The 115,343-nt window shown below is 71.3% G+C and carries 90 protein-coding genes and 1 pseudogene (1 of these 91 running past the window's edge); 32 read left to right on the forward strand and 59 right to left on the reverse strand.

Going from position 1 to position 115,343, the window contains the following annotated elements:
- Nucleotides 1-33: 33 nt before the first annotated feature.
- From ACFRCG_RS07945 to ACFRCG_RS07960, 4 genes are all read right to left on the reverse strand, one after another.
- On the reverse strand, nucleotides 34-831 hold the full coding sequence (locus ACFRCG_RS07945) for a peptidase (RefSeq protein WP_380029927.1): 798 nt from the start codon (nucleotides 829-831) through the stop codon (nucleotides 34-36).
- Nucleotides 828-2,102: a VWA domain-containing protein gene (locus ACFRCG_RS07950; protein ID WP_379996898.1), complete on the reverse strand. Its 1,275-nt coding sequence runs from the start codon at nucleotides 2,100-2,102 to the stop codon at nucleotides 828-830. The genes ACFRCG_RS07945 and ACFRCG_RS07950 overlap by 4 nt, the downstream gene beginning before the upstream one ends.
- Before the next feature lie 67 nt (nucleotides 2,103-2,169).
- Entirely contained in the window at nucleotides 2,170-4,362 is a 2,193-nt protein-coding gene (locus ACFRCG_RS07955) for an ArnT family glycosyltransferase (RefSeq protein WP_380029928.1), read from the reverse strand.
- Nucleotides 4,359-5,666 carry a glycosyltransferase gene (locus tag ACFRCG_RS07960; protein WP_380029929.1) on the reverse strand — a complete coding sequence of 436 codons (1,308 nt, stop codon included), beginning with the start codon at nucleotides 5,664-5,666 and terminating at the stop codon, nucleotides 4,359-4,361. The genes ACFRCG_RS07955 and ACFRCG_RS07960 overlap by 4 nt, the downstream gene beginning before the upstream one ends.
- Nucleotides 5,667-5,881: 215 nt before the next feature.
- Between ACFRCG_RS07960 and ACFRCG_RS07965 the strand changes: the two genes are divergently transcribed.
- Nucleotides 5,882-6,778, forward strand: a complete 897-nt coding sequence (locus ACFRCG_RS07965; RefSeq protein ID WP_380029930.1) for an alpha/beta fold hydrolase — start codon at nucleotides 5,882-5,884, stop codon at nucleotides 6,776-6,778.
- Nucleotides 6,779-6,853: 75 nt separating this feature from the next.
- Here the strand turns inward: ACFRCG_RS07965 and ACFRCG_RS07970 are convergent, their stop codons facing one another.
- The 3 genes from ACFRCG_RS07970 to ACFRCG_RS07980 all read right to left on the reverse strand — a co-directional run bounded on the left by ACFRCG_RS07970 (nucleotide 6,854) and on the right by ACFRCG_RS07980 (nucleotide 9,759).
- Complete coding sequence (locus ACFRCG_RS07970; RefSeq protein WP_380029931.1) at nucleotides 6,854-8,275, reverse strand: selenium-binding protein SBP56-related protein; 1,422 nt, start codon at nucleotides 8,273-8,275, stop codon at nucleotides 6,854-6,856.
- A 63-nt stretch (nucleotides 8,276-8,338) separates the two neighbouring features.
- The gene (locus tag ACFRCG_RS07975) at nucleotides 8,339-8,848 is read right to left on the reverse strand and encodes a hypothetical protein (protein WP_380029932.1); all 510 of its coding nucleotides are present in this window, start codon (nucleotides 8,846-8,848) and stop codon (nucleotides 8,339-8,341) included.
- A gap of 119 nt (nucleotides 8,849-8,967) precedes the next feature.
- Nucleotides 8,968-9,759 carry a dioxygenase gene (locus ACFRCG_RS07980; protein ID WP_380029933.1) on the reverse strand — a complete coding sequence of 264 codons (792 nt, stop codon included), beginning with the start codon at nucleotides 9,757-9,759 and terminating at the stop codon, nucleotides 8,968-8,970.
- Between the two features lie 125 nt (nucleotides 9,760-9,884).
- Here ACFRCG_RS07980 and hrpA point away from each other — a divergent pair, with 125 nt between their 5' ends.
- A complete protein-coding gene (gene hrpA, locus ACFRCG_RS07985) occupies nucleotides 9,885-13,838 on the forward strand; it encodes an ATP-dependent RNA helicase HrpA (protein WP_380029934.1) in 3,954 nt (1,317 codons plus the stop codon).
- A gap of 74 nt (nucleotides 13,839-13,912) precedes the next feature.
- On the opposite strand, the gene ACFRCG_RS07990 is transcribed toward hrpA, so the two are convergent.
- The 5 genes from ACFRCG_RS07990 to ACFRCG_RS08010 form a co-directional block, all read right to left on the reverse strand.
- Nucleotides 13,913-14,203 (reverse strand): YiaA/YiaB family inner membrane protein, encoded by a 291-nt coding sequence (locus ACFRCG_RS07990; RefSeq protein ID WP_078974632.1) that lies wholly within the window; start codon nucleotides 14,201-14,203, stop codon nucleotides 13,913-13,915.
- A gap of 167 nt (nucleotides 14,204-14,370) precedes the next feature.
- Complete coding sequence (gene lon, locus ACFRCG_RS07995; RefSeq protein WP_380029935.1) at nucleotides 14,371-16,788, reverse strand: endopeptidase La; 2,418 nt, start codon at nucleotides 16,786-16,788, stop codon at nucleotides 14,371-14,373.
- Between the two features lie 179 nt (nucleotides 16,789-16,967).
- Nucleotides 16,968-17,288 carry a hypothetical protein gene (locus ACFRCG_RS08000; RefSeq protein WP_380029936.1) on the reverse strand — a complete coding sequence of 107 codons (321 nt, stop codon included), beginning with the start codon at nucleotides 17,286-17,288 and terminating at the stop codon, nucleotides 16,968-16,970.
- Between the two features lie 344 nt (nucleotides 17,289-17,632).
- Complete coding sequence (locus tag ACFRCG_RS08005) at nucleotides 17,633-18,241, reverse strand: dihydrofolate reductase family protein (protein WP_380029937.1); 609 nt, start codon at nucleotides 18,239-18,241, stop codon at nucleotides 17,633-17,635.
- Nucleotides 18,242-18,360: 119 nt separating this feature from the next.
- Nucleotides 18,361-18,714: a hypothetical protein gene (locus ACFRCG_RS08010; protein WP_380029938.1), complete on the reverse strand. Its 354-nt coding sequence runs from the start codon at nucleotides 18,712-18,714 to the stop codon at nucleotides 18,361-18,363.
- Between the two features lie 185 nt (nucleotides 18,715-18,899).
- On the opposite strand from ACFRCG_RS08010, the gene ACFRCG_RS08015 reads away from it, so the two are divergent.
- From ACFRCG_RS08015 to ACFRCG_RS08025, 3 genes are all read left to right on the forward strand, one after another.
- Nucleotides 18,900-20,129 (forward strand): MFS transporter, encoded by a 1,230-nt coding sequence (locus ACFRCG_RS08015; RefSeq protein WP_380029939.1) that lies wholly within the window; start codon nucleotides 18,900-18,902, stop codon nucleotides 20,127-20,129.
- Nucleotides 20,130-20,269: 140 nt separating this feature from the next.
- A complete protein-coding gene (locus ACFRCG_RS08020) occupies nucleotides 20,270-20,893 on the forward strand; it encodes an NADPH-dependent FMN reductase (protein ID WP_380029940.1) in 624 nt (207 codons plus the stop codon).
- A gap of 62 nt (nucleotides 20,894-20,955) precedes the next feature.
- The gene (locus tag ACFRCG_RS08025) at nucleotides 20,956-22,470 is read left to right on the forward strand and encodes a DHA2 family efflux MFS transporter permease subunit (protein ID WP_380029941.1); all 1,515 of its coding nucleotides are present in this window, start codon (nucleotides 20,956-20,958) and stop codon (nucleotides 22,468-22,470) included.
- 103 nt (nucleotides 22,471-22,573) lie between these two features.
- On the opposite strand, the gene ACFRCG_RS08030 is transcribed toward ACFRCG_RS08025, so the two are convergent.
- Entirely contained in the window at nucleotides 22,574-23,287 is a 714-nt protein-coding gene (locus ACFRCG_RS08030; RefSeq protein WP_380029942.1) for an HdeD family acid-resistance protein, read from the reverse strand.
- 139 nt (nucleotides 23,288-23,426) lie between these two features.
- Nucleotides 23,427-25,268 carry a class I adenylate-forming enzyme family protein gene (locus ACFRCG_RS08035; RefSeq protein WP_380029943.1) on the reverse strand — a complete coding sequence of 614 codons (1,842 nt, stop codon included), beginning with the start codon at nucleotides 25,266-25,268 and terminating at the stop codon, nucleotides 23,427-23,429.
- Between the two features lie 365 nt (nucleotides 25,269-25,633).
- Between ACFRCG_RS08035 and ACFRCG_RS08040 the strand changes: the two genes are divergently transcribed.
- Both ACFRCG_RS08040 and ACFRCG_RS08045 read left to right on the forward strand, forming a co-directional pair.
- Nucleotides 25,634-26,806, forward strand: coding sequence for an acyl-CoA dehydrogenase family protein (locus ACFRCG_RS08040; protein WP_380030093.1), 1,173 nt, complete (start codon nucleotides 25,634-25,636; stop codon nucleotides 26,804-26,806).
- The gene (locus ACFRCG_RS08045) at nucleotides 26,803-27,948 is read left to right on the forward strand and encodes an acyl-CoA dehydrogenase family protein (protein ID WP_380029944.1); all 1,146 of its coding nucleotides are present in this window, start codon (nucleotides 26,803-26,805) and stop codon (nucleotides 27,946-27,948) included. Before ACFRCG_RS08040 ends, ACFRCG_RS08045 begins: the two co-directional genes overlap by 4 nt.
- Before the next feature lie 75 nt (nucleotides 27,949-28,023).
- Here the strand turns inward: ACFRCG_RS08045 and ACFRCG_RS08050 are convergent, their stop codons facing one another.
- The 6 genes from ACFRCG_RS08050 to ACFRCG_RS08075 form a co-directional block, all read right to left on the reverse strand.
- On the reverse strand, nucleotides 28,024-28,170 hold the full coding sequence (locus ACFRCG_RS08050) for a hypothetical protein (RefSeq protein ID WP_380029946.1): 147 nt from the start codon (nucleotides 28,168-28,170) through the stop codon (nucleotides 28,024-28,026).
- A 107-nt stretch (nucleotides 28,171-28,277) separates the two neighbouring features.
- Entirely contained in the window at nucleotides 28,278-28,802 is a 525-nt protein-coding gene (locus ACFRCG_RS08055) for a hypothetical protein (RefSeq protein WP_380029947.1), read from the reverse strand.
- Between the two features lie 59 nt (nucleotides 28,803-28,861).
- Nucleotides 28,862-29,605: an ABC transporter ATP-binding protein gene (locus tag ACFRCG_RS08060; RefSeq protein ID WP_380029948.1), complete on the reverse strand. Its 744-nt coding sequence runs from the start codon at nucleotides 29,603-29,605 to the stop codon at nucleotides 28,862-28,864.
- On the reverse strand, nucleotides 29,602-30,363 hold the full coding sequence (locus ACFRCG_RS08065) for an ABC transporter ATP-binding protein (RefSeq protein ID WP_379996856.1): 762 nt from the start codon (nucleotides 30,361-30,363) through the stop codon (nucleotides 29,602-29,604). Before ACFRCG_RS08065 ends, ACFRCG_RS08060 begins: the two co-directional genes overlap by 4 nt.
- Nucleotides 30,353-32,581 (reverse strand): ABC transporter permease, encoded by a 2,229-nt coding sequence (locus ACFRCG_RS08070; protein WP_380029949.1) that lies wholly within the window; start codon nucleotides 32,579-32,581, stop codon nucleotides 30,353-30,355. The genes ACFRCG_RS08065 and ACFRCG_RS08070 overlap by 11 nt, the downstream gene beginning before the upstream one ends.
- Nucleotides 32,582-32,846: 265 nt before the next feature.
- On the reverse strand, nucleotides 32,847-34,421 hold the full coding sequence (locus ACFRCG_RS08075) for an ABC transporter substrate-binding protein (RefSeq protein WP_380029950.1): 1,575 nt from the start codon (nucleotides 34,419-34,421) through the stop codon (nucleotides 32,847-32,849).
- Between the two features lie 470 nt (nucleotides 34,422-34,891).
- On the opposite strand from ACFRCG_RS08075, the gene ACFRCG_RS08080 reads away from it, so the two are divergent.
- The 5 genes from ACFRCG_RS08080 (at nucleotide 34,892) to ACFRCG_RS08100 (ending at nucleotide 39,670) form a co-directional block, all read left to right on the forward strand.
- Nucleotides 34,892-35,572 (forward strand): spermidine synthase, encoded by a 681-nt coding sequence (locus tag ACFRCG_RS08080; RefSeq protein WP_380029951.1) that lies wholly within the window; start codon nucleotides 34,892-34,894, stop codon nucleotides 35,570-35,572.
- Between the two features lie 160 nt (nucleotides 35,573-35,732).
- Entirely contained in the window at nucleotides 35,733-36,218 is a 486-nt protein-coding gene (locus tag ACFRCG_RS08085; RefSeq protein WP_380029952.1) for a nuclear transport factor 2 family protein, read from the forward strand.
- Nucleotides 36,215-37,702 carry an MFS transporter gene (locus ACFRCG_RS08090; RefSeq protein WP_380029953.1) on the forward strand — a complete coding sequence of 496 codons (1,488 nt, stop codon included), beginning with the start codon at nucleotides 36,215-36,217 and terminating at the stop codon, nucleotides 37,700-37,702. Before ACFRCG_RS08085 ends, ACFRCG_RS08090 begins: the two co-directional genes overlap by 4 nt.
- Nucleotides 37,703-37,796: 94 nt before the next feature.
- On the forward strand, nucleotides 37,797-39,002 hold the full coding sequence (locus ACFRCG_RS08095) for a sensor histidine kinase (RefSeq protein ID WP_380029954.1): 1,206 nt from the start codon (nucleotides 37,797-37,799) through the stop codon (nucleotides 39,000-39,002).
- Nucleotides 38,999-39,670 (forward strand): response regulator, encoded by a 672-nt coding sequence (locus ACFRCG_RS08100; protein ID WP_380029955.1) that lies wholly within the window; start codon nucleotides 38,999-39,001, stop codon nucleotides 39,668-39,670. Before ACFRCG_RS08095 ends, ACFRCG_RS08100 begins: the two co-directional genes overlap by 4 nt.
- 2,107 nt (nucleotides 39,671-41,777) lie before the next feature.
- Here the strand turns inward: ACFRCG_RS08100 and ACFRCG_RS08105 are convergent.
- Nucleotides 41,778-42,539 carry a DUF4239 domain-containing protein gene (locus tag ACFRCG_RS08105; protein ID WP_380029956.1) on the reverse strand — a complete coding sequence of 254 codons (762 nt, stop codon included), beginning with the start codon at nucleotides 42,537-42,539 and terminating at the stop codon, nucleotides 41,778-41,780.
- Between the two features lie 148 nt (nucleotides 42,540-42,687).
- Between ACFRCG_RS08105 and ACFRCG_RS08110 the strand changes: the two genes are divergently transcribed.
- Nucleotides 42,688-43,206: a hypothetical protein gene (locus tag ACFRCG_RS08110; RefSeq protein WP_380029957.1), complete on the forward strand. Its 519-nt coding sequence runs from the start codon at nucleotides 42,688-42,690 to the stop codon at nucleotides 43,204-43,206.
- 282 nt (nucleotides 43,207-43,488) lie between these two features.
- Here ACFRCG_RS08110 and ACFRCG_RS08115 read toward each other — a convergent pair whose 3' ends face one another.
- Nucleotides 43,489-45,111, reverse strand: coding sequence for an amidohydrolase (locus ACFRCG_RS08115; RefSeq protein ID WP_380029958.1), 1,623 nt, complete (start codon nucleotides 45,109-45,111; stop codon nucleotides 43,489-43,491).
- 206 nt (nucleotides 45,112-45,317) lie between these two features.
- Here ACFRCG_RS08115 and ACFRCG_RS08120 point away from each other — a divergent pair, with 206 nt between their 5' ends.
- From ACFRCG_RS08120 to ACFRCG_RS08140, 5 genes are all read left to right on the forward strand, one after another.
- Nucleotides 45,318-46,289, forward strand: a complete 972-nt coding sequence (locus ACFRCG_RS08120; protein ID WP_380030095.1) for a FecCD family ABC transporter permease — start codon at nucleotides 45,318-45,320, stop codon at nucleotides 46,287-46,289.
- Nucleotides 46,286-47,404 carry a FecCD family ABC transporter permease gene (locus ACFRCG_RS08125; RefSeq protein ID WP_380029959.1) on the forward strand — a complete coding sequence of 373 codons (1,119 nt, stop codon included), beginning with the start codon at nucleotides 46,286-46,288 and terminating at the stop codon, nucleotides 47,402-47,404. The genes ACFRCG_RS08120 and ACFRCG_RS08125 overlap by 4 nt, the downstream gene beginning before the upstream one ends.
- Nucleotides 47,401-48,198, forward strand: a complete 798-nt coding sequence (locus tag ACFRCG_RS08130; RefSeq protein WP_380029960.1) for an ABC transporter ATP-binding protein — start codon at nucleotides 47,401-47,403, stop codon at nucleotides 48,196-48,198. Before ACFRCG_RS08125 ends, ACFRCG_RS08130 begins: the two co-directional genes overlap by 4 nt.
- A 77-nt stretch (nucleotides 48,199-48,275) precedes the next feature.
- Entirely contained in the window at nucleotides 48,276-49,232 is a 957-nt protein-coding gene (locus ACFRCG_RS08135; RefSeq protein WP_380029961.1) for an ABC transporter substrate-binding protein, read from the forward strand.
- A gap of 173 nt (nucleotides 49,233-49,405) precedes the next feature.
- Nucleotides 49,406-51,556, forward strand: a complete 2,151-nt coding sequence (locus ACFRCG_RS08140; protein ID WP_380029962.1) for an ATP-binding protein — start codon at nucleotides 49,406-49,408, stop codon at nucleotides 51,554-51,556.
- 9 nt (nucleotides 51,557-51,565) lie between these two features.
- Here ACFRCG_RS08140 and ACFRCG_RS08145 read toward each other — a convergent pair whose 3' ends face one another.
- Together ACFRCG_RS08145 and ACFRCG_RS08150 are read right to left on the reverse strand one after the other, a co-directional pair.
- The gene (locus ACFRCG_RS08145) at nucleotides 51,566-51,976 is read right to left on the reverse strand and encodes a hypothetical protein (protein ID WP_380029963.1); all 411 of its coding nucleotides are present in this window, start codon (nucleotides 51,974-51,976) and stop codon (nucleotides 51,566-51,568) included.
- Nucleotides 51,973-53,196: a hypothetical protein gene (locus tag ACFRCG_RS08150; protein ID WP_380029964.1), complete on the reverse strand. Its 1,224-nt coding sequence runs from the start codon at nucleotides 53,194-53,196 to the stop codon at nucleotides 51,973-51,975. The genes ACFRCG_RS08145 and ACFRCG_RS08150 overlap by 4 nt, the downstream gene beginning before the upstream one ends.
- Before the next feature lie 317 nt (nucleotides 53,197-53,513).
- Here ACFRCG_RS08150 and ACFRCG_RS08155 point away from each other — a divergent pair, with 317 nt between their 5' ends.
- Entirely contained in the window at nucleotides 53,514-56,702 is a 3,189-nt protein-coding gene (locus ACFRCG_RS08155) for a tetratricopeptide repeat protein (protein ID WP_380029965.1), read from the forward strand.
- A gap of 24 nt (nucleotides 56,703-56,726) precedes the next feature.
- Here ACFRCG_RS08155 and ACFRCG_RS08160 read toward each other — a convergent pair whose 3' ends face one another.
- From ACFRCG_RS08160 to ACFRCG_RS08170, 3 genes are all read right to left on the reverse strand, one after another.
- Nucleotides 56,727-56,885, reverse strand: a complete 159-nt coding sequence (locus ACFRCG_RS08160; RefSeq protein WP_380029966.1) for a hypothetical protein — start codon at nucleotides 56,883-56,885, stop codon at nucleotides 56,727-56,729.
- Nucleotides 56,886-56,956: 71 nt separating this feature from the next.
- Complete coding sequence (locus tag ACFRCG_RS08165; protein WP_380029967.1) at nucleotides 56,957-57,823, reverse strand: RimK family alpha-L-glutamate ligase; 867 nt, start codon at nucleotides 57,821-57,823, stop codon at nucleotides 56,957-56,959.
- Nucleotides 57,824-57,839: 16 nt separating this feature from the next.
- Nucleotides 57,840-58,793 (reverse strand): RimK family alpha-L-glutamate ligase, encoded by a 954-nt coding sequence (locus tag ACFRCG_RS08170; protein WP_380029968.1) that lies wholly within the window; start codon nucleotides 58,791-58,793, stop codon nucleotides 57,840-57,842.
- 1,099 nt (nucleotides 58,794-59,892) lie between these two features.
- Between ACFRCG_RS08170 and ACFRCG_RS08175 the strand changes: the two genes are divergently transcribed.
- Complete coding sequence (locus ACFRCG_RS08175; RefSeq protein ID WP_380029969.1) at nucleotides 59,893-60,744, forward strand: acyl-CoA thioesterase; 852 nt, start codon at nucleotides 59,893-59,895, stop codon at nucleotides 60,742-60,744.
- A 66-nt stretch (nucleotides 60,745-60,810) separates the two neighbouring features.
- On the opposite strand, the gene ACFRCG_RS08180 is transcribed toward ACFRCG_RS08175, so the two are convergent.
- Nucleotides 60,811-61,425, reverse strand: a complete 615-nt coding sequence (locus ACFRCG_RS08180; protein ID WP_380029970.1) for a zinc ribbon domain-containing protein — start codon at nucleotides 61,423-61,425, stop codon at nucleotides 60,811-60,813.
- A 338-nt stretch (nucleotides 61,426-61,763) separates the two neighbouring features.
- Here ACFRCG_RS08180 and ACFRCG_RS08185 point away from each other — a divergent pair, with 338 nt between their 5' ends.
- Nucleotides 61,764-63,188, forward strand: coding sequence for an aminopeptidase P family protein (locus ACFRCG_RS08185; RefSeq protein ID WP_380030096.1), 1,425 nt, complete (start codon nucleotides 61,764-61,766; stop codon nucleotides 63,186-63,188).
- Nucleotides 63,185-66,022 carry a LuxR C-terminal-related transcriptional regulator gene (locus tag ACFRCG_RS08190; RefSeq protein WP_380029971.1) on the forward strand — a complete coding sequence of 946 codons (2,838 nt, stop codon included), beginning with the start codon at nucleotides 63,185-63,187 and terminating at the stop codon, nucleotides 66,020-66,022. Before ACFRCG_RS08185 ends, ACFRCG_RS08190 begins: the two co-directional genes overlap by 4 nt.
- Here ACFRCG_RS08190 and ACFRCG_RS08195 read toward each other — a convergent pair.
- Genes ACFRCG_RS08195 through ACFRCG_RS08250 form a run of 12 tightly spaced genes read right to left on the reverse strand, consistent with a single transcriptional unit; the run spans nucleotide 66,012 to nucleotide 78,405 of the window.
- Nucleotides 66,012-67,265, reverse strand: coding sequence for a hypothetical protein (locus tag ACFRCG_RS08195; protein WP_380029972.1), 1,254 nt, complete (start codon nucleotides 67,263-67,265; stop codon nucleotides 66,012-66,014). The genes ACFRCG_RS08190 and ACFRCG_RS08195 overlap by 11 nt on opposite strands.
- The gene (locus tag ACFRCG_RS08200; protein ID WP_380029973.1) at nucleotides 67,252-68,766 is read right to left on the reverse strand and encodes an amidase; all 1,515 of its coding nucleotides are present in this window, start codon (nucleotides 68,764-68,766) and stop codon (nucleotides 67,252-67,254) included. The genes ACFRCG_RS08195 and ACFRCG_RS08200 overlap by 14 nt, the downstream gene beginning before the upstream one ends.
- Nucleotides 68,759-68,950 carry a hypothetical protein gene (locus ACFRCG_RS08205; RefSeq protein WP_380029974.1) on the reverse strand — a complete coding sequence of 64 codons (192 nt, stop codon included), beginning with the start codon at nucleotides 68,948-68,950 and terminating at the stop codon, nucleotides 68,759-68,761. The genes ACFRCG_RS08200 and ACFRCG_RS08205 overlap by 8 nt, the downstream gene beginning before the upstream one ends.
- Complete coding sequence (locus ACFRCG_RS08210) at nucleotides 68,947-70,422, reverse strand: aminopeptidase P family protein (protein ID WP_380029975.1); 1,476 nt, start codon at nucleotides 70,420-70,422, stop codon at nucleotides 68,947-68,949. The genes ACFRCG_RS08205 and ACFRCG_RS08210 overlap by 4 nt, the downstream gene beginning before the upstream one ends.
- A gap of 45 nt (nucleotides 70,423-70,467) precedes the next feature.
- Complete coding sequence (locus tag ACFRCG_RS08215) at nucleotides 70,468-71,355, reverse strand: ornithine cyclodeaminase family protein (protein WP_380029976.1); 888 nt, start codon at nucleotides 71,353-71,355, stop codon at nucleotides 70,468-70,470.
- Nucleotides 71,352-72,578 (reverse strand): aminotransferase class I/II-fold pyridoxal phosphate-dependent enzyme, encoded by a 1,227-nt coding sequence (locus ACFRCG_RS08220; RefSeq protein ID WP_380029977.1) that lies wholly within the window; start codon nucleotides 72,576-72,578, stop codon nucleotides 71,352-71,354. Before ACFRCG_RS08220 ends, ACFRCG_RS08215 begins: the two co-directional genes overlap by 4 nt.
- Complete coding sequence (locus tag ACFRCG_RS08225) at nucleotides 72,575-73,495, reverse strand: alpha/beta hydrolase (protein ID WP_380029978.1); 921 nt, start codon at nucleotides 73,493-73,495, stop codon at nucleotides 72,575-72,577. The genes ACFRCG_RS08220 and ACFRCG_RS08225 overlap by 4 nt, the downstream gene beginning before the upstream one ends.
- Nucleotides 73,492-74,394: a hypothetical protein gene (locus tag ACFRCG_RS08230; RefSeq protein WP_380029979.1), complete on the reverse strand. Its 903-nt coding sequence runs from the start codon at nucleotides 74,392-74,394 to the stop codon at nucleotides 73,492-73,494. Before ACFRCG_RS08230 ends, ACFRCG_RS08225 begins: the two co-directional genes overlap by 4 nt.
- Nucleotides 74,395-74,439: 45 nt before the next feature.
- A complete protein-coding gene (locus ACFRCG_RS08235) occupies nucleotides 74,440-75,288 on the reverse strand; it encodes an HpcH/HpaI aldolase/citrate lyase family protein (protein ID WP_380029980.1) in 849 nt (282 codons plus the stop codon).
- Complete coding sequence (locus tag ACFRCG_RS08240) at nucleotides 75,285-76,238, reverse strand: isopenicillin N synthase family dioxygenase (protein WP_380029981.1); 954 nt, start codon at nucleotides 76,236-76,238, stop codon at nucleotides 75,285-75,287. Before ACFRCG_RS08240 ends, ACFRCG_RS08235 begins: the two co-directional genes overlap by 4 nt.
- Nucleotides 76,235-76,738, reverse strand: a complete 504-nt coding sequence (locus ACFRCG_RS08245; protein WP_380029982.1) for a MaoC family dehydratase — start codon at nucleotides 76,736-76,738, stop codon at nucleotides 76,235-76,237. The genes ACFRCG_RS08240 and ACFRCG_RS08245 overlap by 4 nt, the downstream gene beginning before the upstream one ends.
- Nucleotides 76,735-78,405, reverse strand: coding sequence for a 2-isopropylmalate synthase (locus ACFRCG_RS08250; RefSeq protein WP_380029983.1), 1,671 nt, complete (start codon nucleotides 78,403-78,405; stop codon nucleotides 76,735-76,737). The genes ACFRCG_RS08245 and ACFRCG_RS08250 overlap by 4 nt, the downstream gene beginning before the upstream one ends.
- Nucleotides 78,406-78,730: 325 nt before the next feature.
- On the opposite strand from ACFRCG_RS08250, the gene ACFRCG_RS08255 reads away from it, so the two are divergent.
- On the forward strand, nucleotides 78,731-80,155 hold the full coding sequence (locus tag ACFRCG_RS08255) for an MFS transporter (RefSeq protein WP_380029984.1): 1,425 nt from the start codon (nucleotides 78,731-78,733) through the stop codon (nucleotides 80,153-80,155).
- A 67-nt stretch (nucleotides 80,156-80,222) separates the two neighbouring features.
- The gene (gene car, locus ACFRCG_RS08260) at nucleotides 80,223-83,762 is read left to right on the forward strand and encodes a carboxylic acid reductase (protein WP_380029985.1); all 3,540 of its coding nucleotides are present in this window, start codon (nucleotides 80,223-80,225) and stop codon (nucleotides 83,760-83,762) included.
- An 18-nt stretch (nucleotides 83,763-83,780) separates the two neighbouring features.
- On the opposite strand, the gene ACFRCG_RS08265 is transcribed toward car, so the two are convergent.
- From ACFRCG_RS08265 to ACFRCG_RS08305, 9 genes are all read right to left on the reverse strand, one after another.
- Nucleotides 83,781-84,761, reverse strand: a complete 981-nt coding sequence (locus tag ACFRCG_RS08265) for an NADPH:quinone reductase (protein ID WP_380029986.1) — start codon at nucleotides 84,759-84,761, stop codon at nucleotides 83,781-83,783.
- Between the two features lie 288 nt (nucleotides 84,762-85,049).
- Complete coding sequence (locus ACFRCG_RS08270) at nucleotides 85,050-86,270, reverse strand: IS701 family transposase (RefSeq protein WP_380029987.1); 1,221 nt, start codon at nucleotides 86,268-86,270, stop codon at nucleotides 85,050-85,052.
- An 875-nt stretch (nucleotides 86,271-87,145) separates the two neighbouring features.
- Nucleotides 87,146-88,531, reverse strand: a complete 1,386-nt coding sequence (locus ACFRCG_RS08275) for a lyase family protein (RefSeq protein WP_380029988.1) — start codon at nucleotides 88,529-88,531, stop codon at nucleotides 87,146-87,148.
- Complete coding sequence (locus ACFRCG_RS08280) at nucleotides 88,528-90,513, reverse strand: FAD/NAD(P)-binding protein (protein ID WP_380029989.1); 1,986 nt, start codon at nucleotides 90,511-90,513, stop codon at nucleotides 88,528-88,530. Before ACFRCG_RS08280 ends, ACFRCG_RS08275 begins: the two co-directional genes overlap by 4 nt.
- On the reverse strand, nucleotides 90,510-92,462 hold the full coding sequence (locus ACFRCG_RS08285) for an anthranilate synthase family protein (protein WP_380029990.1): 1,953 nt from the start codon (nucleotides 92,460-92,462) through the stop codon (nucleotides 90,510-90,512). Before ACFRCG_RS08285 ends, ACFRCG_RS08280 begins: the two co-directional genes overlap by 4 nt.
- Nucleotides 92,459-93,160: an isochorismatase family protein gene (locus ACFRCG_RS08290; protein WP_380029991.1), complete on the reverse strand. Its 702-nt coding sequence runs from the start codon at nucleotides 93,158-93,160 to the stop codon at nucleotides 92,459-92,461. Before ACFRCG_RS08290 ends, ACFRCG_RS08285 begins: the two co-directional genes overlap by 4 nt.
- Before the next feature lie 13 nt (nucleotides 93,161-93,173).
- Nucleotides 93,174-93,944 carry a 2,3-dihydro-2,3-dihydroxybenzoate dehydrogenase gene (locus ACFRCG_RS08295; protein WP_380029992.1) on the reverse strand — a complete coding sequence of 257 codons (771 nt, stop codon included), beginning with the start codon at nucleotides 93,942-93,944 and terminating at the stop codon, nucleotides 93,174-93,176.
- On the reverse strand, nucleotides 93,941-95,182 hold the full coding sequence (locus tag ACFRCG_RS08300; protein WP_380029993.1) for a 3-deoxy-7-phosphoheptulonate synthase: 1,242 nt from the start codon (nucleotides 95,180-95,182) through the stop codon (nucleotides 93,941-93,943). Before ACFRCG_RS08300 ends, ACFRCG_RS08295 begins: the two co-directional genes overlap by 4 nt.
- Before the next feature lie 399 nt (nucleotides 95,183-95,581).
- Complete coding sequence (locus tag ACFRCG_RS08305) at nucleotides 95,582-95,977, reverse strand: YybH family protein (protein ID WP_380029994.1); 396 nt, start codon at nucleotides 95,975-95,977, stop codon at nucleotides 95,582-95,584.
- A gap of 201 nt (nucleotides 95,978-96,178) precedes the next feature.
- On the opposite strand from ACFRCG_RS08305, the gene ACFRCG_RS08310 reads away from it, so the two are divergent.
- From ACFRCG_RS08310 to ACFRCG_RS08320, 3 genes are all read left to right on the forward strand, one after another.
- Nucleotides 96,179-96,847, forward strand: a complete 669-nt coding sequence (locus ACFRCG_RS08310; RefSeq protein ID WP_380029995.1) for a flavodoxin family protein — start codon at nucleotides 96,179-96,181, stop codon at nucleotides 96,845-96,847.
- Between the two features lie 60 nt (nucleotides 96,848-96,907).
- The gene (locus ACFRCG_RS08315) at nucleotides 96,908-97,705 is read left to right on the forward strand and encodes a VOC family protein (RefSeq protein WP_380029997.1); all 798 of its coding nucleotides are present in this window, start codon (nucleotides 96,908-96,910) and stop codon (nucleotides 97,703-97,705) included.
- Nucleotides 97,706-97,889: 184 nt separating this feature from the next.
- Nucleotides 97,890-98,249, forward strand: a complete 360-nt coding sequence (locus ACFRCG_RS08320) for a transposase (protein ID WP_380029998.1) — start codon at nucleotides 97,890-97,892, stop codon at nucleotides 98,247-98,249.
- 76 nt (nucleotides 98,250-98,325) lie between these two features.
- Here the strand turns inward: ACFRCG_RS08320 and ACFRCG_RS08325 are convergent, their stop codons facing one another.
- Together ACFRCG_RS08325 and ACFRCG_RS08330 are read right to left on the reverse strand one after the other, a co-directional pair.
- A complete protein-coding gene (locus tag ACFRCG_RS08325; protein ID WP_380029999.1) occupies nucleotides 98,326-99,126 on the reverse strand; it encodes an arylamine N-acetyltransferase in 801 nt (266 codons plus the stop codon).
- Nucleotides 99,123-100,139, reverse strand: a complete 1,017-nt coding sequence (locus tag ACFRCG_RS08330) for an amidohydrolase family protein (RefSeq protein WP_379996756.1) — start codon at nucleotides 100,137-100,139, stop codon at nucleotides 99,123-99,125. Before ACFRCG_RS08330 ends, ACFRCG_RS08325 begins: the two co-directional genes overlap by 4 nt.
- A gap of 265 nt (nucleotides 100,140-100,404) precedes the next feature.
- Between ACFRCG_RS08330 and ACFRCG_RS08335 the strand changes: the two genes are divergently transcribed.
- The 4 genes from ACFRCG_RS08335 to ACFRCG_RS08350 all read left to right on the forward strand — a co-directional run bounded on the left by ACFRCG_RS08335 (nucleotide 100,405) and on the right by ACFRCG_RS08350 (nucleotide 105,159).
- Nucleotides 100,405-101,427, forward strand: coding sequence for a 3-oxoacyl-ACP synthase III family protein (locus ACFRCG_RS08335; RefSeq protein WP_380030000.1), 1,023 nt, complete (start codon nucleotides 100,405-100,407; stop codon nucleotides 101,425-101,427).
- Nucleotides 101,428-101,504: 77 nt separating this feature from the next.
- Entirely contained in the window at nucleotides 101,505-102,044 is a 540-nt protein-coding gene (locus ACFRCG_RS08340) for an SRPBCC family protein (protein ID WP_380030002.1), read from the forward strand.
- Between the two features lie 53 nt (nucleotides 102,045-102,097).
- Nucleotides 102,098-103,684, forward strand: a complete 1,587-nt coding sequence (locus tag ACFRCG_RS08345) for a class I adenylate-forming enzyme family protein (RefSeq protein WP_380030003.1) — start codon at nucleotides 102,098-102,100, stop codon at nucleotides 103,682-103,684.
- Nucleotides 103,681-105,159 carry an FAD-dependent monooxygenase gene (locus tag ACFRCG_RS08350; protein ID WP_380030004.1) on the forward strand — a complete coding sequence of 493 codons (1,479 nt, stop codon included), beginning with the start codon at nucleotides 103,681-103,683 and terminating at the stop codon, nucleotides 105,157-105,159. The genes ACFRCG_RS08345 and ACFRCG_RS08350 overlap by 4 nt, the downstream gene beginning before the upstream one ends.
- 106 nt (nucleotides 105,160-105,265) lie before the next feature.
- On the opposite strand, the gene ACFRCG_RS08355 is transcribed toward ACFRCG_RS08350, so the two are convergent.
- From ACFRCG_RS08355 to ACFRCG_RS08385, 7 genes and pseudogenes are all read right to left on the reverse strand, one after another.
- Nucleotides 105,266-106,177: a hypothetical protein gene (locus ACFRCG_RS08355; RefSeq protein ID WP_380030101.1), complete on the reverse strand. Its 912-nt coding sequence runs from the start codon at nucleotides 106,175-106,177 to the stop codon at nucleotides 105,266-105,268.
- Between the two features lie 750 nt (nucleotides 106,178-106,927).
- A pseudogene (locus ACFRCG_RS08360) lies at nucleotides 106,928-107,347 on the reverse strand (transposase); the annotation flags it as partial.
- Nucleotides 107,348-107,374: 27 nt separating this feature from the next.
- Complete coding sequence (locus ACFRCG_RS08365; protein ID WP_380030005.1) at nucleotides 107,375-108,103, reverse strand: NAD(P)-dependent oxidoreductase; 729 nt, start codon at nucleotides 108,101-108,103, stop codon at nucleotides 107,375-107,377.
- Nucleotides 108,104-108,173: 70 nt separating this feature from the next.
- On the reverse strand, nucleotides 108,174-108,938 hold the full coding sequence (locus ACFRCG_RS08370) for a class I SAM-dependent methyltransferase (RefSeq protein WP_380030006.1): 765 nt from the start codon (nucleotides 108,936-108,938) through the stop codon (nucleotides 108,174-108,176).
- A gap of 91 nt (nucleotides 108,939-109,029) precedes the next feature.
- Complete coding sequence (locus tag ACFRCG_RS08375) at nucleotides 109,030-110,025, reverse strand: isopenicillin N synthase family dioxygenase (RefSeq protein WP_380030007.1); 996 nt, start codon at nucleotides 110,023-110,025, stop codon at nucleotides 109,030-109,032.
- 335 nt (nucleotides 110,026-110,360) lie between these two features.
- Nucleotides 110,361-111,368 carry an isopenicillin N synthase family dioxygenase gene (locus ACFRCG_RS08380; protein WP_380030008.1) on the reverse strand — a complete coding sequence of 336 codons (1,008 nt, stop codon included), beginning with the start codon at nucleotides 111,366-111,368 and terminating at the stop codon, nucleotides 110,361-110,363.
- A 39-nt stretch (nucleotides 111,369-111,407) separates the two neighbouring features.
- Nucleotides 111,408-112,907: an MFS transporter gene (locus ACFRCG_RS08385; protein WP_380030009.1), complete on the reverse strand. Its 1,500-nt coding sequence runs from the start codon at nucleotides 112,905-112,907 to the stop codon at nucleotides 111,408-111,410.
- A gap of 474 nt (nucleotides 112,908-113,381) precedes the next feature.
- Here ACFRCG_RS08385 and ACFRCG_RS08390 point away from each other — a divergent pair, with 474 nt between their 5' ends.
- Entirely contained in the window at nucleotides 113,382-114,110 is a 729-nt protein-coding gene (locus tag ACFRCG_RS08390) for a TetR/AcrR family transcriptional regulator (protein WP_126639629.1), read from the forward strand.
- Between the two features lie 209 nt (nucleotides 114,111-114,319).
- Here the strand turns inward: ACFRCG_RS08390 and drmB are convergent, their stop codons facing one another.
- On the reverse strand, nucleotides 114,320-115,343 hold the 3' portion of the coding sequence (gene drmB / locus ACFRCG_RS08395) for a DrmB family protein (protein WP_380030010.1). 821 nt of this gene lie beyond the right edge of the window; the window shows 1,024 of its 1,845 coding nt (coding positions 822-1,845); its start codon lies beyond the right edge, outside the window; its stop codon occupies nucleotides 114,320-114,322.

A 115,343-nucleotide genomic window follows, 5' to 3' on the forward strand; every position in this document is an offset into this window, starting at 1 on the left:
GGGGCGGTTCGCCACGCGGTAACACGGCCGGGATCAGCTGAACCAGTGCCGCTTCTTCCGGGTGAGCTGGTAGCCCAGGATCCCGAACACGACCGCGACGAACGTCGCCATCGCCGTCCAGAACCACCGCGCGTTCGGCCCGTCCATCCAGTCCCACTGGTACCAGTGGTCCTCTTCCTGGTCCCACGCGACCGACCGGGTGTCCGCGGTCTGCCCGCTCTTGAGCACCGCGCCGGCCTTGGTGATCGGCACCAGCGGATCGGCCAGCTTGCGGTCCGAGGTCGGCACCTGGTCGTCGCCGTCCTTGGTGTCCACCCGCACCGCCACCTTGACCGCGGCGCCCGCGTCCAGGTCGGGCACGTCCATCGCGGCGATCCGGACGAAGTACATCCCGGGCAGCGGGTCGGTCGACCACGGCTCGGCCCAGTCGCGCACCACCCTCGGCACGCACGTGAGCGCGAGCTTGGTGTCGGCCTTCTGCGCGGTGGCGACCTGCTTGCCCTCGACGCACGGCTGGCGCCGACGCAGGCCGTCGTATATCTCGATCCGGTAGGTCACCGGGCCGGAGCGGGCGTTGCCCGACGCCAGGTCGAGATCGACCTTGGCGTGGATCTCCTTGCCCGCCTTGGCCGGGAACTGCCAGTACAGGTACTCGCCCTCGGACGCCGACCAGCGCGCGTCCTCACCCAACTTGAGCGTGCCCGCGGCCAGGAACGTCGTCCCCGGCGGCACGTCCTGATCGGCCGCCGCCGCGCCCGCGAACAACGTCACCCCGACGAACGCCGCGGCGACCGCCGCGAGTGCCCGCCTCATCGTACGGATCGCCGTCATGACATCGCCTTCCCGAGAGCCTTGAACGCCCGGCGCAGCCAGCCCGCCAACAGGCCCGAGATCAGGCCGAATCCGGCGAGCACACCCAGGAACACCCAACCGCGGCCCAGACCGTGCACATTCGCCGCCTTGCTGTCGGTGGCCTTGACCAGGTCCACCGTCAACTCCAGCGGCAGACCGGGCTTGGTGGCCACGTTCGGCTGCGCGGCGAACGCGTTGGTGACGACCAGACAGACCGTCTTCGTCTTCGCGTGGTCCTTGTCCGTCTTGTACGGGTAGCGGAACCCGGCGGACTGCACGTCCGTACGGCCGTTGCCCGCACCGGCGTTGCCGACCAGCTCGCGGCCGTCCTCGCCGAACGCGGTGACCGTCACGTCGTAGTCGCGCGCCACCTTGCGGTCGGCGCCGACCGTCGCGGTGGTCCGCAACTCCTGGTTCGGCTTGACCGGGACCTTGTACCAGAGGTGTTGGCCGAACTCCTCGCGGTCGCTGTACACCCCGGGGCCGAGCAGCGGGGCGTCCTGGCAGCCGTTCGGGCTGCCCTTGACCGGAGCGGGCGTCTCGTCCACCTCGCGCACCGCGCGCTTGACGATCTGCTGGACCTTCTGCGACAGCTCGTCGGCGTTCAGCACCGAGGTGTACGTACCGCCGGTGGCCTCGGCGATGCAGGACAGCTGCCGGCGGGTGTTCTCGTCGGGCACCAGACCGAGGGTGTCCACCACGAGGTTGAGGCCGGAGGCGGCCAACTCGCGGGCCACGTCGCACGGGTCGGGCGGCGCGCAGGTCTCCTCGCCGTCGGTGATCAACACGATGCGCCGGGTACCGGTGCCGGTGCCCAGGTCCTTGGCGGCCTCGCGCAGCGACAGCGCGATCGGCGTCCAGCCGGTCGGCTGCAGCTTGGCGATCTCGTTCTTGATCACGACCTTGTTGGGTCTGCCGACGGGGGCCAACTGCTGGGTGTCGACACACCCCTTGGCCTTGTCGTTGCCCGGGTAGGTCGCACCCAGCACCCGGACGCCGAAGTCGGCCGGTTCCGGAACGCCGTCCACGACCTCGTTGAAGGCCTTCTTCGCCGCGTCGATGCGGGTCATCCCGCCGGCGTCGTTGGCCTTCATCGAGCCGCTCACGTCGAGGATCAACTCGACCTTCGGTGGCGGCGCGGTCGAATTCGTCTCGTCGGCCATCGCGGACGGCGCGGAACCGCCCACGACAGCCAAGGTCGTCAGCAGGCCGATCAACCCGGCCCCGACCTTTCGCATCTTGATCGTCACGGGGAGGGATCCTACGGATCATCCGGGCCCGCCGTTTGCCGCACGCGACAGGTCGATTGACAACCCGTCAGGCGGTTGGTGACGATTCGTCGGTAACATTCCTTTCCGGCGCGGTCAGGTCGTAGAGCGTGACGCCGTCGACGGTGGTCGCGGTGAACGTGCGCTCGACCCAGGTCGCGATCTCCTGCGCGGTGTTGCTGCCGCCCATGCCGCGCATCCCGCCGAGCCCACCGCCGATGAAGTAGTGGATCCGGCCGTTTCGCACCAGCTTGCGGAATTCGTCCAGGGTCGGCGACGGGTCACTGCCGTTGAAGCCGCCGATCGGCATCACCGGGTCGCCGGTGGCCAGTTGATAGCCGGAGGCGCTGTTCGAGCCGACGGAGGCGGCCACCCAGGTGTAGCGGCCGGCGTCCCGCTTCAGCGTCGCGACGACCTCCTTGCCCGGTGTGCTGCCGTTGAGCAGGCCGCCCATGCCGCCGCCGCCCGCGCCGCCGCCGGGTCGGCGTGCCGTGCCCCCGCCGTCCTGCGGGGTGGTGCCGTCGCCCGCGCCCGGGCGTTGCCCCCGGGTACGACCGGTGCCGTCCGGAGCACCGGGGAACACCTGCGCCCCGGCCCCGGGTTGCCCGCCGGGCACCCGACCACCCGGCACCTGCCCCGGCACCTGACCGGGCGGCACACCCGGAAAGCCCCGTGGCCCACCCAAGCCCCCAGGACCGTCCGGCCCACCCGGGAACCCCCGCCCGAAGCCCGCCCCCGCCGGACCCGCACTCGGGATCGACCCGCGCTGCGCGGTGGCCACGGTGGCCCAGGTATAGCCCGCCGGCCCGGCCAGCAACGCCAGCGTGGACACCCCGGCCGCCACCGGCGCAAGCCCTCGCAACGCGGTGAGCGCGACGGCGAACACACCCAGCGCGCCGACGACTCCGCCGATCAGCACGGTGTGCCGCAACCACGGATGCCAGTCCGGCGTACGGCCCAGCAGGTGGTACGACCACCACGCGCTCGCCCCCACGGTGAGCGCCGCGACCGCCGCCGCCCGCAACACCCGGCGCCGCTCCCACAACAGCGCCGCGCCCATCGCGACCAGCGCCGCGATCGCCGGTGCGAGGGCGATCGTGTAGTAGGCGTGGAAGATGCCCGCCATATAACTGAACGTCAGCCCGGTGCCCAGCAGCCACCCGCCCCACAACACGATCGCCGCCCGAGCGGGATCGGTGCGCGGTGCCCTGCGGGTCGACCACAGGCCCACCACCAGAAGAATCAGCGCGGCGGGCAACAACCACGAGATCTGGCCGCCCATTTCGGGGTTGAACATCCGGTCCCAGCCGGTGGCTCCCCAGCCACCGCCGCCCCGGGGCCCACCGCCGCCCACGCTGCCGGTCTCGTCGCCGTTGAGCCGACCGAGTCCGTTGTAGCCCAGCGTCAGTTCGAGGATCGAGTTGTGCTGCGAGCCGCCGATGTAGGGGCGCGAGGATTCCGGCCACAGTTCCACGATCACGATCCACCACCCACCCGCGACCAGCAACGCCAGCCCCGACCAGAGCAGTTGCCGCACCCGCCGCCAAAAGCCGACCGGCGCCGAGACCAGGTACACCGCCGCGAGCACCGGCACGACCAGGAACGCCTGAAGCATCTTGGCCAGGAACCCGACCCCCACACACGCCCCGGCCAGAACCAACCAGCGGGTGGCGCCGCTCTCCTGCGCCCGCAGCAGCGCGTACGCGGCGACGGTGAGCAGCAGCACAAGCAGCGCGTCCGGGTTGTTGAACCGGAACATCAACGCCGCGACCGGCGTGAGCGCCAGCACCGCCCCGCCCAACAGGCCCGCCCAGGCCGGGAAACGGCGCCGGATCGCCAGATACAGCACGCCGACCGTGGCCACGCCCTCCAGCGCCTGCGGAATCAGGATGCTCCACGCGTTGACCCCGAAGATCCGGGCGGACAGGCCCATCACCCACAACGCCGCCGGCGTCTTGTCGACGGTGATCGAGTTGCCCGCGTCGGAGGAGCCGAAGAAGAACGCCTTCCAGCTCTCCGTGCCCGCCTGAACGGCCGCCGCGTAGAACGAGTTGGCCCATCCGGAGGCGCCCAGACCCCAGATGTAGAGCACGCCGGTGCCGACGAGCAGCACGAGCAGCGCGGGGCGCACCCACGGCGCGTCCGCCTCGCGTCCGCGCACCAGTCGCACGTACCAGGGGCGATCGACCGTGCCCCCGACCCCGGGAGCGGGGATCGGCAGCGGAACCACCACGGCGGTCATGCGTCCTCCTCACGAGACGTGCTGTCGGCCGTGCTCGCCGACGTGATGGAAATCACCGAAGCGGTGGCCGCGTTCGGGCCTGTCGCGCCGGCTGCCGCCGCGTAGGCGGGTGCATCCGACACCGTCGCGCCCGGAGGGCGTCGAAAGACCCAGACCCGCAGCAGCAGAAAGCGCACGACGGTGGCGACCACGCCGGCGCCGACAAGCACGGCCACCTCGACCCTTCGGGACGGATCCGCGACGGCGGCGTGCAATCCGGCCAGGACAGCGCTGCTCAGGCCCAGGCCCACCACGAACGCCAGGCCGCCCTGGGCCTGATGGCGCCAGGCACCGGCGCGCCCGCGTACCCCGAACGTGAAGCGCCGATTCGCCGCGGTGTTGGCGATCGTGGTGACGGTCAGCGCGAGGGCGTTCGCGGCGAGCGCACCCAGGCCGTCCCGAAACAGGACGTACAGCAACAGATGGGCCAGCGTACTGAGTACGCCGATCGCCGCGAAGCGCGGGAGCTGGGCGCGCATCCCGGTCGGCAGCCGCGCCTCGCGCACCCGGGCCGGGACCGGGACCCGAAACGTGCCGGCCGCGATCCGCCGGGCGACGCGGGCCATGCCGCGCAGATCGTCGATCGCGGTGTGCAGCACGTCGACCCGGCTGTCCGGATCGTCGACCCAGTCCACCGGCACCTCGTGGATCCGCAGCCCGTTGCGCTCGGCCAGCAGCAGGAGTTCGGTGTCGAAGAACCACTCCTCGTCCTGCACGTGCGGCAGCAGCGCCTGGGCGACCACCGTGCGGGCGGCCTTGAAGCCGCACTGGGCGTCGGAGAAGCGCGCCGCGAACACCCCGCGCAGCAGCAGGTTGTACGACCGGGAAACCACCTCCCGGCGCGGCCCGCGCACCACGTCGGCCGAGCGGGCGAGGCGGGTGCCGATCGCCAGATCGCTGTGTCCGGTGACCAACGGCGCGACCAGCGGCAGGAACGCGTCCAGGTCGGTGGACAGATCGACGTCCATGTAGGCCACCACGTCGGCGTCGGACTCGGTCCAGACCTTGCGCAGCGCCCGGCCTCGCCCCTTGCGGTCCAGGTGGACCACGCGTACGTGCGGCAGTTCGCGCGCCAAGTCGCACGCCACCGCATGGGTGCGGTCGGTGCTGGCGTTGTCCGCGACGATGATCCGGAAGGCGTACGGGAATCCGCGCAGGAGGTAGGCGTGCAGGCGCCGGATGCTCGCGGTCAGCACGTGCGCCTCGTTGTACACGGGCACCACCACGTCCACGATCCGGGTGCGCGTGGGTGTCGTCAGGCTCATGGTCGGACGATGTCGGGGCGGCCTGGGAGCCGGATGAGGCGTTTCTTAAGGTGCGATGAGAAACGCGCGACGGCGAGCGCGTGGCGGGCCGGGCCCGGATGTGGCCGAGGGGGGACTGGCGCGGGACGGGCATGGGATGCGAATCTCGCGTACCGAGACGCCTATGCTGCCGATCGGAAGACCGGCACAGCGCGACACAGCGATCCGGAGGTCGGATGAACACCTCGGCGGGCAGATCAGTCGGCGCGGACTCCCCGCAACCGTTCGTGGAGGCGGCCGAGATCACGGCCGGCGGCTGGGTCTTCAACGCCCGCGTGGCCGGACCGGCGGCCGGCCGGCCGGTGTTGTTCCTGCACGGCTTCCCGCAGACCTCCGCCTCCTGGACGGCGCAACTCCTGGGCCTGGCCCGGGCCGGCCACCGGGCGATCGCCTTCGACCAGCGCGGCTACTCGCCCGGCGCCCGGCCGCCACAGGAATCGGCCTACGGGCGAGACGAGTTGGTCGGCGACGTGCTGGCCGTGCTGGACACCCTCGGCCTGGACCGGGTGGACCTGGTCGGGCACGACTGGGGCGGCGCGCTGGCCTGGCAGGTCGCGGGGCTGGCACCGGAGCGGTTGCACACGCTGACGGTGGTCTCCACGCCGCATCCGGTCGCGCTGGCCTCGGCGGTCCGGGACGAGGCGTCGGGCCAGTGGGAACAGTCCTCGTACATCCGGCTGTTCCGCACGCGCGGCGCGGCGGAGGAGAAGTTGCTCGCCGACGACGCGGCCTACCTGCGCGAGGTCTTCGCCTCGCTGCCCGGCGAGGTCGCCGAACGCTACCTCGCCGTACTGCGCGAACCGGGCGCGCTCACCGGCGCGTTGAACTGGTACCGGGCGATCGACCCGAAGGTCCTGCGCGACATCGGCGACATCGACATTCCGACCCTGTACGTCTGGAGCGACCGCGATCCGGCCTTCGGCCGCGCCGCCGCCGAGGCCACCGCCGACTCGGTCGTCGGCCCGTACCGCTTCGAGGTGCTCGCGGACGTGGACCACTGGGTCCCGGAGAACGGCGCGCAGGCCCTGACCGGGCTGCTCCTCGAGCACTTGGCGGCGTTCCCGGCGCGGTGAGGCGGCCGTGCGCGTTCCGGGGCAGGCGCCACGAACAGCGCCCGCCCACCCGCGCCGGGTGGGCGGGACGCGGGTTCAGGACCGGGGATCCGACGGGTGGCAGTAGGAATCGGACGAGGCGTCGCCGCCCTGGAGCCGGGTCTGGTGCACCCGCCGGCCGCGGAACTCCTCGCCGTGCGGGAAGAAGCGCTCGTCGAGCGACAGACCGCCGTGCGCGGTGTCGGCGTCGAGCTTGACCAGCCACGGCTCGACGCCGTCCGGGTAGAACTGGTCGTCCCACGAGCCGTACAGCGAGTTGGTCAGATAGACCCGCCGTCCGTCCCGGCTGATCTCGACCATCTGCGGCCCGCCGGTGAGCGGGACCTCGGGCGCCCGGGGGTGCGGCGCGCGGCCGGCGATGCCGCCGAGCCGGACGGACGCGGTGCGCCGGGGATGGAACGGGTCGGTGACGTCGTATTGGATCAACTCACCGGTCCCCCAGGCCGATATGTACAACCAGCGGTCGTCCACGGACAGGTTGATGTCGGTGATCAGCGGTGGCACGGCGCCGAACGGCCGAATCACCGGCGGGAGTCGGTCCGGCTCGGCGGCTTCGGCCGGGATCGTGATCACCTTCCGGACGGTGAACTCGTCGCCGTCCCGGTGCCACAACCACACCGACGCCGACAGATCCGTCACGTCCACCACGACACCGACGAATCCCCAGGTCGCCTGCGGGTCGTGGGCCGGCCGCAACTCCAGCACCATCTGGTGTTGATCGCCCAGGTCCAGCCGCTGAAGATGCCGCCCGGAGTCCAGTTCCCAAAAGTGCAACGCATGGCCGTAGCGCCGGCCGAGCAGCAGTTCGGCGTCGACACCGTTCTCGATCATCGAGGGGGTGCCCCACTCGCTGGTGATCGCGACGTTGTGGTTCAGGTGCCACCACACGTCGTACGCCAAGTGTTGCGGGCCGCGATCGCTCTCCCAGGCCCGCCGCACCTCGAACGTGTCGTGGTCGAGCAGGGCGACACCGCCGGGGCCGTCGGCTCCGCCCGCGCCGCCCAGGCAGGACAGGAAGACCCCGCCGGGACCACAATGCAGCGTATGCGGGCGCGAATAGCCCGCCCGCTCGGCGAGTTCCTTGGCCTCGATGGTCTTCAGCAGGGTCGGGCGGGTCGGATCGGGCCGGGTGTCGAACACGTGCAGGCGCGAGGACCGCAGCCCGGGCGCGAGCAGGTAGCGCCGTTCGGGATGCTCGTGGCAGGCGTGCGCGAGTGCGCTGGAGCAGGCGTTCCAGCCGAAGTGGTGCAGTTCGTCGCCTGTCCCGCTCACCTCGACCAGGCTCAACACCCGGCCATAGGACGGGGAATTCGGGTCGGTGTCGACGGTGAACAACGCGTCGGGGCGCTGTTCGGTGCGATCGAAGCCGACGATGTAGGCGAGTTTCTCCGGCGGTGCGGCGATCGCGTCCGCCGGTGTGCGGTAGAGAGTGGGGTCACCGTGCTCGGTCTCGGTCATGCCTCTCCTTCGTTCATACGTCGAAGATGGACACGCAATTCCTCGGCGGGGGCGGACTCTTTCTCACTCCTCCCACAGTCCCGCCACCGTCAGGCCCGGGTCGATGTCGGCGAGCGCGCTGGTCGGGTCGAGGGTGGGCAGCACGCGGTGCGTCGCGGCGGCGTGCGCGTAGACGAGCAGCAGGTCTTCGGCGGTCCAGCGGACCGAGGGCCAGACGGCGTCGCGGCCGGGGCACAACCGGGTCAGGCGGGTGTGGAACTCGTCGAGTTCGGCCGGGTTGGTGAAGCTTCGGGCGGCCTCGATCGCATCCCGGTCGGTGCGCAGGAGGGCGTGTGTGGGGACCACGGGGACGCGCATCACCGCGTCGGGATCGCCGTCCGACATGCCCATGCCGCGCGCGATGCGGTGCAGCGCCGAGGCCATCAACAGCGCGACCAGCAACCCGCTGTCCTCGCGCACTCCCCCGGAGGGGAAGAACCTCGCGTCCCAGAAGTGTTGTTCGGCGTTCAGGTGCTCGCGCACGAGCATGCAGCCCACGCCCACGCAGCTTTGCGGCAGGGTTCTGGCAGCCATGCCGCTACGGTACGGCTCCGGTGGCGCACCGTGGCGCGGTTTCGGTTATTTACGATAATGGCCTCTTTGTGACGACGGCACGCCGTACGACCATCACCCTCGGGCCGCTCCCGCCCGGCTCAGCCCAGCTGGATCGATCGTTTCGACAACCCGAACCAGAAACCGTCGATCACCTGGCGCAGCGTGTCCAGGTCCTCGTGCCCGGCGCCGAGCGAGACGAACAGCGGGGCCAGGTGCTCGGTGCGCGGGTGGGCCAGGCGCGCGGCCGGCGCCTTGTGCGCGAAGTCGAGCAGCGCGTCCAGGTCACCCGCGCGAAACGCCTCGTCACCCCAGTGGTCGAACTCGGCGGACCATCCGGGCACCGGCGCCTCGGCCCGGGGGTCCAGGCCGCGCAGGTTGTGCGTGAAGAAGCCGCTGCCGACGATCAGCACCCCCTCGTCGCGCAGCTCCGCGAGCCGGCGACCGACCCGGTACAGCTCCACGGGGTCGAGCGTGGGCAGTGACATCTGCAGGACGGGCACGTCGGCGTCGGGATACATCTCCACCAGCGGCACATAGGCGCCGTGGTCGAGGCCGCGCTCGGGCGCGTCCCGCACGTCCGGCCCGAGCAGCGCCCGCACCCGCGCCGCCAGCGCGGGTGCGCCGGGGGCCGGGTAGGCGACCCGGTAGTAGTGCTCGGGGAAGCCGCCGAAGTCGTACACGAGCGGGACGGTGCGCGTGGCGCCCAGCGCGATCGGGGCGTCCTCCCAGTGCGCGGACACCATCAGCACGGCCGTGGGCCGGGGCAGGTCGGCGGCCCACGCGGCCAGCTGGCCGGTCCACAACGCGTCGTCCGCGAGCGGCGGCGCCCCGTGACCGAGATAGACGACGGGCATGCGCGGCGCGGCGGGCCGCGACGAGGTGGTCTCCATACGATCAGGATACCAAGTAGTTCTATGTTCAACAATTGACCCGACAGAGGGAACGGCGCTCAAACGCCGTCGGGAGTAATCCACTGGCCGTCGCCCCCGGGGTGCCACTTATCCTTGACCCCGTAATGGGAACGCCAGTAGCCACATCTCAGCTCGCCGACCTCCAGGCGCGCCTGCCCCACCTGATGCTTCGGGATCAGGACCGTCTGCGCCGTCGCCTGGACCGGACCCGCAAGACTCGCAAGGGCCCGCAACGGGTCGCCGAGACCGAGAGCCTGATCGCCGCGTTCGACGCCGCCGAGACGCGGGTCGCGAACCGGCGTGCCGCCGTGCCCACGATCGGCTACCCCGAGGCGCTGCCGGTCAGCCGGAAGAAGGACGACATCCTCGCCGCGATCCGCGACCACCAGGTCGTGATCGTGGCGGGCGAGACCGGCTCGGGCAAGACCACCCAGATCCCGAAGATCTGTCTGGAGCTGGGCCGGGGCGTCCAGGGCCTGATCGGCCACACCCAGCCGCGCCGGATCGCCGCCCGCACCGTCGGCGACCGCATCGCCGAGGAGCTGGGCGGACAACTCGGCGACGTGGTCGGCTACAAGGTCCGCTTCAACGACCAGGCCGGCGACAACACCCTGGTCAAGCTGATGACCGACGGCATCCTGCTCGCCGAGGTGCAAAACGACCGGCTGCTGCGCCAATACGACACGCTGATCATCGACGAGGCGCACGAGCGCAGCCTCAACATCGACTTCCTGCTCGGCTACCTCAAACAGCTGCTGCCGCGCCGCCCCGACCTCAAGGTGATCATCACCTCGGCGACGATCGACCCCGAGCGCTTCTCGCAGCACTTCGACGACGCGCCGATCATCGAGGTCTCCGGCCGTACCTACCCGGTCGAGGTGCGCTATCGCCCGCTGGTCGCGGAGGTCGACGAGGACGAGGACGACGAGGAGGGCGGCGGCAGGCGCCGACCCGACGACCGTGACCAGGTCCAGGCGATCAGCGACGCGGTCGACGAGCTGCTCGGCGAGGCATCCGGCGACATCCTGATCTTCCTCAGCGGCGAGCGGGAGATCCGGGACACCGCCGAGGCGCTGAACAAGCGGCAGCTGCGCAACACCGAGGTGCTGCCCCTGTACGCCCGGCTGTCCGCGGCCGAGCAGCATCGGGTCTTCCAGCAGCACACCGGCCGGCGGATCGTGCTCGCGACCAACGTCGCGGAGACCTCGCTGACCGTGCCGGGCATCAAGTACGTGATCGACCCGGGCACCGCGCGCATCTCCCGCTACAGCCTGCGCACCAAGGTGCAGCGGTTGCCGATCGAGGCCGTCTCGCAGGCCTCGGCCAATCAGCGCAAGGGCCGCAGCGGGCGCACCTCCGACGGCATCTGCATCCGGCTGTACTCCGAGAAGGACTTCGAGTCGCGGCCCGAGTTCACCGATCCGGAGATCCTGCGCACCAACCTGGCCTCGGTCATCCTGCAGATGACCGCGCTCGGCCTGGGCGACATCGCCGCGTTCCCGTTCGTGGAGCCGCCGGATCGGCGCAACATCAAGGACGGCGTACAACTGCTCCAGGAGCTGGGCGCGCTCGACCCCGACGAGCCGGACGTGCGCAAGCGGCTGACCCCGATCGGGCGCAAGTTGTCCCAGCTGCCGGTGGACCCGCGCCTGGCCCGGATGATCCTGGAGGCGGACCGCATCGGCGTGGTCGGCGAGGTGCTGATCATCGCCTCCGCGCTGTCCATCCAGGACCCGCGCGAGCGGCCCACCGAACACCAGCAGCACGCCGACCAGTTGCACGCGCGGTTCGCGGACAAGGAGTCCGACTTCCTCGCCTATCTCAACCTGTGGAACTACATCAGGGCACAGCGCGACGAGTTGTCCTCCAGCCGGTTCCGCAAGATGTGCAAGAGCGAGTTCCTGCACTATCTGCGCATACGCGAATGGCAGGACCTGCACAGCCAGTTGCGCTCCGCCGCCAAGTCGCTGGGGATCGAGGCGACCGGCGAGCCGAAGGAGCCGAACACCCAGCACATCCACACCGCGATCCTGTCCGGCCTGCTCTCGCACATCGGCCTGATGGACCCGGCCAAGCGCGAGTACGGCGGCGCGCGCGGCACCCGCTTCTCGGTCTTCCCCGGCTCGGCGCTGTTCAAGAAACCGCCGCGGTGGGTGATGGCGGCCGAACTCGTCGAGACGTCCCGGCTGTGGGCCCGCATCGCCGGGCGGATCGAGCCGGAGTGGATCGAACCGCTGGCCGGGCACCTGATCAAGCGCACCTACAGCGAGCCGCACTGGGAACAGAAGATGGCCGCGGTGATGGCCTTCGAAAAGGTCACGCTCTACGGCGTGCCGATCGTGGCCGCGCGCAAGGTCGGCTACGGCAAGGTCGATCCGGAGCTGTCGCGCGAACTGTTCATCCGGCACGCCCTGGTGGAGGGCGACTGGCGCACGCACCACAGGTTCTTCGCGGCCAACCGGCGGCTGCTCGCCGATGTCGAGGAGCTGGAACACCGGGCCCGGCGCCGGGACATCATGGTCGACGACGAGACCCTGTTCGACTTCTACGACGAGCGGGTCCCGGCCGACGTGGTCTCCGGGCGGCACTTCGACGCGTGGTGGAAGAAGGCCCATCGCACCGATCCGGACCTGCTGAGCTTCGAGAAGTCCATGCTGATCAACGCCAAGGCCGGCGGGATCACCGAGGAGGACTACCCGAACGCGTGGGTCGAGGAGGGTCTGGAGCTGGCGCTGACCTACCAGTTCGAGCCCGGCTCCAACGCCGACGGGGTGACCGCGCACATCCCGGTCGCGGTGCTCAACCAGCTCTCCGGCGAGGGCTTCGAGTGGCAGATCCCGGGGCTGCGCGAGGAGTTGGTGACCTCCTACATCCGGTCCCTGCCCAAGGGCATCCGGCGCGGCTTCGTGCCGGCGCCGGACTACGCGCGGGCGATCCTGGGCCGGCTCACCCCGCGCAGGGGCTCCCTGGTGGACGGCCTGGAGCGGGAGTTGAGCCGGATGGCCGGGATGCCGGTCAAGCGGGAGGGCTGGGACCTCACGAAGGTGCCCGAGCATCTGCGGATGACCTTCCGGGTGCTCGACGACGACCGGCGCGTGCTCGCCGAGGGCAAGGACCTGGAGGCGCTGAAGCTGAAGCTGCGCGAGCGCATGCGGGCGGCGGTGTCCGAGGCGGCGAGCACGCTGGACATCGAGCGCGCCGGCGTCACCACGTGGGACCTGGGCGAGTTGCCGCGCGTGGTCGAGCAGCGACGCGGGCCGCTGGTGGTCAAGGCGTATCCGGCGCTGGTCGACGAGGGCGGCTCGGTGGCGGTGCGGCTGTTCGACAGCGAGCCGGAGCAGCTGCGCGCGATGCGGGACGGGACGCGGCGCCTGGTGTTGCTCAACGTGCAGTCGCCGGTCAAGCAGATCCAGGGCCGGCTGCCCAACATGGCCAAGCTGACGCTCAGTCACAACCCGCACGGGGGCATCGACGCGCTCTTCGAGGACATCCTCGCGTGCGCGGCGGACATGCTGATCCGCGACGCGGGCGGGCCGGTGTGGGACGAGGCGGGCTTCGTCCGGCTGCGCGATCGGGTCAAGGCGGGGCTACCCCGGCTGACCGAGGACACGGTGGTCAAGGTCGAGCGCGTCCTGGGCGCCTCGCACGGGGTGGCCGGGCGGTTGAAGGCGACCCGCAGTCCGGCGCTGGCCCCGGCGCTGGCCGACCTGAAGGCGCAGTACACGGCGCTGGTGCACAAGGGCTTCGTGGCCGAGGCGGGGTGGCGCCGGTTGCCGGACGTGCACCGCTATCTCCAGGCGATGGAGCGCCGGTTGCAGCGGCTGGAGGCGGACCCGGTGCGCGATCGCGAGCGCATGCAGAAGGTCCATCAGATCCAGGCGGCATACCGGGACTTGATGGACCGTCAGACAAAGGGTGCACCGATTCCGGCCGAGGTGGCGGCGGTGCGCTGGCAGATCGAGGAGTTGCGGGTGAGCTATTTCGCCCAGTCGCTCGGCACCCCGCAGCCGGTGTCGGACAAGCGGATCCTGAAGACGATCGAGGAACTGGGCGGGTAGCGGCGGGCGGTGCGTCGGGGCCGGGGGCCTCGGGCACCACCGGGCCGCGTTCGGATTCGTGCTCGGATCCGCGTTCAGACCAGGTCGTTCTTGAACAGGTCGTGGTCGGTGAGCAGCTTCTCCAGGCGAGCCTGGTCGACCCGGTTGACCACGGCCTCGCTCTCCTGCCGGTCCCGGACCACCTTGGCGAGGGTGATGCTGGAGGTCACCACGTAGAGCACGCCGATGCCGAGGAAGGCCCGAATCCAGCGGTCGACCGGGAGATAGACGATCCCGATCAGAACCGCGCTCACGGACACCCCGAAGGACAGTGCGGCCTGGACGAAGAACCCTTGGGTGTTGTTGGTGCGCAGCGGCGAAGTCATGACGACAGTCTTGGGCCGGACGGGTGTCGCGCACATGAGTAGGTGTACTCAAGTGGCGCGACCCGCCTGCCGATCCCGACCGGCCCGTGGCTCGTGTGGCCCAAAGGCGCCGCGCGAGCCGCCCCTTCGGGCGGCCCGCGCGGTGGGTTGTCGGGAAATCGCCGGGGTCAGGCGGCCACGGCGTGCCGGCTGTCGGCGGGTTCGAGGGCCAGGTGCAGGACCTCGCGGACGTCGGCGACCGCGTGGACCGTGAGCCGGCTCAGGATCTCCTCGGGCACGTCGTCCAGGTCGGCCTCGTTGCGCTTGGGGATCAACACCGTGGTCACACCGGCGCGTTCCGCGGCGAGCAGCTTCTGCTTCACGCCGCCGATCGGCAACACCCGGCCGGTGAGCGAGACCTCACCGGTCATCGCCACGTCGGAGCGGACCGGCCGCCCCGTCAGCAGCGACACCAGCGCGGTGGTCATCGTGACACCGGCGCTCGGGCCGTCCTTGGGGACCGCTCCGGCCGGGACGTGGATGTGCACGCCGCGGTCCTTGAGGTCGCCCACCGGCACCTCCAGCTCCGCCCCGCGCGAGCGCAGGTAGGACAGCGCGATCTGGGCCGACTCCTTCATCACGTCGCCGAGTTGGCCGGTCAGGGTCAATCCGGTGCCGCCGGTCTCGGCGTCCGCGAGCGAGGCCTCGATGTAGAGCACGTCGCCGCCCGCGCCGGTGACCGCCAGGCCGGTGGCCACGCCCGGCACCGCCGTGCGCTGTTCGGCCTTGCTCAGCAGCGACTCCGGGGTGTGCCGGGGCCGGCCGAGGTAGTCGCGCAGGTCGCCCGCGTCCACCGTGATCGGCAGCGGGTGCGAGGCGGCGTCGAGCGCCTGCCGCGCCGCGACCTTGCGCAGCACGCGGGCGATCGAACGCTCCAGGGTGCGTACGCCCGCCTCGCGGGTGTACTCGCCCGCGAGCAGCCGCAGCGCGTCCTCGGTGAAGGACACCTCGGTGGCGTCCAGGCCCGCCTTGTCCAACTGACGCTTGATCAGGTGGTCCCGGGCGATGACGACCTTCTCGTCCTCGGTGTAGCCGTCCAGGCGCACCAGCTCCATGCGGTCGAGCAGCGGCTCGGGGATGGTCTCCAGGACGTTGGCGGTGGCCAGGAACACCACGTCGGACAGGTCGAGTTCGACCTCCAGGTAGTGGTCGCGGAAGGTGTGGTTCTGGGCCGGGTCGAGCACTTCGAGCAGGGCCGCGGTCGGGTCGCCCCGGTAGTCCGAGCCGACCTTGTCGATCTCGTCGAGCAGGACGACGGGGTTCATGGTGCCCGCCTCCTTGATCGCCCGGACGATCCGGCCCGGCAGCGCGCCGACGTAGGTGCGGCGGTGGCCGCGGATCTCGGCCTCGTCGCGAACGCCACCGAGGGCGACCCGGACGAACGAGCGGCCCATCGCGCGGGCCACCGACTCGCCGAGCGAGGTCTTGCCGACTCCGGGCGGGCCGACCAGGGCGAGCACCGCGCCGGAGCGCCGGCCGCCGACCACGCCCAGACCGCGCTCCTCGCGGCGCTTGCGGACCGCCAGGTATTCGACGATGCGCTCCTTGACGTCGTCGAGACCGGAGTGGTCCGCGTCCAGGATCGCGCGCGCCTCGGCGACGTCGTACGCGTCCTCGCCGCGCTCGTTCCAGGGAATCTCCAGGACCGTGTCCAGCCAGGTCCGGATCCAGCCGCCCTCGGGCGACGCGTCGGAGGCGTGCTCCAGCTTGTCGACCTCCTTGAGCGCGGCCTCCAGGACCTTCTCCGGCAGGTTCGCGGCCTCGACCCGCGCCCGGTAGTCCTCCTCCTCGCTGTCCGGGGTGCCGTTGAGCTCGTTCAGCTCCTTGCGCACCGCGGCCAACTGCTGCTTGAGCAGGAACTCGCGCTGCTGCTTGTCCATGCCCTCCTGGACGTCCTTGCGGATCGTCTCGGCCACGTCCAGCTCGGCGAGGTGGTCCCGGGTCCAGCCGACCACCTTGGTCAGCCGCTCCTGGACGTCGATCGTCTGGAGCACCTCGATCTTCTGCTGCAGGCTCAGGTAGGGGGCGTAGCCGGAGTTGTCCGCCAGGTCGCCGGCGTCCTCCAGAGCCTGGACGTGGTCCACCACCTGCCACGCGCCGCGCTTGCCGAGCACGGTGGTGACCAGGGCCTTGTACTCCCGGGCCAGCTCCAGGGTGCGCTCGTCGGCCTCGACGTCGGGCACCCGGGTCGCCTCGACCCACAGCGCCGCGCCGGGGCCGGTGGTACCGCTGCCGATCCGCACCCGGCCCTCGCCGCGCACCACCACGACCGACTCACCCCCGGGCAGCCGGCCGACCTGCTCGATCACACCGAGCGTGCCCACCGCCGGGTACTGCCCGTCGTCACGCGGAACAAGCAGCACCCGCGCCTTGCTCTCACTACGGACGCCGGGCCCGGTGGACCGCCCCGCGGCGGCCCGCGCGGCATCCACGGCGGCACGGGTCTCCGCGTCGTCGAGTTCGAGCGGGACCACCATGCCGGGGAGGACGACGACGTCGTCCAGCGGAAGAACCGGCAGGGTCAGGGTCCCGATGGTCTCGCTCATGTCATGCCCCTTCAGTGGCCACAGTCGAAAAACTTGCGCTGTACCGACTCAAGAAACACGAGCCCCTCTTTGTTCCCCCACCCACCCCGACCCCTGTTCGCCCTGGGCGAAGTCGTCGAAGGGCCCCGGATCGCGAGCGATCCGGGGCCCTTGTCCACAGCGCGGGGAGGATGGCGGCATCAGCCGCCGCAGTCCCACACGTAGTTGGCCGGGCCACCCGTCGAGTCCCAGCGAAAACGCTTGGTCTCACTGTCGGCAAGGTATTGGCATTCCGGGTCGGGCCAGCCCGAGACCTGGACGCTCAGGTTCATGCGACGGCCACAGTTGTTGCGGACGTCCGCCCACCGCCAGGTGGGAAACCCGACGTGGGTGTCCTGATTGACGATCACGGCGCAGTCCAACGGCTCCACGGCGGGGGCTGCGGCCGTGGCGGCGGGTGCGGCGGACACGACGACGCCGGCGGTCGCGAGCGAGAGGGCGGCGGTGGCCGTCCAGGACACAAATCGGCGAGAACGAGCAGGAAAGCGCATTTCTTTGCCTCCGGGTCGATGTATCGCTCCCACTGTGGGAGCACTCACATACCCAGAGTCCTCGCAACGGGTAGTCGCAACATCACACGCAGGCACGACTTCGCCGTACATCGATCCGCGTACGTCGTCAGCCGTACGGCCTCATACCGGCGCCGCGCCCGGACGCGGCGCGAGGCGGGCGCCGCCCGGAGCGGCTGCGAAGGGGTCCGGGGCGGGTGACGTTGACGGCGGGATACCGCCGGACCGGGGGTGGTTGTCGTCGCGTCCCGTCCCGGGGGCCGGCGGGGTTCGGCGCGGCGAAGGCGGCCCGAGGGCTACTGGTAGCTGTCGTAGGTGGGCTTGCCCTTCGGTCGGTAGATGCCGAGGACGGTGCCGCCCTTGGTCGTCGAGACACCGACCGGCTCCAGCGCGGTGGGGATCGCTCCGTCGGCGAAGAGCCGCTTTCCGGTGCCGATGATCACCGGGTGGATGGTGAGCCGGTACTCGTCGACCAGGTCGTGCCGCATGAGGGTCTGGGCGAGGTCGCCGCTGCCGACGACGTTGATGTTGCCGCCCTCGGATGCCTTCAACGCGCGGACGGCGTCGGCGGTGTCGCCCTCCAACAGCGTGGAGTTCTGCCACTCGACGCACGTCAGGGTCCGAGACGCCACGTACTTGCGCGTGCTGTTCATCCGCTCGGTGAACGGGTTGTCGGGATCGGCGGTCGGCCAGTAGGACGCGAAGATGTCGTACGTCTTGCGGCCCAGCAGCATCGCGTCGGAGTCCTCGTACCAGGCGGCGATACCCGCGCCGACCTCCTCGTCGGCCACCGGCTTCTGCCAGCCTCCGTGCTCGAAGCCGCTCTCCGCGTCCTCGTCCGGCCCACCCGGCGCCTGCATGACGCCGTCGAGCGTCAGGAACGTACAAACGATGATCTTGCGCATGGTGTGCTCCTTTGTCGTCGACGGGTAGACCCCACAACCGCCGAAAACTCATCGGCACACCGAGACCCCTGCGGCACCACCCCACGGCACCCACCTCACCCTCGGGGCGGGGCTCGGGGTCAGAGGTGGCGTCGGGCGGCTTCGAGGATGGTGTTCGCGGTGGTGTTGAACGCTATGGCCGCGCCGGGGGCGTGGACGCGGACGAGGTTGACGGTCTGTTCGAAGAGCGGGAGGAGGTCTTCCGACTTGCGGACGCCGCCGCCGATCAGGACCACGTTCCAGGCGCGCTCGGTCAGGGCGGCGACGATCGTGGGCTCGGCGGTCTCGTCGGGGCCGAACACGGTCATGGACGCGTGGATGCCGTGTTCGGCGAATCGGGCCAACTCCGCCTCCAGGGTGGCGAGTAGGGCCGCGCCGTCGATGCCGGGGACGATGTGCGGGTCGATGCCGAGAACAAGTACCGAAGAGGTCATGGGATCAACCTACGAAATGGGGTCCGGCGGCCGGAACGGCGGGCCCGCGTGGGCCGGTTGGGCTTCGGGCGGGTGACGGCGCGGCGTTGAGGGCGGGTTTCCGCCAGACCCGGGGTGGTGGGGGTGGCTGTACTGGATACGCCCCGGCTTCCGGGGCTCCCCCCACATCGCCGAAAGGGACACCCATGTCCGCCATCGCCCGAGTCGACGAACCTGCGGCCGCATCGCCCGAGCCCGGGACGGATCTCGCGCCGCCGCGGCAGTACTGGGCCGCTGTGGTGTGTTTGTTCCTCGGGATCTTCGCGATCGTGACGACCGAGATTTTGCCGATCGGGTTGTTGACGCCGATCGGGGACGACTTCGGGGTCTCGGACGGGACGGCCGGGTGGTTGATGACCGTGCCCGGGTTCCTGGCCGCGATCTGTGCGCCGCTGGTGACGGTGTCCACGGGGCGGTTGGATCGGCGGAGCATGCTCGTCGCGCTGATCGTGCTGCTCGCGGTGGCGAACCTCCTGGCCGCGCTCGCGCCGGCGTTCTGGGTGGTGCTGGTGGCGCGTGCGCTGGTCGGGGTCACCATCGGCGGCTTCTGGTCGATCGGGGCGGGCCTGGCACCCCGGCTGGTACGGCCCGAGGCGGTGGGTACGGCGACCGCCGTCATCTTCGCCGCGGTGCCGGCCGGCTCCGTACTGGGCCTGCCCGCCGGCACCCAACTCGGCGAACACCTCGGCTGGCGGGCCTCGTCCATGGTCATGGGCGCCCTCGCGCTGGCCGTGTCGATCGCGCTGCTCGTCCTGCTGCCCCCGCTGCCCGCGACGACCGTGACCCGGGCCCGGGTACTGCGCGGCCTGCTTCGCGGCGCCGACGTGCGGATCGGCCTCGCCGCCACCGCCCTCGTGGTGATCGCGCACTTCGGGGCCTACACGTACGTGACGCCCTTCCTCGAGGAGGTCACCCACGTCGACCGCGGCCGGATCGGCCTGTACCTCCTGGCCTTCGGCGTGGCCGGCATCGTCGGGAACTTCGTCGCGGGCGCGACCCTGGCCCGCCACCTGCGCGCCGGCTTCGCCTGCTGCGCCGCGCTGATCGCCGCGGCCACCGCGCTCTTCCCGGTCCTGGGCCGGTGGGACGCGGGCGCGCTCGGCCTGCTCGTGGTGTGGGGGTTGGCCTACGGGGCGGTCCCGGCCTGCTCGCAGACCTGGTTCGCCCGCTGCGCACCCGACGCCCCGGAGGCCGCGACGGTGGTGTTCACGTCGTCCTTCCAACTCACCTTCGCCGCCGGCGCCCTCCTCGGCGGCGGCGTCGTGGACGCGACGTCCCCCTCGACGGTCATGGTGTGCGCGAGCGCGGTCGCCCTGACGATGGTCGCCGTCGTCGCGTCCTTCGGCGCGCCCGGCCGCGACAGGGCTTCGAGGTAGCCGGGCAAACTGCCCCGGAACACGCCGAAAGAGTTCGGGAAAGCGGCAGTTGACTTCAAGTCGACTTGAACTTCTAACGTTTTCCTCGTCGCCCGGAGCAACCGCTTCCAAGGCGCATCCGAACTCTTCTTGGGGACGCCATGACCACGCTCACGCACACCGTCGCCGACATCGACACCACCGCCGGCACCGAAGCGTTCCGGCTCGCCGTCATCGTCGGCAGCACCCGGCAGGGCCGGTTCGCCCCGGTGGTGTCGAACTGGTTCGCCGGCGCGGCCGAGGAGCACGGCGACTTCGAGGTCGACATCATCGACCTGGCCGAGGACCGCCTGCCCGACGTATGGGCCCCGCTGAACGGCGAGCCCGCCGCCGTGGTCGCCCGGGTCGGCGCCCGACTCGCCGCCGCCGACGCGTTCGTCGTGGTCACGCCGGAGTACAACCACAGCTTCCCGGCCGGGCTGAAGAACATGATCGACCTGTTCCGGAACGAGTGGCAGGGCAAGCCCGTCGGCTTCGTGTCCTACGGCGGCATCTCCGGCGGCCTGCGCGCGGTCGAGCAGCTGCGCCTGGTCTTCGCCGAGCAGCACATGGTCACCACCCGCGACGGGCTCGCCTTCCCGATGGCGTGGGAGAAGTTCGACGCCGACGGCAAGCCGGTCGACGCGGCCGGTACCGCCGCCGCCGCCAAGGTCATGCTCGACCAGCTCGCCTGGTGGACCGAGACCACGCGGTCGATGCGCGCGCGCCGCCCGTACGGCGTCTGACCCCGAGCACCGACGCCGCGCCCGTCGCCGCGTACCCACCCGTCGAACGCCAGGAGCCCGCGATGGCAACGACCACCGCCCCGGCCGCGAACTCCCCCGCGGCCACCACCCCCACCGACACCCCGTCCCGCGGCATCGCCGCCATCGCCCTCGTGGTCGTGCTCGGCTCGATCATGTCGGTCCTGGACGTGACGGTCGTCAACGTCGCACTGAACCACCTCGCACAGGACTTCGACGCCCCGCTGGCCACGATCCAATGGGTCGCGACCGGATACACCCTCGCCCTGGCCACGGTCATCCCGATGGCCGCGTGGGCGATGGGCCGCTTCGGCACCAAACGGCTGTACATGTTCTCGATCGGCACCTTCGCCGCCGGATCGGTCCTGGCCGGCCTGGCCTGGTCGGCCGAATCGCTGATCGTCTTCCGGGTGCTGCAGGGGCTCGGCGGCGGCCTGATCATGCCGGTCGGGATGACCATCCTGGCCCGCGCCTCGGACCCGAGCCGGATGGGCCGCACGATGGCCATCCTGGGCATCCCGGTCCTGATCGGCCCGCTGGTCGGCCCGATCCTGGGCGGATGGCTCGTGGACGACGTCTCGTGGCGCTGGATCTTCTTCATCAACGTACCGATCGGCGCGATCGCCCTGGGCCTGGCCGCCAAGGTCTTCCCGCGCGACACCGCGCAACAGACCAGGCCGCTGGACGTGCCCGGACTGCTGATGCTCTCCCCCGGCCTTGCCCTGCTCATCTACGGGCTGGCCACCGGCGGCGAGAAGGGCGACTTCGGCGCCGCCGGGGCGCTGGTGCCGGCCGTGCTCGGTGCGCTCCTGGTGATCGGCTTCGTGGCCCGGGCGTTGCGGGTCGAGAACGCGCTGATCGATCTGCGACTGTTTCGCAGTCGGCCGTTCGTGGCCGCCGCGGGCACCATGTTCCTGTTCGTCTGCGCGTACTTCGGCTCGATGATGCTGGCTCCGCTGTACTACCAGCTGGTGCGCGGGGAGAGCGCCACCGCCTCCGGGATGCTGGGCGCGCCGCAGGCGCTGGCGACGGCGCTGTCCATGCAGGTGGCCAGTCGGCTCAGCGACCGGATCGCGCCGGGGCGGATCGTGTTGATCGGGATCGTGGTCGCCGCCTCCGGGTTCCTCGCGTTCACCACGCAGGTGGCGGCGGATACGCCCTACTGGGTGCTGATGGCGTGCATGTCGGTGACGGGTGTCGGGGTGGGCATGACGCTGATGCCGACCACCGCCTCGGCGCTGCGCACGATGTCGCACGAGCAGGTCGCGGTCGCGGGGACGACGTTGACGATCATCCAGCAGGTGTCGGCGGCGATCGGTGGGGCGTTGATGTCGGTGCTGTTGGCCGGGTCGATGCGCGATGGCCTGCCGGCCGGGCAGGGAGCCGGCGGGTTGGGCGAGTTGCACACGTTGTCGCCGGACGTGGTGGCGGCGATCGGGCCGGCGTTGGCCGACGCGTTCCAGGGGACGTACTGGTGGGCCGTGACGTTGACGGGGCTGGCGTTCCTGCCGGCGCTGTTGATGAGCCGCCGTCGGCCCACGGGGCCGGTGGGCGAGTAGGCCGGGGCCGGGGCGGCCGTCCTCGAACGCCGGACGGGCCGGATGTTCGCAAACGCCGGACGGGCCGTGGATGGCCCGTCCGGCGTTTGGTGCGTCCTGCCTGTCATCGGTCTTCGGTCGGCTTCTTCGTCATGGTGTCCGGACCCTTGTATGTGCCCTCCCTCGTGGGGGGCTTCTCGGCTGTCCATTCGGTCGGTCGGGTGGGCTCGGGGACTTCCGCGTCTCGGACCATGCCCACGATGCGGCGGCCGGTGAGGCCCAGGCTGACCAGGCTCAGGCCGTCGAAGAGCAGCGCCAGCGAGATGAACGTGCCGATCACGTAGCGGCTGCTGCTGGGCCATTCGGCCAGCACCAGCAGGCCCAGGACCAGGTCGACCACGCCGACGGCGATGGTCCAGATCATCTTGGCCGACATGCTCGCCACGCCGCCGACGATGCGGAACATACCCGCGCCCAGCAGCAGCAGGGCCACGAACAGGGTGAGCGCCTGCGCCCCCACGTCGGGTCGGCGCAGCAGCACCACGCCCGCCGCGATGTTCAGCGCCGAGACCGCGACCACGAGCCAGAACGCGTTCTCCTTGCGCGCCTGGATGGCCTGGACGAAGCCGACCACGCCACCGATCAGCAGCAGCCAGCCGAACAGCACCATCGTGGTGAGCGTGGCCACGCCCACGTAGATCAGGCCGACGACCCCGCCGAGCATCAGGACCACGCCGAGCACCACGAGCAGACCGAACCCGAATCCCTTGCCGCTGCGTCGATGCCGCCCCACGCCGGATTCGGCGGAGGGACCACTGACGCCCTTCGTGCTCTCCATGGGTGCCGCTCCTCGGATCCGTCCCGCGCCCGCGAAACCGCGTGCGTGCTACGCCTTCCCACTGGAAAGCGACATATCCGCACGATCGACTGTTCGCATGATCGTTACGGACCGGGGCGGGCCCCGCGCGGCGCGCCGCTCAGCGACCCGTGCCCGGGGGCAACGACGGCGGCAGCGCGGAGCGCACCGGGGACAGCGCCGGGGCGAGCGCCGGTCGGGCCGAGGGCATCGGCGTGGCCGTCGCCGTGGTCACCGTGACCCCGCGCACCGCCGGGCCCGGCCGATCCGTCAGGCCCAGGAAGTGCCGGCGCAGCCGATACTTCTCCACCCGCCCGTTCGGCGTCCGCGGCATCCGGGCCACGATCCGCACGTACGCCGGCCGCATGTACGCGGGCAGCGACTGGACGCACCACGCGCGTAGCTCGTCGGGATCCAGCGGCCGGCCCGGCTCCGGCTCGGCGTACAGCACCACCTCGTCCTCGTCGTCCCGGTCGGCGGGCACCCCGAAGACCGCGCCGACGGCGATGTCGGGATGCTGGTTGACCAGGTCTTCGATGTGGTACGCCGACACGTTCTCGCCGCGGATCCGGATCCGGTCCACGACCCGGTCGACGAAGTGCAGCAGCCCGTCCTCCTCGTCGAACACCGCCGCGTCGCCGGTGTGGAACCACAGGTTGCGGGTGGCCTCGGCGATGCTCAGCGGGTCGCCCACGTACTCCTGGACCAGCAGCCCCGGCAGATGCGGACGCACCGCCAGGTGGCCCACCACCCCGCGCGGCACCGGCCGGTCGTGCTCGTCCAGGATCGCCACCCGGGTGAACGGCAGCGGCGCGCCCAGACAGCCCCGGCGCACGATCCGCGACGCGGGCAACACCGGTACGCCCAGGCGATCGCACACCCGCTTGACCTCCTTCGCCCCCAGCCCGCGCCGCAGCGCCTCCGGCGTGCCCTCGCCCGGCTCGGCGCCGATCAGCACGGCGGCGATCGGCAGTCCGGTCTCGACCTGCCCGTAGCCCGCCACCACGGTGTCGATGCCGTAGCGGCGCGCGAACGAGTGGTGGATCGCGGGCAGCGGCTGCATCAGCACCTTGCTCAGCGGGTTGTCCCGCTCGCCGCGCCGCTCGGGCGCACCGGAGAGCCAGCCCACCATCGTCTCGGTGAGCACCGCGCTGGTGGCCCCCGCGGCCGTCACCCGGCGCCAGAAGTCGACCGGGTGGAACCGGTCCCACAACGACACCCCCGCGCCGGTCCAGGCCGCCCGGGCCAGCCCGGCGAACGCGCCCTGGAGCGAGTGCATCGGCAGGTCCACGTGCACCACGTCGTCCGACGTGGTCAGCCGGCGCAGCAGCAGGGTGTACGCCGCCAGCCAGCGATGCGGCAGCACGGCGGCCTTGGGCCGGCCCGTCACCCCGGCGGTGTGCACGATCATCCCGACGTCGGCGGGGTCGTTCACCACACCCGGCGGCTCGGCGCGGGCCAGGAAGTTGGCGTAGGCGATCTCGGGATAGCCGTGCGGCGGACGCGGCCCGACCGCGTCGTGCACGGTCAGCCGGGGCAGCCGGTCCAGGTGCGGGCGCACCGCCTCCAGCGCCTGCACCAGCATGCGCTCGGTGACCACGAGCAGCGGTGCGGCGGACTCCAACTGCTCGACCAGCGGGTCGCCGATCAGGTCCGGGTCGATCGGGCAGAAGACCGCGCCCGCCTTCCAGATGCCGAACATCCACAGCGCGGCCGCGTACGAGCTGCGGCAGTGCACCGCGATCCGGTCGCCGCGCCGCACGCCCGCCCGGGCCAGGTTGCCGGCGATCGTGTCGGTGGCCCGCTTGGCCTCGGCGTAGCTGAGGTCCAGGCCGTGCTCGCCGTAATGGATGAAGACCCGCGTCGGGGTGTGCGCCGACCACCGGTCCAGTGCTTCGGTGACCGACTCCCCGTCCGCGGCGAGTTCGGCGGCGAGACCCGCCTCGAGTTCTTCGGCGGTCATGGCTTGTGACAACCCCCTTGCGACACGCGAAAACCCGGAAGCCGGCGGCTGGAGACCGTGCGTGTACTCGATCACACGGGGACAAGAACATATCGCCTGCGCGTGCGGGTTGGGGGCCCGGGCACGGGCTTCCTACCGGTGAGTTCAGCACTTAGCATCCAGGTGGCCCGGTTGTCGACGGTGAGTCGTGCGACGGGAACAGGGCGTCATGGTGGCGAACGGAGGCACCTCCTGTGCGAGAGCGGGGCGGCGTGAGCGATACGGACAACCAGCCCGACAAGGGGCACGACGACGAACCCGGGGCCGCGTCGAGCACTGCTCCCGGCGGCCCACCGGCCGCGGGCGGCCCGCTCGACGCGGCGGAACTGCGGCGGCGGGTGGGCGACTTGGTCGAGGCGCACGATCCCACCACGATGTCCTCGGTGGAATTCCTCGGGCACCGCTTCGACGCGGGTCTGGCCTGGGTGCACTTCCCCGTCGGCTGCGGCGGCCTGGGCGCCTCGCGGGCGCTGCAACAGGTGGTCGAGGACGCGTTGATCGCGGCCGGCGCCAAGGTGGTCAGCGCGTACCGCAATCCGATCGGCCTCGGGATGGGCGCGCCCACGATCGTCGCGCACGGCAACGCCGAGTCGCGCACGCGGTTGTTGCGCCCGCTGTGGACCGGCGACGAGGTCTGGTGCCAGCTGTTCAGCGAGCCCGGCGCGGGATCGGACCTGGCGGGGCTGGCCACCCGGGCGGTGCGCGACGGCGACGGCGACTGGATCGTGACCGGACAGAAGGTGTGGACCTCGCTCGCGCACAAGGCGCGCTGGGCGATGTTGCTCGCCCGGACCGATCCGGACCTGCCCAAGCACCAGGGGCTGACCTACTTCTTCCTGGACATGACCTCGCCCGGGGTGGAGGTGCGCCCGCTGCGCCAGGCCACCGGACAGGCCGAGTTCAACGAGGTGTTCCTGACCGACGTACGTGTGCCCGACGCGCATCGCGCGGGTGAGGTGGGTCAGGGCTGGGCGGTGTCGAACACCACGCTGATGAACGAGCGGGTGGCCATCGGCGGCGGCGCCGCGCCCCGCGAGGCGAACGCGATCGGGGCGGTGGCGCGGATGTGGCGCGACCGGCCGGAGTTGCGCACTCCCGGCCTGCACGACCGGCTGCTTCGGGCCTGGGTGGAGTGCGAGGTGGCCCGGCTCGGCAACGAGCGCATCCGCCAGCAACTCGCGGTCGGGGCGCCCGGGCCGGAGGGGTCGGCGGCCAAGATCGCCTACGCGCGGCTGAACCAGGACGTGACCCGGTTGTGGCTGGAGCTGACCGGCGAGGAGGGCCTGGGCTACGACGAGTGGACCATGCGGCGCAGCGACATGGGCCAGGCCACGCTCGGCGCGCGCGCTCCGGGCTACTACTACCTGCGGGCCAAGGGCAATTCGATCGAGGGCGGCACTTCGGAGGTGTTGCGCAACGTGATCGCGGACCGGGTGCTGGATCTGCCGCGCGAGCCGCGCACCGATACGAAGGTGGCGTGGAAGGAGATGCCTCGGTGAGCGAACCCACGATTCCCTCGCTGCTGTACGGCGAGATCGAGGAGGAGTTGCGCGCGACGCTGCGCGAGCTGCTGCGGGACCGGTGCGGGTGGCACGACGTGCTGGCCCGAATCGACACCGACGAGGCGTACGACGAGGGCCTGTGGAAGGCGGTGGCGGCCGAGTTGGGACTGGCCGGGCTGCTGATCCCGGAGGAGTTCGGCGGGGCCGGCGCGGGGCCGCGGGAGGTCGCGGTGGCGCTGGAGGAGCTGGGCCGCGCGGTGGCGCCGGTGCCGTTTTTGGCCAGCGCGGTGCTGGCCACCTCGGCGCTGCTCGCCTGCCCGGCCGGTACGGGGCGCGATGCCGCGCTGCGCGCGCTGGCGGAGGGGACCCGTACCGCCACCCTCGCGGTGACCGCGACCACGTGGCCGGAGGCGGGCTTCCCGCTGTCGGTGACGGGGGCGTGGGACGACGGGGAGTTGTCCCTGACCGGCGCGGTGACCGGGGTGTTGGCGGTGGATCGGGCCGAGCTGCTGGTGTTGCCGGTGATCGTGTCCGGCGAGCCGCATCTGGCGCTGGTGGCGGGTGACGCGGCGAACCTGTCGCGCGGCGCGGTGACCTCGTTGGACGCGACGCGTCCGGTGGGCCAGGTGACGCTGGATCAGGTCCGCGGCGAGGTGGTGGCCGGTCCCGAGGACGCCGAGCGGGCGCTGCGGCTGGCGGTGTGCCACGGCGCGGCGCTGCTCGCGTCCGAGCAACTGGGCGTGGCGGAGCAGGCGTTGGCCGAGGCGGTCGGTTATCTGAAGGTGCGTCACCAGTTCGGCCGGCCGATCGGCTCGTTCCAGGCGCTGCGCCATCGTGCGGCCGACCTGTGGTCGGACCTGGCGTCGGCCCGGGCCGCGGCCCGCTACGCGGCGGCGTGCCTGGCGGAGGACTCCCCCGACGCGGCGGTGGCCACCGCGCTGGCCCAGGCGTACTGCTCCGAGGTGGCGGTGCGCACGGCGGAGGAGTGTGTGCAGATGCACGGCGGGATCGGCTTCACCTGGGAGCACCCGGCGCACCTGTACCTGAAGCGGGCGATGTCCTCGGCGCTGCTCCTGGGCACCGCGGACCGACACCGGGCCACGCTCGGCGCGCTGGTGGACCTGCCCCCGGCGATCTGAGCACCCCGCGCATGCGGATGGCCGGCCCCGAACGGGGCCGGCCATCCGCACGTGCGTGCGTTGCCGCAAACGGCTCTAGCTGCGCAACATCAGGACGATCATCACGATCGCGAGCACCATCAGCACCGCCCACACCGTCGTGACCAGGCGCAGGCGGCGGCCGTCGCGCGGTGGCCTCGTGTCGGGCGGGGCGGCATCTCCCGGCGGTGGGTTCTCGCTCATGTCCTCGCTGCCCTCCACGGGTGCTGCGCGCGGCGTCCGTCCCGTTCAGGATGACACCGCGCGCGGCCCGTTGAGGAGCCCCCGAAGCGGTCGAGGGCCGCGATCGCTCAGTGCTTCCCCGGTGTGGTCGGCAATAGCGCCGTGGTGTCCGTGCCCGCGTCCGCCGGCCCCTGCTGCGGGCTCTGCTGGGCGGCGATCAGCCGGGCCAGCCAGAACCGCATGAAGGTGGACAGCGAGAAGCGCAGGAACAGGGCGAACCCGAGGAGCGAGACCGGGATCGCCGAAATGCCCAGGGTGATGGCGTCGTTCTGGGTCAGGATCAGCGTCGTGCCGTGGGACATGAAGTAGGCGCCGAAGCCCATCCCGATCCCGAGCACCATCAGCCCCACGCCCAGCCACATCAGCTGGGTGTCGAGCATGGTCTTGGGCGCGCGCAGCTTGAGGGCCCCGACGTCGGCGGTGAACTGCCGGGTCCGGTCCTGGGTGGCCGCCGGGACGGCCGCGTGGCGCGGTGGTGCGTACGCCGGTTGCCCGGCGGTCGGCACGCCCTGCGGAACCGTCGGCGGCACGCCGGGGGGCGGACCCGCGGGTGCGGGTGGCTGCCCGTCGGCGTTCACGCTGTTCATACTCATATAAGTGCTCACCTCGTGGGTCGCCGTGAGGTTGATGCGTACCCGACGGCCATGTGCGATCAGCCGCCCAGGTACGCGCTGTGCAGGTCGCCGGCGATCTCGCCCGGGGTGCCGACCTGAAGGATCCGGCCACCGCTCATGACCGCGGCGAGGTCGGCGACGGCCAGGGCCGTGCGCGCGAACTGCTCGACCAAGAGCACGGTGACACCGGTCTCGGCGATCTTGCCGACCACGTCGTACAGCTGGTCGACGACGAGGGGCGCGAGGCCCATCGACAACTCGTCGAGCAGGATGATGGCCGGGTTGGTGGCGATCGCCCGGGCGACGGCCAGCATCTGCTGCTCGCCGCCCGACATCGTGCCCGCGGCCTGGTTCCGGCGCTGTTCGAGGCGGGGGAAGATCGGGAAGACCTTCTCCTCGATCTCCTTGCGGGAGACTCCTCGATAGGTCGCCATCCACAGGTTCTCGGACACGGTGAGATTGGGGAAGACGCCGCGGCCTTCCGGGATGCTGCACAGGCCGATCCGGGCCAGGTCCACGGGCGCCGCCCCGGTGACGCACCGGCCCGCGAGGTGGATGTCGCCGGCGGTGGGCTGGTGCAGCCCGGTGATCACCTTGAGCATCGTGGTCTTGCCGGCGCCGTTGGGGCCGAGCACCGCCATCACCTTGCCGGTGGGGACCGCGAGGTCCACCTTGTGCAGCACCTCGACCTGCTCGTACGCGGCGCTGATCCCGCGCAGTTCGAGCAGCGGCGGGGCGCTCGGCGCGCCGGCCGGCTGCGCGTCGGCCACATTCAGGGTCATACCGTCTCCTGAAGGACTTCGTCGGCCTCCGCCGCGTCCGCGGTACCGAGGTAGGCCGCCTGGACGGCGGCGTTGTTGCGGATCTCGTCGCACGTACCGTTGGCGATTTTTTTGCCGAAGTCAAGTACGTGCAGTTCGTCGCAGGTGTTCATCACCAGGTCCATGTCGTGCTCGACCAGCAGTACCGCGACGCCGTCGGCGGCGATCTCGCGCAGCAGTTGGCCGAAGCCGCGCGTCTCCTCGTCGTCCTGGCCCGAGGCGGGCTCGTCCAGGAGCAGGATCTTGGGCCGGCAGGCCAGCGAGCGGGCCAACTCGACCACGCGGCCCTGCCCGGTGGGCAGTTGGTCGGCGCGCACGTGCGCGATCGCGGTCAGGTCGAGGCGGTGCAGCAGGCGCGCCGCGGTGTCCTGCGGCGTCTCCCTGGTGCCCCGGTGCAGCCGGCGGTACTGCGCGGCGGCGACCTGGATGTTCTCCCGGACCGACAACGAGCCGAACAGTTCGAGGCGTTGGAAGGTGCGGGCCATGCCGAGCCGGGCCCGGCGGTACGGCGCCAGTTTGCTGACGTCGCGCCCGTCCATCCGCACCTGCCCCGAGGAGGGCGGTTGCAGGCCGGTGATCACGTTGAAGATGGTGGTCTTGCCCGCGCCGTTGGGCCCGATCAGGCCGGTGACCTTGCCCTCGTGGGCCCAGATGTCGACGTTGTTCAGGGCCGTGTGGCCGCCGAAGCGGACCGTGACGCCCTCGACCTCAAGCCCCATGACGTGCTCCCGGCAGGATGGGTGACGGTGCCGCGCCCGTCGCCGCCGCGGGCAGCGAGGGCAGCGCGATGAGTTTGTCCAGCGCCTCGATGTCGGCGGCCTTGAACCGGTTTCCGTTCAGGCCCAGGCCCTCGGGTTGCCCGGACAGGCCCTCGGGCACCTCCGGTTCGGTCCGCGGCGCCTTGACCATCACCTCGATCTTGAGCGCGGCCGGGATGCCGATCACCGCGAGCAGGATGCCGATCACGAACGGCCAGTTGCCGATCACGTCGGTGAACCGCAGCACGATCAGCGCCAGTTGGGCGGCGGCGCTGCCGGCGAGGACGACCGGGCGGCGCAGCGCGGGCTCCCACTCGGGGCGGATCTTGGCGGCGATGAAGCCGTTCGGGTTCTTGCCGAGCGCGATGCCGTTGAGGCCGATCAGGATGGTGGTGAGCTGGGCGTAGTCGGGGAAGAGGTTGGTCATCAGCGGGGTGCCCAGGAAGATGCCCGCGAACAGCGCGGCGCCCGGGGAGGTGAGCCCGGCGATCACCATCAGCATCAGCACCGAGAGCCCGGCGGTGAAGTCGAAGTTGACCGGGGACAGGGTGCCGGCCGCGCCGCCCAGGATGCCGCCGCCGACGCCGGCCATCGCGGCGGAGAGCCCGAAGACGGTGAGCGTGGTCAGCTTGTGGTTCATCCCGATCGTCGCGCAGGCCGCGGGGCTGTCCTTCATGGCCAGCAGCCTGCGGCCGAACTCGCCGCGCCGGATCCACACCACGACCAGCGAGGACAGCGCGAAGAAGACCGCGCCGAAGATGAAGTAGGCCCGGTCGGAGGAGATGTCGATGCCGGGCCAGTCGAAGCGCTCGAAGTTGAGCGTGCCGCTGTTGAACAGGTCGATCTTCGTGTCGCCCCAGGTGAAGGCGGGCAGGCCGAAGATCCACCGGTCCAGCATCACCGCGAACGCGGCGGTGGCCAGGGCCAGATAGATCCCGGACAGGCGCAGCGCGGGCAGCGCGACGAGCACGCCGATGCCGGCGCAGATCAGCGCGGCCCACAACAACCCCAGCGGGTTGCCGCCCGAGCCCAGGTGCGAGACGCAGATCGCGCCGATGCCGGCGAAGCCCAGTTGGGCCAGCGACATCTTCCCGGCGTAGCCGACCAGCGGGATCACCGACAGGCCGATCAGCGCGAAGCCCCACATCCGGGTGCTGGCGAACAGGTCGGCTGCGGCGAGGGAGTTGGCGGCGACCACGGCGCCCGCGATCACGATGGCGGCGAAGACCAGCGAGCCGGTCCAGGTGGGGCGGTGCGAGATCTCCCGGGTGCGGGAGGAGGCGTGGCCGCGCAGCCGGGAGGTGGGCAGCAGCATGATCGCCACGAACAACACCAGGACGGGCATCGAGTCGCTGAGGCCGGACAGGTACGGGCCGGCGGTCGGGAAGCGGGTCTCGGTGAGGTAGCCCTTGCCGTACTCGGTGACCAGGCCGATGATCATCGCGCCGATGAACGTCCACGGCAGGCTCTTGAGCCGGCCGATCACCGCCGCGGCGTAGGCGTTGACGATCAGCAGGGTGAGCGGCAGCGCGGCGAAGGAGAGTTTCGGGGCGATCAGGATGCCTGCGACCGCGGCCAGCATGGTGCCGGTGGCCCAGGCCAGCATGCCGGGCACCTCGGGGCGCGAGCCGTTGAGCACGGCCAGGTTGCGGTCGTCGACGGTGGCGCGCATGGCCACGCCCGCGCGGGTGGAGCGCAGCAGCACCCACAGGCCGACCGCCACGATCAGCGCGACGGCCAGGGTGATCAGGTCGTGGTAGGAGACCCGGGTGCCGGCCATGTCCACGGACTCGCCGGGGAAGAAGTTGACCACGTTGCGCGGAGTCTGCGGATCCCAGATCCACATCACCGCGGCCAGCAGGCTCAGCAGCACCGCGACGGTGACCATCAGGCGCGTGGTCTCCGACGTGCCCTCGAGCCTGCGCATGATGGCGAAGTGCAGGAACACCCCGAACGCGGGGGCCAGCACACCGAGCACGACCAGCAGGGACAGCCACACCGGCCAACCCCAGTCGAAGTGCAGCTGCCAGTAGGTGAAGGCGGCGAGCGCGCCGGTGGCGCCGTGGGCGAAGTTGAAGATGCCCGTGGTGGTGTAGGTCAGGGTCAGGCCGCCGGCGGTGATGGCATAGATGCCGCCGGTGACCAGGCCGCTGATGGTGAGGATGATGAACTCGTGCACGCGCCCTCCGTTCGGGCCGGGCCGTGTCGCGGGGCGATCGGTCTCGGAGACTGGTGCGGCACGGCTCCTGACAGGTCGTCAGGGCCGCGGGGCCGCCCTCCCGCCCGGTGCGGGGCGAGAGGGCGACGGGGTGTCGGGGTGTCGCGGGTGATTCCGGTGCTGCGGGTACGTCCGGTGCTTCGGGTACTTCCGATGCTTTCGGTGACGCGTGGAGTTGGGGTGTACTCCCGGCCCGGTCGGCGCGGGAGGTCACCGTGGGCCGGGGCTAGGAGGTCGTCACTTCCTCCGGCGGCGCGGCCGGCGGCGGCTCGCCCCCGTCGCCGGGCGGCGGGTTGCCGGTGCCGGAGTCGCCGGCCGGCGGCGGAGCGGTTCCCCCGTCGGCGGGCGGGGTCGTGGCCGGGGCCGACGGCGGCGCGCTGGGCGCGCCCGCGGCGACGGCGACCACGTTGCCCGGGTCGCAGTTGAAGAACTCGGCCTTGTTCGGCTTGGTCAGCGCGGCGTCGTACTCGAAGCCCTTGGCGGTCGCCTTGACCATGGTGAAGCAGTCCGAGGCGCGTACGTCCTTGGTCTCCACGATCGGACCGGGGGCGAACAGGCCGCCCGCGTCCCAGTTCGCCCGCTTGCCCTTGGCCAGCACGCACTCGGTGGTCAGCTCGGTACCGCACTCCTTGACCGCGCTCGCCCACAGCAGCCAGGAGTTGATCCCCGACATGTGGAAGAACTCCAGGTCCTTGCTCGGCTCGGCGAGGTGCAGGATCTCCAGCGCCTTCTGCACGGCCGGGTTCTTGTCACCGAGCGACTGCGGCACGTAGGTCGGGTAGATGTAGGTGTCCGGGATCTTCGAGTTCTTGGCGGAGGCCAGGGTGTAGCGGTTGTACGCCGAGGCGTCGCTGACGATGACCTTGGGGTGCCAGTTCATCGCGTCCATCTCGCGGAACATCGACGCCGAGTCCACCGCGAGCCAGGTGGTGATCAGCATCTCGACGCCGGCCTGCTTCATCTTCTCCAGCGTCGTGCGCCCCGGGGGCGGCATGACGGGGACGTCCTCCTTGAAGACGACCGTGCCGCCCGCCGCCTCCACGCCGGCCTTGTAGCGGGCCATCGCGGGCCGCAGCGAGGCCATGTTCTGCCCGAGCAGGCCGACCTTGGCCTTGACCTCGGGACGCGCCGCGAAGACCGCCTTGTAGGCGCCCACCACGGTGGTCGTGGTCGGCAGGCCCACCGCGAGCACCTGCAGGTCGGCCTTGGCCGACTCCTCGCCCACCACATAGGCGGGGAAGGCGCCGAGCTTGCACCCGGTACGGGCCTTGACGCCGTCGTTGTCGAACGGGTTGCCGCCGCCGACGACCATGAAGTCGTTCTGGCAGGCGGCGGTCATCACGGTGCCCACGTTGCTCAGCGCGGCGTCGCGCTGGGTCAGCTTGATGGTGCGGCCGTTGATCCCGCCGAGGCCGTTGCACCACTTGGTGAAGCCGTCGGCCATCTCGAAGAACTCTTTGCCCAGGCCCGGTTGTGCGGGAGCGCCCGGGTCGCCGGTCACGCTCACCGAGATCTGCTTCTCGGTCACGCCCCGATCGGCCTTCTTGGTCAGCGGTTTGCCGTCGCCCTTGCCGCACACGTCCTTGAGCGTGCCGAAGTCGCCCGGCGCGCCGGTGCCGACGGGGGCCTTGCCGTCCTTGGTACCGGTGGCCGCGGGGCCACCCCCGCCCGATCCCGGTCCCTTGGCCACCGCGTCCTCGCCCGAGCGGCTACAGCCGACCGCCACAAGGAGCGGCACGACCAGCAAGCCGGCCGCCGCTCGTCGGCGCATCCCGCGCCGCCCGGCGGAAGTTGATGCCATCAGCCCTCCCGACACTTCGTTTCCGCGGGCCGGGCCGAGGGCCCGGTGCGCTCTCACGTACTTCTCCTGCGCTGTGCTCGCGTTGTTCACGTCTTGTGCTTCCGCCCCGTCTGCGAGGCATCCTCGCGACTGGATCTGACATGCCATCAGTTAATGGGCCATGAAGCAATGGCCGGGACCTTAACCGGGTGTCCTACAGGGTGCAAGGGTCACCGAACCGGCGAAAACCGCTGGCCGGCAGCCCTGACGACGTGGGATACGAGGTGGGGTGCACGAGTACACACGTGTCACCGATCGGACCGTACGGACGGTCGTTTCCGGGCTTCGTGATGGCACTGTTACGAGGTGCGGAGAATTGGTGCCGGGAGATACCCGAGGGGTTCGTGAGGCATTCGAAGCGATACGGCGGCATGGAAAAGGCGACACGACGACACCTGTTCTCCATATAGCGACAAGGAGTCAGTGAACCGATGCATACGTTCGAACCGACCACCGGCGCGGAAGAGATCGAACGCGTTCCGGCGGCGGACGGCGAACTCGCCCTGCGCCGCGCGGGCGAACACTACGAAATCATCAGCAACGGTTGCTTTTTGATGGACACCCGCGCGGGCGCCTCCGAGCGCCTGCTCGCGCGCACCGCGCTCGCGGCCGTGACCGCGCCGGGCGACCTGCGCGTGCTGGTCGGCGGCCTGGGCGTCGGCTTCACCCTGCGCGAGACGCTGACCGATCCGCGCGTCGCGCACGTGCGCGTGATCGAGCGCGAACCGGCCGTCGTGCGCTGGGGGCGCGGACCGCTGGCGCCGTTCTCCGGCCACGCGCTGGACGACGCGCGGGTACAGGTGGTCACCGCCGACCTGGTGGCCTGGGTGCGCTCCGCGGCCGGCGACGAGCGTTTCCACGCGCTGTGCCTGGACATCGACAACGGACCGGACTGGACGGTCACCGACGGCAACGCCTCGCTCTACGACGACGCCGGACTGGCCGCGCTGCGCGATCGATTGGCGCCGGGAGGCGTACTGACGGTGTGGAGCGCGACCGCCTCCCCCGGCTTCGCCGACCGGCTGCGGGGGCACTTCGGGCGGGTGCGGGTGGAGCGGGTGCCGGTTGTTCGGGGCGAGCCGGATGTGGTGTTCGTGGCGCAGGACGGGTGAGGCGGGCCGGGGGGGGCGGGGGTCCGGGGGGGTCGGGGCCGTCGTACCGCCGTGACGTGGTGCGATGGCGCGGGGAGTGTAACTGACGCAACGTCAGATTAACTTGCGTGTGTCATCCAACTGCTGCCAGCATGCGAACACGGTTGCCGAAAGGGTGGACATGCACGACGACGAGGCGGATTCGCCCGCTGCGCACACGCCGAGCCGACTGCGCGATCGCAGCGAACTCCGCGATGTGGTGCAGACCTACGCACACGGCGCGGACCGCCGCAAGCCCGACCTCGTCGCCTCGATGTTCACCCCCGAGGGCCGGCTGGTGATCCACCGCGACCCCGGATCCACCGAACCCCCCGCGGTACGCGCCGGCCGCGCCGAGATCGCCCGGGCACTGGCGAGCCTGGACCGCTACCTGGTCACCACCCACCTGATCGCCAATCAGCTGATCACCTTCGCCCCCGACGGCGACCGCGCCGACGGCGAGACGTACTGCACCGCGCACCACATCTACGAGTCGGACGGCGTGCGCCGCGACCGGGTGATGTCCATCCGCTACCTGGACACGTTCGCGCGCACCGACGAGGGCTGGCGCATCGAGACCCGCACCCTGCACTGTGACTGGGTCGAGGACCGGCCGCTGACGGCATGAGCACCGATCCGAAGGGGGCCGGGCGCACATCGACCAAACGCCACGGCCCGACCACGATCCTGGTCGCCCTGTCCTTCGCCGCGACCACGATGGCGGTCATGCAGACCGTGGTCTCGCCGATCCTGCCCCAACTGCAGAACCGGCTCGGCGTCTCCAGCTCGGCCATCGCCTGGGTGCTCACCGGCAACCTGCTCGCCTCTGCCGTGGCCACCCCGCTGCTCGGCCGGCTCGGCGACCTGCGCGGGCGCAAACGTTTCCTCTTGTACGCGCTGGCCGCGGTCGCGCTCGGCTCGATCCTGGCCGCGTGCACCACCTCCTACATGATGCTGATCGCCGGGCGCGTACTCCAGGGCATGGGCGGCGGCGTGGTCCCGCTCGCGCTCAGCGTGGTCCGCGACGAGTTCCCCAAGGAACGCTCCGCCGGCAGCATCGCCACCATCGGCGCCACGATCAGCGTCGGCGCCACCTTCGGCTCGGTCAGCACCGGACTGATCGCCGACCGCTGGGACTACCACCTGCTGTTCTGGCTCTCCGCGCTGGTCGCGCTGCTGTCCATGGTCATGGTGTGGCGGGTCGTGCCGGACACCGCCGAGCGGCGGCAGGGCCACGTGGACCTGATCGGCGCGCTGACCCTGTCCGGCTGGCTGGCCGCGCTGCTCGCCGCGGTCAGCACGGGCAGCCGATCCGGGTGGGGCGATCCGCTGGTCGTCGGCGGCCTGGCCCTGGCCGTACTGCTGTTCGCCGCGTGGATCGGCTGGGCCCTGCACCACCCCGAACCCCTGGTCGACCTGCGGGTGATGGCCCGCCGACCGGTCCTGCTCGCCAACCTGTCCGGGATCTTCACGGGCATGGCGATGTACGGCTCGTCGCTGCTGTTCCCGCCGTTCATCCAGGCGCCGTCGGCGCTCGGCTACGGCTTCGGCAAGTCGGTCCTGATCGCGGGCCTGATCATGCTCCCCGGCACCCTCGGCAACCTGGCCGCCGCACCGGTCGCCGCCCGGATGACCAATCGACACGGCCCCAAACCGGCACTGGTCCTGGGGCCGGTGCTCAGCGGCACGGCGTTCGCCCTGCTGCTGCCGCTGCACGGGCACTGGTGGGCGTTCTCGATGGTCGGCGTGCTGTTCGGGTTCGGCCTGGGACTGGCCTTCTCGGCGATGCCGGCACTGATCAACGACCACGTGCCGGCGGACATGACCGGGGTGGCCAACGGGATGAACGCGGTGCTGCGCACGGTCGGCGGCGCGACCGGGACGGCGGTACTCGGCGCGATCCTGAGCGCGAGCCCGGCGGGCGCGGCCACGGCCCGGGCGGCGGGCGTCGCCCACGCGCCGGGGTTGACGGGCTACCTGGTCTGCTTCGGCGTGCTCGGGGCGGGTTGCCTCCTGGCGGCCGCGCTGGCCTGGTCGATCCCGGGAGCGCGGCGGAGCGTACGAGGGGCGCCTGCGGTGGTGGAGCCGGATCGGGTGGAGGCGGGGCGGTAGCGGCCCGACGGCCGGCGAACGACCGACCAAAGTCGATGGCGGCGTCGACTCCCGGTCACTGCCGGAGTGCCGACGGCGCTGCCTAGGCTGCAGTGTGCTCACCAGCCACGTCACCCCAACCGCCCCCGGCGCGCGCCCTACCGGTCTCGTCCGCGGCCTCGTCCCGCAACGCACCCGCCGCCAATGGAACGTCGACCTCGGCTACGCGCTCGGCGCCCTCGGACTCGGCTCGCTGATCCTCACGACCGCCCTCCAGGACCCCAACCCGCCGAACATGCTGCTCGAGATCATCCTCGGCAGCGTCATGTTCGTGGCCATGCTGTTGCTGCGCCGCAGCCGACCGACCGGGCTCGCGGTGACCTGGATACTCGTCGGCTTCTTCTCGGCCGCGCTCACCGGATCCGCGCCGGTGGCCCTGCTCAGCCTGGCGATCCACCGCCCCTGGCGGGTCGTCGCGTCCGTCGCCGCCCTGGACATCACCCTCGTCACCGGCACATTCTGGGTGGGCGCCGAATCGGCCCGCGCCTACTGGACGTCGGTCCTGGCCATCACGCTGCTGATCACCACCGCCGTGGCCACCGGCATGCTGATCCGTTCCCAACACGAATTGACCGCGTCCTGGCGCGAGCGCGCCCGGCAGGCCGAGGAGGGCCAGCGGCTGCGCGTGGAGGAGGCCCGCCACCTCGAACGCGAGCGGCTGGCCCGGGAGATGCACGACGTGCTCGCGCACCGGATCTCGCTGCTCGCGATCCACGCGGGCGCGCTGGAGTACCGGGCCGGCGCCTCGCCGGAGGAGGCCCGCGCCGCCGAGGTGATCCGCCAATGCGCGTTCGAGGCGCTGGAGGACCTGCGCGAGGTGATCGGCGTCCTGCGGGCCCACCCCGACGACGACGGCGAGCCCGAGCGGCCCCAGCCCGTGCTGAACGACCTGCCCGCGCTGATCGAGGAATCGAGACTGGCCGGCGCGACCGTCGACCTGGACCTGGCCGACCTGCCGTCGGTGTCGGGACGCACCGGCCGGCACGCGTACCGGATCGTCCAGGAGGGGCTGACCAACGCCCGCAAACACGCCCCCGGCGCCCGGGTCCGGGTCGTGGTCGCCCCCGCCCCCGACGACGGCCTCGCCATCGAGGTGGTCAACCGCCTCCCCCACGGCCACCGCCCCACCGCCATCCCCGGCGCGGGCGCGGGCCTGATCGGCCTGCGCGAACGCGTCGCCCTGGTCGGCGGCCGCCTCGACCACGGCCCCACCACCGATGGGGACTTCAGCCTGCGCGTGTGGCTACCGTTGGCCAAGTGAAAAGCACCGACGGCTGTGTCCGGGTCCTCGTCGTCGACGACGACGCGCTGGTTCGAGCCGGACTGTCCATGATGTTGTCCGGGCTGCCGGACATCCGCGTCGTCGGCGAGGTGTCCGACGGCGCCGACGTGCTCGGCGCGGTCGACGAACACCGGCCCGACGTGGTGCTGATGGACATCCGGATGCCCCGAGTGGACGGCCTGGCCGCCACCGCGACCCTACGAGCCCGCCCCGAGGCGCCGGAGGTGATCGTGATGACGACCTTCGACACCGACGACCACATCCTCAAGGCGATGCGGGCCGGCGCCGGCGGCTTCCTGCTCAAGCACACCCCGCCCCCGGACATCGTCGAGGCCATCCGCCGCGTCGCGGCCGGCGAACCGATGCTCTCCCCCGACGTGCTGCGCCGCATGATGACCTACGTCGCCGCAACGACCATCGACCCCCGCCGAACCCGAGCCCAATCCGCCCTCGCCCACCTGAGCGACGGCGAACGCGCCGTAGCCACGCTGGTCGGCAAGGGCCACACGAACGCCGAAATCGGCAAGGAACTCTCCATCAGCATCGCCACGGTCAAGGCCTACGTCTCCCGACTACTCACCAAGCTTGATCTCAACAACCGCGTACAGATCGCGTTGCTGGTACACGACGCATCAAACGACACGTAGCGCAACCGACACGGGGCGCGGGGCGGGGGGCGGGTGGGGTGGGTGGTTGGGGCGGGGTGGGTGGTTGGGGCGGGGCAGGGTGTGCGGCGGGCGGTCGGGTCGAGTGCGCAAGGACGCCTTCCCGAGTGGGTCGGGTGTTCCCGGCGGGAGTTGCGCTTGTGGCGGCGGGTGGCTGGTGCGGGGTTGGTCTGAGTCGGTGATGGGCCGCCGCCGGCGTGCGGGGCTCCGAGACCTGGGGCTTCCGGCGAGACGGGGGTGTTACTCGGCGAAAACCGACCAGCAGCGGCGAGCAGGGAGGGCGCTCGGGTCAAGTCCGCCGGGTGACCTTCCCGAGTGAGTCGGGCGGTTCCGGCATCTGTTGCGCCTTGGTTGCGGATGGCTGATGCGGGGCCGGTCAGAGTCGGTGGTGAGCCGCCGCCAGCGTGCGGGGCTCCGAGACCCGAAGCTCGTGACGAGACGGGCGTGTTGGTTGGCGGAAAACCGGCCGGCAGCGGCGGGGCGGGAGGGTGGCCGGGTCGGGTTTCCCGGGCGGCCTTCCCGAGTGGGTCGGCTGGTTTCCGGCGGGGGTTGCGCTTCGGCTTCGGAGGCCCGGTCCGGGGCCGGTCAGAGTCGGTGGTGGGCCGCCGCCGGCGTGCGGGGCTCCAAACCTTCGGGCTCCCGACGAGACGAGGGTGTTGCTCGGCGAAAACCGGCCGGCAGCGGCGGGGAGGGAGGGGGCTCGGGTCAGGGCTGCCGGGGAGGCATCCCAGACGGGTCGGGTAATTTCGGCGGCTGGTGCGTGGCTTTGGTTCACGAAACCGGATCCCGTGGGGTGTCGCAGCCTTTGGGGGAGAGAAAACCGCAGGTCAGCGTTGCTGGATTTGGTTTGCGGGTGCCTCGGGATCCGGTTTCGACCTCCACTGGGCACTTTCGGTCTCCTCGACGGCCTTTGTAAGGGCGCAGCACGCGAAGTCAACTTCGACTGCGCAGTTTCGACCCCACAGCGGCGTCAAGGGCGTCGGAGCGCACGAAACCGGCACTCGACGCCCGACTGTGCCCCTCGACTCCGCAAAACCGCAGGTCACCGAAGCTCGAAGCCCGAAACCACGCACCGCGATCCGGTTGCGAACCCCAACCCCTCTCCAAACGCCCCCAACCGCCCCGACCCACTCGGGAAGGCCCCCGGCGGACTCGACCCGACCACCCTCCCCGCCCCGCTGCCGGCCGGTTTTCCGCCGACCAACACACCCGTCTCGTCGGGGGCTTCGGGTCTCCGAGCCCCGCACGCCGGCGGCGGCCCACCACCGACTCTGACCAGCCCCGCACCAGCCGGCCGCAACCCCAAGAACGACTCTCGCCGAAGACACGCAACCCACTCGGGAAACGCCCCGGCAGCCCTGACCCGAGCGCCCTCCCTGCCCGCCGCTGCAGGTCGGTTTTCCGCCGACCAACACGCCCATCTCGTCGCGAGCTTCGGGTCTCGGAGCCCCGCACGCCGGCGGCGGCCCACCACCGACTCAGACCAGCCCCGCATCAGCCACCCGCAACCAAAGACGCAACCTCCGCCGAAAACACCCGGCCCACCCGGGAAGGCCACCCGGAAAACTCGACCGGACCGCCCTCCCTGCCCGCCGCTGCAGGCCGGTTTTCGGTAAGCAACACGCCTGCCTCGTCGCGAGCTTCGGGTCTCGGAGCCCCGCACGCCGGCGGCGGGCCCACCACCGACTCAGACCAACCCCGCACCAGCCACCCGCAACCCGTGTCGCAACCCCGGCCGAAAACACTCGACCCACTCGGAAAGGCGCCTCGGCGGACTCAGCCCGGCCACCCTCCCGCCCCGCCGCTGCCGGCCGGTTTTCCGCCGACCAACACGCCCATCTCGTCGCGAGCTTCGGGTCTCGGAGCCCCGCACGCCGGCGGCGGCCCACCACCGACTCTGGCCGGCCCCGGACCAGCCGGCCGCAACCAACGGCGCAGCGGCCGCCGAAAGCACCCCCGCCCACTCGGGAATCCGATCGGCGTCGCGTGCTCGGCGCGAAAGTCGCCGCGCCGGGGTGGTCCTGGTCCTGTTCGGGGGACCCGGCGGAACCAATGGGCCCGTTATCAGGGCCCTCCTCCCCCTCCGCCGTTACTTCGCCCCCGGGAACAACGACACGAACGCGTCAGAGGCTGCCGTCATCCCCTGCCCGAAGGGGGCGTCCAGGTCCCAGATCAGGAACAGCAGGAACGCGATCAACGCACTGAACAAGCCCGCAACGATCAACTCCGGCGCGGATCTGCGGATCTGCAGCGTGAAGATCATCCCGACGGTGACGATCGCCCCGGTGAGCAGGCCGAACCACACCAGCCCCGGCATCGACGCGCCCGCCTGCCCACCCCGCGCCTGCCGTGCGTCGTCCGCGATCGCGATCTGGTCCAGGATCGGCTGGTACATCTGCGTTTCCTGGTCGCCCTGCGGCGCGTAGTCCGTCACCTCGTTGCGTACGGTCGCGAACAGCTGCGAAGCGCGCGGGGACAACTCGCCGTGGTCGGCCATATAGCCCCACTCGTTCTTGACCACGTACTTCACGTAGGCGTCGATGTCCGCTCGGATCTGATCGCGCACCTGCGGCGGATAGACCCGAACCCGCTCACTGACCTCGTGCAACGCCTGCGCCTCGTGCCGCACTTCGTCCTCGGCCGCGCTCCGCCCCTCCCACACGGCGGCGATCGCGAGGCCGAGCACGATCGCGTAGACGACGCCGATCATCATCGTCATGTATTCGAGCACGTCCGGCGTGGCCGACGGGTCGTCGTCGTCCGGCAACCGCCGCTGCTTGAGCACGACGACGGAGAGGACGACCGCGCACACCGCGACCATCGCGAGCGCCAGTACAACCCAATGCGTCACGGATGACCTCCGGGGCAAAAAAGGCAAGGGATCCAGGGAGTCGGAAGTCGGGGAGGCGGCAAACTCGGCGCCTCGGCCGCGCTCGGCGCCTCAGCCGTGCCCGCCGCCACCGCCACCGGATCCGCGCGCCCCCGCCCGACCGCGCGGCTTGAGCGCCGCACCGGCCAAAATCGCGGGCGCGGTGATCAGCAACGTCGTGGTGACGAGCGAGTTCCCCCGCACCGGAGGCGGCGCCGGAGCCGGTCGCGCCAACGGCCGCCGCACCGCGATCGGTTGCAGCGGCGGCGGGGCCGCCACGGGCGGGGTCGTCGGCGGCGGCGTGGTCGGCGGCGGTGGTGGCGTCGTCCGCACCGGAGGCGGCGTGGCCTTGGGTACGACCACCGCCATCGGCGTCGCGCGCTCCACCGGCGGAGCCGGCGTGGTCCGCACCGGCGTCGGCTTCGTCGGAGGCGGCGTCGGCTTGGGCGTGGTGGGCCTGGGCGTCGTGGGTGTCGGCTTGGGGCTGGACGTGGGCCGGCAGGACCCGTTGCGCAACAACCGGAAATCGACCGTGAGCCCGATCCCCCCGGTCGGCGGCCCGGTGGCCGGCGTCACATCGACCCGAACGCTCGCCCCGGGCGACCCACCGATCGAAACGCACACATCCACATGCGTGCCGGGCGTATGACCCCCACCGGCACCCGACCCCGACCCCGCCCACGCGACACTCGCCGGAGCGGCCAACAAGGCCCCCGCCCCGACCACGCACCCCCACCGGCGCGCCCGACCCCATGCGCTCATGGCAGCGATCGTCTCGTCAAATCATCGGCTTTGGCCCGAATGGCCCTTCAATTCACTCGAACGGGTCATCCACCAACCAAATATGCACAGCCATCCGAAAGTTACCCAACAATCGGTGGGTTGGAGGAGCGGGAATCGTAAAGGAAAAGGGCAAAGGTGGGCGAACCGCTCAGTACGTCCGCGTCCCCGCCAGCCACGTCCCCCGCACCGCGACCTCCCGCAGCGTCATCGGATCCACCCCGCGCGGATCCGCGCTCAACCACACCACATCGGCCACCGCGCCCACCACGAGACCCCGCCGGTCGTCCGCGAACGCCTGATGGGCGACCCCGTCGGTATACGCGTCCAGCGCCTGATCCACCGTCAACCGCTCGTGCGGCGCCCACCCCTGCTCCGGCGCGCCCTCGAACGTCCGTCGCGTGACCGCGACTTGGATGCCCTCCATCGGCCGGTGCGAACTCACCGGCCAGTCGCTGCCGAACGACACCGGCGCGCCCGAGTCGAGCAGGCCGCGCATCGGGTATTGCCTTCCGCCCCGCTCAGCGCCCACGCGCGGAATCGACAACTCCACTTGCAGCGGGTCGAGTTGAGCCCACAGCGGCTCGAAGTTGGCGATCACCCCGAGCCGGCCGAACCGGGCCAGGTCGGCCGGGTCGACGATCTGCACGTGTGCGATCACCGGCCGCCGGTCCCATTCCGGGTTGGCCGTCGCGGCGGCCTCGATCGCGTCGAGCGCGGCGCGCACCCCGGCGTCGCCGATCGCGTGGATGTGTACCTGGAACCCGTCCGCGTCGAACGCGGTGACCGCCGCGGCCAACGCGGCCGGCGCCCACACCGGCATCCCACAACTGTGCGGCGCGTCGCAGTACGGCGCCAACATCGCCGCCGTGCCGCCCTCGATCACCCCGTCGGCGAAGAACTTCACCGTCCGCGCGGACAACAGCGGCCCGCCCTCGGCCGCCACCGTCGCCCGCGCCGTGACGAACTCGGCCCGCTGCGCACGCCAACGATCCGGATCGGCCCGGAACGCCAGGTTGGCCCGGAACGCCAACGCGCCGCGCCGTGACGCCTCGACATAGGCCGGCACCATCTCCGGTTCCACCCAGGCGTCCTGAACCCACGTCAGCCCCGCGCTCGCGTACGCCTCGCCGGCCACCCGCAGTGCGTCCACCAGTTCGTCCAGCGGACGGCCCGGCACCCGATCCAGCACCAGGTCGCACGCGTGCCACTCGCGCAGCGTGCCCATCGGCGAGCCGTCCGGGCGCCGGACGATCCAGCCCAGTCGCGGCTCCGGCGTCGCGTCGCCGACCCCGGCCCGGCGCAGCGCCTCGGAGTTGCACCACACCGTGTGATAGTCGTACGCCCGCAACACCACCGGCCGGTCGGCCACCGCCGCGTCCAGCCAGCGGGCGTCGAACTCGCCGTCGGGGACCAGGGTCGGGTCGTAACTGGCGCCGACGATCCATTCCTCGTCCGGGTGCTCGGCGGCCCAGCGCCCCACCTCGGCGGCGATCGCCTCGACACCGGTCAGCCCCTTGATCCGCGGCCCGAAGTGTTCGAGCCCGCCGAAGAGGGGGTGTGCGTGTCCGTCCCCGAACGCCGGGAGCAGCAGGCCGTCGCCGAGGTCGACGATCTCGTCGGCCACCGCCGCGAGGGCGAGCGCATCCGCACCCAGCGCCACGACCCGGCCGTCCCGCACCGCCAGCGCGTCGGTGTCGCCCGAGCCCGAGCCGGTGCCCGTACACGTGCCCGTGCCGGTGCGGATGGTGCCGCGGAACAGCGTCGTGGTCATGACGCTCACTCCTAGGCGTTCACACCGCTCGACGCAACCCCTCGCCCGCGATCCGCGCACGCGTCGGCGCAGTCGCGCGGCGACCCTGCGTGAGACCCGCGCCGAACCCGCCCCCCGCCTGGGCCGGACATATTAGGCCAGCCTAACCTGCTCCAGTGAACGTCCTCCCGACGCGGGGTCGAACGACGCGGCGCCGAGCCCTCCTGATGGTCTCGGTGCTGCTCGTGTTGGCCGCCGCGTGTCTGCTCAGCCTCGCCGTGGGCAGTCGCGGCATCGCCCCGAGCGTGGTGCTCGACGCGCTCGTGCACGGCGGCGACTCCACCGACGCCATCGTGGTGAACTCGATGCGGGTGCCGCGTACCGTCGTGGCCCTGCTCGTCGGCGCGTCCCTCGGCATCGCCGGCGCCTGCATGCAGGGGCTGACCCGCAATCCGATCGCCGAGCCCGGGATCCTGGGCATCAGTACCGGCGCCGCCGCCGGCGTGGTGACCGCGATCGCGGTGTTCGGGGTGAGCAGCCTGACCGGCTACGTCTGGTTCGGCTTCGCCGGTGCGCTGTGCACGGGAGTACTGGTGTACGCGGTCGCGGCGCGGGGGCGCGGCGGTGCCACGCCGGTGAAGCTGGCGCTGTCCGGGCAGGCCCTGGCGGCCACGCTCGGCGCGGTGATCACCATGGTGCTGACCACCGATCAGGGCACCCTGGACCAGTACCGGTTCTGGCTGGTCGGCTCGCTGTCCGGGCGTACCGACGAGGTGGCCTGGCAGATGGTGCCGTTCTTCGGCGTGGGCGTGCTCCTGGTGGCGGTCACCGCGCGCGGTCTGGACGCGCTCGCGCTCGGCGACGACGTGGCCAAGGGCCTGGGCCACAAGGTCAACCGGATCCGGGTGCTCGGCGGCCTCGGCGCGACCGTGCTGACCGGCGTCGCGGTGGCCGCGACCGGCCCGATCTCCTTCGTCGGCCTGGCCGTTCCGCACGCCGCCCGGGCCCTGGTGGGCACCGATCACCGGTGGGTGCTGGCGATGTCCGCGCTGCTCGCGCCGATCCTGTTGCTGGTCGCCGACGTGCTGGGGCGGGTCCTGTTCCCGCCCGCCGAGGTCGAGGTGGGCGCGATGACCGCGCTGATCGGCGTGCCGATCCTGGTCGCGCTGGTGCGCCGCAAGCCGGTGGTGTCCGGATGAAGCAGCCGAGCGTGCAGAGCAACCCGAGCCGCCGGAGCGGCCCGGGCCACCCGAGCCGGCCGAACCGCCCCGGCCACCCGAGTTACCGCCCCTACGGTCACCTCCTGGTCCGTCGCCCCGGCTTCTCCCTCCTCCTGCATCGCCGTTCCGTCGTCGTGACCGGCATCGTGGCCCTGCTGCTCGCCGCCGGATTCCTGCTCAGCCTCTGTGTGGGCGAGCGCTTCATCCTCCCCGGCGACGTGCTCAAGGTGCTCGTCGGCGCCGACGACAGCTTCGTGGTCGAGACGTTGCGGCTGCCGCGCGCCACCGTCGGGCTCCTGGTCGGGTTGTCCTTCGGCATCGCCGGCGCGCTGATCCAGACCGTGGCGCGCAACCCGCTGGCCAGCCCGGACGTGATCGGCGTCTCGCACGGGGCCGCCGCGGCCGTGGTGTTCGGCCTGGTCTTCGGCTACGGCGGGCCCACCGCGACCCCGCTCACCGCCGTGGCGGGCGGCACCATCGCCGCCTTCCTGGTGTACGTGCTGGCCTGGCGTCGCGGGCTGAACGCGCAGCGGTTCGTGCTGATCGGCGTGGGCGTGTCGGTGGCCCTGTACTCGGTCACCAACCTGCTCCTCACCAAAGCCGACGTCGTCCTCGCCCAGCAGGCCAAGGTGTGGATGTCGGGCAGCCTGAACGGGCGCGGCTGGTCCCAGGGCGAGCCGCTGTTGTGGGTGTTGCTCGCGCTGACCCCGGCGATCGTGTGGGCCGCGCGGGCGTCGCGGTCGGCCGGGTTCGACGACGACACCGCGATCGCCCTCGGCATCCGGCTGGGCCGGATCAGGCTCGGCCTGGTCGTGGTCGGCGTGTTGCTCGCGTCGGTGGCCACCGGGGCCGCCGGGCCGGTGGACTTCGTCGCCCTGGTGGCGCCGCAGGTGGCCCGCCGGCTGACCCGAACCCCGCAGGTGCCGCTGGTGTGTTCGGCGCTGCTCGGCGCGCTGATCGTGGTGATCGCGGACATCGGCGCACGAATGCTGATCTCCGACGCCGAGTTGCCGGTGGGCGTGCTCACCGCCGCGGTCGGCGGCCCGTACCTGCTGTGGATGTTGACCCGATCCCGTTCCGGAGGCGCCTCGTGACCACCCATCAGCTCGCCGCGCGGGAGCTCACCCTGGGCTACGAGGACCGGATCGTGGTCCGCGACCTGGACCTGGACGTGCCCGTGGGCAGGGTCACCGTGGTGGTCGGCCCGAACGCCTGTGGCAAATCCACCCTGTTGCGCTCGCTCGGCCGGCTGCTCAAGCCGGTCGGCGGCAGCGTGCTACTCGACGGCGCGGCGCTTCGCGACCTGCCCACCCGGGAAATCGCCCGGCGGATCGGCGTGTTGCCGCAGAGCCCGGTGCCGCCGGAGGGCATCACCGTCGCCGACCTGGTCGCGCGCGGCCGGCAGCCGTACCAGCGCTGGTGGCAGCAGTGGTCGGACGAGGACGAGGACGTGGTGGCCGACGCGATGCGGCGCACCGACGTGGTCGAACTCGCCGACCGCTACGTGGACGAACTCTCCGGCGGGCAGCGCCAGCGGGTGTGGATCGCGATGGCGCTCGCCCAGGGCACCGGGATCCTGCTGCTGGACGAGCCGACCACGTTCCTCGACATCGCCCACCAGGTGGAGGTGCTCGACCTGGTCCGCGAGCTCAACGTCACGCGCGAGCGCACGGTGGTCGCCGTGCTGCACGACCTCAACCAGGCGTGCCGCTACGCGGATCACCTGATCGCGATGCGCTCCGGCACGATCGTGGCGCAGGGTGCGCCGGGCGAGATCGTCACCGCCGATCTGGTCGGCGAGGTCTTCGGGCTCGACTGTGTGGTCATCCCCTGCCCGGTGACGGGTGCGCCGATGGTGGTTCCGGGGCAACCCCGAAAGATCGGGTAGCGAACGCGCTTCCCGTTCGGCCCGCCGGTCGTGCGCGATCACGGTCGCCGCCCGCCTCCGTTCTTCGAGGAGTTCCGATGAGATCCGCCTCCCTGTCCCGCGTCGCCGCCGCCCTGGGCGTGGTCGCCGCGCTCGTCCTGACCGGGTGCTCCGCCGAGGGCGCCGACGGCGGCAAGGGCACCGAGTCCGGCTCGGCCGACACCCGCGAGGTGCGCACCGCCAAGGGCGTGGTCAAGGTCCCCGTCGCGCCGAAGCGTGTGGTCACCCTCGACATGGGCGAGTTGGACACCGCACTCACCCTGGGCGTCAAACCCGTGGGTTCGGTGGTGGGCAGTCCCGGCGCCGGGTTCCCGAGGTATCACGGCGACAAGACGGCGGGGATCAAGGAGGTCGGCGCGATCGGGGCGCCCAACCTGGAGGTGATCGAGTCGCTGAAGCCGGATCTGATCCTGGGCAGCCTGGTCCGCGACGCCGATCGTTACGACGCGCTGAGCCGGATCGCCCCGGTGGTCTTCTCCGAGCAGGCCGGCACCCAGTGGCGGCAGAACTTCCTGCTCGACGCCGACGCGTTGAACAAGAAGGCCGAGGGCGACCGGGTGGTGGCCGCTTTCACCGCGCGGGCCAAGGCGTTGGGCAGCGCGCAGGGCGACCCGGGCGCGGTGAAGGTGAGCGTGTTGCGCTTCGTCGCGGGCCAGAACCGGCTGTACGGGAAGGCCACGTTCGTCGGCACGGTCCTGAGCGAGATCGGCCTGGGCCGCCCGACCGCGCAGAACGTCGACACCTTCATGGTCGAGGTGAGCGCCGAGCGCATCGAACAGGCGGACGGGGACGTGATCTTCGTGGCCACGTACGGTCCGAAGGACAAGACCGACCACGACAAGGTCACCGGCGGCCCGCTGTGGAGGACGCTGAGCGCGGTCAAGGCCGGTCGGGCGCACGAGGTGGACGACGAATACTGGATGGTCGGCACCGGATACACGGCCGCCGACCGTGTCCTGACCGATCTGGAACGGCTGCTGCCGAAGCGCGGTTGAGGCCACGCGAGGGCGGATGTCGATTCCCGGATACCGGGAACGAAGCCCCGCGAACCCGTGCGAAATGTTTCGCGATCTCGTCCGGCGACAAACATCCACTGTGCCCGCCCGTCCGCCGGGGCCGGATTCGGCCATGCGTACGGGCGGTTTCGGCCGCTACGAACGGGGGGTCCGTGTCGGGCGTCGACGATCGGCACGCGAACGGCCCGTCGCCGGGGGCGGTGGGCAGCCACAACGAACTGGGCGGGACGGTACACGGACCCAGCGTGCAGGCGGGCACGGTACACGGGGGCATCCACGTGTCCATCGGCCCCGCTGGCCCCGCCGACGCCGCCGTGGTGCCGTGGCAACTGCCGCCGGCCCCGCCGATGGTCGATCGGGTGCGCGAACTGGACGCGCTGGATCGGCTGTGCGCGGCCGGGACGCGGCTGGTGTTGCTAGGCGGGCAGCCCGGGGTCGGCAAGACCACGCTCGCGCTGACCTGGCTGCGTCGACCGCACGCCGCGTTTCCCGACGGCCGGCTGTACGCCGATCTGCGCGGCCACGGGGGCGAACGCCCGGCCCTGCCGAGCGAGATCGTCGGCGGCTTCCTGCGCGGGCTCGGGGTCCCGGCGGATCGGGTGCCACGTGACCCGGCCGAACAACTCGGGCTGTACCGCTCGTTGACGGAGGGCCGCCGACTGGCGGTGTTGCTCGACGACGCGACGACCGCCGCCCAGGTCCGCCCGCTGCTGCCGGCCGGCGCCAACCTCACCGTGGTCACCAGTCGCGGCCGGTTGTCGGGGCTGCTGGTGAACGGCGGTGTGCCGGTACCGCTGGAACCGCTCGACCACGCCGCCGCGGTGCAGCTCCTGGCCGAGACGATGAACGACGACCGGGTCCGGGAGCAACCGGCCGAGGCCGCCGAGTTGGTCGAGCTGTGTGCCCGACTCCCGCTCGCGGTCCGGGTGGCCGCCGCCCGGCTGGCGTCGCGGCCGACCCGGCCGATCACCACGATGGTGCGCGCCCTGGCCGACGAGCGCGGGCGCCTGGACGCGTTGGCCCTGGACGGCGACCACACCGTGCGCGCCGCGTTGGACGTCTCGTACCGCGAGTTGCCGGACGCGGCGGCGCGGCTGTATCGCGGACTCGGTGTGCATCCGGGCCCGGACTTCGGGCCGGTGGTGGCGACGGCGGTACTGGGGACCCGGGAGGTGAACGGGCCGCCGGCCGTGCTGGAGGACCTGCTCGATCGTAATCTGCTCACCGAGACCGCCGACGAGCGTTACCGATTCCACGACCTGATCCGACTACACGCGGTGGACAAGATGTCCGAACGCTCGGGCTCCGAACGCACAGAGGCACTGCGCGCGATCCTGGACCACTACCTGGCCACGGCCACCCGGGCGGAGGAACTGCTCGAACCCCAACACCGGTCACTGGCCCGGGACTACGCGAGCACGAAGGTGCCTCGGGTCGACTTCGCCGACGGCCCGGAGGCGTTGGCCTGGTTGGAGCGACAGCGGGTCACCCTGATCGCCGCGGTCCGCACCGCCGCGACCGCCGAACTGCACAGCGTGGTCTGGCAGTTGACCGACGCGCTGTGGCCGCTGTTCCTGCGCGGCAAGTACTTCGAGGATGCCCGCGCGGCGCACGAGTTGGGTCTGGAGGCGGCCCGCGCCTGTGCCGATCCGGCGGCGGAATCGCGGATGTTGACCTCGGGCGGGTTGTGCGAACTGGACTGCGGCGGACATCTCCGGGCGTTGGAGATGTTCGCCGCCGCGACCGAGGTGTGCGCCGGGTCCGGCGACGCGGTGGGGGCGGCCAGGGCGCGCAACTACACCGGTCTGGCGCTGCTGGGCCTGGATCGACCGGACGAGGCCGACGAGGCGTTTCGCGAGGCCGAGGTCCGGTGTCTGGCCCTCGGCGACCCGCGTCCCGCCGCGTTGGCCCGCTTCAATCGGGGGGATGTGGCGCTGCGCGCGGGCCGGGCCGCCGACGCGATCGCCCACGCCGAGGCGGCACACGCCGGCCTTGAGCGGGTCGGCGACGGGTACAACGCCGCGCGGGCGCGGGCCCTGATCGGCCGCGGGCTGGTGGCCGACGGCCGACCCGATCGGGCGGATCCGCATCTGCTCGCCGCGCTCGGGGTGTTGCGCGGACACAACGCGAGCGTGGAGGTGGCGCACGTGCTCACCGCGCTGGGCGAATCCGCCGAGCGACAGGGGCGAGCCGCCGAGGCCCGGGACCGGTACGGCGAGGCGTTGGGCCTGCTGGACGCGGTGCGGGCCCCGGCGGCCGAGACGGTACGCGCGCGGTTGCGCGGCCTCGATCCGCCGGGGTGACGGTCCGGCTCAGCCCGGACCCGCCGCGCCGAGGACGGTCAACGCGTGCAGGATCGACGCGTAGCGCGGCCAGGGCGGATCGGCCTCGCCGCGCCGTACCCGCCCCGGCGACGCCGCACCGATCCGAACCAGGGCCAGGTTCGGCCCGCGGACGATCAGCGTGACCAGGGCCCCGGGATGCGCCGCCGCCAGCTCCCGGTCCCGCTCCCCCAGTCCCGCCCACGACCGCCGCCCACCCTCGGCGACCACCAACACATCGGCCACCCCCGCGCGGGGCGACGGCAGTTCGACCCGCACGTGCTCGTCGACCACGGTCCGGCCGTCACCGCCTCGCACCACCACGGTCACCGCGACCGCCCCGGCCCCGGCCGGCCGGACCGGGGACGGATCCGGGCCCCCGCCCGGCACGCACCCCGTCATCGCGGTGTCCCCGGCAGGTCGGCGATCCGCACCCTCGGGCGCGCGGCCGGGGCCTTGAGCTTGAGGTGACGGTAGATCAGGTGGCGCATGTTTCCCGCGAAGGCCCCGGGCTGGGAGGTGATCCGCGCGGCCACCCGGGCGTAGTCCGCCCGCCGGTGGTCCGCCGGGATGCGGGACAACTGGGCGAGCATCGAGCGCCGGTGCCGGATCCGCGGCGCGAAGCGCGCCAGGTCGCCCAGCGGGGAGGCCGGATCGATGTCCGCCCGGGGGTAGGTCGCCAGTGCCACCGGTGCGTCGGTGGCGGTGGCGTACAGGCTCAGTGAACCGTGATCGCCGACCACGCAGTCCGCGGAGACCAGCACGCCCCGCCAGTCGTCCTCCGGCGGGATCAGCACCAGGCCGTCCCGCAACGCCTCGGCCAGCCAGGACCGCACCTGCCAGGCGCCGTGGCCGCTCCATACGTTCGGGTGCATCAGCGCGGTCACCCGGTAGCCGTCCCGGGGCAGTTCGGTGGTCATCCGGTGCAGCAGTTCGGGGGTGCGGCCGAGCAGCGAGTTGCCGCCCCATGTGGAGGTGACCACGATGTGCCGCTGGCCGGGCGCGATCCGCAGCGCGTCGCGATAGCGCGCCCGGTGCGCCCGACTGGCCAGCAGGCAGTCGTAGTTGGGATCTCCCGCCACCACGGCGGCGCGCACCGCCTCGGGGCAGGTCGTGCCGAGCCGGGCCAATTCCTCGGCGTGCGCGAGCAGGATGGTGGCCGGCACCAACCGGCCGTCCCGGATCAGATCCTGCGGGGCCAGCCCGTACGTCCCCCGGGCGGCCACCATCCGTCCGCCGCGCGGCGCGGGGACCAGCTTGTTGTGCCCCGCGCCGTGCGCCATCACGATCACGGGCGCGTCGAGTTCGGCCAGTCCCTCGTGCCCCGCCGCCAACGCGAGGTCGAAACGCATGTCCACGGCCCGGTGCCACGGCACCGTGGTGGCGCCGAGCCGGTCCAGGAACTCGGCGACTCCCGAGGTGAAGATCGTCGGTGCCATCGTGAAGAAGACCTGGACCCGCAGGTCTCCTTCGAGCAGACCGACCGCGTCGATCAGGCGTTGTCCCGACGTGACGTTGTGCACCACGACCAGAACCCCCCGCTCCGCCGATCGGGTCGTCCACCGTGCCGCGTCCGGTCGGACCGGTACGGGTCTGGGCTCGCTGCCGGACAGGATCGTCATTCGCGCCTCCATGAGCATCGTCACCACCGGACGGGCCCCGTTCCCCCGTGGCCGAGCGGATCTGTGGGGTCGAAACGGCCGTTGCCGCCGACAACCGGGACATCCCCGACCGGTGGGGTGAATTCCTTGCAGGTTGCCGGCAGTCACGTGGCATCACCCGTGCGCAACCGGAACGCCCTCTTGCGGATGGGCGATTTCCGGACGGATCGGGGCCGTCGTCTTCTGGTGGCCCTGTGGCAGGACGTGCCACAGTTGTCACACGACACCTCGGCACCGGGCGCGTTGGCCAGGAGGGACTGGGGCGGGGGGATAACGCGGTGCTATCGATCCGGGCACTGGGCCCGATGGAACTGTGGGTGGACGACGCCCGACAGCCCCTGGGATCGATCAAGGAACGATGCGTGCTGGCCGTGCTGTTGGGCGCGGAAGGCGCCGCGGTCTCCACCGACGCGATGATCGCCCGGGTGTGGGACGACGAGCCGCCGCCCACGTCCTTGGACACGCTGCGCACGTATGTGTCCCGGCTGCGGCGGCGTCTGCGCGCCACCGGCCACGCGAGCCGTCTGTCCTCGGATTCCCGGACGTATCGGCTCCAGGTGGATCCCGAGGAGGTCGACTTCCGCCGCTTTCGGCTGCTGCGCGAACGGGCCAACGACACCGAGGATCCGGCGTCGGCCGCGGAGGTGTTGCGCGAGGCCGAACGCCTATGGCGCGGTCAGCCGTTCGCCGGGCTGCCCGGGTTGTGGATCGAATCGATCCGGTGCGGCCTCGAGGAGCAGCGCCGACAGATCCGTGAGCGACGTGTTCACCTGGAGCTCGCACTCGGCCGTCATGCCGAAGTCGTCGTCGAGTTACGCGACTTGGCCGCGCAACATCCGGTCGCCGAGCCGGTGGTGGCCGATTTGATGCTCGCGCTGTACCGGTGCGGGCGCTACGGCGAGGCTTTGGAGACCTATCGCCGCACCCGGGCCCGACTGAGCAACGAGTTGGGCGCCGATCCGGGGCCGGATCTGGAGCGGCTGCATACCCGGTTGTTGCGCCGGGATCCGGCGCTGGCCATCCCCGCCGGGGTGTCCGGTGGGTCCGTGACGCGCGAGGCCCTGCCCGAGCGGCCGGCGCCGAGCGCGCCCGACACGCTGCTGCGGGACACCCGGCACTTCATCGGTCGCCGCGCCGAGTTGGCCCAGTTGTTGCGCGAGGACGAGGTCGGGACGGCGTTGCCGGTCACGGTGATCTCCGGCCTCGCCGGGGTGGGCAAGACCTGTCTGGCGATCCATGCCTCGCACCTGATGCGGGCGAACTATCCGGACGGGCGCCTGTATCTGCACCTGCACGCACACGACGCGCACGAGTCGCCGATCGAACCGGCCGAGGCACTGGGCTCGTTGCTGAGCGAGATGGGTGTGCCGAGCGCGCAGCTGGCGGCCACGCCCGATCTGCGGGCGGCGCAGTGGCGGCGGACCATGGCCGATCGGCGGGCGTTGATCGTGCTCGACGACGTCCGCGACGCCGCGCAGGTGCGGCTGTTGTTGCCGGGCAGTCCGCGCTGCCGGGTCCTGGTGACCAGTCGGCGCCGGCTCACCGATCTCGAAGGCGCGCGCTCGTTGTCCCTGCGGGTGCCGAACGCGGCGGACGCGGCGGCCCTGTTCACCCGGATCGCCGAGGAGTCCCGGGAGTTGGCCGAGGCGGATCACGCGCCGGTCGCCGAGATCGTGAAACGGTGCGGGAATCACCCGCTGGCCGTCCAGCTCACCGCGAATCGTTTTCGTCATCGCGCGGGGCGGGTGCACGATCTGGCGACCCGACTGGCCGAGGCACCGCGCACATTGGATGTGATCGACGCGCCGCCGGGCATCTCGATGGCGTTCAACCTGTCCTATACGGAACTGGGTTCGGTCGCGCGGCTCGTCTTCCGGCGTCTCGCGCTGCATCCGGGACCGGATGTCGGCCGGGCCGCGGCGGTGGCGATATGTGGCCTCGGGGCCGATCAAGTCGGTTACGGCATAGACGAGTTGGTGGAATCGCATCTCCTGGAGGAACCGGCGCACGATCGATATCGCTTCCACGACCTCGTGCACGACTTCGCGCTGCACACGGCGTACCGCGAGGAGTCCGCGCCCGAGCGGGTGGAGGCGGTCACACGGGTCCTCGATCTGTATCTGGATCTCGCCGATCGCGCGGACCGGCTGGCCTATCCGCACGGGCGCCGATCGGGCCTGGTTCCGGCACCCGCGCGGCGCACGGAAATCCCGTTCGAGACGCCCGAGGAGGCCGAGGAGTGGTTGGATCGGGAGCGGTTCAACCTGATCGCGGCGGCACGGCCGGTCACGGGCGTGGCGTCCGACCACGCACGTCACCTCGCCGAGGTGTTGGCTCGGTCGCTGCTGAAGTGGGGTTCGTGGGGGCTCGCGCGCGATCTGTACTCCGCAGCCCTCGACCAGTGGCGCGCGTGCGGCCCGGGCCGGGCGCGGGCCGCGACGCACCTGTTGATCGAACGGGCGTCGATCCAGTGGCGGTTGGGCGACCACGAGGCCGCGTTCCTGGACGCGAGCGAGGCGCTCACGCTCGCCGAGGGCGCGAAGGATCGGCGCGGCCGGGCCGAGGCGTTGGCCGAGATCGGCGCCACACACCTGCGGGCGGGCCGTTTCCAGGACGCCGAGGATCACCTCGATCGGGCCCTGGAGATACATCGGGAGATCGACGGTCCGCATGGCCGGGCCGGAATTCTGCTGCATCTCGGTGTGCTGAACGGCCATTTGCGGAAATACGATCGGGCGACGGGTCTGCTGCTCGCGGCGCGGGACATCTATGAGCGGTTGGGCGAGCGGCGCGAATTGGTGAAGGTGCTCAACAACGTCGGCGAGATCTTTCTGCTGCGGGATGATCTGGACAATGCGGAGCGGTATTACCTGGAATCACTGGAGGCGGCTCGTCAAAGCAATGCGCGGGCCGAATACGCGATCCTCATGAACAATCTCGGTCAGGTGGAACTGGCACGCGGGAATCCGCTCGTCGCGTTGCGTCGTTACGCGCAGGCGCTGCACGTCTACGGGCAGATCAGCGATCTGCGCTCCGAGGCGGACACCCGGATCAACGTCGGTCTCGCGCATCTGGCGATGCGCGACCCCGGCGAGGCGCTCGCGCACTTCGCCCGGGGGCGCGAGATCGCCGAGCGGATCGGCGACCGGTTGCACCGACAGCGGGCCGCCGCGGGCTTCGCGCAGGCGTACTCCGACCTGGGCGATGTGGTCGAGGCGCGGGCGGAGTACCGCACGAGTGCGGACCTGGCCCGCGGGATGGGCACGGCGCTGGAGGAGGCGCGGGCGCTGGCCGGGCTGGCTCGCACGACCGAGGCGATCGACGGCGCGGCCGCCGCCCGTGCGCACTGGTCGTCCGCGCTGGCGGGCTACGAGCGCCTGGGGACGGCCGGCTCGTCCGCCTCGGCCGAGGCGGACGAGGCCAGGGCCGCCCTGCGCCGCATCGAGCGCACCGACGGTGAGGCCTGAGGGGGTTGGCGGGGGGCGGTGGGTTCAGGCGAGGAGCAGGAGCAGGGTGGACGGCTCCAGGTAGTCGCCGGCGCCCATCATGAAGGTCGCAAAGAAGTCAAAAAACGGCATGGTGCAGCCTTTCCCGCAAAAGGTTGGGGCGGAATCCGCCGAATCGGCGACGGATCCGTAACCTATCGGCACGCCCGCGATCTTCGCAGTCGATTGACGCAGTCGACGCGCACCGTCTTCGACACGTGTGCAGTGGCCGGGGATCAGCGGACGGGTTTCGCCCGTTCCACGCGCATTGCACGGGTCGGACGGGAGGCGGACAACTCCGCCTCGGCCGACATTCGGGTACGCGGCGGCATTCCGGATCGGGTGGCCAATTCCGCCAGGGCCTCGGGCGCGCCGCGCATGTCGCGCATGCCGGGGAAGGCGTTCACGTCGATGATCGACGGGACGCCGTCGACCTCCAGGATGTCCACGCCGTAGACGTCGAGACCGAACGCCCCGCCCACCCGGCGGGCGAGCGCGGCCCAGCCGGTCGGCAGGTCCGGCGGGGCGATCGGCTTGGTCTCGGCGGGGCCGTCGAGCGCGGTGCGGCGCAGGCCCGCGAAGACGTGCCCGTCGACCACCCACAACTTGTGATCCCAGCCGCCGTTGTCGACGAACACCTGGGCCACGATGGGCTCGTCGGGCCACTCCCGGGCCAGCGCCCGCAGCGCCGGCTCATCGTCGACCCGGGCCACCAGGTCGTCCCTGCGGCTGTGTCGGCTCTTCACCATCAACGGGAACGCCGGTCCGGCATCGAGCAGTTCGGCGGGCGAGGCGAAGGCGGTGGTGTCCGGGAACGGCAGTTCGGCGGCCCAGGCGAGTTCGGCCATCCGGACCCGGTCCTGGCAGGCGCGGGTGGCCGCCGCCGAGTTGAGCACCCGCGCACCGTGCCGCTCGGCTCGTTCGGCGAACGCGAGCGCCCGGGCGGTACGGGCCTTGAGCAGGTAGACGTCGGCGGTGATCGGGTGATCGGCGGTGACGGTGTCGGGGTCGACCGCGACGACCTCGTGACGCGGCGTCAACAGGACGCGCGTGTCCGCGAGAAGCGGGTGGTCGGGGCGGTCGGTGACGAGGCAGATCCGCACGTGTGCACGCGCCCCGTCAGCCGACGTACGCGGCCGGCGCGGCGTCCACGATCGGGCTCGCGGCGGCACGGGCGGGGGTGACCACGGACCTGGCGCGCAGCGGCGGACGCACGGCGGTGACCGAGCCGGTGGCGTGGGCCGCCCCGGCGCCGACGCCGGTGCCTCCGGCCGCGAGGTCGAGAACCGCGCGGGCGACTCGGGCGACGCCGTCGGGCACGCACCGGAAGCTGGGGAAGTCGTTGACGTCCACGACCATCGGGCCGTCCGGCCCCTCGATGATGTCGACCCCGAACAGGTCGAGGCCGAAGGTGGCGCCGATTCGCTGCATCAGCGCGGCCGTTCCGGGCGGCAGCGGCACCCGGCTCTCCCGGACCGGCTGCTGCGGATGCAGCGGCGAGCGGCGCACGGTCGCGTGCAGCTCGCCGGCGACGGAGTACACCTTCAGGTCCTGCCCGGAATTGGGTACGTATTCCTGGGCCAACAACGGTCCTTCGTCGACCAGTTCGGCGGCCAGGCCGGCCAGGTCCTCGGGGCCGGACACCAGGTGCACGGCCCGGCCCGAGCTGCCGTCGGCGGGCTTGACCACGAGCGGGTAGCGGTCGGCGGGGATCGCGCCGAGCAGGTCCGGGATCGCGGCGAACCAGGTGTCCGGCATGGGCAGCCCGTGCGCGCGCGCGATCACCGCGGCCACCGCCTTGTCCCGGACCGACCGGATCGAACGCGCGTCGTTGATCGTGGTGAGCCCGAGCGCCGCCGCGGCCTCCAGCAGACCCAGCCCCGGGCCGCCGGAGACGGTCTTGAGCACCCACGCGTCGTGCGAGCCGGCCCGGATCACGTCGGACAGGCCGATCAGCGAGCTGCCGGGACGCACGATGTCGACGTGGTGTCCCCACGCGTCGAGCTGTCGGATCACGTCGAGCGGCATGCCGTCATGGCGGTAGTGCTCCTCGACCAGGAAGGCCAGTTTCATCGATTTCCCCCCGGGACGGCCGCCGTTCCCCCATCCGGCAGAACTTTGACGGCACAGCATGCCACGCGTGCCGCGGACGACCGGCACACACCCCACCAAACTCCGCACGTGACCACCATCATGGGCCATTTGGGGGACGATTCCTCATCGCCCCAGACTAGAGAGGAATCCCGCCCTCCGCTCGCCCCCCGGCATAGAGCAGGTCAAACCCCACACAGCCGAACCACCCACTGTCCGATTCGCGCAAAAGGGGACGGTCGGCGGCATGAACGGGTGACGCGCCAGGCCCCGGCCGTCGACGTGGCGGTTGATCTCGGCGCCGGCCCGGTTCGCGACGTCGAGCGTGCCCAGGGCCTCGGCCGACCGGTCCCGACGGTGCGCCGACCGGCGCAATGACGTCCTCACCGCGCGAGAGCTTCCAGGCGACGGCGATCCGTACCACCCTCGCGCCCTTGGCCTCGGCGATCGCACCGACGCTCTCGTGGCGTCGGGGCTCGGGGGTACGTCAGGGTGAGCGGTATCGGCGACCGCGACGGTCACGCAGGTCGCGGACGTGTGGACGCCACCCCGCGGGCGCCCGCCAGGGCGGTGTGATGATCGCAACGGTCGTGATCACCACACCCGGTGGCCCTCGCCGAGACGGCATGGGGATCAATAGGGCATCGGACGCCCGGATGGTGTGCGCAGATCCGCCGGCGGCTGCGGCCGCGGGGAAACGGGGCGTTTGACGATCCTGATCCGTGTCATGGCCGCGTCCTCCTGGTCGTTCCCGGTCCGGCGCAGAGGCCGCGGTGTACGCGACGCGCGCCACCTGCTCCTTCGATACCCACCCGGACGCCCCGAACCCTCCGCCGACGGCGAACAACCCGTCACTTTGCCCGCCGCGACCCCAATTCCCCGGCCCGGAGGGCGAAATCGGGCCGTCGGACCGGGTCGGCGACACGCTCCAGCGGCCGGATCGAGGCAACTCGACCGCGCGGGGACGCAGTTCGTGCAGCCCCGCGCCGGCGAACCGCGTACGACCCCCGAACCGACCCGGTGGCGCGCCCATGGATATAGTGAGTTGGGATTTCCAACCCAGTTGTCGGGAGGTGCCGGTATGGAGCAGGCGGGGACGGCGGTGGCCCAGGCGACCCCCTCGTCGGTGCGCGAGTTCACCGTGGACCGGTCGTGGTGGTCGTGGGAGGGCGCGCACGGCGGGAGCCTGGCGGCACTCGCGCTGGAGGCGATGCGGGACGACGTGGTCGCGCGGTCGGGCGTGGATCGATCCGCGCGGACGATCAACGCGCACTTCCTCAGGCCGGTGGACGAGCGCCCGTTCCGGCTGACCGGCACGGTGGAGCATGCCGGCCGGGGCAGTTCGGTCGCCTCGTTCCGCGCCGCGCAGGAGGGTGCCCCGGTGCTGTTCGGCTCGGCCGTCTTCGGCGCCCGGCGTCCCGGGCCGAACGAGGCCGGCTCCCCCGCGCCCACCGTGCCGCCGCCGGACCACTGCGACCCGTTCGCCCTGCCGGCGGGTTTGGTCGCGTTCGCGGGGCACCTGGAGATCCGCCCGGCCGGGCCGAACCTCCCGCTCTCCGGCGCCGCCGACCCGGAGTTGCTCGCGTGGATCCGGTTCGCCGACCGGCGCGCACTGGACGCGGCGGCCGTGGTGATCCTGGCGGACGCCCTGCCGCCCGCGCTGTTCGCCCGGTGGACCCGGCCCAGGGCGGCGCCGTCGGCCGAGCTGACGGTGCACTTCGGCGACGCACTGGACGACGGCCCGGTGTCCGGCTGGGCGCTGGTCCGGATGCGTACCGAGCACGCCGGCAACGGCTGGGCCCTGGACGACAGCGCGGTATGGACGGCGGACGGGCGCCTGCTCGCCCTGGGCCGCCAGGCCCGCCGGGTCCTGGCCGATCGGGGCGCACCGGATCCGGCCGGCGGGCGTACCCCACCGCCGCGGTCCCGTTGAACGCCGAGATCCCGCCCGCCCGTTCGTCGGGGCAGGCGGGATCTCGGCGGTCGGGCGAGAGTGCGGTCAGCCGCGCGGCACGTTGCGCTGCGCGGTCTCGACGACGCCGGTGACGTGGGCCGGGGTCATCTGGAGCAGCCCGCCGACCTGGTCGAGCAGGGCCCGCTCGGCGGAGCCGATGCCGCCGTCGGCCGCGGCGATCAGGGCCGCCCGGGAGAGCAGCCATTCCCGGCCCTGCGGCTGGAGTTGGTCGCCGAGCGGAACCAGGATCGGCGCCAGGTCGACCGGCGCGCCGGCCAGGTCCGCGTCCAGCTGGGCGACCGTGTACCCGGGTACGCCCGCCTCGGCCGCGGCACCCGCGGCCACGGTGCGGGCCGCGGTGGACGGCATGCCCGTCACCCGCAGCACGGCCACCGCCAATGCCCGCATGCCCTGCGCGAGTTGCGCGGAGATCTGGGCGCTGGTCGCGCCCTGCAGCACGGTGTCGTGGAAGGTGCCGCCACACGTCGCGCACTCGACGTGGGTGCCCTGCTGCTTGAACGGGAAGATCGGGATGAAGAACAGGGTGAACCAGCGGCGGGCCTGCTTGAGGTGATACTGCCGATCACCTCCGCACTGCGGGCAGTGGAAGACGCCCCCCGAGAGTGTTCTGAATATGGTCTTGAAACCCCAGATGAGCATGTTCTCGATTCCCCGTCGTCGCGTTGGCCGGCACGATGCTCCCACACCCCCACGACAGGTCTCCGGTGGGATCCGACCGCACCGGACCGGACCGCGTGGGTCGAAGACGTACGCGCGCGCCCGCGCACCCGCGCGACCGACGACCCGGGCGCGCCGCCGCCCGCCCACCCGGGCAACCGCTCCACCGCTCGACGCACCACCCCGACCGACCGCCATGTCGGCCACTCGGCAAAGCCGTCAAGACCATAGAAGTGTCACATGTGAAATGGTACCGTCCTTCGAAACCAGGCGACGACGATTCGGGGCACACGGTGGAGCGGCAGCAGGAGACCGACGGGATCGAGAGTCACGACCGTGAGGTGTCGGCCGCGCTGGCCGAGTCCTTCCGGCAGGGGTGGGCGGACACCGGCCGGAAGTTGCCTCCCCTACCCGGGGCCGCGTACGCGGCCAAGCGCCGCGCGGCGTTGTCCGAGCGTTTTCCCGGCGAGCGGATCGTGGTCCCGTCGGGCGGGCTGAAGACCCGCAGCAACGACTTCGACTACACGTTCCGTCCGCATTCGGCGTTCGTACACCTCACCGCCGAGCAGGGCACCCAGGCCGTTCCCGACAGCGTGCTGGTCTTCGAACCCACCGGGACCGGGCACTCGGTCGTGCTGTTCACCCGGCAGCGCTCCCCGCGCGGCGGACCCAACGGCGCGGAGCTGTACAGCGACCGGCACCACGGCGAGTTCTGGGTGGGCCGCCGGCGCACGCTGTCGGAGACCTCGGACGCGCTCGGGATCGAGGCCGCCCCGCGCGAGAACCTGGAACGTGCCCTCGGCGGCAATGTGCCGACCCGGGTGATACGCGGCGAGGACACGCTCGTCGACGCGCTGATCCCGGCGGTGCGGCCGGCCGAGGCGGAGGCCGAACTGCTCACCTGGCTGTCCGAGTCGCGACTGGTCAAGGACGAGTGGGAGATCGAGCAGATGCGCGCGGCCGTGGACTACACGGTCGCCGGATTCCACGACGTGGCCGGCGAGTTGCGGCACGCCACGACCCTGGCCCGGGGCGAGCGCTGGGTCGAGGGCACGTTCAACCGGCGGGCCCGCCTGGAGGGTTACGGCCTGGGCTTCGAGACCATCGCGGCGGCCGGCGCGCATGCCTGCGTCCTGCACTGGATGCACAACGACGGCCCGGTGTGCGACGGCGAACTGCTGCTCCTGGACGCCGGGATCGAGGCCGACTCCTTCTACACCGGCGACGTCACCCGCACCCTGCCGGTCAACGGACGCTTCAACGACGTGCAACGCCGGGTCTACGACCTGGTGTTCGCCGCCCAGTCGGCCGGCATCGCGGCGCTGCGCCCGGGTGCGCCGTTCGGCGACTTCCACGACGCCGCGATGCGCGTGGTCGCCGAAGGGCTGGACGACTGGGGCCTGCTGCCCGGCGGCGCGGAGGCCGCACTCGCGCCCGGCTCGGGGTTGTACCGCCGCTTCACCATCTGCGGCTCCGGCCACATGCTCGGCCTGGACTGCCACGACTGCGCCGCGGCCCGCCGGCAGAACTACCTGGGCGGCACCCTGGAGGCCGGCCACGTGCTCACCGTCGAGCCCGGTCTGTACTTCCAACCGGACGATCTGACCATCCCGGAGGAACTGCGCGGCATCGGGGTCCGGATCGAGGACGACTTCCTGATCACGACCGACGGGGCGCTCTGTCTGTCCGCCGGGCTGCCCCGCGGCGCGGACGAGGTCGAGTCCTGGATGGCGTCGCTGCGATGACCACGCGCCGCCCGCTGGTGGATCAGGTAGGCGGACAGTTACGGCGGGCCGGCGCGGTGGCGGTGGTCGGGCCCACCGGGTTCGGCAAGTCGCAGGTCCTGGACGACGTCTGCTCCGCGTGGCAGGCGGCCGGGGATCCGGTGGTGCGGCTCAGTTCGGCCCGCGCCGACGCGCAGATCGCCTACGCGCCGCTGATGGACCTGTTCTCCGCGTGTCCGGCCGAGGTGCGCGGCGAACTGTCCGATCTCCAGCGGTCGGCGATGGACTGGGTGCTGCGCCGGGTGGGCGGGCCCGAGCCGGACACCACCACCTTCCGGGTCACCGTGCTGTCCTGCCTGCATGCCTGGGGGCGTCGGGCCCGGCCGCTGCTCGCCGCCGACGACGTGCAGTGGTGGGGGCCGGGCAGTCTGGACGTGTTCGGGTTCGCGGCGCGGCGCAGCCGGGGCAGTGTCTCGCTCCTTGCCGCGTTGCGCCCGGACGGGCCGTCGCCGCACGACGTGCTGGGTGGCGGTGCGGTCGAGATCGGCATCCCGCCGCTGGGGCCGCAGGAGTCGGTCGCGGTGGTGCGCTCGTTCGGCATCCCGCTGCGCGCCGCCGCCCGGATCCACACGGCGACCGGCGGCAGTCCGCGCCTGGTCTCGGACATCGCCGCCGGGCTGGCTCGGGCCGGGATCGCGATCAGCGCCCTGGACGCCACGCCGCTGGCCCCGTACGCGCGCCACGCGATGCGCGCCCGGTTGGCCGATCTGGCCGAACCGGTGCGCCGGGTACTGCTGTTGGCCGCGCTCGCGGCGGATCCCACGCCGGCCGGTGTGCGGCGCGCTGCGGGATCGTCGGCCGAGGCCGCACTGGCCGCCGCGGAGGCCGCGGGGGTGGTCCGGGTGACGGCCGGGGCGGTGGTCTTCGCGGCGCCGGTGGTGCGGGAGGGGATCGTCGCCGAGGCGGGCGGCGAGGCGGTACGCCGGGCGCACCGGGTGTTGGCGGCGGCCTCGCTCACGGCCGACGACCGGGCCTGGCACGCGGCGTGCGCGCTGGGCGCGACCGAGACCGCGCCGGACCTCGTGCCGGGCCTCGCCGACGCCGCCGCGACCGCGCGGGGGCGCGGCGACCACATTCGGGCCGCCGAGTTCGCACTCCTCGCGGTCGACCGGGCCGGCGGCAGTCGCCCGGACCTGCTCGTGACCGCCGCCCGCGACGCCGAGGCGGCCGGGCGCTTCGACCTGGCCCGAACCGCACTGGACCGCCTGGTCCGTGCCCGGTCCGGACCGGCGGCACGCGCCCGGGCCCGATTCGCCGTCCTCGACGCCGCCGGGCGAGGCGCCGCCCTGCTCGCCGACGTCGCCGCGCAGGCCCTGGCCGACGCCACCGCCGCCGCCGAACCGGCGCTGGTCTCGGCGGCCCATCTGCGGCTGGCCTGGAGCGCACACCTGGACCGGGGATACCCCGCCGACGCCCTCACCCACGCGGAGCACGCCGTGACGTGGGCCGAACGCGCCGGCGACCCGGCGGGCCGCGCCGCGGCGCTGACCATGGCGGCCCGCATCCAACAGGGCCGGGGCACCCCGGAGCACGTCGACACGCTGCGCCGTGCCCTGGCGGCGGGCGCGGAGGCGGCGGCGGAGGCGACCGGCGGGCGCGACCCGGGCCCGGCCTCCGGCACCGCCGACCACGGCGCCGACCCGGCCACCGCCGGGGCGCGCATCATCCACGACCCCCGTCGTGTGGCCCTCTGCTTCGCGCTGCTGGAGGGTCGCCCCGCCGAGGCCGAGCGCCTGCTCGCCCAACTCCGCCCGCTGGTCGGCGACGGCAACGGCCCCGCCGACCTGGTCCGACTGCTCGGCAGCGCGGTGCAACTCCACGCGCACACCGGCGACGGCCGCACCGCCCGTGAGGAGGCCGCCCGGCTCGTGGCGCTGGCGCGGGACGTGGGCGCCTCCCCCGGCCCGCCGTGGTTCGCGGCGGCGACCGCCGAACTCGCCGGCGGCACCCTGGAACAGGCACTCGGCTACGCCGAGTTGGGACTGGCCGCCTCGGAGGAGGAGACGGATTCGGTGTTCGCCGCGCACTGCCTGCACCTGTCCGGCGCCGTCCGCCTGTTCCGGCGCGACACCGCCGGCGCACTGGCCGATCTGCTCCGGGTCCGGGACCTGACCCGGGAGTTGTGCATCGGGGACCCGGCCGCGATCCCCTACCACGCCGATCTCGCCGAGGCCCTGGTCGCCGCCGGCGACGTCGATGCCGCGACCCGGACGGTGGCGGAAGTGCGCGATCACGCCCAGGAGTTGGCGCGGCAGGGCGTACTGGCCGCGCTGGACCGGGCCGAGGCGCTGTGCCACGCGGCGGCGGGCCGGTTCACACCCGCCGAGGAGTTGTTGACCACGGCGCTCGCCGGCTTCGAGCGCCTGGCCTATCCGCTGGAGTGCGGCCGGGTCCTGCTGGCCCGGTCGGCCGTCGAACATCGGCGCCGCCGCCCGGCCCGGGCCCGGGAGTCGTACGCCGCGGCCGAGGCGGTCTTCCGCGCCGCGGGTGCGCCGCTGTGGGCGCCCGCGGCGCCGGAACGCGCCGGCGCGCCGGCCGGGCTCGCCGGACTGACCGAGGCGGAGCAGCGGATCGTCGACCTGGTCGCCGACGGCCGCGGCAACCGCGACATCGCCAACTCCCTCTACGTCAGCGTCAAGACCGTCGAGGCGATGCTGACCCGGATCTACCGCAAGCTAGGGGTGCGCTCGCGAGTCCAGTTGGTGGCGCTGGTACACCGCGAACTCACCGAACTCGGGCACCGGGACGGGCGCCGGGCCCCGAACGACCCACCGCCGTCCCCGATCAGTCGGTGAAGGCCCAGGACACCGCCCCCCGGGAGGCGTTGACCACCGTGGACGCGGCCGAGGCCCGCACCAGCGCCCCGTTCGTACGGTCGCCGTAGGCGTAGACGCCGAGCACGAACCGGTGTGTGGCGGTGGTGCCGTCGGCGGTCGGCAGGTCGAGTGTGGCCGCTCGCACCATACGCTGCGCGGTCCAGGTGCCGACGCCGTCGGCCACGATCCGGGCGCGCAGCGTGGGCTCGGAGTGTTCGGCGCCGATCAGCACACCGTCGCCGCCGTAGCTGTAGCTGTGCTTGAAGACGTAGTCGGCGCGGGCGGCCAGCACGTCGTCGAGGGTGTCCGGGGCGAGATCGAAGGTGGTGGGCACGTAGCGGCGCACCGTCTCGCGTTCGTCGGCGTCCAGCAGGTGGGCCAGGCCGGGATCGCACAACAGCGAGAACCACCGGCGATGCATGCCGAGTTCGGCCTCGAACAGGGACGTGACGGTGGCGCCGCTGTCGGCGACCGACCGGAGGAAGGCGCCCTCGTCGTCGGTGTCGCCGAAGGTGATCAGCCGGTGCACGAGGGTCTTGCGGGCGTGCTCCGGGCGCAGCCACCGCGTCGGATAGGTGGTCTCGTCGTGGTAGGCGACATCGAGGTCGGGTGCGAGCAGCCGTAGATAGTCCATCAGGGGTTGGTCCCTGCCGTAGCCGCGGCGGGCGTGCCGCACGCAGTCGAGCACGACCACACGTTCCAGGCCGAGCCGGTTGCACCGGTCCACGTAGTGCAGGGCGAGGTCCAAGAACGGCGACCCGCCCGCGACGGGGCGGCCGAGCAGGTCGGCGTACAACTTCGCGCTGTGGTGGCACTCGCCGGCGCCGACACCGGAGAAGGTGTTCAACTCACAAAAGGCGTAGCCGGTTTCGGTGGGAATGATGTCGGCGCGGGCCAGTGCGAGGCCCGGGCCCAGCCGGGCGCAGTCGATGTGTCCGGCCATCGCCGTCGGGATGTGGAAGGTCTCGGCCAGTTCGGTGGGCGACAACGTCGCGCATACGTGCCGCATCACCTTTTCGTGCGCCGAGACCAACCGGGCGGTGGCGGTGTGCAGTTCGTCGTGTGTGCCGCGATCCATCCGAAAGTGTGTGGGCAGGGTCGGGAAGAGGAAGCCGAGATCGCGCAGGTGCCGGTCGGAGGCGGCCCGGGCCAGGGCGAGTTCGTCGGGTTTGTGGGCGGCGGACAACTCGGTCAGGAAGGGGCGGTTCTCAGCGGCGAACATCGGCGGGCTCCGCATCGGGGTCGGGTCGGCGGCGCGTGGTGTCCGGGCCGGTCCCGAACGCCGGCGGTCGGACGTCGCGGCGGCCGAACCCGGCCTCGATCGCCGCGCCCGCCCGGAACAGGTCCGCCTCGCCGAACTCGCGTCCCACGAGTTGCAATCCGATCGGCAGGCCGTTTCCGGCGAACCCGATCGGCAGCGACATGGCCGGATGTCCGGTGACCGCGAACGGGATCGTCTGCATGTCGTTGGCCAGCCTCGGCGGCGGCCAGTCGGTGGGAAAGTCGTCGAACCGGGACGCGGTGGCCTGGCCGCAGGCGGTGATCAACACGTCGTGCTCGGCGAATACCCGGTGCCGGAACTCCTCGACGAGGTGCCCGCGCACCGCCAGGGCTCGCAGCAGGTCGCTCGCGCCGATCCCGGCTCCGGGCATCAGTTTCTGGTAGGTGTAGCGCCCGTACGACCAGGGGAAGCCGCGCAGGTTGTGCTCGTGTACGGCGAAGCCCTCGGCCGCCAGGATGATCCGACCGCAGGCGTTCAGCGTTTCGTAGGGCGGGAGTTCGCACTCCTCGACGATCGCGCCGAGCCGATCGAGGTGGGTCAGGGCACGTTCGATGCCCGCGACGATCTCCGGGCGGGTGGCCGGGTCGGACGCGTACCAGGCGGTCGAGTAGGCCACCCGCAACCCCCGTACGTCCCCGTCGAGTCGATCCGGCCCTCCCCCCACCGGGGCGTCGCGCGTGCGTGGATCGCGGGGGTCGGGGCCGGCCACGGCCCGGAACGCGGCGGCGGTGTCGGCGACCGTCCAGCCCAGCGGCCCGAAGTGGTCCATGGTGTACGACAGCGGGGTGGCGCCGTGGCCGGAGACGCTGCCGTAGGTCGGCTTGAGGCCGACCACCCCGCAGTGGAACGCCGGCCCGCGAATCGAGCCGGCGGTGTCCGATCCGAACGCGACGCGCAGGAACCCGGCGGCCACCGCGACCCCCGCGCCCGAGGACGAACCACTGGGGATGTGCTCCGGGTTCCACGGATTGACCGCCGCCGGGAAGGGCAGGTCCCGGCTCGGTCCGCCGAGCGCGAATTCGTAGGTGGTCAGCTTGCCCAGCAGTATCGCGCCGCCGGCCCGCAGCCGGGCCTCGACGGCGCTGTCCTCGACGGCCGTGTCGGACACGGTCAGCCACGACTGGTTGGTGGTCGGCACCGCCTCGGCCGCGAAGATGTCCTTGAGCGCGTACGGAATGCCGTGCAGCGGGCCGCGGTCGAGGCCCGCGCGCAGGTCCAGGTCGGCCTGCCGGGCGCGGCGCAGTGCCTGTTCGCGCTGGACCAGGACGAAGGCGTGCAGCGTCGCGTCGTGCGCCTCGATCCGGCTCAGCGCGTGCTCGACGAGATCCACCGAGGTGAGCCGCCCGGCCCGCAGCAGGGCGCCGGCCTCCGCGACGGAGAGCGCGGCGAGCCCGCCGGGCCGGGAGGGGACGGTGTCGGGCACGGTCTCGGGCTCAGACATCGGCGCTCCCCCTTTCCCCTTCGCGCAGCAGCTCCATCTGCGCCCGCAGCGAGCGGTAGCCGGCCAGGACGCCCGGGGCCAGATCGGGCGGCATGGCGATACCGAGCCGTGCGAGCGCGACGGCGAACTCCCGATCGGCGACCTCGCCGACCTCGGCGCCGGCCGCGGCGGAGTCGGCGCTCACGCCGCGTGGCCGTCGTCGCCGGGCAGGCGCGGGCCGGCCTCGCGTTGCGCGGCCAGCCACGCCTCGACGTCGGCCGCCGCGACCGGCAGCGCGTGCGACATCACCCGCGCGCCGTCGGCCGTCACCCGCACGTCGTCCTCGATCCGCACGCCGATCCCGCGCAGCCCCTCCGGGACCAGTTCGTCGTGCGGTTGCAGGTAGATGCCCGGTTCCATGGTGAGCACGTGGCGCTCGCGCAGCACGCCCTGGGCGTAGTGCTCGGGCCGTGCGTGGCCGCAGTCGTGCACGTCCAGGCCGAGCATGTGGCCGAACGCGGCCAGCGTCCACCGCCGGTACGGCTGCCGCTTGTCGGCGAGCGCCTCCTCCACGCCGACCTTGACCAGGCCCAGGTCGCGCAGCCCCTCGATCTGTACCCGCTTGCAGGCCAGGTCGATGTCCTCGAACGCGACCCCGGGGGCGATCGCGGCCAGGCCGGCGTCGCGCGCCGCGTGCACGATGTCGTAGACGTCCCGCTCGGCGGCGCTGAACCCGCCCGACACCGGCCAGGTCCGGGTCACGTCGGCCGTGTAGCAACTGCGCGCCTCGGCGCCCATGTCCATCAGCAGCAGCCCGTCCGGCCGCACCACGCCGTCGTTGCGGACCCAGTGCAGGGTGGTGGCGTGCGCACCGGCGGCGACGATCGAGGCGTAGCCCACACCGTTGCCGTCGTGGCGCGCCCGAGTGGCGAAGACGCACTCCAACAGCCGCTCGGAGACGACGCGTTCGCTCGGCAACACGCGGGCGGCGTCCTCGAAGCCGCGCACGGTGATGTCGACGGCCTCCTGGAGCTGTGCCAGCTCCCAGTCGTCCTTGGGCAGCCGCAGTTCGGCCAGCACGCTCGCCAACAGCGCGTCCCGGACCGCGTTCTCGGCCGTCGCGGGCAACAACTCCCGATCGATGCCGGTGTCGTAGCCGCGCAGGACCCTTACGGGACCGGTGATTCGGCCCAGTACCGCCGGGAGTTCGCCGATCGGGCGCGCCTGCACGCCCAGTACCGCGGACTTCTCCTCCGGCGACAGGCAACGTCCCTGCCAGACCTCGCCGAGGATGCGGTCCAGGTAGCCGACGCCCGACGCCGGCCCGTGCCGGGGGTCGACGTACAACACCGCGTCGTGGCCGCCGCCGATCGGGTGCAGGACCAGTACCGAGTTCGGGTCCTGATCCGCCGTCAGCCAGATCAGGTCGCTGCCGCCCCGGAACGGGTAGGGCGCGCCGTAGCTGCGCCATTGGATGCGTCCGGTCGGCACCACCAGGGTCTCGCCCGGGAAGGCGTGCGACAGCGCGGCGCGCCGGGCGGCCGTACGCTCCGCGTGCGGCACGGGGACGAGTGTCGTCTCCCGCTCGCGCCAGTTGCCCGTCATGTAGTCGACGAACGCGGCGGGGATGTCGTTGTCGTGCGCCCCGGTGAGTTCTTCCTTGCCGACGTTTCCCACGTGCGGTCTTCCCTTCGAAACGATCGGGCGATCGGTGATCGGCGATCAGCGGTACGGGCGCGCCAGATGGGCGCAGGTGATCAGGTCGAGTGCGGCGTGGCCGGTGGAGCTGAACACGGTCGGGCGGCCGGCCAGGCCGGGGTGGTCGCCGGTTTCCAGGGCCTCCAGGTCCAGCGCCGTACGGTGGATCACGCCGGCTTCGGCGACGGCGGTCTCGATCGATTCGACGACGAGGGTGGCGGAGGCGAGCAGTTCGCGGGACACCTCGCGTGAGATCGTGGTGTGCGCGCCCATACAGTTGACGTGCACATGCGCGGGGAGGTCCGCGGCGATCGGCAGCGGGTCCGCCGAGGTGGTCGCCGTGGACACCACGTCGGCCCCCGCGGTGGCCTCCGCCGCCGACGCGCACACCAGGGCCTGGGCCGTCCCGGCGGCCCGGATCCGTGCGCACAGCGCCTCGGCGTGCGCGGGGGTGCGGGAGTGGACCCGTACGAGTGCGATGTCGCGTACGGCACGAACGCCGAGGTATTGCTGCCACGCCTGGACGCCGGCGCCGACGATGCCGAGCACGGCCGCCTCGGGAGCGGCGCACCGGTCGGTGACCACGGCGGTCACCGCGGCGCACTTGAGGTTGGTGACGAGTGCGCCGTCCAGGACCGTGAGCAGTGCACCGGTCGAGGTGGCGAAGACCGGGACCACGGAGGTCACGGTCGATCCGGGCCCGTGCGCGATGGTGGCGACCTTGGCGATGTAGAGGCCGAGGTCGGTGGAAACGGCGGGCATGGAAAGGTACTTCACCCCGCGCGGGTCCTCGACGGTCTGCCGCAGCGGTACGGTCATCCGCCGTAGCGCACCGCTGTGCAGCGCCTCGCGGATCAGCCCGGCCACGGCGGTCACGTCGGCGGTCGCGACGTCGGTGTGCACGCGGGTCATCCCAGTCCCGCCAGGATGTCCGCGAGGTCGTCGGCGAACCGCTCGGTCAGCGCCGTCGGCATGTCCCCGCGCAGCATCATCCGCACGCCGGCCTGGTCGCGCGGCACGATCGGGAAGAACATCGCGGAGCAGTAGTAGCCGCGCCGGTACAGCTCGGTGGACAGCCGCACCGCCCGGTCGTTGTCGCCGACGGTGACGAACTTGATGTGTGATCCGGTGCCCCGCAGGTCGTGTCCGCGCAGGCGCTCGTCGAACAGCGCGATATTGCGGACCAGTTGCCGCTGTCGGCGGCCGAGTTCCGGGCTCCGGTGCAGGTCCAGGGCGCCCAGGGTGGTGCCGACCGCGGCCGTGCGCAGCCCCTGCGACCAGGCCAGCGGTCCGGACCGGTAGAGGAATTCGAAGACGTCGCGCTCGCCGATCATCGCGATGCCGCCGGTACTGCCGAACGCCTTGGCGATCGAGGCGACGATCAGGGTCCGGGAGCCGAGATCGGGGAACACCGGGCGGGCGTGGCCCTCGCCGCGATCGCCCAGCGCGGACAGCGCGTGCGAGTCGTCGAGATAGACGAACATGCCGTAGCGGTCCTGGAGTTCGCGGATCCCGGCCAGGTCGGCCCGGCCGCCGACCGAGTAGACGCCCTCGCAGACGTAGGCCACGCGCGGGTGGCGTTTGCAGACGTCCTCCAGGAACTGCATGTCGTTGTGCGGGCAGGTGAGCACGAGCGTCTCGTCGGCGACGATCGGCTTGAGGAAGTTCATCGAGAAGTGCGCGAACCGGTCGAAGACCACGACCAGGGGTTCGCCGTCGGTGAGATGGCCGGAGGCGAGCAGCGGCAGGATCGCCGCGCTGAGCACACCGCAGGACACCGACGGCAGTACGTGTGCCCCGAAGTGCTCGGCCAGTTCGGCTTCGAGGCGTTCCAGGATGCCGAGCCGGATGCGGAACTCCCCCATGGACAGGCCGGTGACGCGTTCCTCGGCGAGCGCGGCGCGGCCCGCCTCGATCACCGCGGGGTGGCTGTTGAACCCTAGGTAGGAGCACGACGACAGGTTGGCGAACTCGTGTCCGGAGCTCAGCTCGCGCAGCCGGTTCTGGCCGTCGACGGCCTCGACGACCAGGCCGAGCATGCCGTTCTTCTCGGACAACCCCCACGCGGCCTCGGCCGCGGGCACCATCGTGCGGTTGTTGCGGAAGCGGTGTGGTCCGACGACGTCCTCGTTCACCGGCCCGCCCCGCTTCGGGAGCGAAGCCAGTCGCCGAGCCGGTCGATGGCCTCGCGTGCCTTGGCCAGGCGGGCGTAGTGCAGGTGCCACACGTGCACCATGCCGGGCCACACTTCGAGCACGCCGGTGGATCCGGCCCGGTCGAGCGCGGCGACGAAACGCCGCGCGTCGCTGAGCAGGATCTCCCGGCTGCCGACCTGGACGAGGATCGGCGGCAGTGCGCTGGGATCGGCGTACAGCGGCGACGCGTAGGGGGTCGTGGGCGCGGCGCCGGCCAGGTAGGACCGGGTGACCAGGGCGACCACGTCCGCGCTGACCAGGGGGTCCTCGGCGGCCAGGGTGCGGTAGGTCTCGCCCGAGGCGGTCAGGTCGGTCCACGGCGACACGCAGGCCGCCGCGGCGGGCAGCGGCAGACCCAGGTCGCGGGCCTTGAGCAGGGTGGCCAGGGTCAGCCCGCCGCCGGCCGAGTCGCCCGCGAACACCACGTCCGAGGGCGCCACGCCGTCGGCGAGCAGTTCGCGGTAGGCCGCCACCGCGTCGTCCAGCGCGGCGGGATAGGGGTGTTCGGGGGCTCGCCGGTAGTCGACGAAGAACATCCGGCACCGGGTCGCCCGGGCCAGCTCGGCGACCATGCCGCCGTGGCTGCGCAACGATCCGTACACGTAGCCGCCGCCGTGCAGGTAGAGACCGGTGCGGGTGCCCTCCGCGTTCGGCGGGGTGAGCAGGTATCCGCCGGCTCGCACCGTCACCTCGACGTCGGCGGCGATCGGCGTGCCCCAGCTGTCGTAGTGCACCCGGGCCTCGTCGATGTCCTCGGGCCAGTCGCGCTCCGTGAGCACCGCGAGCAGCGCCGCCAGCTCGCCCGTGTCCCGCTCCGACATGGTGGGCACGCCGGTCGCGGTGCGCTCGGCGGTCATCGCGGGTTCCCGCCGTCGGCGCCGACCGGTTCCACACCCCGGTGGTAGCGCTCGTGCGCGGCCTCGTCGGGGACCTCCAGACCCGGGGCGGGCACCTCGAGGCGGTAGTGCGCGTACCACTTCGCCAGTTCGTCGGCGTCCGGGAACTGGTACTCCAAATGCCGGATGGGCCGGCGCGAGGGCTGCCGCGCGTCGACCGGTCGCGGGGCCGAACCGGCGTGTGCCAGTCCGCCGTCCACCTCGTTGAACAGCACGATCATCACCAGGTCGGCGTCCAGGTCGACGTCCGCCGCGGCCGCGTAGTCGGCGAGGATGCGCTCGGCGTGCTCCTCCTTGACCGCCACGTTGAAGCTGTGCGGCATCAGCTCGATCAGATCCGCGGGCGAGACCTCCGCGTCGCGGAGGTAGGCGCGGGTGTCGCAGATCACCGGCAGACCGCCGACGATGTTGAGGTTGGGTCCGTAGATGTTGGCGATCAGCGGGGTCGCGGCGTCGAAGTGCACACACTTGGTGGTCAGGAACTCACGGGCGGTGGTGTGGTCGTCGTTCGGGGTGAAGTGCCGGTTCTTGTTGAATCCGTCGACGTCCATCCCGGCGATCCGGTCGTAGCCGATCGCCACGGGAGTGAACGCGGCGACGTCCACCCGTTCGCCGAAGGCGCGGAACAACGATTCGAGGTAGTCGCGAGCGACCGCGGCGTGCTGCTCGTCGTGCACGTCCAGACCGTGGCCGGCCAGGGTCCGCGCGACGCCGCGGCAGACCGCGACGCCGTGGCCCTCGGCCACCAACTTCACCAGCTCGTCCACGAGTTCGTCACCGACGGCGTGCAACCGGCCGTCCACGTACCGCGTGCGGTAGGCCGACACGTCGACGATCGTGTCCTGCGGCAGGATCTTCACTGGGATCTCCCGATTCACGAGTGCGGGTTACGAGGCGGCGTCGGGTTACGACGCGGCGTCGGCGTCGGCCGTGTGCAGGGCGAGCATGCGGCGGGCGCGCAGTACGAACGGCGGCGCGAGCACGCGGTCCTTCTCGACCGCGAAGCCGTAGGGCGTGCTGTCGTAGTCCGCCACCACGCGCCGGTATTCGGCGAGTTCGTCCGCGCCGACCGCGAAGGTCGCGGCGATCACGTCCACCTGACGGGGGTGGATGGCCGCCTTGCCGGTGAATCCGATGCTTCGGGCGGCCCGGCACTGGGCCTCGACCAGGTCCAGGTCGTGCAGTTCGAAGGAGTTGGTGTCGATGGCGGGTACCCGGTACCGGGACGCCGCGGCACACAACCGGGCCCGGGCGTGGTCGAGGTAGACCTCGCTCGGGGCGTACAACTCGGCCGTCAGATCGGCCTGTCCGAAGCACAGGCCGTCGCTGACCTCGGCGATCTCCAGGGCGTTCTCCACCGCGTCGACGGTCTCGATGAAGCTGCACACATCGGGCGGGCGCGAGGTGTGCGAGAGCAGTGAGCGATACACCGCCACGTCGCCCGCCCCGGCGATCTTCGGGATGAAGACCACGTCGACCGGGACGCCGCCGATCATCGCGTCGGCGTCGAGCAGGAACCGCATGTCCGCCAGGCCGTCGTACGTGGCGATGGTGTTCACCCGCAGTCCGAGGGCGGGCAGTTCGGCCCGGGTCAGGTCGGCGCCGGCCAGGGCCTCGCGCGCCTCGACCTTGCGGGCCGGGTGGATGGAGTCCTCCAGGTCCAACACCAGCATGTCCGCGCGCATCCGGCCGGGTTCGGCCACCGATGCCACGCGCAGTGCGGGGGTGTAGAGCAGGCTCGCGTGCGCTCTCATCGCGCGCTCTCCCTTCCGAACAGCAGATTCATCTTCCGCAGCGAGAACTCCTCGTAGCGGATCGGTTCGTACCGGGCGGGGCGGTCCTGGACGAACGCGGGGAAGCAGTCGATGACGGTGTCGTCGTTGGCCAGCTTGAAGAACGCGATCGACTGCCTGCGGCGTACGTCCAGCCGGACCCGGTGCGGTGTGGAGACGTACTCGTCGTTGGACCAACGGGCCATCAGGTCACCGATGTTGACGATGAACGTGTCCTGCTCGCGCACGTCCACGTCCAGCCACTCGCCCGCGCGGTCGCGGATCTGCAGGCCCGGGCCGTCCTGGGTGAGCAGGGTGATCAGCGTGCCGTCGGTGTGCTGCCCCATGCCCTGGTCGTTGACGAACTCCGGGGCGATGCCCGGGTACAGGTGCGAGCGGAGCGAGTCGTTCGAGGTGTCGGTGCGGATCGCGAAGAAGTCGCGGGGCAGGTCCAGGGCCAGGGCGAGGAGTTCGGCGATCCGGTCGGACACGCTCTCGCAGGCCGCGAAGTACCGCTTCAGCGCGCCGCGCAGGGCCGTGCCGTCCGAGTCGGTGGGGAAGGGCAGTTCCTCGTCGTCGTCCAGGATCAGCCGGCCGACGCTGAACTTCTCCACGTAGTCCGACGGCATCCCGGCCCTGCCCGTGTAGGCGTAGGCGTTCTCCGACAGCAGCGCGCTGTATCCGTAGGGGCTGTAGTCGTTGTCGCCGCGCACCGTGCTGGTCCGCATCGCGAACTCGTGCTTGGTGTCGAGTGGGAGCCCGAAGAAACGCAGCGAGGCGGCGTAGGCGTCGGTGAACACGTCGGTGGCGATGCCATGGCCGCGCACGATGAAGAAGCCCGTGCCTTTGCAGGCCCGGGAGATCTCCTCGGCGACGGCGCGTTCGGCGTCGGCGTCGGTGCGGGCTGCCGTCAGGTCGACGACCGGGATCATCGGTCTTCCTTCCGTCGGGGAACGAGGATGGTCCGGTCGAAGGCGATCACGGTCACGCCGTCCTGGTTCAGGCCCGTGGTGTGCACGGTGACGATCCCCTCGTCGGGACGGGTCTTCGACTCGCGTTTGGCGAGGACGCGGGTCCGGGCGTAGAGGGTGTCGCCGACGAACACGGGGGCGGACAGCCGCACCTTGTCCCAGCCGAGGTTGGCCACGCCCTTGGCGCTGATCGTGGCCACGGTCATCCCGTTGACGATGCCGAAGGTGACCAGGCTGGAGACGACGATGCGGCCGAAGCCGGTCTGTTCGGCGTATACGGCGTCGATGTGCAGCGGGTGCTGGTTGAGGCAGAGCAGCGAACTCCACACGTTGTCGGTCATGGTGATCGTGCGGCCGGGCCGGTGTTCGACGACCTCGTCGGGGACGAAGTCCTCGTATTCCAGGCCGCCGTCCTCCCGGTAGGTCCCGGGGGCGACGGTGTGGAAGGCGTTCGTCCTCATCGCGATCCTCCTCGTCCGCTCTCGGCGCCGCCGGTGTCGGGGCCGACTCCCCTGCCCGCTCCCCCGCCCGTATCGACGCCCGCTCCCCCACCCGCGTCCGCACCCGCGCGGCGCAGCGCGGAGCGGCCCGCGCGCAGGGCCGCGTCCGTGGCCCCGCCGGCGAGGCCGACGCCCCAGAACGCGGCGTTCGCCGCGGCGAGTTCCACGAAGCAGACCGTCGAGTCCTTCGCGTCGGCGACGAGCACCCGGGTGAACTCGACGCCGTAGGCGGCGGCCAGTTCCTCGATCACCTCGTGCTCGTCGGCCGCGCCCCGGGAGACGGCGCTCGGTTCGGCGCAGTAGGTCTGCCGGAACAGCCGCCAGATGTCCTGCGGGTCCAGTTCGCGCCCGGTGGCGTCGGTGACGTCCTGCACCACGCCGGCGAAGTCGCGGCGCAGGCCGACCGGCAGGTCCAGCCCCCAGCCGGCCTTGAGCACGTAGGCGATGCCGCCCTTGCCCGACTGGCTGTTCACCCGGATGATCGCCTCGTAGTCGCGGCCGACGTCCCTGGGGTCGATCGGCAGATACGGGACCTGCCACGGCGCGTTCGTCGGGTCCCCGCCGGCGCGCGCGGCCAGTGCCGCCAGGCCCTTGGCGATGGCGTCCTGGTGGGTGCCGGAGAAGGCGGTGTAGACGAGGTCGCCGGCGTACGGGTGTCGCGGGTGCACCGGCAGGCGGTTGCAGTCCTCGACGATCTCGCGGACCGCGTCGATGTCGGAGAGTTCCAGTTCCGGATCCACGCCGCGGCCGAAGAGGTTGAGCGCGAGGGTCACCAGGCACACGTTGCCGGTGCGCTCGCCGTTGCCGAACAGCGTGCCCTCGACCCGGTCCGCGCCGGCCATCAGGGCCAGTTCGGCCGAGGCGACGGCGGTGCCCCGGTCGTTGTGCGGGTGCACGGACAACACGATCGAGTCGCGGCGGTCCAGGTTGCGGTGCATCCACTCGATCTGGTCGGCGAAGACGTTGGGCGAATGGGTCTCGACGGTGGTCGGGAGGTTGAGCACGAGCGGCCGGTCCGGACACGCGTCGACGACGGCGGCGACCCGGTCGGCGATCTCCAGGGCGAAGTCCGGCTCGGTGACATTGAACGTCTCGGGCGAGTACTCGAAGCGGATGTCCGCGCCGGTCTCCCGCTCGGCGAGCCGCACCAGGTCCTCCGCGCCGGTGACGGCCATCCGCAACACCTCGGCGCGCGACATGCCGAACACCACGTCGCGCCACAGGCACGCGGTCGCGTGGCACAAATGCACCACCGCACGTTCGGCGCCGCGAATGGCGTCGAAGGTGCGCTCGACGAGTTCGGTTCTGGCCGGGGTGAAAACCGATACGGTGACGTCGTCCGGAATTCCGTTCTTGATCACCAGTTCGCGGACGAAGTCGAAATCGTCGACACTCGCCGCCGGATATCCGATCTCGATGTCCTTGAAACCGAGCCCGACCAGCAGGTCGAACATGCGCTTCTTCCGGCGCAGGTCCATGGGCTCGGCCAGGGCCTGGTTCCCGTCCCTGAGGTCGACCGAAGCCCACACCGGCGCACGGTCGAGCACCCGGTCCGGCCATGCCCTCGTCCCACCGTCCCGGCCCGTCGGCAACACCGGGTCGTCCCGCGTGTAGCGGTGAAACGGCATCGACGAGGGGCGCTGCGGAAAACCGGGGTTCCGTCTCGGCGCAGAAAATGGTGAGCCCGTTCCACTCACTCCCACGATGAATTCCTCTCGCAGTTGGCGGCGCCCCGAACGTAGCCGGCGGCAGGCTCCGCGGAAATCAGAGGAACCTCTAGAGCGAACCCTGGAATCGGATCAATGGCGCGCATTCGGGCGGGTCCGACAGATTTCCCGGTTGACGTCCCCGGTTTGTCCCCGGATAGGATTTCGGCGCACCGATCGACCCTGCCCGGCACCGCTCGGCGGTCCGCGAGACCGCGTCGGTTCGCACGCCCGCACTCGTCGCCTCATGCGAAACGGCAACCTCATGGCCAACTCGACCGGTTCCGACCACCGCACGCCCGGGACGGCTCACGCACCGCCGCGTCCCGGCCGCGTACTGACGGTGGTCAGCCTGGGCTACGGGATGATGGTCGTCGACATCAGCATCGTGAACGTGGCGATCCCGGCGATCCGCACCGACCTGCACGCGAGCCTGGCCACGATGCAACTCGTGGTCGACGCGTACGTGATCGTGCTGGCCAGTCTGGTGCTGGCCGGCGCCGCGGCGGTCGGGCGCTACGGGTCGGTGTCCGTGTTCCGGGTGGGCACGGCGGTGTTCGGGGTGGCCTCGGTGTTGTGCGGACTGGCCCCGAACGGTGCGGTGTTGGTGGCGATGCGGGCCGGCCAGGGGTTGGGCGCGGTGTTGCTGGTGCCCGCGTCGTTGGTGATGCTCAGCGATACCTACAAGGAGCCGAACGAACGCGCCAAGGCGGTCGCCGTCTGGGCGATGGTGGCCGGAAGTCCGGTCGCGTTCGGCCCCGTTCTGGGCGGGGCGCTGGTCGGCGCGATCGGCTGGCGGAGCATCTTCCTGGTCAACGCGCCGATCGTGGTGATCACGCTGTGGCTCGCGGCCCGCCACATGCCCGGCCGCGAGAAGGGGCCCGAGGCGGCGCCCGCGGCCAGGGAACCCCAGGATCTTCTCGGGCAGTTGCTCGCCATCGTCGTACTGGGCGGCATCGCGTTGGCGCTGACCGAGGGGCACGAGCTGGGTTGGACCCATCCGCTGCCCCTGACGGCGGCCGGCGTCGCGGTGGTCGGGCTCGTCGTTTTCGTGGCGTGGCAACGGGCGTGTGCGTTCCCGATGATTCCGGGCGATCTGTTCCGGGCCCCGGGGTTTCGCGAGTTCGTGCTGGTGGGTCTGCTGCTGTTCGTCGGCTACTACGGACTGGTTTTCGCGATCAGCGTGTTCCTCCAGCAGGTGCACGGCTACGGGCCGGTCGCCACCGGACTGTGTTTCCTGCCCTCCGCGTTGCCGATCACCTTCATGCCCCTGGTCGCCGGGCGGGTCAACGCCCGGCTCGGCGCCTTCCGGGTGCTGGCCATCGCGACCGTATCGACCACGATCGGCGGGGTATTGCTGATCATCCTCGGCGGCCGGACCCCGATCGGTGTCGGTGTCGGGCTCACCTTCATCGGCCTCGGCTTCGGTCTGGCGACCGTGCCGCAGATCACCCTGGTCATGGCGACCGCCCCGGAGCACCGCACGGCGATCGCCAGTGGACTGCTCTCGGCGGCGCGGAGTTCGGGAACCATGATCGGCGTCGCGCTGATCGGTGGTCTCCAGTCCGGCGACACGATCGCCGCGCCGGCGACCGCGGCCGTGGTGGTCTACCTGCTGATGGCGGTGGCCACGGTCGTCGGCGGACGCCGGCTGCCCGCACACACCGGCTAGCCGAAACCGCGTCCTCCCCGCCTCTCGGGCCGCCGCATCGTCCGACTCGTCACTCATCGGAGCACTCATGCCTGAGCATCAGACGGATCACGACCTCGCGGCCCGGGTCACCGCGCTTCGGGCGCACGACCCCGAATTCGCCCGCGCGATCCCCTCGTCGAGTGTCGCCGACGCCATCGCCGGGTGCGACGGCAGCCTCGTCGGCACCATCGCCGCAGCGATGCACGGCTACGCGGACCGACCGGCGCTGGCCCGACGCGCCGAGCGGCTCGTGCACGATCGCGACACCGGTCGCGCCATCCTCGAACTGCACCCGGAATTCGAGATGTTCAGCTATGCCGAGGTGTGGCGGCGGGTGGTGGCGCTCGCCAGTGCGTGGGCCGAGTGCGTCGAAGGCGGCCTGCGCATGGGCGACTTCGTCGCCGTTGTCGGGTTCACCGGCGTCGACCATGCCACGATCGACCTGGCCTGCATGTACCTGGGCGCGGTCGCGGTCCCGCTGCCGACCGGCTCCCCCGCCGCGCGGCTGGCGCCGATCGTCGCGGAGACGGCGCCCCGGATCCTCGCGGCCGATCCGGACACGATCGAGGTGGCGGTCGAGACCGTACTGCGATCCGCGTCCGTGGAGCGCCTGGTGGTCTTCGACCACGATGCCCGCGTGGACGCGCATCGGGAAGCGCTGCGCGCCGCCGCGGACAAGCTGGCCGGGCGCGCCGCGGTGGTCTCGCTCGCCGACGAACTGCGGCGCGGGCAAACCCTGCCCACGGTGCCGGCCAGGGACGACGGCGACCCGGATCGGCTGGTCGGCCTGATCTACACGTCCGGCAGCACCGGCACGCCCAAGGGCGCGATCTACACCGCGTCGATGATCACCCGGATGTGGCGGAACGGGCGCGGCGGCATGACCAACGCCGGGGCGAGCCCGGACACTCCGCTGCCGACGATCGTGCTGCACTACATGCCGATGAGCCACGTCAACGGCCGGGCCTGGCTGATCTCCGGGCTGTCCTCGGGTGGCATCGGGTTCTTCGCCGCACGCGGCGACATGTCCACCCTGTTCGACGACATCCGGCTGTCCCGGCCCACCGTGCTGAGTCTGGTGCCGAGGATCTGCGACATGGTGCATCAGCGCTACCTGCTCGAAGTCGACCGCGTCTCGCGCGCCGGGACCGAAACGGGTGCCGACACCGACGCGGCGAGCGCCGAGGCGACCGCGCGCGACCGGATCCGCGACGGCATGCTCGGCGGCCGGATCGTCAGTGCCCTGTGCGGCAGTGCGCCGCTGTCGGCCGCGATGCACACGTTCATGGCCCGGGTGCTCGGCACCCGGATCGTGGACTGCTACGGCTCGACGGAGACCACCCGGGCGGTGGTCGTCGACGGGCGCGTACGGCGGCCACCGGTGCTCGACTACCGACTGGTGGACGTCCCGGAACTGGGCTACTTCGGCACGGACAAGCCGCACCCGCGCGGCGAGCTGCGGCTCAAGTCGGTGGGGATGGTGCCCGGATACTTTCGGCAACCCGAGGTCGACGCGCGGGCGTTCGACGCGGACGGGTACTACCGTACGGGCGACGTGTTCGCCGAACTCGCCCCGGATCACCTGGTCTACGTCGACCGCACGAACAACGTGGTCAAGTTGTCCCAGGGCGAGTTCGTGGCGATCTCCCGGCTGGAGGCGCTGTACGCGACCAGCCCGCACATCGCGCAGATCCACGTATACGGCAGCCCGGAACAGGCGTTCCTGCTCGCCGTGGTGGTCCCCGCCCGCGGCGGCTCGGAGCCGGCGGACGACGACACCACCCGGGCCGGGATCCTCGACGCGATGCGCGAACTGGCCCGCGACGCGGGGTTGGCGGCGTACGAGATCCCACACGATGTGATCCTCGAACCCGAGCCGTTCACGGTGGCCAACGGGCTGCTGTCGGGGATCGGCAAGCCGCTGCGCCCCGCCCTCGTCGCCCGCTACGGCGCTCGCCTGGAGCGGTTGTACGCGGACATCGCGGCGGGTCGGGCCGGTCGGTTCGCCGCGCTGCGGGCCGCCGGGCCGCACGCGGCGCCCCTGGACGCGGTCCTCGCCGCGGTACAGGTCACCCTCGGGCATCCCGCGTCGGCGTTGCGCCCGGACGCCGGATTCGCCGAGTTGGGCGGCGACTCGCTGTCCGCGCACACCTTCGCGACCGTGCTGGAGCAGATCTTCGACGTGGAGGTCCCGGTACAGCTCGTCCTCGGCCCCACCGCGACCCTGGCCCGCATCGCGGACCATCTCGGCGCGGCCCGGGAACCGCACCCGGTCCGGCCCACCTTCGCCTCGATCCACGGCCGCGACGCGGTCGAGGTGCGCGCGAGCGAGCTGACCCCGGAGCGGTTCATGGACGCGGGAGCGCTCCGCCGCCCCGCGAACCGGCCGTCCGCGGCGCCGGCCGCGAACGTCCTGCTCACCGGCGCGACCGGCTATCTGGGCGCGTTCTTGGCCGTGGAGTGGCTACGACGGATGGCCGATACCGGCGGCCGGCTGATCTGTCCGACCCGCGCGGACGACGACGCGGCGGCCCGGGAGCGGGTGGTGCGCTGCCTGCGTGCCGCGTCGGCGGATCGGCCGGGCTGGTTCGACGAGGTCGCCGCCCGGCATCTGGAGGTGCCGGCCGCCGACGTGTCCGCGCCGCGCCTCGGCCTGGACGCGTCGACCTGGCGGCGGTTGGCCGCCGAGACCGATCGCATCGTGCACGCCGCGGCCCTGGTCAACCACGTGCTGCCGTACGGCCGGTTGTTCGGCCCGAACGTGGTCGGCACCGCGGAGCTGATCGATCTCGCGCTCACCGGCCCGGCGAAGCCGTTCACGTTCGTGTCCACCATCGCCGCCGCGCTGGAGCCCGACGGATCGGTGCTCGACGAGACGGTCGACGTACGCACCGCGGCGCCGGTGCGCCGGCTGGACGGCTCCGACGCGAACGGATACGCCACCGGCAAGTGGGCCGGCGAGGTGCTGCTGCGCGCCGCCCATGAGCGAACGGGCTTGCCGGTGAAGGTATTTCGGCCGGACATGATCCTGGCCCACCGCCGGCTTCCGGGTGTGGTCAACCTGCCCGACCGGTTCACCCGGCTGATCCTCAGCGTGGTGGCGACCGGCATGGCGCCGCTCTCCTTCCATCACCTCGACGCGGACGGGCGACGCCGCCGGGCGCACTACAGCGGCCTGCCCGTCGACTTCACCGCGGCGGCGATCGCCGCGCTCGGCGCCGACGCCTCGGACGGCTACCGCACGTACCACGCGGTCAACGCCAACGACGACGGCGTGTCCCTGGACGAGATGGTGGACTGGCTGATCGCCGCCGGGCACCCCATCCGCCGGTTCGCCGACTACGAGCAGTGGCGCATGCGGTTCGAGGCGGCCCTGCGCGGGCTGCCCGAGGATCGGCGCCGGGGCTCGCTGCTCCCGCTGCTCCCGGCCTACGCCCGACCGAGCGAACCGCGACCGGCCGGCGCCGTCCCCAACGCCCGCTTCACCGCCGCGCTGGCCGCCGTCGGCGGCGAGCCCGTGCCGTCCATCACGCCGGACTACCTCGCCAAGTGTGTGGCCGACCTGCGCGGCCTCGGCCTCCTGTGAGGTGGGGCGGCGACCGGTTCAGCCGCCGGGCAGGAGTACCACGCGTCTGCCGTGCAACCGGCCCTGCTCCATCCGCCGGTGCACCTCGGCGGCGGCGCTCAGCGGCTGTCGTTCGAGCGTGCGGGCCCGGAGTCGACCGTTCGCCAGGAGGCGGTTGACGGTGCGCGCCGCCTCGGCGAGTTCGCCGGACGTGGCATGCGAGATGACGAAACCGGCGATCGAGCAGTCCTTCATGTAGAGGCGGCGCACCGGCAACACCGGATCGGTGCCGGTCGCCGCCAGGAGCACGATCCGGCCGCGCGGGGCGAGCAGTTCGACCGCCTCGGTCAGATCGTTGCGGCCGGAGCAGTCCAGGTGCGCGTCGACCCCGTCGGGGCAGGCGGCGGCGATCAGGTCGACGAGTTTCGGGTCCCGGTAGTCGAAGGCCGCGTCGGCGCCGAGGGCCCGGCAGTGGTCGAGATCCGCGGCGGCGGCGGTGGCGATCACCCGGGCCCCGGCGTCCACGGCCAGGGTCACCACGGCACTGCCGACGTTCCCGGCCGCGCCGAGTACCAGGACCGTGTCGCCTGCCGTGACCCGGCCGTGGGTGAACAGGGCCAGATACGCGGTGGCGGCGGGATGTACCACCGCGACCGCCGCCGTCGGATCGACGTCGGCCGGGAGGGGATAGAGCCGGTCGGCGGCCACCACCGCCTGTTCGGCCGCCGCGCCCGGTCGACCGCCGTGGCCGAGGCTGTTGGCCCACACGAGGTCGCCGACGGCGAAGCCCGGCGCGCCCGGCCCGGCCGCGGCAACCGTGCCGACCAGGTCGCGGCCGATCACCAGCGGAAACCCGACGGGCGTGCGGAAGACCCCGGAACGAAGCAGGATGTCGACCGGGTTCACGGTGGTGCCGAGGACGTCCACCAGGACGTCGGTCGGTCCCGGTGTGGGCGCCGGGAGTTCGCCGTATCGGATGTTCTCCGCCGGTCCCAGCGAGTCGATGAAGGCTGCGCGCATGTGCTCGAATTCTCCGGTCGGGTCGGGGTGGTTCGGGCTCGCCTGGTGGTCGGGCTCGCCTGATATGCGGGCTCACCTGGTGGTGTTCGGGCTCGCCCGTGCTCGGGCTCGCCCGGTGTCCCTGCTCGCCTGGTGACCGCCGGCGCGCCGTTCCATGCCGAGGCGCCGGCGGCGGGACATGTGCCGTGGCCGCCTGCGCGCCGGCGGCGCCGGTGACTTCCGCGGGGCCGCCTCGGGAGCGAACGCGTGGAAGCACCGGTGCCGGGGGCGCGGCGAATCGGCCGTACGTCAGGCAATGCTCAGTTTGTGCTCGGCGAGTTCGGTGACCGCGTGCGCGACCGACGCGAGGGTGGCATGGCGGTGCCAGCCCGCGAACGATCGTCCGGCGAAGTCCCGGATCCCCACCTGCTCGGCACGCGGCATGCCGAGGCTCTCCACCCGCCGACTGAGCCGGATCAGGCGCAACAACGAGGCGTGGTCGGCGTTGGTCAGATCGGTCAGCCACAGTTCCGCCGGCCACTGTCCGCCGATGCCGCCGACGCCGAGCAACAGGAAGTCCCCGATTCCGCTGCGGGAACGACGGGTTCCGTCGGGGACGGCCGGCAGTCGGACCCGGACGGTGGCGACGAGTTCGGCGGCCTCGTCGGTGCCCGACGGAATGAGGAACATGCGCTTCCGGCCGACCTTGACGAGCCGCGCGATCCGGCTTGCCTGGAGGGGTTCGTCGCCCCACCCGGGTAAAGCCGGGTCGGCGGGGAGCAGCCAGGTGTCCTCGGCGATTTTGGATATGTGCGACACGCCCGCCGCACTCAGCTTCGACACGACTCCGATGCCGTCCAGCCGCTCCGCGTTCAACACCACCGGACAATCCGGTATTCGGTGCCGCATGGCGGTTTCCAGATATGCCCGGACCATCGAATCCTCCGGCGTGTCGTAGCCCGTCTCGGACCCGGACGAATCCCGTTCGCCCCGCCCGCGCGACCGCGTCGGGGGCAGGTGCAGCCGCCAGTTGACCGGGCTCGCCGTGGTGGCGGACACCGCCCACACGCCGACCACCTGCTGTGCGGTCACCGCCTGGCCCCGCTCCCAGGAGAAGGTCCTGGCGACCCCGACGGAGTGGGTGCCCGACTTCGGGATGATCATCGGCTGCAACACGCAGGCATGGGGTGAGGTGTGCCGGGCGAGATAACGCCCGAGCGCCTCCCGCATCGGTTCCCAGTCCCAGGTGGAGTCGTTGATGAAGTGATGCAGCCCCTGGTCGTTCACCTGCTTGCCGAGAAAGGCGGCGATATTCCGTACCGACTTCCGCCCCGGAGCGCCGAGCAGCCCACGGAGATACATGACGCCTTTACGTCGTTGATCCGCCCTCGGCAGGGAGGCGAAAATAATCGGGGAAAGCTCGGCGACCAAACGATCGAGGGTCACCTTTCTGGCCGCCTCGGAATCCGCGCCACCGTCGGCGAATTTCGGCAGACACGCATGATTGGGGCTGCCGTTGGCGAGCGCCATTACCACTCCTGTTGTTGAACGAACGGTTCACTTCCGAAAGAAATCGGCAACGAAAAACGGCAGCCTGAAAAAGAACGACGAGGCATGGCTGTGACACGCCGCGTGGGGGCGTCGTCGTTGGGGGCGATATCCGATGCGACAGGCGAGAGCGAGGGGCGGGGGGTGGGATTCACGGAATACGGGGTGACGCGGCCGACCGCGATCCCGGCGCGCGCGGACCCTGCAGCGCGCGCCGGGGCCGCCGGGCACCCGGCCAGCGCGGCCAACCGCGGCCGACCGCACGTCAGGCGACACGGGATCGTCGGGGGGCACGACCGCCGGGCGGCGCACGGGCGTCCGGGGCGGTGCACGGACTCGGCCCGGGGGGAGCGGCTAGCGCGTCCGAATTCTTCCGGCGATCACGGCTCGACAACCAATACGGGTCGTTGGGGGAAATAAACCGACGGGTTTCTCGGCCCCGCCGCCACGATCGGGCCCGACGACCTTTCCGAGTCGTGGAGCCGTCCGCTCGTATTCATTGATCCCCCTTCATCCGGCCGACCGATCGAGGGCCGCACCGGGACTCACGACAAAGCCGTGGCGCCGCGGACCCGCATCCGCCGCACCCGACCTGCTGCCGTTTTCAGGTCAATGCGGTTCGAATTTAATCGCACGATAGTTCGCCGGCAAGGTCGGGGCGCGGTCAGACTGGTCATCACCGGGTCAGGCCGGTCAGCGTTGCGGTCGGATGCGCACCGATAGTGCACGTCCTGTAATTTCACCGAAACACGCGGGCCGGGATACCGGGATACCGGGAATATTGTCGCGCGGAAGATACCGGGTACCGGGTGGGTGGCGGGCCGGTCGGCGGGGGACACCGACCGGCCCGGGTCCGCTCAGCGCCCGGGGTCCGCGCGCAGGGACCACTCGACCAGGTCGGCGGCGGCGCCGGTGTAGCCGGCCGGGTCGCAGAGCCGGGTCAGCTCGGCGGCGTCGAGATGCTCGGCCACCTCGGGCATGCCCGCGAGGTGGTCGGCGAGCGGGCGGCCCCGCCGGTCGGCCGCCTCGACGGCGCGGTTGAGCAGCGCCGCGGCGGCCGGCTTGCCCAGGTGCGCGGCCAGCACGCCGGCGACCCGTTCGGCGACGATCGCGCCGCCGGTGAGGGCAAGATTGACACCCATGCGCTCGGGCCGCACGACCAGGCCCTCGGCCAACTCCACGGCGGTGTGCGCGGCGCCGCCGGTCAGCCGCAGGCACTCGCGCAGCGGTTGCCACTCGGCGTGCCACGCGCCGCCCGAGCGTTCGTCCTCGGCGAGCATGCACTGAGTCAACACGGCTGCCTGCGAGGGCACTTGCAGCGCGGCGCTGCGAATCAGCGTGGCCAGTACCGGATTACGCTTCTGCGGCATGGCCGAGGAGGCGCCCCGCCCGGGCACGTGCGGCTCGACCACCTCTCCGACCTCGGTCCGGGTCGACGACTGCACGTCGACCGCGAACTTGCCCAGGGCACCGGCGGTATGCGCCCAGGCCGCACCGACGTCGGCGATCGGCGTCCGCAGCGCGTGCCACGGCAACACCTGCGCGCACAGCCCGGTTTCTGCGGCGAACGCGGCCACCAGCCGCTCCGGGTCGGCGCCCGCCTCGACGTACCCGGCCAGGGTGCCGGCCGCGCCGCCGAGCGAGACCGGCAGCCCGTTCGACACGGCGGCCACCCGCCGATCGGCGTCCAGGACCAGCCGCCGCCAGCCCGCGGCCTTGAGCCCGAACGTGGTCGGCACCGCGTGCAGCGCGAGCGTACGCCCGGCCACCGGCGTGTCGCGGTGACGCCGGGCGAGGGCGCCCAACGCCTTCGCCACCCGGGCCAGATCCGCGCGCAACAGCGCCGCCGCGCGCCGCACCACCAGCATCGCGGCGGTGTCGAAGATGTCCTGGCTGGTGGAACCCAGGTGCACGTGGCGCGCGGCGTGCGGATCGATCGCGGAGACCACCCGGGTCAGCGCCCGGACCAGGGCGACCACCGGATTGGCGCTCTCGCGCGCGTCCACCGCCAGGGCCCGCAGGTCGAACCGGTCGGCGTGCGCGGCGGACGTGATCACCTCGGCCGCCGAGGCCGGCACCAGGCCGAGCGCGGCCTGCGCCCGGGCCAGCGCGGCCTCGGCGTCCAGCAGCGCCTGCAACCACGCCGCGTCGCCGACCGCCGCCTCCACCGGCGTGCCCGCGCGCACCGGCGACAACAACCCGGCGTCCACGAGCGGGAGTCGCTCGCCCGCGGCGTCGGTCATACCACGACCTCGATGTGCTCGCCCTCGGTCGCCGCGTCGATCTCGCGCCGGCTCGGGCCCAGCGCGAGCACCGCGCGCGCGATCGCGTCCGCGTCGGCGATGGTCACCGAGTCCACGCCGGGGCGGATCCCGGCCGCGGTGACCCAGTGCACCGCCTCGGTGGGCACGCCGTACGCGAAGCGCCTGGGGTGCGCCCGGCCGTGCGCGTCGATCACCCGGTACGGCCGTTCGGTCACCGCCAGCCCGCCGGTCTCGTAGTCGTACTCGTCCTCGCCCGCACTCGGGACGCGGAAGGTCGTACACGCCTCGGTGTGCAGCAGATGGCGCAGCAGCGGATCCGCCGTGCGCCGCAGGTCGGGTTCCGGCAACCGCGCCTCGATCAGGATCTGCGCCCGCACCGTGGGCCCGGGGACCGTGGTGGAGTCGGCGATGAAGGAGGGGGTGCGGGTGTCGATCCGGATCCGGGTGTCCGGGCCGGTCAATTCGAGCACGCCGGCCTCGATCAACGCGATCATCTGCTCGATCCGGCGTGGTGGCGGGCCGATCGACAGGAACGCGTTCAGGGGGGTGTACCAGCGCTCCAGTTCGTCGCGGTGCGACGTCCCGTCCAGGCCGCCCTGGTCGACCGCCAGGCGGACCTCGTTGCGCAGGTCGCGCAGTACGTCGAGGGCGGCCTTGAACGGGCCGCTGACGTTGCCCTGACGGGCCTGGCGCACATCCTCGGTGAGATGTTCCAGGAGCCACTTGCGGAACGCGTCCCGGTCGGCGAACTCCCGTCCCCGGAGCGGATCGGCGATCGTGTCCCAGCTCCAGCGGTCCGCGAGCGTGATGCCCCGGTCGGTGAGCACGGTGTCGCGCTCGGCCGGCCCGGCGGTGAGATACCGCTCGGCGAACTCGGCGCACTCCTCGCCCCGACCGCCCCGCCGGAGCAGCGTCTCGTAGTAGACCGTCTCCACCTCGCGGGCGATCAGCGGCCACAGGTCCTGCTTGAAGGAGATCGGCGCGCCCTGCCGGGACCGCGCGCGCAGTCCGGCCACGTAGTCCGGGGTCAGCAGGCGCGGGAAGTAGCGGCCGTGCGCGCCCTTCTCGTTCTCGCCGCGTGCCTGGTAGGGCAGGCCGCGCCGGGAACTGGCGTACAGGATCGGCTCGTTGCCGCTCGGCCGGTACACCGTTCGGTCCTCGACCTGCTCGAACCGGCCGCCGCGGCCCAGGGTGAACAGCGCGAGGTAGTCGAAGAAGCACAGGCCCAGGCCGCGCAGCAGTACGGGCCGACCGGGTGCGACGCCGTCGAGGTCGGCGTCGGCCGGGTTGGTCGGGGTGAGGTAGGTCAGGTGGTTGATCCGCGCCAGGCTGGCCGTGCGCTCCTCCCGGGGCGTGGGCCGCGCCGCGACGTGTCCCTGGGCGAGCACGACCGCGTCCAGGTGGTTCAGCCTGGTCCCGTTGGCCAGTCGCACGCCCTGCGGCCCGCCGGTGAATCCGTGGGTGTCGGCCATGGCCACGGCGCGCGAGCGGTGCTCGCGGATCTCCACGTGCGCGGGCGCGCCGTCCCGGATGCGCCGGAAGCAGTCGGCGAAGTACCAGCCGCACAGGGTCCGCGTGGGGTAGTCGTTCGGCCCGAGCCGGCCCGCCTCGGCGAGCGTGGCCGGGTCGTATCGGTCCGCTTCGACGCCCCCGGCCGCGTGCCGCAGCGCGAGGTCGGCGGCCCATTGGTACAGGCTCGGTCCGGGCTCGATCGGTCCGTCGATCCGCGACGCGGCGTCGGAGAAGACGGTGGTCTGCGAGGCGACCGTGTTGGTCAGCAGATGCCGCGACTGTTCGATCCGCCAGACCGCGCCGGCGCCGGGCGCGGCCGGGTCGACGACGTGCACGACCAGGCTCTCGTGCGTCGGCCGGGCACGTTCGTTCGCGCACAGCCGCTCCAACACGGACAACCCGCGAGGACCGGTGCCGATGATGGCGATCTCGTGTGGCGTGGTGTTCACGGACGCACCCCTTCCGCACCTCGGGCCGACGCGGTCGCGCGGTGTCGCCCGGCGTCGAGCACGTCGGCGATCAACGTGCCCAGGATGCGCGTGCCGTCGCGCGTGAGCACCGACTCGGCGTGGAACTGCACGCCCGCGAAGTGCGGTCCGCGCAGCGCGTGTACCTCGTTGACGCCCTCCTCGCGGCAGATCTCCACTGTCCCGACGTCGGGCAGATACGCCCGGTCGAACGCGCTGCGGGCCACGAAGCTGTTGTAGAACCCGACCCGTTCGGGGCGGCCGAACAGTTCGATGCTCTTCTGGACACCCTGATGCGGCGTCGCGCGGCGGCGCAGATCCAGGCCGAGTTGATGGCTGAGCACCTGGTGGCTCAGGCACACCGCGAGGAACGGCAGCCGCTCGGCGAGCAGTTGCTTGATGCCGTCGTGAAGGCGCTCGATGCGCGGATCGCCGTGGTCGAGCGGATCGCCGGGTCCCGGGCCCATCACCACGAGGTCGTGCTCGGTGAACGAGTACGGCTCGTCGTAGCCGCGCACGCTCACCCGCGGTCCGAGCGAGCGCAGCTGGTGGGCGATCATCGCGGTGAACGCGTCCTCGGCGTCGATCACCAGGACGTGCCTGCCGGCCAGGTTCGGGAACTCCCCCGCGTCGCTCCCGGGTCCGTCCAGCCAGAAGCGGGCCAGGTCGGTGTTGCGCTCGCGCAACGCGGCCCGGACCCGCGCGTGTCCGCCCAGCGAGCGGACCGGCGTCACGGCCGAACGCGGCGCGCCCAGCAGGCCGTTGGCCTTGACCCACGTCTCCGCGACCTCGGCGGCCGGCTGCGAGTCGCGGACCAGGGTGGCGCCGACCGCGATGGCCATGCGCCCGGAGGCGTCGATGTCGGCGGTACGGATCAGGATCGACGAGTCCAGCGTGTGTCGTCCGGCGCCGTCCCGGCCGAACAGCGCGATCACCCCGGAGTAGTAGCCGCGGCCCTCCGGTTCGTACCGGGCGATCACCCGGGCCGCGCTCTCCACCGGACTTCCGGTGACGGTCGGCGCGAACAGCGTGGTGCGCAACACCTCGCGGACGTCGCGGTCGGTGCGCCCCTCGATGAGGTATTCGGTGTGCGCGAGCCGCGCCATCTCCTTGAGGAACGGCCCCACTACCCGGACGCCTTGGTCGCAGACCCGGGACATCATCTTGAGTTCCTCGTCCACGACCATGTACAGCTCGTAGGTCTCCTTGCGGTCGCGCAGGAAGTCCATGACGCCGGTCAGCGTGGGCCCGGAGGTGGGATACCGGTAGGTGCCGCTGATCGGGTTCATCACCGCGACGCCCTGACGCAGGCTCAGGTGCAGTTCCGGGCTGGCGCCGACGAGGGTACGGGTGCCGGTGTGCACCAGGAACGTCCAGTAGGCGCCGGATTCGTGCGCGAGCAGGCGGCGCAGGAACGCGGCGGCGGTGGCCGGGGTGTAGTCGGTGATGTCGGCGAGGAAGCGGCGCTTGAGCACGAAGTTCGCGCCCTCGCCGGCGCTGATCTCGTCCCTCAGCACGTCGGCGACCAACGCGGCGTAGGCGTCGTCGTCGATGTCGAAGTGCCCGTCCGTCCAGTCGATCTCCGTGTCCGGCAGTCGGTCGAGCACGTCGGCGCGGGCGAGCGTGGCCTGCTCCCGGACGGTCAGCGTCACCAGCGGCGCGCCGTCGTCGGGCGCCGGCAGGCCGCGTTCGCCGAGTTGCCGGTACGGCAGCAGCGCCAGCACGTCCGGGCCGGCCGGTCCGTAGGGCGAGTCGGGGATGGGGATGTCGGCGACGCGGTCCACCACGCCGATGTCCCCGGTGAGGATCTCCACCCGGTCGCCGGCGGTGACCGTGGGGCGGTACAGCAGCGCGAACGGCGGCGGGTCGGCGGCCAGGACCCGTTCCAGGAGGGCCCGGGCCGCGTCCTCGGCCGGGGGTGTACGGCTCATCTCGCGGCCCCGATCCTCGTCGCCTCGGCCCCGGCGGGCGACGCGCCCGCCACGACCGGGACGAGCGGGCCGTCGTCGGTGCGCAGCCCCCGGGTGGTGGCGACCACCGCGCACTGGAGGGCGGCGTATTCCAGGGCGAGGGCGTGGTCGGCCGCGGAGAAGTCGGCGACCGCGTCGGCGACCAGGAAGGTGCGGATGTCGTTGGTGAACGCGTCCACGGCGGTCATCAACACGCCGACGTGCGCGTAGATCCCGCAGACGACGAGCTGATCGCGGCCGCACGCGCGCATGCGCTCCAGCAGGTCGGAGCGGAAGAAGGCGCTGTAGCGCCACTTGGTGAGCAGCCAGTCGCCCGGACGCGGGGCCAACTCGTCGACAACGGCCCGGTCCTCGGCGGACACCCGCATGCCCGGACCCCAGAAGTCCAGCAGCAGGCCGCGCTGTTCGGCGGTCATCGAGCCCGGCTGGGCGGTGAACGCGACGGGCATCCCGAGGTGGGCGCAGCGTTCCCGCAACAGCACGATGTTGTCGATCAGTTCGCGGCGCTGGGCGGCGGCGAACGGGCGCACGAAGTAGCGCTGCATATCGTGCACGAGCAGGACCGCACGGTCCGGATCCACCGTCCACCGGGCGGTGTTGGCCGGCAGATCGCTCTCGCCGGGCAGCGGATATGGGGCAATGTCCGGGATACCGGGCATGATGGCTTTCCTTTCAGGCGCCGAGCGTGGCGCCACCGTCGACCGTCAGCTCGTGCAGCGTGATGTGCCCGGCCTGGTCGGACAGCAGGAAGAGCACCGCGGCGGCGACGTCCTCGGGCCGGGCGAGCTTGCCCAGCGGGATGCCGACGCGGAACGCGTCGGGGTCGCCCTCCAGCGTGTGCGTACGCCCGCTGTCGTCGTGCCACATCGACCACAACATCGGCGTGTCGGTCGACCCGGGCGCGACCACGTTGCAGCGGATGCCGTATCGGGCCACCTCCAGGCCGAGCGACTTGGTGAACATCGTGGCCGCGGCCTTGGAGGCGGCGTAGCCGGCCATCTTCGCGCGCGGCGTACTGCCGCCGTTCGAGGACACCGTGACCAACGCCCCCTCGCCGCGCGCCGCCATCCGGTCGACCACGGCGCGGGACATGTGGAACACCCCGCCGACGTTGACCGCGAACATGTCCGCCCAGTCGCGGTCGGACATCTCGCGGACCGGGCCGAGCCGCAATACGCCGGCGGCGTTGACCAGGAAGCGCACCGGGCCCAGCTGCGCCTCGACCGCGGCCACGGTGGCCTCGACCTCGTCCGCGTCGGTGACGTCGGCGGGGAAGGCGGTCACGGGCAGGCCTTCGGCGACCAGCTCCGCGACGTACTTGCGCAGCCGGTCCGCGTCCCGGTCCACCGCCGCCACCGTCGTGCCGCGCTCGCCGAGCGCGCGCACCACCGTGCCGCCGATCCCCCCGGCGGCGCCGGTGACCACCGCGACCTCGTTCGTCATGTCGATTGCCCTCCTGTCGCTTGATGTGCCGAGCCCGACCCGGCCTCGGCCGCCGTCCACGCGTCGGGCGCGACCTCGGCGTCCCAGGCGGCCAGGACGAGCAGTGCCTGCTCGACCGTCAGGCGCGGATCGCAGAAGCTGGTGTAGACCTCGCCCGCCCGGTCGGCCTCCCACGTGTCGAACACGCACTCCGTGACCTGGTCCGGGGTGGTCTCCAGGTGCACGCCGCCCGGGTGTTCGCCGGCTTCGGCGAGCACCGCGCGGAACGCGGCGACCTCGCGGCGGAGCGTGCGCACGTAGCGCGTCTTGTAACCGCGTTCGGTCACCACGGTGTTGCCGTGCATCGGATCGTTCAGCCACACCACCGGATGACCGGCCGCGCGCACCGCGCGGACCAGGGCGGGCAGCCGTTCGGCGATGGTGTCCGCGCCCATCCGGATGATCAGGGTGAGTCGGCCCGGCAGGCGGTCCGGGTCCAACCGCAGGCACAGTTCGATGAGTTCGGCCGGGTCGATGTCCGGGCCGACCTTGACCGCGACCGGGTTGACCACCTTCGCGAGCAGCGCCACGTGCGCGCCGTCGACCTGGCGGGTGCGTTCGCCGATCCACGGCCAGTGCGTCGAGGTCAGCAGCAGGTCGCCGGACTCGGTCCGCCGTACCAGGGGCAGTTCGTAGTCCAGGACCAGAGCCTCGTGGCTGGTCCACACCGGCACCCTGGGGTGGGCGGCCCGGTGCCGGTCCAGGTGTCCCATGATCTCGGACGCGGCCAGGTAACCGGTGACCAGGCGCAGCGGATCGGGCTGCCGCTCCTCCGCCACCGGTTTCGGGCCGTTGACCAAGTGGCCTCGGTATACCGGCAGTTCGATGCCGTCGACATACTCGGTCGGGCGGGATCGGGGCTTGGCGAACTGGCCGGCGATGCGTCCGACGCGCACGACCGGGCGGCGGCCGAGCCGTTCCATCGCACCGGCGAGCAGGTCGAGGACGGCGATCCGGCGGGCGACATCGGCCTCGCCGCACTCCCCGGGATCCTCGGCGCAGTCGCCGGCCTGGATCACCTCCGCCGCGCCGGCGCTCACCTGCGCGAGGCCGCGGCGCAGCGTACGCACGTCGGTTTCGCCGACCAGGCCGGGGCGTGCCGCAAGCGTTTGTCGAACATTGTGGATCTGGGCGTCGTCCTCCCAGTCCGGCTGTTGCGCGGCCGATTGCCGCAGAATCGGCAGCAGGTCACTGGTCAATGCCGGCTCCAGCGATTGAATGCCCACCCGGACGGCCGCGGTTATTCGGCGCGGCCGTCCGGTCTCGGAATTTACTTGGACGGTGATCCGAAACGACGAAAGAGAACACGCCCCCACCCTCGCTCTTTTGTCCGAACGCGCCAAGGGCGGGGGTTCCGGTTCGTCAGGTCGGTGCGAGTCTGTCAGCTGGCCGGACATCTGACAGATTCGCGGAAATCGGCTTGGCCCGGGATTTACCGTCTGCGAGGGTGCCGGTACGGGCCGAAATCCCGGATCGAAAACGGGCGTGGATACGCACCGGGAAATGAATTCGAACCCGGTGCCGGGACCGGCCGGCGCCGCCGTGCGCCTACCGCCGGGCGGGCGCGCCGCGGGTCGGCCGGGGCCGCCCGCGATGGTTCAGCTCGTGCCCGACGGGTTGGAGATCACGTACCGCCAACAGCCGTCCGCCCCCCGCCGGGCGACATCGGTCGCGGTGCCCTCGATGTGCACGTGGACACCGTCCGGACCCACCCCGTCGTGCACGTAGTCGTTGATCACCAGGGCGATGTCGCCGACCACGTAGACGTTGCGCAGCGAGACGGCGATCGGGATGCGATGGCGCAGCACCATCGGCAGCGCGGCCCGCCGCCGCGCGCCCGCCGTGGTGACCCCCGGCTCGCGCACATGCATGCCCTCCGGTTCGAAAAGCTCCTGGAGCAGTTCGATGTTTCGGTCGTTGAAGGCGCCCACGAAGGTGTGCAGGAGCTCGGCCGGCTCGGCGGGAAGGCGTACGTCGTTTCGAATGGCAGACATGGTTCGAGTACAGCATCAGGCGGCGGAGTCGGACAGAACCGGGGGGCATGTCTGTCACCTCGGGTTTTCCGGACCCGGCAATACCCAGGCGGACCTGACAGATCCCGAAATCATGCCTGGGCCGATCTTTTGTCGACCCGGCATGATGTCGGCGATATCTGCCCACGCAGAGACGATATCGGCTCACCGGGAGCGTACCCCTTGACCAACATCACCATCATCTTCCATTCGCGCAGCGGTAACATTTACCAGCTCGTCGAAAAGGCCGCGCAGACGGCTCGGACCGCGGGCGCCGAGGTGCGCGTGCGCAAGGTGGCCGAGTTGCCCGACCCGATGATCCTGGACAAGCAGGCGTATCAGGATCTGGCGACCGCCACGGCGGACATCCCGGAGGCGGGCCTGGACGACCTGGTGTGGGCCGACGCGATCATGATCGGCACGCCCGTCCACTACGGACTGCCCGCGCCGCAGATCCTGAACTTCTTCGACCACACCGGACCGGTCGCCATTCCGGGCAAGTTGATGAACAAGGCCGTTTCCGCGTTCGCTTCGGGATCGATGCCGCACGCGGGCCAGCAGGCGACGATCCTGGCGCTGCACAACGCGTTCTGCCACTGGGGTTCGGTGATCGTCTCCAACGGTTCGGCCGCGGCGGTGCTGCACCAGCCCGGCAACGGCGCGCCGTACGGCACCGGCACCATCTCGCGGCACGAGGCGAGCAGCGTCACCGACGACAACCTCGGCGCGATCGAGTACCAGACGCTGCGCACGCTCCAGGTCGCGGGCGCGCTCAAGCGCGGACTCGAACCCGAGCCGGGGATCACCCTGGTGAGCGAGGAACGGCTGCGGAAATTCGGCCTCGACATCTGAGGCGAGCACGATCCGGTGACGGGCGCCGTCCGGCGACACGAACGAACCGAGGAACCCCGCATGACATTTCGCGACACCGCGTGGCCGGAGGGTACGCCCTGCTGGGTGGAGGTCCGGGTCTTCGACCCCAAACACACGAGCGAGTTCTACGGAGCCCTGTTCGGATGGGAATTCCTGGACCGGGGCGAGGAGTACGACCACTACCTGACGGCGAGTCTGGCCGGTCGCACGGTCGCCGACATCGGTCCCCGGTTCGAGGAGCCGGCGGGCGCGCCGTCGGCGTGGCTCGTCTGCATCGCGGTCGAGAGCACCGACGCGGTGGCGGAGCGGATCGTCCGGGCGGGCGGAACGCTGACGGTGGAGCCGACCGACGTCGGCACGCACGGCAGGTTCGCGGTGGCGGCCGACCCGGGCGGGGCGGTGTTCGGGATCTGGCAGGCGGACGAGTACTTCGGCGCCGAGGTCGCGGACGTACCCGGCGCGGCGGTGTGGCACCGGTGCCTGACCCGGGATCACGCGGCGGCGCAGGCGTTCTATGTCGAGGTGTTCGGCTACACGGTCACGCCCGAACCCGACGGGCCGGGCGGGCCGGGCGGTGGCCCGGACGCGGCGGCCGGCGTCGTGTTGCGGCTCGACGGCCGCCCCGTGGCCGGCCTCGCCGAGGCGGGCGCGGGGGCGGCGTCGCACTGGTTGGTCACGTTCGGGGTCGCCGAGGTGGCGACCGCGATCAAGAAGGTGACCGCGTCGGGTGGGTCCGTCGTGACCGGTCCGTACGACACGCCGCGCGGCCCGAGCGTCCTGGTCGCCGACGAGCAGGGCACCCCGTTCGAGGTGGTCGCGGTGGGCGCGGCGACCTGACGGGGGACGGCATCCGGACATCGTCCCGAAGTCCGCTTCGTGCGGGCTTCGGGGCGATGTCGTGTCCGGGGTTCGACCGCACTCCCGACCGCTGTGTCCACACGCGGGTACGAAGCGTGAAACGGGCGTGAGCGTAAGGGAGTTGCCCACATCCGGGAGGGCCCGCCATGGCATGCTGCGCGTCATGGTGGGTGATGCGCTGTCGGGGCGGTTGGTGCCGGATCGTCTGTGGGAGTTGGTGGTTCCGTTGTTGCCCGGGTTCGGGGTGCGGCGGCAGGGGGGTGGTCGGGCGCCGGTGGAGGAGCGCGCGGTGTTCACGGCGGTGGTGTTCGTGCTGACCAGTGGGTGTGCGTGGCGGCAGTTGCCGGCGTGTTTCGGGGTGGCGTCGCCGACGGCGCATCGTCGGTTCATGGTGTGGACGAACGCGGGGGTGTGGCCGCGGCTGCACCGGGCGGTACTCGACCACCCGCACTCGCGCGACGAGATCGAATGGGGCGAGGCGATCGCCCTGGCCGCCACCGCCCGCCGCACACGAGACACATGAGCACGCGCGGACGCGACGAGGGGCCCGCGCGCCGACGTGCTCGCCCGGGCCCCGCACCACGCTCCGATCCGCGTCCCTAGTCGAACGCGATCTGCACCGTGCCGTCGGTGATCACCTTGACCGGCAGCCGGTCCAGCTTGATGCCGAACCACTTGTCGTACGCGGTCAACAGCTCGTGCTCGTCGGTGATCGTCACGCTCTCCCGTCGGTCGCCCTCGACCCGGCTGAACCGGTCCTCCTTGAGGGTGACCCGGCCGGTCTCGGTCGGCAGCGAGCAGAACAGGTTCTGCAAAAACGGCGAGTCCGGCGCGGTGCGATACCACCACAGCGTGGGCGCGAAGTCGGACAGTTCGCACGGCACGTCGTAGACCCGGTACAGCGCCGTGTCGTTCGCCACGACGTCGATGCCGCCGTCGTCGGCCCGCTCGATCCGGAACGCGCCGTTCGGGTCCTCCTGGACCGCGTCGGTGTCCAGGGACAGCGGATACCTGCTGTTGCGACCGAAGCCGACGTCGACGAGCCATTCCCCGCCGTCGATCCGGACCTTGAGCGCGAGATGGCACAGCGGGGCGGTGAGATTTCCCTTGATCCACACCCGGCCCGGCATTATCGAAACCTCGTAACCGAGGCTTTGCAACAGGAAGGAAAGTGCCGGATTGACCTCGTAACAACCGCCGCCCCGACGCTCGTGGACGACCTTCGCGACCACCCTTTCGTCCATCAGGATGTCTTCGCCGAGGTGATAGCTCAAATTCTCGAAGGGAACCGCGAAGAGGTGCCTTCGGTTCAACTCGCGCAGCGATTCCAAGTCGGCCCGCTCCGGCCGGTTTGCGGCGATGCGATCCAGGTATGCGGATACCATGGCGTCGTCGATCACGTCAGCGATCCCCTTTCTGATTCCGAGTGGTCCGCGAATCGCGGGAAGAGTTCGGCCGCGTTGCCCAACTGGATGCGGGTCAGCTCGTCCGGCGAGAACGCGCCGTGGTCGACGATGAATCGGCCGTTCTCCGCGCTGAACGATTCCGGCATGAACGGGAAGTCGGAGCCGACCAGGATCCGGTCCGGCCGGGCGAACGAGCGCACCGAGGCGAACGCGTGCGGATCGCCGATCATGGCGGTGTCCGAGTAGAGCTTTTGCAGGTATCCGATCGGGTCCTCGGGCAGCCGCTCGGCGAGGTCGGAGACGATCAGCGGCCCGAGCGCGAGGCGGCCGGCGAAGTACGCCATGCCACCGCCGCCGTGGGACAGGATCAGCCGCAGCCCGGGGTGCCGCTCCAGCGTGCGGTTGTACAGGAGCTGCGCGGTCAGCCGCACCGTCTCGAACGGGAACTCGCAGAGCGAGGCCGGGAGTCCGAAGGCGGGCTGGCCGGTGGACGGGGGTACCGTCGGGTGCACGAACATCGGCACCCGGCGGCGCGCCGCCTCCGCCAGGAACTCGTCGAGCGACGGGTCGCCGAGGTAGACCCCGTTGTAGTTGGTGATCAGCCCGACGCCGTCGAGGCCGAGCACGTCCTGGCAGTACTCCAACTCGGCCAGGGCCGCGTCCACATGCGGCAGCGGCAGCACCGCGAAGGCGCCCAGCCTGCCCGGGTGCCGGGACACCAGCTCCGCCATGAACTCGTTGATCCACCGGGCCAGATGCGCCCCGGTGTCCGCGTCCACCGCCGGCACCCCCGGCCAGATGTTGACCACGGCCGCCCGGATTCCCTGCCGGTCCATCATGTCCAGGCTGGTTTCGATTTTCCACGCCGGTTTGTCGACGCCGGGCAACGTCGATGCGAACCCGAGTCTCCGCAGTTCCTCGACATAGAATTCGGGAACGATGTGGTGATGTACGTCGATGGCGTTCGACCAAGGCGTGCCCACGGCCACGGAAGCGCTTGTCCGCATGAATGTCCTTCGTCCAGACGATCCGGCACAGCAATACTCGACCCTACTTTTCGGCGTCGGGGAGTGTCGATGTGCCGGCGGTGAGTCTGTCACCTTCTGCGGACGGGTCGGTTTCCGCGCCGCCGACCGAGATGACAGTTCCCGATGCATTGCCTGGAAATCCCGCGACACCGCTGCCAATCTTTCCGGGCAGAGCGGCCGCACCGGGCGTCGATCGTGTCGTCGGCCCGGATTGCCGTTCCGCGCCGACACGAGATGGGTGAATATGACTACGCACGCAGTCGGAGCACCGGGTGGGGACGCGGTCGGGATCCTCGGTACCGGCTCCTACCTCCCCGGCGACGTGGTGACCAATACCGACGTCGGCACACCCGCCGGAGTGACCGACGAGTGGATCACCCGCAAGACCGGGATCCGCGAGCGCCGTTGGGCCAAGGCCGACGAAGCCACCTCGGACCTGGCGGCGATGGCCGCGCGCGCCGCCCTCGGCAACGCCGGCGTCCGGGCCGAACAGATCTCGCTCGTGATCGTGGCGACGTCCACGCCGGACTCGCCGCAACCGCCCACCGCCGCCGCCGTCGCGGCCGAACTCGACGTCCCCGCGGGCACCCCGGCGTTCGACCTCAACGCCGTGTGCAGCGGCTTCGTCTTCGCGCTCACCACCGCCGAGCGGATGATCCGGGGCACCGGCGGCCACGCCGTGGTGATCGGCGCCGACATCTACTCGCGCACCCTCGATCCCAGCGACCACCGCACCTCGGTGTTGTTCGGCGACGGCGCGGGCGCGGTGGTGCTCGGCCCCGGTGCCGGTCGCGGGGTGCTGGCCACCCGACTGGCCACCTATCCGGCGGAGCGCCAGTTGATCCGGGTGCCCGCCGGCGGCTCGCGGATCCCGGCCTCGCCGGCGTCCCTCGATCAGGGACTGCACTACTTCCGGATGGACGGGCGGGCGGTCCGCGACTTCGTCGCCGAGCAGGTCGGCCCGCTGATCCGCGCCTTCCTGGCGGAGCACGCGCCGAACCCCGCGCGGCCGCCGCACTTCGTGCCGCACCAGGCCAACGGCCGGATGATCGAGGCCCTCGCCGACGACCTCGGCTTCCCGATCGAGCGCACGCACACCACCGTCGAACGTTTCGGAAATACCGGCGCGGCGTCCATACCCATTTCCCTGGATGCCGCCGCCGACCGCTTCGAAGCCGGCGATTCGGTACTGCTCGCCGGTTTCGGCGGGGGCATGGCCGTCGGTCTGGCACTCGTCGAATGGGACGGGCCACGCGGCGCGGATTGACGACGTTCGACGACACCTGACGAATCCGGCCACCGTTTCGTTGTACCGGGCGGCCGGCGCCCGGGATGATTTCATCCATGAGTGAAAGCAGCGTTACCACCCCCCTGTTCGAGGTCGCTTTCGAAACGCGCGTGGGGAAATCGCCGGCGGCCGTCTACGCCGTGCTCAGCGACCTGCCGCGCTGCCGCGAGTGGAGCGAGGAGTGCACCGGCGGGGAATGGGTCGAGGGCGCGCCGGGCGCGGTCGGATCGGTCTTTCGCGGCGAGAACTTCCGTCGTACGGACGTGGTTTCGTGGGCCCCCGTGGTCCGCGGCGTCTGGCACACGCACGCCGAGGTGGTGGCCGCCGAACCCGGGCGCCGCTTCCGCTGGGCGATGCGGACCAACGACGGACGGGCCCAGGACAGCGTCTGGGGATTCGACATCGCCCCGGCCCCGGGCGGATCCGCCCTCGTGCACACCTTCCGGATGGGCACCGCCACGGAGGGAATCCGGGGCATCACCGCCGAAATGACCGAGGACGAGAAGAAGAGATTCTTCGCCGAATGGGGAGCGAAGCTCGAAAAGGACATGGCGGCCACCGTGGCGCGACTCAAAAAGGTCATCGAGGCCGACTGAGCGCACCCCGACCGGCCGGCGCCGATATGATACAGGTGAATCGAGAATGACACATGCTTCTGCAGCGCATAGGTAATCGCGGCATACGCCTGGGCACGCTGTTCGACCGGGCCGCCGCCAAATACCCGTCGAACGTCCTGATGCTCGACCACGACCTGGACATCGCCCCCGGACGCGGCCGCGGCATGACGATCGCGGACGCCGCCGAACTGGTGAGCGACCTCGGCACCCGGTTGTGGCGCGCGCGGGTACGGCCCGGCGACCACGTGGTGGTGTACAAGAGCAACGCGTTCGACATCACCCTGCTGGCCGTCGCGGCCGCGCGGATCGGTGCCGTGCCGGTGCTGCTGTCCCCGTACCTGGACGGCGAGACGGTGACCGCGCTGCTCGACCGGGTCGAACGGCCGGTGCTGATCACCGACGCCGCCAAGCTCGAATCCGCGCTTCCCGACACGGTGTTCACCCACGCCGACCGGGTCCTGCTGGCCGCGGGCGAACACCCGCGCGCGACAAGCCTGGCCGAGCCCGCCGCGGCCCCGCACGTCCCGGCGCTGTGGATGCCGCCGGAGCACCCGACGCTGGTGACGCACACCTCGGGCACCACCGGGATCCCGAAGCTGGCCGTGCACACCGGCTACAGCCTGGAGGCCCGCTACCGGCCGCAGGCGCTGGCGACGACGCTGATGCGCCGGCGCGAAACGGTGGCCATGCACGTCTCGTTCGTGCACTCCCGGCTGTTCACCGCGCTGGCCATCTCGCTGCTTCGCGGGTTCCCGGTGGCGGTGTTGGCGAACCCGGACCCGGAGCACGCCGCGACGTTGTTCGCGCGCTGGCGGCCGGCCGTACTGGAGGCGCACCCGAACACCTACCTCAGCTGGGAACGGCTCGCGGACGACCCGCGCGCGCCGCTGTCCAACGTCAAGTTCTTCAGCAGCACCTTCGACGCGCTGCACCCGCGCACGGTGCGCACCCTGATCGGCGCGTCCCGGCGCCGCGCGCCGAAGTTCGGGCAGATCTACGGACAGAGCGAGGTCGGCCCCAGCGTGGCGCGCTCCTACGGGCGCAACCGCTCGGCGGAGGCCGACGGACGGTGTGTGGGCATCCCCTTCCCCGGGATGACCGGGGTCCGGGTGATCAGCCGGGACGGAAATCCGCCCTCGCCGACCTCACCCGGGTTCATCGAGATCAGCAGCGACGGTCGTATCCGCACCTACCTGGGCGAGCAGGAGCGGTTCCACAAGCAGGCCGACCGGGAGTGGTGGCGGATGGGCGACCTCGGCTACCGCACCCGGTGGGGTTGCCTGCACCTGATGGACCGGGAGGTGGACGAGATCCCCGGCTTCGGCAGCACGCTGGACGTGGAGGACCGACTGTTCACCCGGCTCGACGAGTTGGCCGAGGTGGTCATCGTGCCGATGCCACAGGGCCCGCCCCGACCGGTGGTGTGCACCAAGGGCGACCGGCCGCTGGACCACGCCGCCTGGCGGGCCGCGGTGGCCGATCTGCCGCCGATGGCCGAGCCGACGCAGTGGCGCAAGGCCGACCTGCCGCAGACGGCCACCACCAAGATCAAGCGCCTGGAGCTGATCCGACTGCTCGACGGCACCTCCGGCGGGTCGCAGATCGGGGAACCGGCGTGAGTACGATCGCCGTCGCCGGCGGCGGCATCGGCGGCCTCGCCTCGGCGCTCGCCCTGGCCGCCCGCGGCCACCACGTCGTGGTGTGCGAACGCAACGCGGAGTTCGCCGAGTTGGGCGCCGGCATCCAGCTCGCCCCCAACGGGATGCACGCGCTCGACCGCCTCGGCCTGGCCGAGGCGGTCGCCCGGATCGCCGTCCCCGTGGGCGAACTGCGCTTCATGGACGGGGTCACCGGGGAACACGTGGTGGCCATGCCGCTGGACCGGCACTACCGCGACCGCTTTCGCAACGCCTATGTGGTCGTGCACCGGGGCGAGTTGTACCGGCTGCTGCTCGACGCCTGCCGAAGCCACGCGCGGATCGACCTGCGGGCCGCGCACGCGGTGGTCGGCTACGCGCACGAGGCGGACGCGGTGCGGGTGTTGCTCGCCGACGGGGCGAGCCTGGGCGCCGACGCGCTGATCGGCGCCGACGGGCTGCACTCCGCGGTCCGCGCGCAACTGGTCGGCGACGGCGCGCCGCGCAACGCCGGCATCACCGTGTACCGCTCGATCGTGCCGATGGAGCGGGTACCGACGCGGCTGCGCCACATGTCGGTGACGTGGTGGGCCGGACCGGGACGGCACTTCGTGCACTATCCGATCGCCGGCGGCCGCTTTCTCAACCTGGCGCCCAGCGCGGAGAACGCGCCCGCCGAGACGTTCTCGGGGGTGTCGGTGCCGGCGTCCGAGGTGCTCGGCGAGTTCGGCGCGCTCTGCGCGAGCGCGCGGCGGCTGCTCGAACTGGGCGCCGACTGGAAGGCGTGGGTGCTGGTCGACCGGGAACCGGTGGACGGTTGGACGGACGGACGGGTCGCCCTGCTCGGCGACGCGGCGCACCCGATGCTCCACTACGCGGCCCAGGGCGCATGTATGGCCCTCGAGGACGCCGTGGTCCTGGGTGAGCTGCTGGACTGCCCGGCAGGGTGGTTCACGGCCCGTCTGGGCCGGTACAACGCCGTCCGCCGCGAGCGCACCGCGCGGGTGCACCGGCTGGCCCGGGACAGCATCGCGCTGTGGCACGCCGCGGACGCGGCGGCGGAGGCCCGCAACAGGGCGCTGTCCGCGATGTCGCCGGCCGAGCTGTACGACTTCGTCGCCTGGCTGCACGGCACACGGGAATTCGCCGGCTCGCCGTCCGTCACCCCGGCGGTCCCGGACCCCGGGGAGAACTCCGTCTACACACTCGGCGGCCGGCTGGACCCGGCCGAAGCGACGACGTCGAGGACACCACCCCGCTCGTCCGCGAACGCGGCCGTCGGCTCCCCCGCGTCGTCCGCGCGAAGTGCCGGTACCTACACCCTCGGCGGCTGGCTCGCGCCGGCCGAGGACCCGCAACCGGCAACGCCGGTCCGGTCGCATCGAGGTCCGGCCGCCGGCTCACCCGCGTCCCCGCGAGGCGCGACGGGCGCGAAGGAGTCGCCGAAGTCCCTGTGATCCACGTGTTCATGTGCCGCCGGTGAGGCATGTGCCGCCTGTGACCCCGCCGCGGCCGCGGCCGTGCCCGGCGCCGGCGGGCCCGGGGAGCCGCCGAGCGCACGGGTCAGGCCGAGACGCGCTTTTGTGAGGGATACACGTAGGGCGCCTTGTTCCGTCGTTGGGCCAACTGCGCGCGCCCCGCGCCGGCGGCCAGGTGTCGCTTGGGCCCGATGGCCCATGACGGATCCGTTTCCGCCCCCGACGCGTCGAACAGCGCGGCGGCCTTCGCCGACAACCGTCTACAGGCCGCCTCGTCGCCCAACTGGGCGTGCGCGCGCGCCTCGTGCGAGGCCAGCAACGAGCGCAGCACGGTCGGGGCCGAGGCGTCGGCCCCGGCGTCGGCGAGCCGGATCAGCCGCAGCGCGTCCAGGCCGTTGCCGCCGCGCATGAGGTGATGACTCAGGCAGGACAGGATGTACGCGCCCAGGTTCGGGTCGCCCGCGAGGCCGGACGCCCGCAGGCCGGCGATCAGGTACTGCTGGCCCTGCGCCCGCTTGCCGTGATCCGCGGCCAACCAGCCCGCGAGTTGGGCCAGTTCGGCGATGGCCCCGTACAGCCGCCTGGCGGTCGGTGCGTCGAAGGACGCGTTTGTGGTCAGGTGTCGGGCCCAACGCAGCTCGTGCACCACCCAGTTCAGCACGAGGGCGGAGTTCTGCGCGTCGCCGAGGCGGCGCAGCCGGGCGATCCGGCCGAAGAGCATGTCGATCATCTCGGGGTCCAGCTCGGCGCCCTCCGTGCGGGCGGAAGCCGGCCTGCTCTCGGCGGTCAGCCAGTCCACGGCGAGCAGCACCAAGCCCGCGCCGGGCACCAGGAAGGGCGCCTGCAGTTGTTCCTCGTCGTCCTGCTCGACGAGCGGACGGAGGATGCGGTCGACGTGCTCCTCGGACCACGGCGGGCTCAGTCGGAGATCGCCGTCGTTTCCGGTCGATTCCGCCTCGGGAAAACGCTGCGGCCAGATATGGCGGATTTCGACCACTCGGCCGAGACTTTCCGATAAAATGGTTGCCACGAAGCCGGGTACCCGCCCCCGCGGATATGCTCCCTTGATCCAACCGTACGGCGCCTTAAGGCTGACGGTGCCATCCCCGTACCGTCGATTGATTTCTCGGGCCAAACGCTCCGGAGTCCACTGCAGGATTTCCAGAGATATTGCGAGTCGAGAATCTTTCCCCATCGGTGCATCTCCCCCTTGAAACGCTCCTTTGAGTGTGCGGCCGGATGCCGCCATGATATGGATCAAGATTGTCACACCTGTGGCATCAAAACGCCACAGCGCGCTTCCGCGTCTTATATGGTTCGGCCGGCCGGCCGGCGACCGGCGGGGGGCCGCGCCCCCTGCGGAGAGTCGCGAAGATCGGGCCGGCGGGCCGAAGCCGCACGTGCCCGGACCCGCCGCGGCGGGCTGCCCGGGTGGGGTCGCCGCCCACTGTCTCGGGCTCCGTCGATATCCCTGACCTGCACGGGAGTCGGCTCGTCGGGATCGGTACGCGGCGGGTCGCAGCGCTCGATCGGGGTCGACGGCGCGGTTCGCGAACGTCACCCAGCGGGGCCGGCGTGGGGGTGTCGAGGAGGGCGCCGACTCATTCTCGCTCTGAGACGAACGGCCGGATCCCGCCGGTCCGGATCCGGGTGCCCCGGACCGGCCGGCGACCGGAACGACCGCCTCGCACCGCGTGATTGCCTCGCGCGAGTGCGGGTGGTCGAGTACCGCCCGGTGCAGCCGCGGCCACACCCCCGCGTTCGTCCACACCATGAACCGACGATGCGCCGTCGGCGACGCCACCCCGAAACACGCCGGCAACTGCCGCCACGCACACCCACTGGTCAGCACGAACACCACCGCCGTGAACACCGCGCGCTCCTCCACCGGCGCCCGACCACCCCCCTGCCGCCGCACCCCGAACCCGGGCAACAACGGAACCACCAACTCCCACAGACGATCCGGCACCAACCGCCCCGACAGCGCATCACCCACCACGACGGGCGGGCGCACCACCGGACAGGTGCTCCCATATGAGACACAAGCCTGCCGCCGCGGACACAACTCGGCCCGTTCGGAGGCGCTTTGGGATCCGGGGGTGATTTTCGGAGACGATGTCACATATAGGTAGATGACGGCACCATCCATTTCGGATGGTGCCGTCATCTCCCGTCTACGGGCCTGCTCCCGTGGCTACTTGCTGCCCCAGGAACCGATCCGCATAACTTCCTTCACGAGCACGTCACGAAAGGTCGGAACACCCTTCGTGGTGAACACCGCGGTGACCGTTCGGACATGCTCGTTCTCGGTCACCTCGCGCAGGAGGGAATGCGCCAGGTCGATGCGCGAGGTATACAGACCCGGCGTCTCCGGTGCGGCGAAGTGGTAATCGGTGAGCGTGTCCGTGTTGTAGAGCGCCGACGGCCGGATGATCGTCCAGTCCAGATCGGTCGCGCGCACGATCTGCTCCATGCGAAGCATGTCCGCGTAGAGCGTGCGACCGATCCTGGTCAGCGTCGGATAGATCATCCGCCGATAGAGGAAGGACTCCTGGAGCGGCTTTTCCCCGGCCGAGGGAGGAGAGCTGACCGCAAGCAGTCGAGAACTCACACAGGCCAACCGCTTGACGCCGTGCGCGGACATCGCGTCGGTGATGTTGGTGAGCCCCCGGGAAAGCACCGTGACGGGCTCTCGCCCATAGGGTATTCCCAGGATGGAAATGATCGCGTCCTGCCCGATCACCGCCTGCTCGACCGCGTCCTTGTCGAATACGTCCGCGCCGACCGTCCGCAACAGCGGGTCGCTCAGCGGAAAACTGTCGGGCCGGCGGACGACGGCGGTCAGCTCGTGACCATCGGCGATCGCCAGTTCGGAGAGGCGTCGTCCGGTCGAACTATTCGCTCCGAATACAGCGATCTTCATAGGCTTTTCTCCATCTCAGCTGGGTGGGCGCGGCTCCGACTTTCGTGGATTTCCGGCGGATGCCGGCGGACTACGGCTTGGTGGCCGTGAACAGACCGAACGGCGGGTTCGCCACGAAGTCCGCCCAGTAGCCCTTCGTCGAAACACCCGCGACGTGTCCCGGGGCCAGATTCGGCCGGCGCCGGATGTCGACCAGACCGGCTCGGGCCATGGCCTCCTCGGTGATACCCGCGGGCCAGAAGAATCCGTCGAAGCCGACCGGCGGTTCGACATCCATCTGAATGTGGATGACCTGGAGGTCCCCGTGCTTTTCCTTGGGGGTGATGGACAGGCCGTAACGCGGGTAGACCGACATCTTCTCGATGTCGATGTCCGGGTTGGAGCACAGCGCCACCATGGTGCCGCCGGACTTGAGGTTCCGGGTGCAGCGCAGAACCATCTCGTAGTACTCCTCGACGTCCTTGGCGTGCACGAACGCCCAGATCGGCGCGACGACGTCGAACTCGCCGAGCACGGGCAACTGCGCGGCGTCCCAGACGTCGAACGTGATGCCCAGCGGCTCCTTCTCCTCGACCTCCCGGGCACAGTCGATCATGCTCTTCTCGATGTCCACACCGACTACGTGCTCGGCGCCCAGACGCTTGAACAGGCGCGAGTAGTAGCCGGTGCCGCAGGCGACGTCCAGCACCGACTTCCCGGTCAGATCGGGAAGGCCCCCGAGCAGTGTCTCCCGTTCGACGAAGGCGTAAGGAAGGTTCTTCACGCTGTCGTACTGGGTGCTCGAGGCCTGGTACTGCTCGCTGATCCTGTCGAGGTGGACGGTCTTCTGCATCATCCTTGACCTTTCTTGGGAACAGCACGGTTCTTGGGAACAGCACGGTGAACCGACCGAAGTCGGGCCCCCGACCTCCACGGCGCGGAGGACATCAGGAGAAGATCTTCTGGACCTTCCGGGACACCCATTCGCTCACCGTCACGGTGTCGAAGCGATCCACTGCGGACGATTCGGAGAACGGCTGCATGGGCTCGATCGAGGCGTCGTAATTGGGCAGGTAGAAATACGGCATGGTCAGCCGGGAAGTGGTGTCCCCACGCTCCGGATTGACCACCCGGTGCATCGTCGACACCCAGCGGCCACCGGTCCACAGGGCCATCAGGTCGCCGAGGTTCACCACGAAACTCCCGGGAATGGCGGAGACATCGCGCCATTCGGTGCCCTGGAGCACCTGCAGTCCCTTGCGGTCGTCCTCCATGTGCAGGACGGTGACACTGCCGAAGTCGGTGTGCGGGCCCCGGCGCAACTGTCCCGGCAACGGCGGCTCGATTTGCGGCGGGTAATAGTTGACCGCGACCGACGAACCGTGGTGGTCGTGCTTGTCCTCGAAGAAGTCCTCGTCCAATTCCAAGGCCAGGGCCATCAGTCGCATGAGATCCGCGCACAGATCCCCGACCACCCGCATGTATTCCTGCCAGGTGGACCGGAAGTCCGGCGGATTCTTTGGCCAGATGTTCTTGTGGGTCCAACTCGCCCACTCGTCGCCGAGTTGCCCGCGTTCCTGGTCGCTCAACTCGCCGGTGACATGCGCGGCGAAGGTCTCGCACAGGTCCGGCGGCGTCTGCAGATCCAGGCTGCGGGCGAGGGTGCCGCCGGCGCGGCGATATCCGGAGACCCCGGGGCGATTCGCGATGAGGTCCTTCTCCTCCTCCGGGAGTTTGAAGAAGGAATTGGTTCGGTCGAACATGCGGTCGATGAGTTCCCGGGGCACCCCGTGACCCACGATGATGAAGAATCCGGAACTCGAACACGCATTGCCGATCGCCTTGGCGATGGCTGCCCGCCCGCGAGCCGTGTCCCTGGACGATAGGTCGATGACCGGCACGAAACCGTCGGCCACGGTGACGGTCGACTCGTCACTACCCACGGGATACTTCCTCTCTGACTCTGTGACTCCCCGACGCTGTGACTCTCCGACTTCGATGTCTCCGACGCGGTGAATCCTTGACGTTTCCATGGTGTTTCGCCGACATTCCCGAACACTCGGCCGGATCGGCGCCACGCTTTGACACTAGGCGGGGCCGCCGGTGCCGGCCATGTCCGGCAGCAAAATCTGTCAACTCATCCGGACGCGGCCGAATTTCGCGCTCGATTTCGCGAAAATCCAACGACAGATGGCCGATCCGCGCGATGAACAACCCCCGCGAGGGAGGCGGTTGATCGGCGGATCGGCCGCTGGAAGGAATGGGCCCCTCCTATGCGCTACGCGTCGGTAGCGAACAACTTCTGTATTTTTCGTGACATCCACTGCCCGGCCGTCACCGTGTCGTATCGGTCGATGGCGCGCGTCTCCCGGAAGGGACGCATCGGCTCGATCGGCGCGTCGTGGTTGGGCATGTAGAAGAACGGGATGGTCAGCCGGGACGAGGTGTCCCCGCGCGCGGGGTTGACCACCCGGTGCATCGTCGACACCCACCGCCCGCCGGTCCACAGGGCCATCAGGTCACCGATGTTGACGACGAACGTGCCCGGGATCGCCGGGACGTCACGCCACCTCGTCCCACTCTGGAGCACCTGGAGGCCGCCGCGTTCGTCCTCCTGGTAGAGCACGGTCAGCCCGCCGAAGTCCGTGTGCGGACCCCGGCGCAGCTGACCCGGCAGCGGCGGTTCCAGTTGCGGCGGGTAGTAGTTGACCGTGACCGACGAGCCGTGGTGGTCGAACTTGTCCTCGAAGAAGTCCTCGGCCAACCCGAGGGCCAGGGCGAACAGCCGCATGAGGTCCGCGGACAGCTCCCCTATCACCGCCATGTACTCCTGCCAGACCGGCTTGAAGTCGGCGGGTTCCTCGGGCCAGATGTTGGCCAGCGTCCAGGTCGCCCACTGATCGCCGAGCCGACGACGCTCCTGCTCGCCCAACTCGCCCGTGGTGTGCGCGGAGAAGGCTTCGCACAGGTCCGGGGGCGATGTTCGACCGATGCTGCGCGCGGTCGTGCCGCCCATCCGGCGAAAGCCGGATACGCCGGGGCGATGGGCCACCAGGTCCTTCTTGTCGTCCGGCAACGTGAAGAAGCCGTTGGTCACCGTGTACATGCGGTCGACGAGATTCGCCGGGACACGGTGGTTGACGATTATGAAGAACCCGGAATCCTCGCACGCTCCGCCGATGGCGTCGGCGATCGCGGCGCGCCCCCGGGCGCTGTCCCTGGAAGACAAGTCGATGAGCGGCACATAGCCGTCCACCACGGTGACCGGTGACCGATCACAGTCCATGACCAATCTCCTTCCCAGCCGCTGCTCTCTCGGTATTCCTCAGGAACCCACTTCGACGCTCGGGACCGCCGTCTCCGGCTGGGCGCTCGGCGCCGTCCGCCCGCCGCGGGAGATCAACCCCACCGCGAGCGCACCGACGGCGAGCACACCGAAGGCCACCCAGAGCGCCACCGAATATCCGTGCACGATCCCGGACTTCACCGCGGCTTTGCCGTTTCCGTGGTCGTCCAGGTAGGACGAGGTGACACTGGTCTGAATCGAGTTGAACAGGGCCGTACCGAGCGCGGCGCCCACCTGCTGGACCGCGTTGTACGCCGCGGACGCGATTCCCGCCTCGTGCCAACCGACGTCGACCATGGCCAGGTTCGTGGCCACCGCGAGCAGGCAGCCGAGGCCGATCCCGGTGAGGATCTGCGCGGGAACCAGATAGGCCATGAACACGTGCGAGCTGTCCGCTTCGAGCTGGGTGAGGATCAACAACCCGGCCGCGGCGGAGAGCAGACTGAAGATGATCAGGAATCGCGGGGCGACCCGATTGTGCAGCTTCGCGGCGATCAGCATGGAGCCGATGATCGTGCTGACCGCGTTCACGAGCAGCGACATGCCGGTCTTCACCGGCGAATACCCGAGAATCGTCTGCGAGTAGTAGCTCATGAACAGGTAGAAGCCGTAGATCGAGATGAACATCACCCACACCGACACGAAGGCCGCGCCGCGCACCTTGTGCAGGACGATGTGCAGGGGCATCAGCGGGTTCTTCGACTTCGTCTGCACGCCCACGAACAGGGCCAACAGCACGATGCCGCCGAACAGCAGGAGCAGGACCAGCGGGTCGTCCCAGCCGCGCGGCTCGGCCTGGGTGAACGCGTAGACCATCGCGACCAGACCGGTGGTGCTCAGCAGCACGCCGGGCACATCGATCGTGCGCAGGCTGCCGCTGGGTTCGTCGCGCAGGATCAGCGGGACGCCGGCCAGCGCGATCAGGCACATCGGGATGTTGATGTAGAGGCACCAGCGCCAGTCGGCGTATTCGGTGAGCAGACCGCCCGCCACCACGCCGAGGGCGGCGCCGCCCGCGCCGACCGCGGCGAACACGCCGAAGGCCTTGCCGCGTTCGACCGCGTCGGTGAACGTCAGGGTCAACAGCGAGAGCGCCGCGGGGGCGAGCAGTGCGGCGAACAGCCCCTGGGCGGCGCGTGCCCCGACCAGGGTGCCCACGTTCTCGGCGAGGCCGCCGACGGTGGAGGCGACCGCGAAGCCGAGCAGGCCGATCGCGAACGACCTGCGGTGGCCGAGCACGCCGCACACGCGTCCGCCCACGAGCAGTAAGCCGCCGAAGGCCAGCGCGTACGCCGTGATCACCCAGTGTCGGTTGGCGTCCGACATGCCCAGGTCCTGCTGTGCCGAAGGAAGCGCGATGTTCACGATCGTCGCGTCCAAAACGATCATCAACGTGGCCAGGCTGATTACCGGGAGGGTCCACCATCGCTTGTTCGACTGCGCTGGGGACTCGAAGGCTTCCTGCTGAATGTCCGTCACAACCAACTCGCACTTCGGTCTAGGTACTCGAACATTGGTCTAGTAGTCGACGAGCGTACTACAGCCGGACGCGCGGCAGCGCTCGGAATCCGCGCGCCCGGCAACCCGCGCGGAGCCGTCCGGAGGCGTGAACTGCCCCTGAAAGCAAGGGAGTTCACCACCGGAACCAAATTTCGAATCGACCCGGCGGCGGCGCGGGTCACCCCTTCGTGGGGGAGCCGGTTCGTCCTCGCCGGTGGCGGGCCGTCACCATGGAGAGGCGGTGCGCGGTCGGGCCCGACCGACACCACACCCGAGCCCGAGCCCGCGCCCGCGCGAATCGGCGAAATGCACGACAGCGCGACGGAAACGGATCGGCCCCGACCCGACGAACCGCACGGAGATCGGAACCGACCCGACCACCACTCATGCCAGACTCGGTCGGGACACGCGGTGATACGTTGTGCGCACCTTTATCGAGGCGGCCACGTGAATATGGAGGTGAAGGTCATCGTAGATAAAGAGCAGAATTCGGGTAGCCACGCCGGCCGGAGCGTCGGCAATGTCTGGCTGCGCCCCTCGCGCGGAAACAAAAGCGGCGAGCCACCGCTCACCCGGGCCCGCATCATTCAGGCGGCGGTCGCCCTGTTGGACGAAGAGGGAATGGAACGGCTGACGATGCGTCGGCTGGCGGAAAAGCTTCAGGTGGGCGCGACCACGCTCTACTGGCACGTGGCGACGAAGGACGACGTCATCGACCTGGCCGTGGATGCGATCTTCGGCGAGGCGCCGGTCCCGACCGGGCACACCGCGAGCCCACGGGACGATATCGCGGCACTGATCAACGATTGGCGCCAGGCCATGTTGCGCCATCCGTGGGCGGCCACGGTGCCCTCGCGGCAGCGCCCGCTGATAGGCCCGAATTTCCTGACCTGGATGGAATTCCTGCAATCGGCGCTGCTCCGTGCCGGGCTGGCCGAGAATCGACTGAACCCGGCGACCTGGGCCCTCTATAACCATGTGATGGGCGCGACCGCCACCCAATCCAGCCTCCAGCTTTCACCGGAGGAGACCCGGATCGGCCAGGAATACCTGGAAAGCCAACGCGACTGCTATCCGACCGTCGCCGCCCACAACTACATCGCCGACACCGACTGGGACCACAGTTTCGCCGTCGGCCTCGAATTCCTGCTCGACGGAATGGCAACCCACGTCGACTCCTGACCGCGACCGGCCGGCCCACCCCCGGCCCCCGTCGCCCCACCGAGAGCCCCCGCCCACGCGTCACCCCTCGCCCAACCCCCGGGCATACGACAGGTGCGGACCGAGACGAGTCCCGATCCGCACGTGTCGTATGCAGCCTGCGGGCGATGGCGGATCCCGTCGCGGTCCGCCACAGGTCGCCATACCGTCCGGCCGTACCCTCGGGCACGTCAGAACAGGCCGGGCACCGCCCCGTCCGGTGTACCGACCAGGGCGACCCGGTCGAGGAAGGCGTTGTTCGTCTCGCAACTGGTCTCGGGGAGCAGGACGCAGGCGTGGCAGGCGGCCAGGTTGACGCCGTCGGCGCCGCTCGCCGCTGCCTCGGAGCACAGGGGGTCGTTGGAGCACCACGAGGCGCGAAGCAGCGCGGACCCCAGCGAGGAGGCGAGGCGCTCGGGTTCGCCTTGGGCGACGATGCCGCCGAGGCTTCCTGCGGAGTCGCTGGTCGCCGTATAGATGAGGAAGCCGGCCATATCGTCGCCGATGTACAGGCGCTCGCGCAGGGACGCGGCCGGGTAGCCGCCGTCGAGGCTCCATTCGTTGATGAGCAGGTGCGCGAGTGTGTGGACCGCGAGGTAGCGGGGAGAGACCGGGGACGGCGGGACGGGCCGATCGGAGTTGGCATGGCGCTCCCGGAGCAGCGCCTCGTGATTGATGCGGACGCGCTCCGCGCGTTCCCGCGGCTGGGGTCGCTGCTCCCAGGCGGTGAGACGTTCCGGATCGAGACGGACGAAGACGCCCTCGCCGCTGACCTCGATGGCGGGCAGCCAATCCGGTTTCCGGAGGGCGAGCGCGGCCCGGCGGGAACTGTTCGCGAGATCACCGACGGCCGGCTCCTCGACGCGGGTGAAGGAGTGCAACGCGCGGATCTCACGGACCCGTTTGACGAGCATGACCTGTTCGATGCCGTCCGGTGTCCGGTCACCGCCGGGCCATTCGCAGACGAAGTCCTGGATCTCGTCCCGCCCGTCCTCCCGACGCTCACGTTGGAGGGTCCGGTACTCCTCCCGGTAGAGGAGATCGCGCGGCGACAGCGTGGCGTGCTCCTCGGCCGGCTGCTCCGCCTCCGCCTCGCGGACCCGCAACACGGCGGCGACCGCGTCGTCGACGGTCAGTCCGCGGTTCTTCTCCGCGAACTTCACCATCCTCAGGTAGGTACGGATGTCGGCCTCGGTCCCGTCCCGGATGTCGCTC

This window comes from Embleya sp. NPDC056575, assembly GCF_042793325.1.
Classification (GTDB): domain Bacteria; phylum Actinomycetota; class Actinomycetes; order Streptomycetales; family Streptomycetaceae; genus Embleya.

Coding starts and splice junctions, on each gene's coding strand:
- ACFRCG_RS07945 (WP_380029927.1), bottom strand. CDS start 831: ATGACGGCGATCCGTACGATGAGGCGGGCACTCGCGGCGGTCGCCGCG.
- ACFRCG_RS08080 (WP_380029951.1), top strand. CDS start 34,892: ATGCATACGTTCGAACCGACCACCGGCGCGGAAGAGATCGAACGCGTT.
- ACFRCG_RS08315 (WP_380029997.1), top strand. CDS start 96,908: ATGACATTTCGCGACACCGCGTGGCCGGAGGGTACGCCCTGCTGGGTG.
- ACFRCG_RS08200 (WP_380029973.1), bottom strand. CDS start 68,766: ATGTCTGAGCCCGAGACCGTGCCCGACACCGTCCCCTCCCGGCCCGGC.
- ACFRCG_RS08195 (WP_380029972.1), bottom strand. CDS start 67,265: ATGTTCGCCGCTGAGAACCGCCCCTTCCTGACCGAGTTGTCCGCCGCC.
- ACFRCG_RS08120 (WP_380030095.1), top strand. CDS start 45,318: ATGGTCTCGGTGCTGCTCGTGTTGGCCGCCGCGTGTCTGCTCAGCCTC.
- ACFRCG_RS08005 (WP_380029937.1), bottom strand. CDS start 18,241: ATGCGCAAGATCATCGTTTGTACGTTCCTGACGCTCGACGGCGTCATG.
- ACFRCG_RS08365 (WP_380030005.1), bottom strand. CDS start 108,103: ATGAAGATCGCTGTATTCGGAGCGAATAGTTCGACCGGACGACGCCTC.
- ACFRCG_RS08020 (WP_380029940.1), top strand. CDS start 20,270: ATGACCACGCTCACGCACACCGTCGCCGACATCGACACCACCGCCGGC.
- ACFRCG_RS08115 (WP_380029958.1), bottom strand. CDS start 45,111: ATGACCACGACGCTGTTCCGCGGCACCATCCGCACCGGCACGGGCACG.
- ACFRCG_RS08320 (WP_380029998.1), top strand. CDS start 97,890: ATGGTGGGTGATGCGCTGTCGGGGCGGTTGGTGCCGGATCGTCTGTGG.
- ACFRCG_RS08295 (WP_380029992.1), bottom strand. CDS start 93,944: ATGACGAACGAGGTCGCGGTGGTCACCGGCGCCGCCGGGGGGATCGGC.
- ACFRCG_RS08330 (WP_379996756.1), bottom strand. CDS start 100,139: ATGCGGACAAGCGCTTCCGTGGCCGTGGGCACGCCTTGGTCGAACGCC.
- ACFRCG_RS08255 (WP_380029984.1), top strand. CDS start 78,731: ATGCGAAACGGCAACCTCATGGCCAACTCGACCGGTTCCGACCACCGC.
- ACFRCG_RS08030 (WP_380029942.1), bottom strand. CDS start 23,287: ATGGAGAGCACGAAGGGCGTCAGTGGTCCCTCCGCCGAATCCGGCGTG.
- ACFRCG_RS08015 (WP_380029939.1), top strand. CDS start 18,900: ATGTCCGCCATCGCCCGAGTCGACGAACCTGCGGCCGCATCGCCCGAG.
- ACFRCG_RS08245 (WP_380029982.1), bottom strand. CDS start 76,738: ATGAGGACGAACGCCTTCCACACCGTCGCCCCCGGGACCTACCGGGAG.
- ACFRCG_RS08390 (WP_126639629.1), top strand. CDS start 113,382: ATGGAGGTGAAGGTCATCGTAGATAAAGAGCAGAATTCGGGTAGCCAC.
- ACFRCG_RS08055 (WP_380029947.1), bottom strand. CDS start 28,802: ATGAGTATGAACAGCGTGAACGCCGACGGGCAGCCACCCGCACCCGCG.
- ACFRCG_RS08125 (WP_380029959.1), top strand. CDS start 46,286: ATGAAGCAGCCGAGCGTGCAGAGCAACCCGAGCCGCCGGAGCGGCCCG.
- ACFRCG_RS08225 (WP_380029978.1), bottom strand. CDS start 73,495: ATGACCGCCGAGCGCACCGCGACCGGCGTGCCCACCATGTCGGAGCGG.
- ACFRCG_RS08215 (WP_380029976.1), bottom strand. CDS start 71,355: ATGACCCGCGTGCACACCGACGTCGCGACCGCCGACGTGACCGCCGTG.
- ACFRCG_RS08090 (WP_380029953.1), top strand. CDS start 36,215: ATGAGCACCGATCCGAAGGGGGCCGGGCGCACATCGACCAAACGCCAC.
- ACFRCG_RS08290 (WP_380029991.1), bottom strand. CDS start 93,160: ATGCCCGGTATCCCGGACATTGCCCCATATCCGCTGCCCGGCGAGAGC.
- ACFRCG_RS08170 (WP_380029968.1), bottom strand. CDS start 58,793: ATGAAACTGGCCTTCCTGGTCGAGGAGCACTACCGCCATGACGGCATG.
- ACFRCG_RS08380 (WP_380030008.1), bottom strand. CDS start 111,368: ATGGACTGTGATCGGTCACCGGTCACCGTGGTGGACGGCTATGTGCCG.
- ACFRCG_RS08190 (WP_380029971.1), top strand. CDS start 63,185: ATGACCACGCGCCGCCCGCTGGTGGATCAGGTAGGCGGACAGTTACGG.
- ACFRCG_RS08010 (WP_380029938.1), bottom strand. CDS start 18,714: ATGACCTCTTCGGTACTTGTTCTCGGCATCGACCCGCACATCGTCCCC.
- ACFRCG_RS08285 (WP_380029990.1), bottom strand. CDS start 92,462: ATGAGCCGTACACCCCCGGCCGAGGACGCGGCCCGGGCCCTCCTGGAA.
- ACFRCG_RS07970 (WP_380029931.1), bottom strand. CDS start 8,275: ATGACCGAGACCGAGCACGGTGACCCCACTCTCTACCGCACACCGGCG.
- ACFRCG_RS08345 (WP_380030003.1), top strand. CDS start 102,098: ATGCTTCTGCAGCGCATAGGTAATCGCGGCATACGCCTGGGCACGCTG.
- ACFRCG_RS08370 (WP_380030006.1), bottom strand. CDS start 108,938: ATGATGCAGAAGACCGTCCACCTCGACAGGATCAGCGAGCAGTACCAG.
- ACFRCG_RS08240 (WP_380029981.1), bottom strand. CDS start 76,238: ATGATCCCGGTCGTCGACCTGACGGCAGCCCGCACCGACGCCGACGCC.
- ACFRCG_RS07980 (WP_380029933.1), bottom strand. CDS start 9,759: ATGGAGACCACCTCGTCGCGGCCCGCCGCGCCGCGCATGCCCGTCGTC.
- ACFRCG_RS08180 (WP_380029970.1), bottom strand. CDS start 61,425: ATGCTCATCTGGGGTTTCAAGACCATATTCAGAACACTCTCGGGGGGC.
- ACFRCG_RS08270 (WP_380029987.1), bottom strand. CDS start 86,270: ATGGCGCTCGCCAACGGCAGCCCCAATCATGCGTGTCTGCCGAAATTC.
- ACFRCG_RS08305 (WP_380029994.1), bottom strand. CDS start 95,977: ATGTCTGCCATTCGAAACGACGTACGCCTTCCCGCCGAGCCGGCCGAG.
- ACFRCG_RS08265 (WP_380029986.1), bottom strand. CDS start 84,761: ATGCGCGCAGCCTTCATCGACTCGCTGGGACCGGCGGAGAACATCCGA.
- ACFRCG_RS08050 (WP_380029946.1), bottom strand. CDS start 28,170: ATGAGCGAGAACCCACCGCCGGGAGATGCCGCCCCGCCCGACACGAGG.
- ACFRCG_RS08145 (WP_380029963.1), bottom strand. CDS start 51,976: ATGACGGGGTGCGTGCCGGGCGGGGGCCCGGATCCGTCCCCGGTCCGG.
- ACFRCG_RS08060 (WP_380029948.1), bottom strand. CDS start 29,605: ATGACCCTGAATGTGGCCGACGCGCAGCCGGCCGGCGCGCCGAGCGCC.
- ACFRCG_RS07990 (WP_078974632.1), bottom strand. CDS start 14,203: ATGACTTCGCCGCTGCGCACCAACAACACCCAAGGGTTCTTCGTCCAG.
- ACFRCG_RS08085 (WP_380029952.1), top strand. CDS start 35,733: ATGCACGACGACGAGGCGGATTCGCCCGCTGCGCACACGCCGAGCCGA.
- ACFRCG_RS07955 (WP_380029928.1), bottom strand. CDS start 4,362: ATGACCGCCGTGGTGGTTCCGCTGCCGATCCCCGCTCCCGGGGTCGGG.
- lon (WP_380029935.1), bottom strand. CDS start 16,788: ATGAGCGAGACCATCGGGACCCTGACCCTGCCGGTTCTTCCGCTGGAC.
- ACFRCG_RS08025 (WP_380029941.1), top strand. CDS start 20,956: ATGGCAACGACCACCGCCCCGGCCGCGAACTCCCCCGCGGCCACCACC.
- ACFRCG_RS08335 (WP_380030000.1), top strand. CDS start 100,405: ATGACTACGCACGCAGTCGGAGCACCGGGTGGGGACGCGGTCGGGATC.
- ACFRCG_RS08275 (WP_380029988.1), bottom strand. CDS start 88,531: ATGACCGACGCCGCGGGCGAGCGACTCCCGCTCGTGGACGCCGGGTTG.
- car (WP_380029985.1), top strand. CDS start 80,223: ATGCCTGAGCATCAGACGGATCACGACCTCGCGGCCCGGGTCACCGCG.
- ACFRCG_RS08065 (WP_379996856.1), bottom strand. CDS start 30,363: ATGGGGCTTGAGGTCGAGGGCGTCACGGTCCGCTTCGGCGGCCACACG.
- ACFRCG_RS07960 (WP_380029929.1), bottom strand. CDS start 5,666: ATGAGCCTGACGACACCCACGCGCACCCGGATCGTGGACGTGGTGGTG.
- hrpA (WP_380029934.1), top strand. CDS start 9,885: ATGGGAACGCCAGTAGCCACATCTCAGCTCGCCGACCTCCAGGCGCGC.
- ACFRCG_RS08235 (WP_380029980.1), bottom strand. CDS start 75,288: ATGAGAGCGCACGCGAGCCTGCTCTACACCCCCGCACTGCGCGTGGCA.
- ACFRCG_RS07975 (WP_380029932.1), bottom strand. CDS start 8,848: ATGGCTGCCAGAACCCTGCCGCAAAGCTGCGTGGGCGTGGGCTGCATG.
- ACFRCG_RS08340 (WP_380030002.1), top strand. CDS start 101,505: ATGAGTGAAAGCAGCGTTACCACCCCCCTGTTCGAGGTCGCTTTCGAA.
- ACFRCG_RS08250 (WP_380029983.1), bottom strand. CDS start 78,405: ATGCCGTTTCACCGCTACACGCGGGACGACCCGGTGTTGCCGACGGGC.
- ACFRCG_RS08175 (WP_380029969.1), top strand. CDS start 59,893: ATGGAGCAGGCGGGGACGGCGGTGGCCCAGGCGACCCCCTCGTCGGTG.
- ACFRCG_RS08150 (WP_380029964.1), bottom strand. CDS start 53,196: ATGACGATCCTGTCCGGCAGCGAGCCCAGACCCGTACCGGTCCGACCG.
- ACFRCG_RS07965 (WP_380029930.1), top strand. CDS start 5,882: ATGAACACCTCGGCGGGCAGATCAGTCGGCGCGGACTCCCCGCAACCG.
- ACFRCG_RS08075 (WP_380029950.1), bottom strand. CDS start 34,421: ATGGCATCAACTTCCGCCGGGCGGCGCGGGATGCGCCGACGAGCGGCG.
- ACFRCG_RS08035 (WP_380029943.1), bottom strand. CDS start 25,268: ATGACCGCCGAAGAACTCGAGGCGGGTCTCGCCGCCGAACTCGCCGCG.
- ACFRCG_RS08135 (WP_380029961.1), top strand. CDS start 48,276: ATGAGATCCGCCTCCCTGTCCCGCGTCGCCGCCGCCCTGGGCGTGGTC.